The organism is Paenibacillus humicus NBRC 102415, from assembly GCF_004000905.1.
Taxonomy (GTDB): domain Bacteria; phylum Bacillota; class Bacilli; order Paenibacillales; family Paenibacillaceae; genus Paenibacillus_O; species Paenibacillus_O humicus.
Window position 1 is genome coordinate 57,672 of the sequence record NZ_BIMD01000002.1, and the last position, 115,343, is coordinate 173,014.

General features: G+C 46.3%; 96 protein-coding genes and 3 pseudogenes (2 of these 99 cut by a window edge). 92 read left to right on the top strand and 7 right to left on the bottom strand.

Features of this window, described 5'->3' with window-relative positions; translation table 11 throughout:
- The 9 genes from hemA to PHU01S_RS02235 form a co-directional block, all read left to right on the top strand.
- Positions 1-551, top strand: partial view of a glutamyl-tRNA reductase gene (gene hemA, locus PHU01S_RS02195; protein WP_021880544.1) — the end only. It extends 826 nt beyond the left edge of the window; only the last 551 of its 1,377 coding nucleotides appear in the window; its start codon lies off the left edge, out of view; the stop codon is at positions 549-551.
- A gap of 44 nt (positions 552-595) precedes the next feature.
- Positions 596-1,402 (top strand): cytochrome c biogenesis protein CcsA, encoded by an 807-nt coding sequence (gene ccsA / locus PHU01S_RS02200; RefSeq protein ID WP_021880545.1) that lies wholly within the window; start codon positions 596-598, stop codon positions 1,400-1,402.
- Positions 1,403-1,422: 20 nt separating this feature from the next.
- A complete protein-coding gene (locus tag PHU01S_RS02205) occupies positions 1,423-2,070 on the top strand; it encodes a precorrin-2 dehydrogenase/sirohydrochlorin ferrochelatase family protein (protein WP_164762945.1) in 648 nt (215 codons plus the stop codon).
- Positions 2,054-3,019: a hydroxymethylbilane synthase gene (gene hemC / locus PHU01S_RS02210; RefSeq protein ID WP_373864516.1), complete on the top strand. Its 966-nt coding sequence runs from the start codon at positions 2,054-2,056 to the stop codon at positions 3,017-3,019. Before PHU01S_RS02205 ends, hemC begins: the two co-directional genes overlap by 17 nt.
- 1 nt (position 3,020) lies before the next feature.
- A complete protein-coding gene (gene cobA / locus PHU01S_RS02215) occupies positions 3,021-4,580 on the top strand; it encodes a uroporphyrinogen-III C-methyltransferase (RefSeq protein WP_127505860.1) in 1,560 nt (519 codons plus the stop codon).
- Positions 4,581-4,784: 204 nt separating this feature from the next.
- Positions 4,785-5,786 carry a porphobilinogen synthase gene (gene hemB, locus PHU01S_RS02220; protein WP_048749605.1) on the top strand — a complete coding sequence of 334 codons (1,002 nt, stop codon included), beginning with the start codon at positions 4,785-4,787 and terminating at the stop codon, positions 5,784-5,786.
- Complete coding sequence (gene hemL, locus PHU01S_RS02225) at positions 5,786-7,090, top strand: glutamate-1-semialdehyde 2,1-aminomutase (protein ID WP_127505862.1); 1,305 nt, start codon at positions 5,786-5,788, stop codon at positions 7,088-7,090. The genes hemB and hemL overlap by 1 nt, the downstream gene beginning before the upstream one ends.
- 13 nt (positions 7,091-7,103) lie before the next feature.
- The gene (locus tag PHU01S_RS02230; protein ID WP_307721771.1) at positions 7,104-8,132 is read left to right on the top strand and encodes an RluA family pseudouridine synthase; all 1,029 of its coding nucleotides are present in this window, start codon (positions 7,104-7,106) and stop codon (positions 8,130-8,132) included.
- Between the two features lie 495 nt (positions 8,133-8,627).
- A complete protein-coding gene (locus PHU01S_RS02235; RefSeq protein WP_127505864.1) occupies positions 8,628-10,079 on the top strand; it encodes a LysM peptidoglycan-binding domain-containing protein in 1,452 nt (483 codons plus the stop codon).
- Between the two features lie 256 nt (positions 10,080-10,335).
- On the opposite strand, the gene PHU01S_RS26855 is transcribed toward PHU01S_RS02235, so the two are convergent.
- Complete coding sequence (locus PHU01S_RS26855; protein WP_281279715.1) at positions 10,336-10,467, bottom strand: hypothetical protein; 132 nt, start codon at positions 10,465-10,467, stop codon at positions 10,336-10,338.
- Positions 10,468-10,716: 249 nt separating this feature from the next.
- On the opposite strand from PHU01S_RS26855, the gene PHU01S_RS02240 reads away from it, so the two are divergent.
- The 54 genes and pseudogenes from PHU01S_RS02240 (at position 10,717) to PHU01S_RS02515 (ending at position 81,570) form a co-directional block, all read left to right on the top strand.
- Positions 10,717-13,383 (top strand): valine--tRNA ligase, encoded by a 2,667-nt coding sequence (locus PHU01S_RS02240; RefSeq protein WP_048749921.1) that lies wholly within the window; start codon positions 10,717-10,719, stop codon positions 13,381-13,383.
- A 96-nt stretch (positions 13,384-13,479) separates the two neighbouring features.
- Positions 13,480-14,859, top strand: a complete 1,380-nt coding sequence (locus tag PHU01S_RS02245; RefSeq protein ID WP_049867834.1) for a bifunctional folylpolyglutamate synthase/dihydrofolate synthase — start codon at positions 13,480-13,482, stop codon at positions 14,857-14,859.
- A 5-nt stretch (positions 14,860-14,864) separates the two neighbouring features.
- A complete protein-coding gene (gene murC, locus PHU01S_RS02250; protein WP_048744795.1) occupies positions 14,865-16,265 on the top strand; it encodes a UDP-N-acetylmuramate--L-alanine ligase in 1,401 nt (466 codons plus the stop codon).
- A gap of 242 nt (positions 16,266-16,507) precedes the next feature.
- Positions 16,508-18,322, top strand: a complete 1,815-nt coding sequence (locus PHU01S_RS02255) for a hypothetical protein (RefSeq protein ID WP_127505866.1) — start codon at positions 16,508-16,510, stop codon at positions 18,320-18,322.
- Between the two features lie 88 nt (positions 18,323-18,410).
- Entirely contained in the window at positions 18,411-18,653 is a 243-nt protein-coding gene (locus PHU01S_RS02260) for a DUF4321 domain-containing protein (RefSeq protein ID WP_021880678.1), read from the top strand.
- A gap of 61 nt (positions 18,654-18,714) precedes the next feature.
- Positions 18,715-19,533 (top strand): Maf family protein, encoded by an 819-nt coding sequence (locus PHU01S_RS02265; protein WP_127505868.1) that lies wholly within the window; start codon positions 18,715-18,717, stop codon positions 19,531-19,533.
- Positions 19,534-19,856: 323 nt separating this feature from the next.
- On the top strand, positions 19,857-20,267 hold the full coding sequence (locus PHU01S_RS02270; protein WP_127505870.1) for a hypothetical protein: 411 nt from the start codon (positions 19,857-19,859) through the stop codon (positions 20,265-20,267).
- A gap of 250 nt (positions 20,268-20,517) precedes the next feature.
- Positions 20,518-20,958, top strand: coding sequence for a hypothetical protein (locus tag PHU01S_RS02275; protein WP_120463245.1), 441 nt, complete (start codon positions 20,518-20,520; stop codon positions 20,956-20,958).
- Between the two features lie 198 nt (positions 20,959-21,156).
- Positions 21,157-24,648 carry a hypothetical protein gene (locus PHU01S_RS02280; RefSeq protein ID WP_127505872.1) on the top strand — a complete coding sequence of 1,164 codons (3,492 nt, stop codon included), beginning with the start codon at positions 21,157-21,159 and terminating at the stop codon, positions 24,646-24,648.
- A 175-nt stretch (positions 24,649-24,823) separates the two neighbouring features.
- Positions 24,824-26,416, top strand: coding sequence for a stalk domain-containing protein (locus PHU01S_RS02285; protein WP_127505874.1), 1,593 nt, complete (start codon positions 24,824-24,826; stop codon positions 26,414-26,416).
- A gap of 177 nt (positions 26,417-26,593) precedes the next feature.
- A complete protein-coding gene (locus tag PHU01S_RS02290) occupies positions 26,594-31,606 on the top strand; it encodes a hypothetical protein (RefSeq protein ID WP_127505876.1) in 5,013 nt (1,670 codons plus the stop codon).
- 126 nt (positions 31,607-31,732) lie between these two features.
- Positions 31,733-32,047 carry a hypothetical protein gene (locus PHU01S_RS02295; RefSeq protein WP_127505878.1) on the top strand — a complete coding sequence of 105 codons (315 nt, stop codon included), beginning with the start codon at positions 31,733-31,735 and terminating at the stop codon, positions 32,045-32,047.
- A 310-nt stretch (positions 32,048-32,357) separates the two neighbouring features.
- Positions 32,358-33,125, top strand: a complete 768-nt coding sequence (locus PHU01S_RS02300) for a hypothetical protein (RefSeq protein WP_127505880.1) — start codon at positions 32,358-32,360, stop codon at positions 33,123-33,125.
- On the top strand, positions 33,125-34,021 hold the full coding sequence (locus tag PHU01S_RS02305) for a DNA adenine methylase (RefSeq protein WP_120463239.1): 897 nt from the start codon (positions 33,125-33,127) through the stop codon (positions 34,019-34,021). The genes PHU01S_RS02300 and PHU01S_RS02305 overlap by 1 nt, the downstream gene beginning before the upstream one ends.
- An 863-nt stretch (positions 34,022-34,884) precedes the next feature.
- Positions 34,885-35,067 carry a hypothetical protein gene (locus PHU01S_RS02310; RefSeq protein WP_120463238.1) on the top strand — a complete coding sequence of 61 codons (183 nt, stop codon included), beginning with the start codon at positions 34,885-34,887 and terminating at the stop codon, positions 35,065-35,067.
- A 60-nt stretch (positions 35,068-35,127) separates the two neighbouring features.
- A complete protein-coding gene (locus PHU01S_RS02315; RefSeq protein ID WP_120463237.1) occupies positions 35,128-35,349 on the top strand; it encodes a DUF5348 domain-containing protein in 222 nt (73 codons plus the stop codon).
- A gap of 15 nt (positions 35,350-35,364) precedes the next feature.
- Entirely contained in the window at positions 35,365-35,889 is a 525-nt protein-coding gene (locus PHU01S_RS02320; RefSeq protein WP_127505882.1) for a recombinase family protein, read from the top strand.
- Between the two features lie 22 nt (positions 35,890-35,911).
- On the top strand, positions 35,912-36,556 hold the full coding sequence (locus PHU01S_RS02325) for a hypothetical protein (RefSeq protein ID WP_127505884.1): 645 nt from the start codon (positions 35,912-35,914) through the stop codon (positions 36,554-36,556).
- Positions 36,557-36,810: 254 nt separating this feature from the next.
- Positions 36,811-37,967 (top strand): annotated as a pseudogene (locus tag PHU01S_RS02330) (IS110 family RNA-guided transposase).
- A 188-nt stretch (positions 37,968-38,155) separates the two neighbouring features.
- On the top strand, positions 38,156-38,884 hold the full coding sequence (locus PHU01S_RS02335) for an HNH endonuclease family protein (RefSeq protein WP_127505886.1): 729 nt from the start codon (positions 38,156-38,158) through the stop codon (positions 38,882-38,884).
- A gap of 1,120 nt (positions 38,885-40,004) precedes the next feature.
- Positions 40,005-40,430, top strand: coding sequence for a hypothetical protein (locus tag PHU01S_RS02340; RefSeq protein ID WP_127505888.1), 426 nt, complete (start codon positions 40,005-40,007; stop codon positions 40,428-40,430).
- Entirely contained in the window at positions 40,427-41,257 is an 831-nt protein-coding gene (locus PHU01S_RS02345; RefSeq protein WP_127505890.1) for a hypothetical protein, read from the top strand. Before PHU01S_RS02340 ends, PHU01S_RS02345 begins: the two co-directional genes overlap by 4 nt.
- 4 nt (positions 41,258-41,261) lie before the next feature.
- Positions 41,262-41,951, top strand: coding sequence for a hypothetical protein (locus tag PHU01S_RS02350; protein ID WP_127505892.1), 690 nt, complete (start codon positions 41,262-41,264; stop codon positions 41,949-41,951).
- A 1,300-nt stretch (positions 41,952-43,251) separates the two neighbouring features.
- Entirely contained in the window at positions 43,252-43,863 is a 612-nt protein-coding gene (locus PHU01S_RS02355) for a hypothetical protein (RefSeq protein ID WP_218032399.1), read from the top strand.
- 78 nt (positions 43,864-43,941) lie between these two features.
- On the top strand, positions 43,942-44,532 hold the full coding sequence (locus PHU01S_RS02360; protein WP_127505896.1) for a hypothetical protein: 591 nt from the start codon (positions 43,942-43,944) through the stop codon (positions 44,530-44,532).
- 20 nt (positions 44,533-44,552) lie between these two features.
- Positions 44,553-46,217 carry a GLUG motif-containing protein gene (locus tag PHU01S_RS02365; protein WP_127505898.1) on the top strand — a complete coding sequence of 555 codons (1,665 nt, stop codon included), beginning with the start codon at positions 44,553-44,555 and terminating at the stop codon, positions 46,215-46,217.
- Between the two features lie 143 nt (positions 46,218-46,360).
- Positions 46,361-47,230 carry a hypothetical protein gene (locus PHU01S_RS02370; RefSeq protein WP_218032400.1) on the top strand — a complete coding sequence of 290 codons (870 nt, stop codon included), beginning with the start codon at positions 46,361-46,363 and terminating at the stop codon, positions 47,228-47,230.
- A 235-nt stretch (positions 47,231-47,465) separates the two neighbouring features.
- Complete coding sequence (locus tag PHU01S_RS02375; protein WP_127505902.1) at positions 47,466-47,687, top strand: hypothetical protein; 222 nt, start codon at positions 47,466-47,468, stop codon at positions 47,685-47,687.
- A gap of 30 nt (positions 47,688-47,717) precedes the next feature.
- Positions 47,718-52,880 (top strand): hypothetical protein, encoded by a 5,163-nt coding sequence (locus tag PHU01S_RS02380; RefSeq protein ID WP_164762947.1) that lies wholly within the window; start codon positions 47,718-47,720, stop codon positions 52,878-52,880.
- 761 nt (positions 52,881-53,641) lie between these two features.
- The gene (locus PHU01S_RS02385) at positions 53,642-54,613 is read left to right on the top strand and encodes an amidoligase family protein (RefSeq protein ID WP_127505906.1); all 972 of its coding nucleotides are present in this window, start codon (positions 53,642-53,644) and stop codon (positions 54,611-54,613) included.
- A gap of 110 nt (positions 54,614-54,723) precedes the next feature.
- Complete coding sequence (locus PHU01S_RS02390; RefSeq protein ID WP_127505908.1) at positions 54,724-55,236, top strand: gamma-glutamylcyclotransferase family protein; 513 nt, start codon at positions 54,724-54,726, stop codon at positions 55,234-55,236.
- Between the two features lie 4 nt (positions 55,237-55,240).
- Positions 55,241-55,513: a hypothetical protein gene (locus PHU01S_RS02395; protein WP_120463222.1), complete on the top strand. Its 273-nt coding sequence runs from the start codon at positions 55,241-55,243 to the stop codon at positions 55,511-55,513.
- Positions 55,514-55,694: 181 nt separating this feature from the next.
- Entirely contained in the window at positions 55,695-57,041 is a 1,347-nt protein-coding gene (locus PHU01S_RS02400) for a stalk domain-containing protein (protein ID WP_127505910.1), read from the top strand.
- 244 nt (positions 57,042-57,285) lie between these two features.
- Positions 57,286-61,467 carry an InlB B-repeat-containing protein gene (locus PHU01S_RS02405; RefSeq protein WP_164762948.1) on the top strand — a complete coding sequence of 1,394 codons (4,182 nt, stop codon included), beginning with the start codon at positions 57,286-57,288 and terminating at the stop codon, positions 61,465-61,467.
- 271 nt (positions 61,468-61,738) lie between these two features.
- The gene (locus PHU01S_RS02410) at positions 61,739-62,665 is read left to right on the top strand and encodes a hypothetical protein (protein ID WP_127505915.1); all 927 of its coding nucleotides are present in this window, start codon (positions 61,739-61,741) and stop codon (positions 62,663-62,665) included.
- A 372-nt stretch (positions 62,666-63,037) separates the two neighbouring features.
- Entirely contained in the window at positions 63,038-63,664 is a 627-nt protein-coding gene (locus tag PHU01S_RS02415; RefSeq protein WP_127505917.1) for a GNAT family N-acetyltransferase, read from the top strand.
- A gap of 23 nt (positions 63,665-63,687) precedes the next feature.
- Positions 63,688-64,464, top strand: a complete 777-nt coding sequence (locus PHU01S_RS02420) for a hypothetical protein (RefSeq protein WP_127505919.1) — start codon at positions 63,688-63,690, stop codon at positions 64,462-64,464.
- A 63-nt stretch (positions 64,465-64,527) separates the two neighbouring features.
- Positions 64,528-65,256 (top strand): hypothetical protein, encoded by a 729-nt coding sequence (locus tag PHU01S_RS02425; protein ID WP_127505921.1) that lies wholly within the window; start codon positions 64,528-64,530, stop codon positions 65,254-65,256.
- A gap of 186 nt (positions 65,257-65,442) precedes the next feature.
- Positions 65,443-66,495, top strand: a complete 1,053-nt coding sequence (locus tag PHU01S_RS02430; protein ID WP_127505923.1) for a phospholipase D family protein — start codon at positions 65,443-65,445, stop codon at positions 66,493-66,495.
- Positions 66,492-66,722, top strand: a complete 231-nt coding sequence (locus PHU01S_RS02435) for a hypothetical protein (protein WP_127505925.1) — start codon at positions 66,492-66,494, stop codon at positions 66,720-66,722. The genes PHU01S_RS02430 and PHU01S_RS02435 overlap by 4 nt, the downstream gene beginning before the upstream one ends.
- Before the next feature lie 724 nt (positions 66,723-67,446).
- Positions 67,447-67,857, top strand: a complete 411-nt coding sequence (locus PHU01S_RS02440) for a hypothetical protein (protein ID WP_127505927.1) — start codon at positions 67,447-67,449, stop codon at positions 67,855-67,857.
- Positions 67,858-68,371: 514 nt separating this feature from the next.
- Complete coding sequence (locus PHU01S_RS02445) at positions 68,372-68,755, top strand: hypothetical protein (RefSeq protein WP_127505929.1); 384 nt, start codon at positions 68,372-68,374, stop codon at positions 68,753-68,755.
- A 795-nt stretch (positions 68,756-69,550) separates the two neighbouring features.
- Positions 69,551-70,135 carry a recombinase family protein gene (locus tag PHU01S_RS02450; protein WP_127505931.1) on the top strand — a complete coding sequence of 195 codons (585 nt, stop codon included), beginning with the start codon at positions 69,551-69,553 and terminating at the stop codon, positions 70,133-70,135.
- A 61-nt stretch (positions 70,136-70,196) separates the two neighbouring features.
- The gene (locus PHU01S_RS02455) at positions 70,197-71,627 is read left to right on the top strand and encodes a hypothetical protein (RefSeq protein ID WP_127505933.1); all 1,431 of its coding nucleotides are present in this window, start codon (positions 70,197-70,199) and stop codon (positions 71,625-71,627) included.
- Positions 71,602-71,928, top strand: a complete 327-nt coding sequence (locus tag PHU01S_RS02460; protein ID WP_127505935.1) for a hypothetical protein — start codon at positions 71,602-71,604, stop codon at positions 71,926-71,928. Before PHU01S_RS02455 ends, PHU01S_RS02460 begins: the two co-directional genes overlap by 26 nt.
- A 362-nt stretch (positions 71,929-72,290) precedes the next feature.
- A complete protein-coding gene (locus PHU01S_RS02465) occupies positions 72,291-72,785 on the top strand; it encodes a hypothetical protein (protein ID WP_127505937.1) in 495 nt (164 codons plus the stop codon).
- A gap of 1,134 nt (positions 72,786-73,919) precedes the next feature.
- Entirely contained in the window at positions 73,920-74,852 is a 933-nt protein-coding gene (locus PHU01S_RS02475) for a WG repeat-containing protein (protein WP_127505941.1), read from the top strand.
- A 112-nt stretch (positions 74,853-74,964) separates the two neighbouring features.
- Positions 74,965-75,672, top strand: coding sequence for a hypothetical protein (locus PHU01S_RS02480; RefSeq protein WP_127505943.1), 708 nt, complete (start codon positions 74,965-74,967; stop codon positions 75,670-75,672).
- Between the two features lie 89 nt (positions 75,673-75,761).
- Positions 75,762-76,061, top strand: a complete 300-nt coding sequence (locus PHU01S_RS02485; protein WP_127505945.1) for a recombinase family protein — start codon at positions 75,762-75,764, stop codon at positions 76,059-76,061.
- A gap of 156 nt (positions 76,062-76,217) precedes the next feature.
- Positions 76,218-77,918, top strand: a complete 1,701-nt coding sequence (locus tag PHU01S_RS02490; protein ID WP_127505947.1) for a hypothetical protein — start codon at positions 76,218-76,220, stop codon at positions 77,916-77,918.
- Positions 77,919-77,939: 21 nt separating this feature from the next.
- Complete coding sequence (locus tag PHU01S_RS02495) at positions 77,940-78,974, top strand: hypothetical protein (protein ID WP_127505949.1); 1,035 nt, start codon at positions 77,940-77,942, stop codon at positions 78,972-78,974.
- Positions 78,975-79,676, top strand: a complete 702-nt coding sequence (locus PHU01S_RS27205) for a YkgJ family cysteine cluster protein (RefSeq protein WP_127505951.1) — start codon at positions 78,975-78,977, stop codon at positions 79,674-79,676.
- Between the two features lie 483 nt (positions 79,677-80,159).
- A complete protein-coding gene (locus PHU01S_RS02510; RefSeq protein ID WP_127505953.1) occupies positions 80,160-80,576 on the top strand; it encodes a Rieske (2Fe-2S) protein in 417 nt (138 codons plus the stop codon).
- A gap of 19 nt (positions 80,577-80,595) precedes the next feature.
- Entirely contained in the window at positions 80,596-81,570 is a 975-nt protein-coding gene (locus tag PHU01S_RS02515; RefSeq protein ID WP_127505955.1) for a hypothetical protein, read from the top strand.
- Positions 81,571-81,669: 99 nt separating this feature from the next.
- Here the strand turns inward: PHU01S_RS02515 and PHU01S_RS02520 are convergent, their stop codons facing one another.
- Positions 81,670-81,921, bottom strand: a complete 252-nt coding sequence (locus PHU01S_RS02520) for a single-stranded DNA-binding protein (RefSeq protein WP_205571027.1) — start codon at positions 81,919-81,921, stop codon at positions 81,670-81,672.
- 231 nt (positions 81,922-82,152) lie between these two features.
- Here PHU01S_RS02520 and PHU01S_RS02525 point away from each other — a divergent pair, with 231 nt between their 5' ends.
- Positions 82,153-82,962, top strand: coding sequence for a virulence-related protein (locus PHU01S_RS02525; RefSeq protein ID WP_127505957.1), 810 nt, complete (start codon positions 82,153-82,155; stop codon positions 82,960-82,962).
- 274 nt (positions 82,963-83,236) lie between these two features.
- On the opposite strand, the gene PHU01S_RS02530 is transcribed toward PHU01S_RS02525, so the two are convergent.
- A complete protein-coding gene (locus PHU01S_RS02530) occupies positions 83,237-85,402 on the bottom strand; it encodes a hypothetical protein (protein WP_127505959.1) in 2,166 nt (721 codons plus the stop codon).
- 257 nt (positions 85,403-85,659) lie between these two features.
- Between PHU01S_RS02530 and PHU01S_RS02535 the strand changes: the two genes are divergently transcribed.
- The 4 genes from PHU01S_RS02535 to PHU01S_RS02550 all read left to right on the top strand — a co-directional run bounded on the left by PHU01S_RS02535 (position 85,660) and on the right by PHU01S_RS02550 (position 91,921).
- On the top strand, positions 85,660-88,413 hold the full coding sequence (locus PHU01S_RS02535) for a type I restriction endonuclease subunit R (protein WP_127505961.1): 2,754 nt from the start codon (positions 85,660-85,662) through the stop codon (positions 88,411-88,413).
- A 110-nt stretch (positions 88,414-88,523) separates the two neighbouring features.
- Positions 88,524-89,120 carry a restriction endonuclease subunit S domain-containing protein gene (locus PHU01S_RS02540; protein ID WP_127505963.1) on the top strand — a complete coding sequence of 199 codons (597 nt, stop codon included), beginning with the start codon at positions 88,524-88,526 and terminating at the stop codon, positions 89,118-89,120.
- The gene (locus PHU01S_RS02545; protein ID WP_127506031.1) at positions 89,117-90,670 is read left to right on the top strand and encodes a type I restriction-modification system subunit M; all 1,554 of its coding nucleotides are present in this window, start codon (positions 89,117-89,119) and stop codon (positions 90,668-90,670) included. The genes PHU01S_RS02540 and PHU01S_RS02545 overlap by 4 nt, the downstream gene beginning before the upstream one ends.
- 3 nt (positions 90,671-90,673) lie before the next feature.
- A complete protein-coding gene (locus tag PHU01S_RS02550; protein WP_127505965.1) occupies positions 90,674-91,921 on the top strand; it encodes a restriction endonuclease subunit S in 1,248 nt (415 codons plus the stop codon).
- Between the two features lie 32 nt (positions 91,922-91,953).
- On the opposite strand, the gene PHU01S_RS02555 is transcribed toward PHU01S_RS02550, so the two are convergent.
- The 4 genes from PHU01S_RS02555 to PHU01S_RS02570 all read right to left on the bottom strand — a co-directional run bounded on the left by PHU01S_RS02555 (position 91,954) and on the right by PHU01S_RS02570 (position 94,143).
- Complete coding sequence (locus tag PHU01S_RS02555) at positions 91,954-92,331, bottom strand: hypothetical protein (RefSeq protein ID WP_127505967.1); 378 nt, start codon at positions 92,329-92,331, stop codon at positions 91,954-91,956.
- A gap of 48 nt (positions 92,332-92,379) precedes the next feature.
- Positions 92,380-93,072 (bottom strand): helix-turn-helix domain-containing protein, encoded by a 693-nt coding sequence (locus tag PHU01S_RS02560; RefSeq protein ID WP_246029123.1) that lies wholly within the window; start codon positions 93,070-93,072, stop codon positions 92,380-92,382.
- 15 nt (positions 93,073-93,087) lie between these two features.
- Positions 93,088-93,771: a helix-turn-helix domain-containing protein gene (locus PHU01S_RS02565; protein ID WP_127505971.1), complete on the bottom strand. Its 684-nt coding sequence runs from the start codon at positions 93,769-93,771 to the stop codon at positions 93,088-93,090.
- 168 nt (positions 93,772-93,939) lie between these two features.
- Positions 93,940-94,143, bottom strand: coding sequence for a helix-turn-helix domain-containing protein (locus PHU01S_RS02570; protein WP_127505973.1), 204 nt, complete (start codon positions 94,141-94,143; stop codon positions 93,940-93,942).
- A 205-nt stretch (positions 94,144-94,348) separates the two neighbouring features.
- Between PHU01S_RS02570 and PHU01S_RS02575 the strand changes: the two genes are divergently transcribed.
- The 24 genes and pseudogenes from PHU01S_RS02575 to rpmA all read left to right on the top strand — a co-directional run.
- Positions 94,349-95,200 (top strand): SHOCT domain-containing protein, encoded by an 852-nt coding sequence (locus tag PHU01S_RS02575; protein WP_127505975.1) that lies wholly within the window; start codon positions 94,349-94,351, stop codon positions 95,198-95,200.
- A complete protein-coding gene (locus tag PHU01S_RS02580; protein WP_127505977.1) occupies positions 95,197-95,727 on the top strand; it encodes a hypothetical protein in 531 nt (176 codons plus the stop codon). The genes PHU01S_RS02575 and PHU01S_RS02580 overlap by 4 nt, the downstream gene beginning before the upstream one ends.
- Positions 95,728-95,815: 88 nt before the next feature.
- A complete protein-coding gene (locus PHU01S_RS02585; RefSeq protein WP_218032402.1) occupies positions 95,816-97,177 on the top strand; it encodes a stalk domain-containing protein in 1,362 nt (453 codons plus the stop codon).
- A gap of 182 nt (positions 97,178-97,359) precedes the next feature.
- Positions 97,360-97,965 carry a hypothetical protein gene (locus tag PHU01S_RS02590; RefSeq protein WP_127505979.1) on the top strand — a complete coding sequence of 202 codons (606 nt, stop codon included), beginning with the start codon at positions 97,360-97,362 and terminating at the stop codon, positions 97,963-97,965.
- A gap of 128 nt (positions 97,966-98,093) precedes the next feature.
- Entirely contained in the window at positions 98,094-99,425 is a 1,332-nt protein-coding gene (locus tag PHU01S_RS02595; RefSeq protein WP_127505981.1) for a hypothetical protein, read from the top strand.
- A 1-nt stretch (position 99,426) separates the two neighbouring features.
- The gene (locus PHU01S_RS02600; protein ID WP_127505984.1) at positions 99,427-100,140 is read left to right on the top strand and encodes a hypothetical protein; all 714 of its coding nucleotides are present in this window, start codon (positions 99,427-99,429) and stop codon (positions 100,138-100,140) included.
- Positions 100,141-100,306: 166 nt separating this feature from the next.
- Entirely contained in the window at positions 100,307-101,725 is a 1,419-nt protein-coding gene (locus tag PHU01S_RS02605; RefSeq protein ID WP_127505986.1) for a DNA primase family protein, read from the top strand.
- 76 nt (positions 101,726-101,801) lie between these two features.
- On the top strand, positions 101,802-102,110 hold the full coding sequence (locus tag PHU01S_RS02610) for a hypothetical protein (protein WP_127505988.1): 309 nt from the start codon (positions 101,802-101,804) through the stop codon (positions 102,108-102,110).
- A gap of 187 nt (positions 102,111-102,297) precedes the next feature.
- On the top strand, positions 102,298-102,531 hold the full coding sequence (locus PHU01S_RS02615) for a hypothetical protein (RefSeq protein ID WP_127505990.1): 234 nt from the start codon (positions 102,298-102,300) through the stop codon (positions 102,529-102,531).
- Positions 102,532-102,639: 108 nt separating this feature from the next.
- Positions 102,640-103,791: pseudogene (locus PHU01S_RS26550) on the top strand (recombinase family protein); the annotation flags it as partial.
- 671 nt (positions 103,792-104,462) lie between these two features.
- Positions 104,463-104,600, top strand: a pseudogene (locus tag PHU01S_RS26555) (Maf family protein); the annotation flags it as partial.
- 61 nt (positions 104,601-104,661) lie between these two features.
- Positions 104,662-105,357, top strand: coding sequence for a RadC family protein (gene radC, locus PHU01S_RS02625; RefSeq protein WP_021880680.1), 696 nt, complete (start codon positions 104,662-104,664; stop codon positions 105,355-105,357).
- 42 nt (positions 105,358-105,399) lie between these two features.
- On the top strand, positions 105,400-106,425 hold the full coding sequence (locus PHU01S_RS02630; protein ID WP_048744776.1) for a rod shape-determining protein: 1,026 nt from the start codon (positions 105,400-105,402) through the stop codon (positions 106,423-106,425).
- 81 nt (positions 106,426-106,506) lie between these two features.
- Positions 106,507-107,325 (top strand): rod shape-determining protein MreC, encoded by an 819-nt coding sequence (mreC, locus tag PHU01S_RS02635; RefSeq protein WP_048744794.1) that lies wholly within the window; start codon positions 106,507-106,509, stop codon positions 107,323-107,325.
- On the top strand, positions 107,322-107,849 hold the full coding sequence (gene mreD, locus PHU01S_RS02640) for a rod shape-determining protein MreD (RefSeq protein ID WP_127505995.1): 528 nt from the start codon (positions 107,322-107,324) through the stop codon (positions 107,847-107,849). Before mreC ends, mreD begins: the two co-directional genes overlap by 4 nt.
- Positions 107,850-107,918: 69 nt before the next feature.
- Positions 107,919-108,584: a septum site-determining protein MinC gene (locus PHU01S_RS02645; protein WP_246029124.1), complete on the top strand. Its 666-nt coding sequence runs from the start codon at positions 107,919-107,921 to the stop codon at positions 108,582-108,584.
- Between the two features lie 4 nt (positions 108,585-108,588).
- A complete protein-coding gene (gene minD / locus PHU01S_RS02650) occupies positions 108,589-109,380 on the top strand; it encodes a septum site-determining protein MinD (protein ID WP_021880685.1) in 792 nt (263 codons plus the stop codon).
- A 6-nt stretch (positions 109,381-109,386) separates the two neighbouring features.
- Positions 109,387-110,532, top strand: coding sequence for an FtsW/RodA/SpoVE family cell cycle protein (locus tag PHU01S_RS02655; RefSeq protein WP_021880686.1), 1,146 nt, complete (start codon positions 109,387-109,389; stop codon positions 110,530-110,532).
- Positions 110,533-110,961: 429 nt separating this feature from the next.
- Positions 110,962-112,134, top strand: a complete 1,173-nt coding sequence (locus PHU01S_RS02660) for a M23 family metallopeptidase (RefSeq protein ID WP_127505997.1) — start codon at positions 110,962-110,964, stop codon at positions 112,132-112,134.
- Positions 112,127-112,999 (top strand): M50 family metallopeptidase, encoded by an 873-nt coding sequence (locus PHU01S_RS02665; RefSeq protein WP_048744773.1) that lies wholly within the window; start codon positions 112,127-112,129, stop codon positions 112,997-112,999. The genes PHU01S_RS02660 and PHU01S_RS02665 overlap by 8 nt, the downstream gene beginning before the upstream one ends.
- A gap of 61 nt (positions 113,000-113,060) precedes the next feature.
- Positions 113,061-114,341, top strand: coding sequence for an Rne/Rng family ribonuclease (locus PHU01S_RS02670; protein WP_049867830.1), 1,281 nt, complete (start codon positions 113,061-113,063; stop codon positions 114,339-114,341).
- Positions 114,342-114,500: 159 nt separating this feature from the next.
- Positions 114,501-114,812: a 50S ribosomal protein L21 gene (gene rplU, locus PHU01S_RS02675; RefSeq protein WP_021881561.1), complete on the top strand. Its 312-nt coding sequence runs from the start codon at positions 114,501-114,503 to the stop codon at positions 114,810-114,812.
- Positions 114,813-114,824: 12 nt separating this feature from the next.
- A complete protein-coding gene (locus PHU01S_RS02680; protein WP_048744636.1) occupies positions 114,825-115,160 on the top strand; it encodes a ribosomal-processing cysteine protease Prp in 336 nt (111 codons plus the stop codon).
- A 20-nt stretch (positions 115,161-115,180) separates the two neighbouring features.
- Positions 115,181-115,343, top strand: the 5' portion of a protein-coding gene (gene rpmA, locus PHU01S_RS02685; protein ID WP_048744637.1) for a 50S ribosomal protein L27. Its footprint extends 149 nt past the window's final position; 163 of the gene's 312 nt are visible here — the first part of the coding sequence; it begins with the start codon at positions 115,181-115,183; its stop codon lies off the right edge, out of view.

A 115,343-nucleotide genomic window follows, 5' to 3' on the forward strand; every position in this document is an offset into this window, starting at 1 on the left:
TGATCGACATCGCCGTTCCCCGCGACCTGGATCCCGAGATCGCTTCCGTCGAGAACGTATTCCTGTACGACATCGACGATCTGGAAGGCATCGTGGAGTCGAACATGGAGCATCGCCGCCAGGAGGCGGAGAAGATCGGAGTCATGATCGCCGCCGGCTTGCAGGAATTCCATCAGTGGTACCGTACGCTCGGCGTCGTGCCGCTGATCCGCTCCCTGCAGGAGAAGGCCGAGGATATTCATAGCCAGACGATGGACAGCCTCTCCAAGAAGCTGCCCGGACTGGACGAGCAGCAGCTGAAGGTCATCCATAAGCTGACCAAGAGCATGCTGAACCAGATGGTGCAAAATCCGATTCACAGCATTAAGGAGCTTGCGGGCGATAAGAAAGCGGATGAGGCGATGGAGCTGTTCGCCAAGCTGTTTGCCCTGGAGGACGGCGCGCCGTCCAAGACCGTCAAGAGCCAAGCGGCGAGGACAAGTGATCCGTCACGCCAAGGCTACGAAGAAGCCAAGCCGTCCAAGGGCGCCTTTGCAGCGGTCATGCGCTAGGCTGCCAGGATTATCGCCCTCATCTCCAAGGTCAGGAGGGCGCCATGGTCACCATTTACGACACGATTTTGTATTTATACGCCCTGAGCCTTCTGTTCTACTTCTCCGATTTCGTCGACGCGAACCGGAGAGCGAAGCGGATGGGCGCAGGGCTGCTTGTGTTCGTATGGGTTCTTCAGACTGGATACGTGCTGTACCGGATCTGGTCCCATCTGGACATGACGCTGTTTTCCAGATTCGAATACTGGCTTGCGGTTTCGTGGCTCCTGCTGACGACTTCGCTCGTCATCAGCCGCTTTTTCCGAATCGAATTCATCGTGTTTCTCGTCAACATCATCGGTTTCGGGGTGCTGGCGCTCAATCTGTTCAGCGGACCTTCCCGCGGAATCCCGCTTCCGGACTGGAAGCTGGCCAATGAACTGCTCATTCTACATATCAGCCTCGTGCTGTGCTCTTTCGCGGCGCTGGCCATTTCGAGCGTGTTCTCGGGCATGTACCTGTTCCTGCATGGAAGGCTCAAGTCGCGGAAATGGAATCGGACGACGGCTCGGCTGCCGAGCCTGGAGCAAGCCGACCGGTTCGCTTTTCGCCTCGTCATGATCGGCGTTCCGCTGCTCGCCCTTTCCTTGTCGGTCGCGGTTGCTCTCGTCATCGTCGAGAACAGGTTCCAATATTTGCTCGATTGGAAAGTCATCACCTCCTTCGCGGTCCTCATTTTGTACAGCTTTTATTTGATCCAGAAAAAGATTCTGCGCAAAACCGCGCTGGAGACGGCGCGCTGGAACGTATTTTGCTTTGCTTTTCTCGTACTGAATACGATGATCAGCCCGGCATCGGATTTTCACCGCTGAGTTTGGAGGAGGAGATGGCGATGCCGGGATATCCGGTCGTGCTGTCGCTGGAGGGGAAACGCTGCCTGATCGTCGGAGGCGGCGCGGCTGCCGAACGGAAGGCGGCCGGATTGCTTGACGGCGGCGCGGACAAGCTTGTCGTCATCAGCCCGGCAATCACGGCGGGCATCCAGGAGATGGCCGGACAGGGGCGGCTGAATCATACGGACAGACATTACCGGCGGGGCGACGCAGCAGGCATGTTTCTCGTCGTGGCGGCCACGGGCATCCTTGAAGTCGACCGCGCAGTCATGGAGGATGCCGGCACGGCAGGCGCGTTGTTCAACCATGCCTCAAGCGGGCAATCAGGCGATTTCATTACAGCTGGCGCGGTAAGGCGGGGCGGGCTGCTGCTGGCCGTCACGACGGGAGGCGGTTCGCCTGCCCTATCTTCCGTCATCCGGGAAGAGCTTGAAGACTTATACAAGGAGCCGTATGCGGAGGCTGTAAGGCAGCATGCGGAGCTGAGGCGAAGGCTGCTGGCCGAGGAGCCGGATCCAGGCAAGCGAAGGCGGCTGCTCCGCAGCGAGGCGAAGCGTCTGGCCAGCTGGGCGGCTGCCGCAAGCAGGGGACTAGAGGATCGTGCCCGATTCGGGGCGGAAGGAGAAGGGGATATTGAAAACAGATGAGAACGGCCGCAGAGTCATTGTCGTCGGCACTCGCCAGAGCGCGCTCGCGCTGACGCAGACCGGGCAGGTCATAGAGGAGCTGCAGCGTCTTGCGGACGAGCATGGCTTGGATTACGGCTTTGAAATCCATAAGATCGTCACCAAAGGCGACCGCATCCTGGATGTAACTCTGTCCAAGGTAGGCGGCAAGGGGTTGTTCGTCAAGGAAATCGAGCAGGCTCTTCTCGACGGCGATATCGATATGGCTGTGCACAGCATGAAGGATATGCCGTCGGAGCTGCCTCCCGGACTGATCAACGGAGCGGTGCCGCGCCGCGTCGATCCTCGGGATTGCATCATTACCCGCGGCGGCATTCCCCTGGAGAAGCTGCCGATCGGCGCCGCTGTCGGAACCAGCAGCCTCAGGCGGGCCAGCCAGCTGAAGGCTTACCGGCCCGACCTGGATATCCGCTCGATACGCGGCAATATCGACTCCCGGATCCGCAAGCTGGAGACGGAAGGGCTGGATGCGATCGTGCTCGCCGCTGCCGGCTTGAAGCGCATGGGCTGGGAGGACCGCATCACCGAAGCGGTCTCCGAGGATGTCTGCCTGCCTGCCGTCGGCCAGGGCGCGCTTGGCATCGAATGCAGGGAAGGCGATGCCGATGTCCGCGCTTTGCTGGATCTGCTCAACGATTCCGATACGGAGCGGACCGTAGCGGCAGAGCGGACTTTCCTCGGCGCGCTCAACGGAGGCTGCCAGATTCCGATCGGAGCCCATGCGGTCATCCGGTCCCGAGAAGGCGGCGGGCTTGTCATGGAGCTGACCGGAATGGTAGGCTCTCCGGACGGCGAGACGATTCTGAAGGAAATGCGGGTCGGAACCGATCCGGAAGCATTGGGGCTTGAAGTCGCCCAGGCGCTGAGAGAGATGGGCGCGGCCGAGATTTTGGCGGAAATTGGGGGATAACATGTCGAAGGGGATCGTGTATCTTGTCGGCGCCGGGCCGGGAGATCCGAAGCTGATTACGGTGCGCGGCATGGAGGTGCTCTCGCGGAGCGATGCCGTCGTCTACGACCGGCTGGCCAGCCCGCGCCTGCTGCGCGGACTGAGGCCGGGGGCGGAGCGCATCTATGTCGGCAAGCGGCCGGACCGCCATACGATGAAGCAGGAGGAGATCAACCGGCTGCTTGTCGATCTGGCCTTGCAGGGCAAGACCGTCACTCGTCTCAAAGGAGGCGACCCGACCATATTCGGACGTGTCGGCGAGGAGGCCGGCTTGCTGGCCGAGCACGGCATTCCGTTCGAGATCGTGCCTGGAATCACGTCGGCGATCGCCGTGCCGGCTTATGCCGGCATTCCCGTGACGCACCGGGACCATGCGTCGTCGCTCTCGATCGTTACGGGCCATGAGAGCCCGGACAAGCTTGACCGCTCGATCTATTGGGACAAGGTGACCAATGCGACGGGCACGCTGATCTTTTTGATGGGCGTTGCCAAGATCGGGTATATCAGCGAGCAGCTGATGAAGCACGGCCGCGATGCCGATACCCCGGTAGCCCTCGTCCGCTGGGGAACGAGGCCCGAGCAGCAGACGCTGACGGGCACTCTCGCGGACATCGAGGCGAAGGTCAGGGCGGCCGGCTTCGAGCCGCCGGCGGTCATCGTCGTCGGCGATGTCGTCAAGCAGCGGGAGACGCTCCGCTGGTACGACTTGAAGCCGCTATTCGGCACGAGAGCGCTGGTGACGCGCTCGCGCAGCCAGGCCAGCGAGCTGGCCGATCTCATCGAGGAGCTTGGCGGCGAGCCGTGCGAGTTCCCCGTCATCGAGATCGTGCCGGCGCGCGGGGAAAGCGACGCGAGAGCTTTTCGCGCCGCTCTGGACGATGCGGAGAGCTACGACTGGCTGTTTTTCACCAGCGTCAATGGGGTCGAGCATTTCTTCCGCGGGCTGGCCGAGCTCGGAGGCGATATCCGCCGCTTCCACCGGGCGCGCATCGCTGCGGTCGGGCCGAAGACCGGCGATGCGCTTCGCTCGCGCGGACTTCAGCATGAAGCGCTGCCGGGCGGCTACCAGGCGGAGGGCATGCTGGACCATCTCGACGAAGTGCTGAAGCCGGGCCAGCGGGCGTTGTTCCTGCGCGGCGATCTGGCGCGAGGAACGCTGCCGCGGGATCTTGCCGCGCGCTCCATTTCCGTGGACGCCGTCACGCTGTACGAGACGATCGTGCCTCGGGATCAGGATGAGCAGGCTCTCGAACAGCTGCGCGAAGGCGCTGTCCATGTCGTCACCTTCACGAGCTCTTCGACCGTGACGAATCTGCTCGAAGTGCTCAGGCGCTTCGGGGAGTCCGATCCGGTCGGCTTGCTCCGCGGCTGCGAAATTGCCTGCATCGGTCCCGTTACGGCCCGTACGGCGGAGGAAGCGGGGCTTGCGCCTACGATCATTCCCGAGGAGGCGACGATCGCGTCGCTGGCCGAGGCGATCGCAAGGCGGATGGCCGAGCTTCGGGACCCTGTGCAAGGCTGACAGGCAGCGGGCGGCTTTTCGGCATGGCTCGCAGGGCCGGCAACAGCCGGGCTTTCGGGACGCCACGCAGGGCCGGCAACAGCCGGCTGCTCCCGGCTGGCTCTCAAGCGATCCGGCAGTTTTATCGGCATCGACAAGTCAGATCAGGGAGGGCGCCGAGTGCTCCTTCCCCTGTTTTGCATACGAACACAAGGAGGAATTCACATGAGTTACCCGATCGTCCGGCATCGCCGGCTTCGCCGCACGGCGGCGATGCGCTCCATGGTCCGCGAAACGATTTTGACGGCCAGCGATTTCATTTACCCGATCTACGTCATCCACGGAACCGGCATCAAGCAGGAGATTTCCTCCATGCCGGGCGTTTTCCGCTTCTCGCTCGACCTGCTGCAGCAGGAAATCCGCGAGATCGTATCGCTCGGCATTCCTTCCATCATGCTGTTCGGGCTTCCGGACCACAAGGATCCGGTCGGATCTTCCGCCTACGACGCCAACGGCATTGTGCAGCAGGCGACAAGGCTGATCAAGGAATGGGCTCCGGGCCTGATCGTCATGGCGGATACTTGCCTGTGCCAATTCACGGACCACGGACACTGCGGCATCGTGCACCAGAACGAGCGGACCGGAGAAGCCGAGGTCGACAACGATCCTTCGCTGGAGCTGCTCGTGCGCACGGCGGTATCCCAGGCGGAGGCGGGGGCGGACGTCATCGCTCCTTCCAACATGATGGACGGCTTCGTCGGCGCGATCCGCGCAGGTCTGGATGAGGCCGGCTACAGCGACATCCCGATTCTGTCCTACTCGGTCAAATACGCCTCCGCTTATTACGGACCGTTCCGCGAGGCGGCCAATTCCGCTCCGCAGTACGGAGACCGCAAGTCGTATCAGATGGATCCGGCCAACTTCCGCGAAGCTCTCCGCGAAGCTGACAGCGACGTCGCGGAAGGCGCGGACATGCTCATGGTCAAGCCGGCGCTCGCTTATCTCGACGTCGTGCGCGCGCTCAGGGAGAACTTCGACCTTCCGCTCGTCGCCTACAACGTCAGCGGCGAGTATGCGATGGTGAAGGCGGCCGCGGCGAACGGCTGGGTCGACGAGCGCAAGATCGTGCTGGAGACGCTGCTCGGCATGAAGCGGGCCGGAGCGGACATGATCATTACCTATCACGCCAAGGACGCAGCCCTCTGGCTGCAGGAGGTGCAGAACTGATGGCGGACAACGTTCACGGCAGAAAAGCGGATGACAAGTCGAGCGCGGCCTTCGAGGAAGCGAAGCGCTATATTCCTGGCGGCGTCAACAGTCCGGTGCGCGCCTTCAAATCGGTCGGCCTCACGCCGGCTTACATGGAGCGCGGCGAAGGGGCGGTGGTGTACGATATCGACGGCAACTCCTATATCGACTACGTCGGCTCCTGGGGCCCGCTCATCATGGGCCACGCCCATCCCGCAGTCATCGAGGCGGTCAAATCCGCCGCTGAGCGCGGCACGAGCTTCGGCGCCCCGACGCTGATCGAAACGGAGATGGCGAAGCTTGTCTGCGAGCGCGTGCCGTCCTGCGACATCGTGCGCATGGTCAACTCCGGCACGGAAGCGACGATGAGCGCCCTGCGCCTTGCGCGCGGGTATACCGGAAGGAGCAAAATCCTCAAATTCGAAGGCTCCTATCACGGCCATGCCGACAGCCTGCTCATCAAAGCCGGCTCAGGCGTCGCCACGCTCGGCCTTCCCGACAGCCCGGGCGTACCCGAGACGGTGGCGTCCCAGACGATTACCGTTCCGTACAACGACCTGGAATCGGTCAAGCTGGCGTTCGAGAAGTTCGGCGAGGAGATCGCCTGCATCATCGTGGAGCCGGTAGCCGGCAACATGGGCGTCGTTCCGCCTTTGCCCGGGTTCCTGCAAGGGCTGCGCGACGTCACGACGAAATACGGAAGCCTGCTCATTTTCGACGAGGTCATGACCGGCTTCCGCGTCCACTACAACTGCGCCCAAGGGCTGTTCGGCATCACCCCCGACTTGACCTGCCTCGGCAAAGTGATCGGCGGCGGCCTTCCCGTCGGCGCCTACGGCGGACGCCGCGACATCATGGAGCGCATGGCTCCGGCCGGTCCGATCTACCAGGCGGGCACGCTGTCCGGCAATCCGCTTGCCATGGCGGCCGGTTACACGACCCTCAGCCTGCTGACGCCGGAAATCTATCAGCAGCTCGAGAAGATGTCGGTGCGGCTGCAGGCTGGCTTCGAGGACAATGCGCGCGAAACCGGCGTGCCGGTGACGATCAACCGCGTCGGGTCCATGGTCTGTCCGTTCTTCAACGAGAGCCACGTCATCAATTTCGAGACGGCGCAGCAGAGCGATCTGGGTCGTTTCCGCACCTACTTCGCGAATCTGCTTGAGCTCGGCGTAAGCGTCGCTCCTTCGCAGTTCGAAGGCATGTTCGTCTCGGCAGCCCATACGGCGGAGCTGATCGACGAGACGATCGCCGCGAACCGGGAAGCTCTCCGGCGCCTGTAGTGAGGATTCCGGCATGGAGCTGATGATGGAATCCGCTTATCGCCGCGGAGAGTGGCTGCATGTGCCGGTCTCCCCGGACGGAGATGCCGGAGAGCTGAGAGCCGGAAGCCATGCGCACGAGACGCGCCTGCAGCTTCTGGCTCTTGGCCTTTGGCCGGCCAAATGGATCAATTCCCTCTTCTCCACCGGAGGCATCGGCTGGACGCCGGACGGCGAGCTGCGCCTGCGGGCGTTTCCCGCCGCAGAGGCGGCCGACCCGCTGCAGCGGCGTGCCGCGGCCGTCCTTGCGGCGTCCGGCGGCGCATATGCGCCGGACTGGCCGGAAGTGCTGCATGAGGACGATTGGTGCCTCGTCCTGAACAAGCCGGCCGGCATGCCGGTCCACGGCAGCGGCGAAGCGCCGCGTCCAGCGGGAAGCAGGGCTTCCCGTTCCAACGCAGCGGGCAAGGCGCCTGCCTGCCCGGCGACGCTGGACGAAGCGGCCGCATGCCGCTGCCTGGCGGCTGGAGACCCGCTTCCGGCAAGGCATATCCACCGCATCGACGACGATACGAGCGGTCCGGTGCTGTATGCGAAAAACGATCTCGCCCAGCAGGTGCTCGATGCGGCGATGCGGGAGAAGGCGATCGGCCGCCAGTATTGGGCTGCCGTACACGGGGCTCCGAATCCGCCTGAGGGCAAGATCGACCAGCCGATCGGCAAGGACCGGCATCATCCGTCGCGGAGAAGAGTATCGCCGGGCGGAGACCGAGCGGTCACGTTTTACACAGTTCTGGAAGCATGGCGCTCGGCAGCTCTCGTTCAGCTTGCGCTCGAAACCGGAAGGACGCATCAGATCCGGGTTCATATGAGCCATATCGGCCATCCGCTGCTTGGAGACGGCCTGTACGGCGGGGCGTCGCCGCTGCTCGGCCGTCAAGCCCTTCACGGAAGGCGGCTTCGGTTCCGGCATCCATGGACGGGCTCCGATATGGAGATCGAGGCCGCTCTTCCCGCCGATATGGAGCGTCTGCTGGCACGGCTCCGCGCCGGGAAGCCGTAAGGGAAAGGGCGGGCTTTCTATGTGAGAATTTCCCCTGCCCTAAGTCCCGTCCCGGGTGGCAACGTCTCGTCGGCAGGCTTGAGGCCGCCCTCGGTTTATGAACCGCTTTGCATCGTTTTGAGCGATGCAGGGCGGTTCTTTTTTCTGGCTCGCCAGCATACGGAAGGAACGAATAAAGCCGGCTTCGCTTCCATCGCGGAATCAAGCGATACAGGATTGGATTTTATTCTTCGCCGGCCATGAAGCAGAGGAAGCGTGTTTTTTCACCTGGGAGAAACAGGTCTCGATGTCGCGCCTTTTCCGGCCCTTTAGGACGGTTTTCCCGGCTCATGTACGCCGAAGCCGGCCTTGCCGGAGGCAGCCGTCAAGCAAGAACAGCCTGCTTCCGTCGGCGAGTCCCTCCCCCAAGTAGTCATGCTATGCGATTCCCTGCCATATAGATGGTATGGAGCAAGGCATATGCCCAAGCAATAGCTAGGGAAGGGAGGCTTAAGCGTGAGCGAACTAACACAAGGACTGCGGTTCGACGTGTATGAACGCGTCCATCTGCCCGAGGAAGTTCCCGCTATCGACGAGCTGGAGGAAATCGAACTCGTTCCCCGCATCCAAGTCGTTCAGCAGGGAGAACAAGCCATACTGCGAGGCCAGCTGCTGCTGAGCGGAGTGTACCGCACGACGGACCGTTCGGCGTCGGCGCAGTCGATGGAGCATCGGATTCCGGTGGAGATTACGCTTCCGATGAACCGCATCGAGAGGCTGGACGACATCTCCGTGGAGATCGACAACTTCGACGTCGACCTCCTGTCGGCGCGTACGCTGAACATTACCGGCGTGCTGTCGTTGTCCGGCATCCGGGTGGAGTCCTCCTCCGAGGAGGAGGGGGAGTGGAAGGAAGAGCCTTATACGGTGGTGCATCGCCAGGAAGCGCACCCGACGGGCGACATTTCTCCGGTCCGATATCTGGAGCTGGATGAAGAAGAAGACGAGCCGCAGGGAGAAGCGAGGGGAGAAAGGGATTTCGATCAGGCGACTCCTTATCGGGACGCAGAGGCAATTGCCGGCCAGAGCTACGATCCGGTCGAGGAGGCGCAGAACGAGCCGTACGCCTATGCGGCCGGCTGGACGCAGCTCGGCTCGGCCAGCGGGGCTCGCGAGGAGGAAGTGGACTCCTCCTTCCAGCAGGAGGAGGGTTCCTCCAGGCAGGATGCCGAGACGGAAAACGAAGCTCTCGCGGCCAGCGGAGGAAGCTCCAGCCCGTTCCGCGCGCCGATTCCGCCTGCTTCGGACATTCCCCTGGTCCAGAGCGAAGAGCGGCAATCGGCCTTCTCGGCGCTCCGGAACATAGCGGAGGAGATCAATCCGGCAGAGCCGGAAGCAGCGGCGGATGTCCCGCAGGAGGAAGATCCGGCCGCCGTCCTGTACGGCCGCCCGGCTGCCGAACTGCCGCCGGTCGAAGAGGCGGCGGCCGATTCAGAGCCTCAGCGCGCCGAGACGGAAGACGCCGGGGAAGGGGAATCAGCATCCGCCTTCGCCGCGGAGCCGTTCGAGAATCATGAGCCGCTGCAGGAGCAGGAGAAGCAGGAGCTGCGCATCGCGTTCGGCAGCAAGCGATCGGCTTCGCCCGAGGAAGCCGGGCAGGAGCTTGCTTCTTCGCTGATCGGCTCCAGCAGGAGGGAGCGGGAGCAGCGGCAGGCCGCCGAGCGCAGCCGGCAATCCCAGGAATCCCAGCCGGCAGCGCCAGCGGAAGAGGTGGAGTGGCAGTCGCTTTTCCTCGGCCGGGTCAGCGAAGAGAAGCCGTTCCGCAAAGTGCGGATCTGCATCGTGCAGCGGGAAGAGACGCTGGATCTGATCGCCGACCGCTATCATCTTCAAGCCCGCGAGCTTGCTCTCTACAACCGCCTTGCCGATCAGGGCGTCGCAGAGGGCCAGGTTCTCTACATCCCTTGAGCGGGAGCGTCCCGAATCTATCCCGGCTCCGTCCATGGCTTACCATACCGCGCCTTTCCCCGCTTTGCGGGGGATGGCGCCTTTTTTGGCTTCGGCTGCCGTTTCCAGCCCGATCCCGGCATGGGTCCGATATGGCTGCCCGGGCAAGGCTGCCGCCTAATCAAGTTGACTCCAGCCTTCAAGAACGCTAAAATGAAGCTACCTATTTTTCGAAGTTTGAATAGCCGACGTTGAAAGGGAAGAGCATTCGCCTCGCCTACAGAGAGCAGACCGCAAGCGCTGGAAGGTCTGCAGGCAAGGAGCGGATGCGGGTCGCCCCGGAGTTGCCCCGGTCATGCTGCGCGAGCAGCGGAAGCCGGAGCCGGCCGCAGCCGATATCCTGCGCCAAAGTGCCGCAAGGAAGCTTTCTTGCGGAACAAAGGTGGTACCGCGGAAGCCTGAAGTCTTTCGTCCTTTGCGAAGAGGATGAAAGGCTTTTTTTGTCGGAAAAAACGGCGTTCGCCTTCCTGCGGAATCCGGGGCCCGGCATCGGGCCGGAGGCGGATGTACGCTGTCCTCCGCGCAGGCCGGCCAGCCGAGGCGTTGTCAAAAAGAAGGCCATAAAAAAACGACTTTCATTGATAAGGGTGAATCCAAAATGTCAGAGACTCAGCAGCACACGACGGAAATGCCGACGACCTACGATCCGAAGGCGGCGGAGCAGAAAGGAACCGAGTTCTGGGAAAAGGGCGGTTTCTTCCAGGCCGGCCGCAAGCCTGAAGCGAAGCCTTACACGATCGTCATCCCGCCCCCCAACGTAACGGGAATGCTCCATATCGGGCATGCGCTCGATTTCACGCTGCAGGATATCATGATCCGAACGAAGCGCATGCAGGGATACGACGCCCTGTGGCTGCCCGGAACGGACCATGCCGGCATCGCGACGCAGACCGTAGTGGAGAAGAAGCTTCGCGAGCAAGGCATGACGCGCCACGATCTGGGCCGCGAGAAATTCCTGGAGCAGGTATGGGAGTGGAAGGACACGTATGCGGGGACGATCCGCAGCCAGTGGAGCAAGATGGGCCTTTCCCTGGACTACTCCCGCGAGCGCTTCACGCTGGACGAGGGGCTTTCCAAAGCCGTTCGCGAGGTGTTCGTCCGCTTGTACGAGAAAGGGCTGATCTATCGCGGCGCCAAGATCATCAACTGGGATCCGGCAGCGCGCACGGCCCTGTCCGACATCGAGGTCGAGTACAAGGAAGTGAACGGACACCTGTACCACCTGAAATATCCGCTTGCGGACGGAACCGGCCACGTCACCGTCGCGACGACCCGTCCCGAGACGATGCTCGGCGACACGGCTGTAGCGGTGCATCCGAAGGATGAGCGCTACGCCGCTCTCGTCGGCAAAATGCTCGTGCTTCCTGTTACCGGACGCGAGATTCCGATCATCGCAGACGATTATGTCGAGAAGGACTTCGGCTCCGGAGCGGTCAAGATCACGCCTGCCCATGATCCGAACGACTTCGAGGTCGGCGAGCGCCACAGCCTGCCCAAGATCATCGTCATGGACGAGAGCGGCGTCATGAACGCCGAGGCCGGACCTTACCAAGGCCTCGACCGCGCCGAAGCGCGCAAGAAGCTTGTCGCCGACCTTCAGGAGAGCGGCGTTCTCGTCCGCATCGAGGACCATGTGCATCAAGTCGGGCACAGCGAGCGCAGCGGCGCCGTCGTCGAGCCGTACTTGTCCACGCAGTGGTTCGTGGCGATGAAGCCGCTCGCCGAACGCGCGATCGAAGCCCAGAAGTCCGGCGAGGGCGTGAACTTCGTGCCGGACCGCTTCGAGAAGATCTACCTGAACTGGATCGAGAACGTCCGCGACTGGTGCATTTCCCGCCAGCTGTGGTGGGGCCATCGCATTCCGGCCTGGTACTGCGACTCCTGCGGCAAGCTTCATGTCGCCCGCGAGGATCTCGAAGCTTGCCCGGACTGCGGGCATGGAGAGCTGCGCCGCGACGAGGACGTTCTCGACACCTGGTTCAGCTCCGCCCTTTGGCCGTTCTCCACGCTCGGCTGGCCGGACGAGGACAGCGCCGATTTCAAGCGCCACTATCCGAACGACCTGCTTGTCACCGGCTACGACATCATCTACTTCTGGGTAGCCCGCATGATCTTCACGGCGCTGGAATTCACGGACCGCATCCCGTTCAAGGACGTGCTCATGCACGGCCTGGTGCGCGACGCGGACGGCAAGAAGATGTCCAAGTCGCTCGGCAACGGAGTCGATCCGCTGGACATCATCGAGCAGTACGGTGCGGATGCGATGCGCTTCATGCTGTCCACCGGCAGCACGCCGGGGCAGGATTTGCGGTTCCGCCTGGAGAAGGTAGAGCAGGCGAGAAACTTCGCCAACAAGATCTGGAACGCTTCCCGCTTCGCCTTGATGAATCTGGAAGGTTTCAATTATGATGATATCGATATAACTGTTCCGCTCGGCACGGCCGACCGCTGGATTCTGCATCGTCTGAACGAGACCTCGCGCGATGTGACCAGACTGATCGACGCCTACGACTTCGGCGAAACAGGACGCCTGCTGTACAATTTCATCTGGGACGATCTGTGCGACTGGTACATCGAGGTTGCCAAGCTGAATCTGTACGGTCAGGATGCCGACGCCAAAAAGGCGACGCAATCCGTGCTCGCCTACGTGCTGGACCGGACGCAGCGCCTGATCCATCCGTTCATGCCGTTCATCAGCGAGGAAATCTGGCAGCATCTGCCGCATGAGGGCGAGTCCATCACGACGGCCGCCTGGCCGGTCTATGAAGCTGCGCTGGAAGCGCCGGAAGCCGTCCGCGAGATGGAGCTGCTCATGAGCACGATCCGCTCCGTGCGCAACATCCGCGCCGAAGTGAACGTGCCCATGAGCAAGAAGATCGAGCTGCAGATCAAGCCTTCCGGCAGCTTCGAAGCCGGCATCCTGAGCGGCAACGAAGAGCTTCTGCGCCGCTTCTGCGGCACTTCCTCCCTGGCGGTCGACACGGGACTGTCCGCTCCGGACAAGGCGATGGCCGCCATTGTGACGGGGGCGGAGCTGTACTTGCCGCTTGCGGGACTCATCGACATCGAACAGGAGATCGCGAGGCTGACGAAGGAAGCCGCCGTTCTCCGCTCCGAAGTGGAGCGCGTGGACAAAAAGCTTTCCAACGAAGGCTTCACGGCCAAAGCTCCGGCCAAAGTCATCGAGGAAGAAAAAGCCAAAAGGGCCGATTACGAGTCCAAGCTGGAGAAGGTGCTGGCGCGGATCGAGGAGCTGCAGAGCTGATCGAAGCTGCGTTTGTCCTTGGAGGACGGGGGGGCCGGCGAAGGGCGTTCGCGCCGTTCGCCGGCGCAAGTCAAACATAAAAGGAAGCGAAACGATATGGACAACCAGGAAACGCATCGACAGGCCGGAGGCCTGCTGAAATCGTACGAGGAAGCGCGGGAATGGATCGAAGGCCTCATCGGCTTCGGCATCCGTCCGGGCCTGGATCGGATGAAGCTGATGATGGAGCGTCTCGGACATCCCGAGCGCCGGCTCCGCTTCATCCATGTGGCGGGAACGAACGGCAAAGGCTCCGTCTGCGCCTACCTGACCGAGGCGCTGACGCGCGGAGGCTATGACACGGGAACGTTCACGTCGCCGTATATCACCAAGTTCACCAACCGCTTCCGCTATAACGGCCAAGATATCGAGGAGGAGACGCTGCTGCGGCTGGCCAACGAGCTGAAGCCTCTCGTGGACGAGATCGCGGCTACCGAGCACGGCTCCCCGACGATGTTCGAGGTATCCACGGCGCTGGCGATCCTGTACTTCGCCAAGGTGACCTACCCGGATTACGTCGTCTGGGAAACCGGCCTCGGAGGCCGGCTGGACGTGACGAATATCGTGACGCCGGTCATCTCGGTCATCACGAACGTCGGGCATGACCACATGGACGTGCTCGGCAGTTCCATAACGGAAATCGCGTCGGAGAAAGCCGGCATCATCAAGCCCGGGGTCCCGGTCGTAAGCACCGTCGAGGATCCGGAGGCGCTGGCGGTCATCCGCGCGGCGGCAAGCCGCAGCAAGAGCACGCTGTACCAGCTCGGCGAGCAGTTCTCCATTCAAGCGCTTGAGGTGTCGGAGGCCGAGCAGAGCTTCGCGTTCCAGGGCCTGTTCCGCTCTGTGAGTCCGCTGACGGTGACGCTTGGCGGCGCCCATCAGCGCACCAATGCCGCTGCCGCGGTCATGGCGCTTGAGGTGCTGCGCCAATACTGCGCCTTGCTGGTCGACGACGAGCAGCTTCGCGCCGGCCTCAAGGAGGCCGCATGGCCGGGCCGCCTCGAGATGGTGAGAAGCGAGCCGCGGCTGCTGCTTGACGGCGCGCATAATCCCGAAGGAGCGGAGTCGCTGGCGGCGGCGCTCAAGGACGTCTTCAAGTACCGCAAGCTCCATCTCATGATGGGAATGCTGGAGAACAAGAATCATCGGGATGTGCTGCGGCATATACTCCCTATAGTGGATACCTTTGTCATTACGGAGCCCGCCTTCCGCAAGGCGATGCCGGCCCCTGCTCTTGCCGAGCTGGCACGCTCGGAAGCGGCGGAGCTCGGGGTTTCGCCGGAAATCGTGGTCGAGCCCGATTGGACCGCTGCGCTGCGGCGCCTGGAAGAGGCGGCGGGTCCGGAGGACCTGTCCGTCGTAACCGGCACTCTTTATTTAATCGCCGATGTCCGCACCCGGGTGCTTGGGCTACCGGATTCTGAAAAAGGTTGGTGACCGTCATGACGACTACAGCAGAGCACGTACATTTTATCGGAATCGGCGGCTACGGCATGAGCGCGATCGCCCGCGTCATGCTGGAGATGGGATACAAGGTGACGGGATCCGACGTTGCGCGGGCGGAGCTGGCGGAAAAGCTGGCATCCAAGGGAGCAAGCATCTATATCGGCCATGACGCAGGCAACGTCAAGGGGGCCGATCTGGTCGTCTACAGCACGGCGCTGTCCAAGGACAACGTGGAGCGGCGCGCGGCGGAGGAGCTGAAGATTCCGGTGCTCCATCGCTCCCAGATGCTGGCCAGGCTCATGAATGCGGGCAAGGGGGTCGCCGTCGCCGGAGCGCACGGCAAAACGACGACCTCCTCGATGATCGCTCTCGTCATGGAGAGCTGCGGAGCGGATCCGACCTACATCATCGGCGGCGAAATCGTCAATGTCGGCACGAACGCCAAGGCGGGCAAAGGCGAATATGTCGTAGCGGAAGCCGACGAGAGCGACGGCTCCTTCCTGCATTACCATCCGGCGATCGCGGTCGTCACCAACATCGAGCCGGATCATCTGGAGAACTACGACGGCGATTTCGCCAACCTGAAGAAGGCCTACGTCCAGTTTCTCACCCAGGTCACTCCCGATGGAAGGGCCGTCGTATGCCTGGACGATCCGATCGTCCGCGAGCTGCTGCCGCAGGCGGCAGGCTCCCTTCCGTCCGAACGCATCCTGACCTTCGGCATCGACGAGGAAGCGGAATTCCGCGCATCGGACATCGTGCTCGGCGACCGCAAGGTGGCGTTCAAGCTTTCCCGTTCCGGCAAAGAGCTCGGCGTCGTGCAGCTGTCCGTCCCTGGACGCCATAACGTGTATAACGCGATGGCGACGCTGATCACCTGCATGGAAGCCGGCATTCCGTTCGGCGCGGCAGCGGCCGCGATCAAGGAATTCATCGGGGCCAAGCGCCGCTTCCAGGTGCTGGGCGACGTGAACGGCATTCTCGTCATCGACGACTACGCCCATCATCCGACGGAGATCCAGGCGACGATCAGCGCCGCCAAGGCGACCGGCAAGCGGATCGTGGCCGTGTTCCAGCCGCAGCGCTATACGCGCACCTTCTTCCTGCTGGAGCAGTTCAGCCGGGCTTTCGCCGAAGCCGACGAAGTGATCATCACCGACATCTACTCCCCGGCCGGCGAGCAGCAGATCGAAGGCATCAGCTCGCAGCGGCTCGTGGAGATGATCGTGGAGAACTGCAATGCCAATACACGCTATCTTCCGACCAAGGAAGAGGTGCAGGCCGAGCTGTCGAAGCAGGCTGCGCCCGGCGATCTCATCATTACGATGGGAGCCGGAGATATCTGGAAGGCCGCCGACGGCCTCGCGCGCGAGCTGCGGGAGCGGCACGGGCAATAACATCGGAACAGCAGAAGGAAGAACCTTCGAAACGGCCTGATGCAGGCTTTTTCGGAGGTTTTTTTTCTTGCCGGAATCCGGTTCCTCGCAGAGATGCGGGGCCTCCCGCCTTTTCCACCCGCTGCAGCTTCCGCTCTCGATCCTGCCTATCAATCTCTATATCCTTCTTCCAAAACGAGGAATAACTCTATCGTTCGGACATAGATTAGAGTAAGAACCCGGCATGGCAGGAGGAATGGAACATGACGAAATCGCGGATGACCTATCGTCCGGACGGTCAAGGGAAGCTGGTGCAGGATCAACGCAAATCGCCACCGGCTGCAGGGAGCGGGCAGCGTGCCGCCGGAGCGGAGGCTCCGGACAAGGGACAGGCGCCGGCGCAAAGGCAAAGGCAAAAAAAAGATCAAGCGCTTGGGCAAGGCCAAGTGCTTTCACAGGAGCAGCCAAAGGACCAACCGCAGGCAAAGGAACAGATGAAAGCAAGAGAGCCATTGCAAGCAATCGCGCAGCTGCAGCCGAAGGGCCGCTTGCAGGCGGAAGAACAAAAGAAAGCAAAAGAGCAGTTGCAATCCGTAGAGCTGCAGCCAAAAGGCCAAATGAAGGCGAAGGATTTTCCGCTCCGGCATGGGGGCGCGCGCCAGACGGGCATGCGCAAGCAGGCATCGCTGCCGCCGGATTGGAGTCCGGCGCCTGCGGAGTCGCTTTCATCCATGGAATTCACAGCGGAATACAAAGCATGGGAAAGCCCCTTTCAGGATGACATCGACAGGTTGGAAAGCCTCATCCGCAAGGAAGACGGGCGTCCGGCCGGAAGGCAGTTGCCGGCTGACGCCGCACCTGCACTTGAAAAACGCCGTGCCGGCAACACCTTCGGAGCGGAGGGGCTCCTCGAAGCCCCATCACTCACACCGGATGAAGTCCAGGCTCTCTCCACGGACGAGCGCCTCGACGGCCGGGCAGCCAGGCCCGGAGAGCGCCGCAGCACGCCGCTCCCCGATCCGGGCATTCTCTCCGAATGTCCGCAATGGCCGGATGCGGAGCCTGTGTCCGCCGCAGGAACGGAGCTTTTCGAAGGGCCCGTCATCGATTTGGATGAAATTCGCGCATCAAGGAAGCTTAAATCCGTCCCCGCTCGTCGTATAGAAAGCGGAAGCGCGGGCGGCAGCCGCAGAGGCCCGTCCTGGCCGGCGGTCCTGCTGTCGGTTGCCGGCGCGATAGCGACCGGAGCACTCTTCGGCTACATCGCCTTGGCACTCTTCGCAGGCGGCAGCGTTCTCCCCGCCAAAGACGGCGGAGCCGCCGGAAACACGGCTTCCGAGCCGGCGTCCGCTCCTGCGGCATCGCCTCCGGCAAGCGGCGCCGGTTCTCCCGCCGTCAAGACGGAATCGTCAGCAGGCGGCGCTCCGGCTGCTGCCGGCGCTGCGGCGGACGTTCAGGCGGATTGGCCGCAGACGGCTTTCAGCCTGCTGCAGTACGGCGTCTTCTCGGCCAAGGACAGCGCCGCCGCGGCGGCGTCCGAGCTGAAGGCCGGCGGACTCGGCTCTGCTTCGGCAAAGGCGGACGGCGGCTACCGCGTCTACGCCGGCATCTCGTCGAAGCGCAGCGGCGCGGAGTCTCTCGCTGCTTCCATCTCCGGCACGGAAGTATACATCAAGGAAGTCTCGCTTCCCGCGGCCGGCAAGTTTCGTTTCGCCGGATCCGAAAGGGATGCGAAGGCGTTTGGACCCGCGACATCCGGGCTGATCGCGCAGCTGGCCGACATGACGCTGGCCTCTGCGAGCCAGGCGAAGCCTGGCGCTGCGGACAAGAAAGCCATGGCGGAATGGGACAAGCAGCTGGCCTCGTGGCGGCAAGCCTATGCAGCCTTCCGTCCCGGGGTACAGGGAAAGGAGTCGGCGGCCGCGGCCGATAGCCTGGAGTCGGCGGTCAATCTGGCTGCCAAAGAGCTGGACGCCTATAATGCGGCTCCCTCGAAGGCGCGTTTGTGGACGGTGCAGAGCCGATCGATGGACGTCTTCTTCGGACAGCGTGCGTTGATCGAAACCTTGCAGCCGTAAGGGGAGACAGGTTCTTTACATTGTAAAGAACGGAGGCGATCGCGTATAATGAGGCCAGGTGTCAATCATTGGCGAGAGGCGTTGAACCATGAAGAAAAATGGCTGGACGCTTCTCTTCTTTATCGTGCTTGGACTTGTCGCAGGAGCGCTTGCGAACCGCTGGCTGAAGGATGTGCCGGGGGTGTCGGCGCTGACGCGCTCCACGGATATCCGCTGGTCTCCCGCCGCCGATCTGGGCGTCCTCAGCTACAGCCTGGACGTCACCATCCAATTCAGCCTGATCAGCCTGCTCGTGCTCGTGCTTGCGCTGTGGCTGTACCGCCGCCTCTGACCGGAGGACATGGCGGACCGTTATCGAAGAGGAGCATTATGGAAGAGGAGCATTATCGAACATGAACGATGTCGCTATACCCGATCGGCTCGTACTGGCCTCGGCGTCCCCGCGGCGCCGGGAGCTGGTGTCTGTCCTCGGACTTGAGCTTCCTGTCCGCCTGCTTCCTACCGGGGCGGATGAATCCGTCGCCGGGACGCTCTCTCCCGGAGAGATCGTCCTCGAGCTTAGCCGGCGCAAGGCCGAGGCCGCTGCCGACGCGCTTCGCGGCGAGCAATCCGCAGAATCGTCCTCAGGGAACGATCTCGTGCTCGGCGCCGATACGATCGTCGTGCTGGACGGGGCGGTGCTCGGCAAGCCCGCGGACCGCGAGGATGCCGTGTCTGCCCTGATGGCGCTGAGCGGCCGCACGCATGAAGTCTATACCGGCGTCACCCTCCTTTCCTGCCCGGGAGATCGCGCCGTCAGCCGCTGGCAGCGTACGCTGGTCACGATGAAGCCGTTCGGCATCGAGAGCGCCCGCCGCTACGCGGCTACGGGAGAACCGCTGGACAAAGCCGGGGACTACGACACCACAATGCACCTTGGAGACATTGGTCAGTATCGTGTATTATCTCAGTCGCCAAGCGGACAGCCAGAGGTAATTGTGGGACATACTGTCAGTAAAGTAACGTTTAGACCTATGAGTGACGCGGAAATCGAAGCTTATGTAAAAACTGGTGAGCCACTCGATAAGGCAGGAAGTTACGGGGCACAGGGGTTGGGCGCTGTTTTTATTGAAAAAATTGAGGGTGATTTTTTCAGTATAATGGGGCTACCCTTAAACCTGTTGTACCAAATGCTCCTGAAATTTGGTATTAGTCCATTTCAAGAAAAATAGAGTTTTTCTAACGGAAGGTGCTAAAATTTTTAGCACCTTTTTCGTGGTAGTCGACCTTATATACTTGGGTTTCATCTGAAGGACAAAATGTTAGCACATTTAAAAAGCTAAAGGAGAAATCCATAAGCTGTGTTTTATTTTGTAGAGAATTTGAAATTCGGATTTGGATACACTTGTACGATTTAAACAAGTACGCTAGAATACACAACAACTTTACAATACTTATATTTTATTGCGTGGGGGTTGGTCGACCACGAAATGCGACCTTATGTTGAAACTGAACTAACGCGTTTAAGAGAACATCAGAAGGACGGTGATTTCCAATGAAGCTCGAGCTAAAAGAAAAGTTGTTCACTCGCTTCCCTTGGTCGATACCAGACAAATCTGACACCATGAGTCCTTGGACACAATATACTTTTGAATGTGGGGACGGCTGGTATCAAATCCTCTGGGACATGTTCACTGAAATAGAAGAAGTCTATAAAAATAATGGAATCAAGATCAAACTAACTGTTGGGCAAATCAAACAAAAATTCGGAGAGTTGAGAGTTTATATTCACGATGCACTTCCCGAAGTCAATGAACTGATAGTTAAGTATCAAGAGATTTCGGTAAAGATATGCGAGGGATGTGGTATTGAGAGTAGCATTCAGCTCAGAGTGCATTACTGGACAACATTATGCGATGACTGTTACGATAAGCGGATTGAAGAAGCAAGAGTAGGATTAGGGTGAATGTCTAATATTATAGGTATTTTCGATGGCTTTTTACTATCCTTCGAAAGTGGGTAACGTTAATAAAGATCTGCAGAATGTATCGAGGAATTCGTAGGGTGACTCCCTTCTACTTCACTGGCAAGGCTTCACACTAAGTGTGGGGCTTTGTTTTTTTTTTTTTTATTTAAGGTTTTTCTTTTCAAGTCGACCTCGTTCAAGCTAATGTATTAAAAACGATAACCGGACGTAATTTGGAGGAATGAGAATTGTGGCAAATATTACGGGTTACTGGAGCCAAGGAGAAATCATTTATACACATATGGAGGAAGAAGGTATCGCTTTCTTTCCTAACGGAACAGGATTATTAATTTGGTTCAACCCTTATGTAGAAATAATTGATACATTTCACTGGAGGCATCAGAATGAGAGAATATCACTTTTAGGCAAAAAGCAAATTACCTTTCGAGATGATGATCTTTCTGAGATCAAACCTTCTGATCTTAGTGTCGCTGACATTTTAATGAATATGGTCAAACGTAAGTCAATCAATAGTGGAACTGTAAAGGCACTTGAATTCCTAGAGCCAATTGGGTATTCATCTGAAAGTCGATTTGGTTTTATATGCAGGGATATATGGGGTATGGATCATTACAAAAGAAAGCAAGAAGTAATAATGAAATATGGTGAACTCCAGAAAAGTGAAAATTGAAATACACAATCAAGGCAGCTTAAGTCCTCAAGCTGTCTTGATTTTTTGCACTTAACATACTGCGAGTGACTATTTCTTCAAATAAAAATTTTTAGGGACTTGAAAATTCTCGATACTTCAACACCTGAAAGTCAACCAAAAACATATTAAGTAAGAACAATTTTTAAGAAATCGAACCAAAAGAACGGAGGGATACAGTTGAGTGAACCAGAATGGATCAAGGAGTATCCTATAGACATGAATGATGAACATACCTCGCCTGCCGAGCTAAGTTTGAACGCTATAGCGGCAATGGCACAGGACTTTGCAGCTTTAACTGGGCTTAGTTCGAGTCAATTGCGACACCATCTTATAGAAAGGACATTACTGCCACTAGCTGCGAAGAAAGGGATGACCGACGAAATAATCCTTTCTCATAACAACGAAGATGATAAGTATAAAGCGTTGGTATGTGAGCTATATCCGACTTTGGCTAAGTTGGTGGACAATGTAGATCATTCAAAGAATCGTCCATATTTACAGGAGCTTCTTACAGCTGCAATGTCATTAGTTGTTTGGAACGAAATCGAGAATAAAGTAAAGGCGAAGTCAATCGATACGAAGCAGTTTCAAGGAGTTACCCAACAAGTTTGTGACACTACGGTTTATTTTGAAAACGAAGTCTTTCCGATTACCGACTTTGTAAGATCAGTTTCAGTAGAGCGCCGCTCCGTAGAGAAGGGTGATTTTGAAGTCATTTCAGATTTGCTTGGGGTATTGAAAGCCTTGAACACTGTCGGAACAGGAAACTCATCGGTTGTTTCTGAAAGAGCCGCTAGACCTACACAAGACAAGCAAACCTATATCAGAGAGCTTGCATCAAAGGGTTTTTTCCCGAAGGATAATAAGACTTCTGTTGCAGGGAAAACAGGTATTCATGACACTCTGATTGGCTTAATCAAGCTGTTCTACTCGGAGTCACCAGTTAGTAGTCTTGGCTTCAAGGATAAAGTGTACATGGTCAATCAATCCCTTTTGGAGTCCAAAGGTGTTAACCCAAAAGGAGTCGATATCTGGAACGCAGCAACATACACTCTGGACGAAGATTTGATGTTCCGAGTATTCATTAAAGAAGACGATATTTCATTCACAGTTCTGATAAAGCTACCAGTAGGAGTCACCAATTTTGATTTCTCGAGGAAGTCCAGCGAATTGGACGCTATCCCGTTATTATTCAGCAACATGAATCCTTCAGCGGGAACCGTCTATTCCAGTTCCTTAATGAAACAACCGAGAGTCTGTAACTTAGGCTCAACGAGGAAAGTTACGGCAGCCTACGATTGTATCGAGATGGTTTTATCCAAGGACTTACTGGCATTCCGAAACGCCAATTGGTCGTTGCGGGATTACATCAGAGCTTGTCAGGGCGAACAGAACGACTTTGCTTCATTCGATGATTTGTCTTTAGGTGAGAAGATCGTTGTCGGTGTTATGCCAGGAGCTTTGAAAGCCGAACGATTTGACTGTTCAGGAAAATACAATGTGAGCGGTATTGTAGGTGGAGGAGCCGGTTCAGGTAAAACCGCAATGTATGACAGTTTATTGGTGCAATCAGTTGCCCTGCAGGGGGTTGAAGGAAACGGCTCTGTGGTTCTCATCGACCAAAAGGAAGAATGGGTTCCGATTTGGAGGAAGGTATTTAACAGCGCAGGAGTACCGTTTTACGGTTTTGATGGAGAAGTCCTGAACTCTGCTGAATTGAAGTGGGTCGACATCAAGCGTGGGGAAAGAGTAGTCGAGAATATTCCCTTTAAGGTCAATGCTTATATCGGGGGTATCCTTTTTGCCAGAGTGGTTTATCAAACGATTCAGGTCATTCTCAAGGAGACGGGCTGTTCTGACATTATCGAGTTTAATAAAGGCAATCACAATTACAAGGGAATCACAAGGCTTCCGCGCATCTTCTTTTTGGTCGATGAGCTGAATTCTTTGTATGCAAGCATCAAAGGCGATCCTGCTATTCCGCAGAGTGTTTACAAAGGATTAATTTTAGCAAGGTTGACCAGAACAAGCGGCTTTCACTGGTTATTAGGTGGTCAAGATCCGAGTAAGACGCTAATTGCCAGCGATGAGCGAAGCAACTATAACTACAATATCTTCGGTAAGATGGCAGACGAGCGTTATGAGTATTTCGGGGTCACTCAGAATCAAGCGGTTCAAGGCTATGAGAAGAAGCATGGTACCCTCGATAATCCGAATCCAATCCTAAGCCAGGGGGTATTTTACGCGGGACCGAAAGGGAAAACGGATTTGGTTAAAAGTTTATTTGTTTCGAAGGATGAACGTCTGGATGCAATCAGAGACCTAAATTCTTCACTCAGCGGCATGCAAGAATTGGACAAAATCGTAAGGTTGGCTTTGGCTGAAGGTTATTTTGATGCATTTGAAGTTACATTAGGTAAGCCCAATAACATTGTGTATGCAACCCTCCGTAATTTAGGGGTTATCTCGCAAAAGGAATTTGAATACTACACCGAACGTGTATTGAGCGGAAATAACAATGACGCATCGGACGTACTTGATGATGCATTGAATGTTTACGAAGCCGATTCTGTTAAAAAGAGTCCAACCTCGACCAACGTAGTTGAGCAGAATCGCCCACTCGAGAAAACATCTAGCGGGACGATTTTATCCGAAAGACGAGAAGTACCCGATGACTACATGCAATTGAAGAATGCTCGACCTGTATATCAAAATCACGTCATCCAAGATCCATACGTTTCACCAAGAGAACAGAATGCTTTTTCAGCAATTTATGAAGCTCAGGTTGACCCCGAGGTAAATCCATTTGAAGTATTCAAAGTTGAGAATGGAGATAATCTCAATCCGTTCTCATCTATGACTGCTTTCAGAATGATGTCGGATATGCTTATGAAGCAGATTAAGCAAATGGTTGGAGATTTGAAAAGGATTGAAAGCTTTGAAGTCACTGGTAATGGTCTTATCATCAACGATGTTGCATTTAGACCGAGGTTCTCACAAGAAGTATTGAAATCCATGCCTTATGCAATAAGAGTTCAAGTTGAGAAGGGGAATGTCGTAGAGCTATTCCATTTCAAAAACATCTTTAGGTTCAAAAATTTAGTTTGTCTTCGAATCGATAATGCCCGTCTTGCAGAAGGGCGTGTAAGACGCGAAATTGGTTGGAGTCAGAGAAAGTCATGGTTCAAGCTATTCGACCATTTCCGTCATCTTAGTGAACTGTATATCGGTGGAGAGTTAATTGCCGATGAGGAGACGGCTAAGGAGTATGACAATCGTGGTCGCGGCGGATTCACATTAACGGAAAAGTTAAGAAATGCATTCGGTCTTGGGGTAAATGTGGTTTCGTCCTCTCACATGGAGCGGGTTTGGGATTCAAAGCCGGTAAGAGTCATGGGAAGTGCGGTAGGCTGGACATTAGCCTTCAAGGGGATGACGCTTGCAGCGAGCTTACTCGGTCCTTGGGGTATCGTCTTCGCAGGTCTTGCAGGTTATAAAGCATATCAGGAACTAAGAAATCGCCAAGGACATAAACAAACTCAAATGCCAAAACACCTTAAAGGGCAAATGCCAACTCAACAACAAAGGCAAAGTCAGTGGCAATGGCAACAGCAACAGCAAACTCAGGACCCAAGATATCGCCAAGGGACAAAGCGAACTAGACGCTGACCTTGAACTGGCAGTATGACCTTGTCGAATAAAATTGACTTAGCTAATCGGTACATGAGCTTATGGATGATTGTTCAATTTATGCTATTGAAAATTCACTGAACTTCAGGACAAGTTATCCGAGCTAATTTATATTACATGCAAAGGAAAAACAAGCGTAAAGGAGGAACGACCAATGCCAGCATATAAAGAAGAGGACACTAAGTTATATTTATCGACCGTGTACACCAGACAAGGTAAGCCAAAACGATCTTTTAGTTTTGTCATCAAAGGTATGATAATCAGCGCGACGTTGCTTGGCAGTATTTCATTAGGAGGGATTTCGGCTCTTGCAGCATCGACTCCCTCCATCCCTCCAACCATCGCCGCGCAACAAGTCCAAGTCAATTTCGAAGATGAGGCGACATTAATAGCAAATCTCAACATGGCGGTTAAAGCGATTAAGGAAGAGGGCTGGACGATAGAAAGATTGACCAAGATCATGGATCAATTAACCTTGATTGAGGACAGGTTATTTGAAGGGAATATTTTCAAGGGCAAAGAGGAGTTGAGAAGCCCTCTGAAAACTGCTCTTGCCGAAACTGAAAAAGTGTTTACGGCTCATGGGGCTGATGGATTGTCTACCCTTCGCGAGAATGATGCTCCTGAACGATTGTATCAAATGCAGGAAATGCTTGGAATGAAGTCCAACCGGAATAATGTTAATTTAGCGCCAGTTGCTCAAAAGAACGAGGTAAGGATAGCTTCAGTAGCCAAGGACGAGGTAACAGTCTTTATCGATGGTGTGAAGCAAAATTTCCCGCAGTCAGCAATCGTAAAGAATGGAAATACTCTTGTACCTATGAGAGGGGTATTTGAAGCGTTAAAAGTAGATGTGAAATGGGATCAGCCAACTCAAACAGCCACAGCAACAAAAGGAAGTACGACCATTAAGCTAACTATTGGACAACCAACAGCTTACGTTAACGGGAAAGCAGTACAACTGTCAGCTAAAGGTGAAGTCATTAATGGAGCGACAATGGTTCCACTTCGCTTTGTTAGCGAAGCCCTTGGGGGAGAAGTTAAATGGGACTCGAAAACAATGACAGCTTATATTGAAAGTGCAAAAGCATCTGATTCGGGTAAGCAACAGGCAGTTGACGGTATTTCTGTAAAGCACGGTAAACACACATACGCTAGTCGAAACCAGAGTGAGTACGATCAAGTAATGAAAATTGTTGAGAATGCGATAAAAGGTTATGACGAATCTGGTTTTGGAGGTGTATATCAGAAGTACTATTACGAATACCTCGATGGAGCTAGATGGTCAGGCGATAAATCGGATCGATCCGACCGAAATCGTGGCTTGTATGCTGCAGAGAATTCAATTGGCGATTTAATAAAGGCTGGAGTCAGTAAAGAAGAGATCGTAAAGGTCGACACAATAGCTTCGATTGCCTACGACTTGTTACGAGGGGTACCAGACCCTAAAGACGGTTCTCCAAGATCTGCTTTTGATGCCCTTGCACGTTCCCCGCGCATGACAGATTGCGATTCCGATAGCCAGGTATTTTCAGCAGTATTTGACGCAATGGGTTATAACACGATGATTGGCTCCAGTCCAAATCATGCTGATCCTTATGTTGAGATTGATGGAATCTGGTATTCAATCGTATCAGGTACGTTCACTAAAGCAGGAACTAGTGAAGATATTTCTAAGTTCCTGAAAGAGAATCCTGATCGGGGTATTCATACTCAGCCGACTTTCGGGGCGGCGATAAGCAGATAATATTATCGGTATGAGGCGATGTCATTTTCGGCATCGTCTTTTATTTTTGTGAAGATTTTTCAAGACCTAAGCCCAATTTCAAGAGTTGGTGGGACATCTAACTTATAGATACAAGCAAAAGACTGTCATCCAAAACAGTTAAGCAAAACAAGAACAGCAAAAGGGAGGAAATGAAGGATGAGAAGGATAGTTTCCAGCATGTTAGTCCTCGCCCTGCTTCTTTCGTTATTCACAGCTTCAGCCTTTGCGAGTGAAGTTGAGCCTAACGAAGTTGTCCAGAGCGAAATTGAAGCAGAAGGAGGCACACAGCCCGAAGGGGGCGATTCAGTCAATGAAGCCATCTCGACCGAAGATGAACCCAATGATTTAACCAGTCAGACTACTCAACCCAATGAGACCGCACAACCCGAAGAGACCACAAATACAGTCTCTTCCGACAACACAGCCCGAACAGTAACAGACGGTCTGCATGTTGTAGTTTATTACGAGTCAGATCAAGGTTCCTTCATCCCCGAGTTCAAGTTGGAACTATGGAATGTAGCCGAAGACAAATTAATTAGCAGCGCGGTAGGCAACAGCCAGAACTTCAGTAACGGTAAGTACAGCCTGATTTTCAATCACCCAGGCTACAAGCTTGGCGACCAGTTCGCTCTAATCCTAAGAAGTGCTGACGGTATCATCGATGAGATCAATATCAATGGATACAGCGTGAAGGTAAACACCCACTTCAAATTCGGCATAGAGCCATTCGTTTATTATGAAGGGGTAAATGACGAGAAGGTTTTCCAAGACCTGACCGCTACGAAGCTTAGCCCCATCGAGGCTTCGCTTAAGACCAACGGGAAAAAGATTGGACTGCAGCTCCAATCTGAATCAGGCACACCCTTGAAGCAGCTACCAGTCAATATCAAGCTATTGGAGGGCAAGGGAACCCTAACCGCCAAGTCTGATAACAACGGTATGGTTTGGCTCGACAGCAACAAGCTAACTTGGAAATTCCTCGTTTCATCGGAAGGCAAGATCGTCAAAGACGGTTCGAACGGTAAAGCCGAAATCGAGCTTCCTTCAACCGTTATAGCCAACACGCAGAAGGGCGTCCTGACTTTCCCAATCGTATTTGAAAATGAGGCAACAAGTGGCAGCTTGAAGGTAAACTTCACAACCGATGCCAATACGGACTTGAGTAAAGCTTGGTCAGAATTCGATATTGCTCTTTCCGATCCGAATGGGGTATCGAGCACTTTCACTGCGAATCTGGACACCACTGAGATCGAAGGCATCGCAGACGGAAAATACAAGGCATCGGTCACAGCCAAGTATGCGGAGGTCAAGCTCAATTCCGATGCCCTTATTACCCTGAGTGATGGTAAAGGGGGCATCGGGGGCATCGTTAAGCCGAAGCATCTCCTCGAAATTAGTAAGGACGGCAAACCATTCAACTTTTCTGTCATCAACGTTGAGAAGGTTGCTGACAAGCAATACAAAGGCACTAATTCTATCTCATTCGCGGTAACGCCGGGAGAATCGTTCATGATCAAGGATAACGATACAGGTAAAGTGGAGACAGTAGCCATCGACGCTAACTCACCTGTCACCAGAATCGTATTAGGCGCAGGAGTCGTTTTCGGCGGTTCGGCAAGCACACCCCATACAGGGGATGACATTATCTATTTAGTAATTGGTTTTATCTTGTCATTGAGTGTAGCGGCAGGATGTTTTGTTCTCTACAACAGAAAACATAAAAATTCCTCACCTAAGATTTCGGCATTGAGTATTATGCTGGCGGTCGCATTGGTAGCTCCGCTTTTTGCTCCTTCAGGGGTTCATGCAGCTTCATCGGATGCAAACGTGGGAGGTACTCCACCTGCATCGGGCGGTGCTAATTCGTCAACAGCGGCAGGTACGTTCCAAACCTCCGAGCGGATCGCCGTATTGCAGTTTGGTTTTATCCCGAACAAGGTAAAATCGGATGGTAAGGGGGTTCTGAATCCCGACTCGAAGAAGGCTGATCTCGAAGATCCGTTCAAGTTCAATTATGAAGACCTGTTGTTCTACATGGCTCCAAGCAAGACTTCGGACAACTTATTCCGTAAAGCTGGCTCAGGCTTAATCACCTTTGAGCGAGGAACTGGAGTATCGACTCTTTACGGAAACAACCCACTCTATCCAGCCAGCCCTAAAGGTCAGAGCCATGCCGAGTTGATGAAGCGTACTTTGGATTACGCCGACAAAGCCATAGCCAAATCGAGCAACATCAACTACTTCGAGCAAATCATTGCCGATACGCTGTACAATATCGCTCCGAGCGATTCGAACCGTACTCTTTCCGGTGAAGGTAACGTGAAGGTGATTGGTGATTCCTTGAAAGGGATGATCGAAGCCTACATTCTCCGTCACGGTAGCCAAGATGCAGGAGAGCAGTTCGATGCCCAAGTTATTGGCAGTCTGATGTTCTCGGGGTATCTGGACTTGATCAAGTCAAAAGGAATCTTGAAAGGCGAGGACTACATCACTTTCGAACAAATGATGCGTGACAAGTTCAACAAGAATGAACTGATCTTCTTCGCCCAAACAGTTATCGGTATCTCGGTCAAGGATAGTCGTAGTGCATATGATCGTGACTATGCCTTTATCTCGATGCACGATGCAACGGACTGGTATCTCTGGACAAGACAAAAGGCTCGTCCGACCGATTCCGTTCTGCAGGGGTTAACAGCAAATCGAGAATTTGAAGCTGTCTCGAAAGGTGGAGCTACCTCTGCCGAGCAAGGTTCCCAATCTCCCTACAAGGAGAACGGCAACCTCCCGAATACGTTCAGAACGTATGCCCGAGACTTCTATGCCAGAACGTTGAAGCCAGTAAGTTCGGCAATCCCGATGTCATCGGACGCTTCGGTCAATGGATTCGGAGGTTGGGGTTATCAGCCTTGGGGTTACGGAGACGGAGAAGCGGCGAAAAAGCCTGCAATCACGGCTGAGCTGAACGTAACGGTAGTCGACAAAAACGGTAACCCGACAAAAGAATCATTCACGGTTCCGGTCAATGGTTGGTCAGAAGAAAGCCAGAAGTATTTGGGTGATTTGAAGTCAGCAAGCGATGTATTCATCGCAGGGGGTATGTCTGTAGGGCATAACGGCAAGACCTACGACATTCTTCCAGACGAAAGAGCCAAATTTGAACTTATTGATATGAAGGACAAAGAAAATCTCAATAAGCGTCATCTTACGAAAGGAGCAACTGGAGAAGAAGGGACAATTTCCATTCCAACGTCTGGATCAGACCTTTGGGAAATTGAGCTTGGGTGGGATACTCCGCTTCCACTTGATCTGCATAAGTATTTAGGCGGAACGACTTCTTTAGCTTCTTCTACAGTCGAGAACAAATATGAAGGTTCGGATGCTTACTCCAATGCTCAACTTACTTTGTACGTGAAAGCTAATGAGGACTCAATTGAGCCAATCGCTTCGAACTATGATGTTCCTCAGTGGAGACTTTCGAAGTATTGGGATAACATCTCAGATAAAGGCATCAACAAAGCAAAGTTCAATTTGTCTTTACCGATCAGCACGTTCACGAACCCTAAACTCAGTCCTTCTGGAAACACATTGTTCAGCTTAGTTGATCCAGACTTGAGTAATACACCTTGGGCATTAAGCCGAGCCAAACTGTTTAATGATACACCAACCAAGAACATCTCGGTATACAATCCTTCTGCATCGTTCAATCTAGCTGGCGATCTGTTAGTTGTTCGAGATAACAATTCTGTAGCCAATATCAAGTTGGCTTCATGGCTGAACAATTTCAGTTTGTTCGATGGAAGGATCGCTTCAGCAAGTGCAGGATCAGTCGAGAATAATCCAGTTGTATCGAAGTCACATGATTTTAAGTTTGGGGTAAAAAGCCCTTATTCCTCCTACACATACAGCGAGACGAGATACAATTGGGTTTCAACGCAGTATGGTGGTTATTTTGTTCCATACACTTGGTCGGGGTCGGCAACGCCGTCGTATCTGACGGCAGACTATGAAACGAGCATTCGCTTTAACCGTTACATTCCTAAAGATAGCTCGGCTCCAAAAGCGATTGCTGATGCTTCGGATTCAACCAACGGAATGTTCTGGCAAGCCAAACAAGGCAAAGAAACCTTAAAAGTGAATCCAGAGGTTCTATACGCCTATGATGATGCGTCAGGAAACACAAGTGTAGCCTTCGCCGCGGGTGACAAACTGAGAGAAATTCGCCCTGTGAGCTACAATCTGGCTCAATTCGTTAATGTTGAGGTCAAGCCAGAAGTAGTTGGCGCAAGTACAGCAACCGATGCAAATGCCAAAGCCCTAGCGAAGAATCTGAACGCTGGAGGTAAGCAGGTCATCTATAAGGGGTCAGCGATAACCACGAACTTTGAAGTGACGGGCGAATTGGAGTTGAAGACCTTTGCTCTGGACATCGGTTCTTCCGCACTTAAGAACGCTTGGAATCCATCCTCGGCTTATAGTACGGATGCCATCAATGAAACATACTTGAGCGAGTATGCAACCAAGGATGAAGCTACTGGTAAATGGCAAGTAACCTTCGATGCTGATGGCAAACTGGTCATCGACAATAAGGAGCATGGCGGTCAATCTGCCAAGCTGACAGCCACTGAGTCGAGTAAGGCTACCAAGGAACACACATTGGAAGTGCGCGGCGGCAAATTGGTTGGGGTTGATGGCAATCGAAACTTAGACAGCCTTCCGCAAGAATTGAAGGACGCTCTCACTCGGATGCATATTCTCGGTAACGACAACATCTTCAGTTCCTTCGAGAGCGGCAACGGTGATAAGCTTACTGAGCAAGCCGTAGCGACCCTCGGTAACGCGGTAAGGGGTTCGAATGATCTGAAGGTTGGTTCTGGATGGTATGCAGAAGATACGACTACCTTGGTCATTCGTGTCTATACAACAACCTTCGAATTGCCGAGCCATATGTATGTCGACAAAATACCGATGGAGATTCCAGGGCTTGAGGTATCTGGCGACAAGAATCAATTCTTCAGCAAGGGCTTCACTGGGCATACGAAGCTGAGCTACAAAGTTGGTCATGTCGGCATGGTGTTCGACAGCTCCAAGGGCGACTTTGGCGGTAAACGGTCGACTGACTTCATAGTGGGTAACACTTCGATAATGGACACGTTCAGTACAGTTCAATAAAGCTCTACCTTAATGGGAGGTGTCGAGAAATCGGCACCTTCTTTATTTTTGGGGTTCAATTCACCTTCGTTTCAAGTTATAGTAGATACATTTATTTTCCTACCATTCTTGAAATGAGGTGATGTTATGGCTAAATTATCCGAGTTGTCGTTGTATGCCAGATTCAAGTGGGCGGTTCCGGTCGTTCCCACAGTTAAAAAGGATGAGGGATTCTTTAGTGATCCCAAGCCTTGGGATTTTGATGAGCCAGTGCTGGAACTGATTGAACAGATGCTTGCTGAAATCGAAGAGTTCTTTTCCTCAAGGAGCATGCCAGTAGAAGTGGCAATTTATGAAATCAGGGAAGTATTCGACCGGCTCCATGTCGAGATGTACAGTCCACATCAGGAAGTCTACATGATCGTAGAGAAGTACAAGAAGCTATCCGAAAACCTATTTTAACTTAGTGGAAGGTGTCGTGAAAATCGGCACTTTCTTTTTATGGGACGATTATTTTATAAACGCTCGATTGTTTAGTTCGATTTTAATGGGGTTCCTGTAGAAGATTATTACTAATCGTTTCAAGCAGGATAAGGTTCCTTTGATTCCCCGCCATCCCTCCAACCTTTGAATGGGATTCGCACAACTATTATTTACAAGCATTTGTATGGAGTTGGGACGACAAGGGGCTTACATAACTTAACTTCAACACATGATTCAAGAGTCAACAGCTTCTAAGTGATTCAAAATAAATCACTTGGAGGTAAGCGGTATGAATGAGAAAGATTCGTCGGTTTCAAATGAGGTTCAGAGCATTGATGAAAAGATTGAAGAGTTCAAAGGGAGTGCCGCCAAGGAAGCGGATTTCATTTGGGGCGTAGATGTATTTTATGGGTGGCAGTCAGCATCCGGTCGTGAAAAGAATGTAGTAGAAGTCACCTGTAAGCTGGACGGTCAAAAGTTCTATTATCTACTCGAAGACCTGCGAGACATCAAGCAGACGGATCTGGTTATTAAGAGCCTTGGTTCAATTGCTCTCATCAAGCGCAGTTACATTAAGCACTTTGTCGATGTTGCTGACGGAATGATCATGGAAAAGAAGCAGAAATTGATGGACTGTATCGATGTGTATGTTCCATTTGACTTGGGGTCATTGAATGCCCTGCAGCATTATCGACTTGTTTATCGGCACTTTCAGGAAAACCAGGAGAAGTTCCCTTCAAAGATCAGCAACACCTTCAATTCGGAGGAACATGAAGGAGCAATCCTTGATGTAGAGTACCCTGTCGACAAAGAAGGCGTTCTGACAATTGCGTTTTTGCGCGAAGACTTTAGGAGTCTGTTCAGTGTCAGGAATGACAATGAGTACAATCAAATTCTTGATGCTTTGCATACTCTTGGGGTTCTGATTCCGAATTCAGGCAAAAAGAAAAAGAAGTCGGAGGCATTCACATTTGAACGCACCTTGTCAAAAGGGGTTGAAGTGAAATTCTTTATGATTCGTATTGACCCATCTTTATTCAAGGGGGAACTGGCGTAATGGCAACTAGACCAGATCCGTTCCCGACCCTTGGCGGAAAATCGCAGATCATTGATCGAATGGTTGAGATTTTCCATTATTGCATTGAAGAGTATGGTTTGACAGGAGCAGTCGATTATTTCATGGGTGGTAATCGGCTTTTCCTCCACCTTGATTGTGACCAAATTAAGTTCAAACTGGCTAATGAGATCGATCGAGGGGTTGTCGCCTTTTTCAAATGTTTGCAAGACCCATACAAGACTGATCAACTAATCGATTCAATTTGGAAGCTGGCGGATTATGTTGATACTGAGGAGCGCTTTACAACTGCTTGTGAAATAAGGCTGGATGAGCAAACCGATGAAATTATCTCAGGCGCTTTGACGTATATCGTTACCATGCATAGCAGGGCAACAAATAGGCAGGATTTCTGCAAAGCAAACGTAGGAACCAAACTAATTCATTCTAGTCTGGACAAGTTGGTAGGTTTCGATGAAATCATTGGCGATGTTCAGATTTACTGTGGAGATTATAAAGAACAGTTCCATAAGTATAAGCATCGGGAAGACCTTCTTGTGTGGTTAGATCCCCCGTATCTGACTACGGAAGCTGTTGAGGGGAAGAGGGGTAATCGGAAGAAAACAAAAGCTACAAACGGTTATGTCCATCCGTTTACTAAAGAGGATCATGAATTAATGATCGACAACATAACGTCACCTGAATGTAAGAACAAGATTATTGTAAGTGGCTATAAAAATGATGCTTATAGGCGACTTGAGCAGAATGGGTTTTACAGGTATTTCGTTGGAACGGTTCACGTCCCGAGTTCAGGGATAGGTAAGATGATTGCCGAGTATATTTGGAGTAACATCAAGATTCCAGATTGGGTTCTTGACTGGACACATAATGCCGAGTAGAAGGATTGAACTTCCTCCATCCCTCCAACCTGTTGAACTCGAAATATGCTGATTCTGTTGAATTATCTTGATTTGTCACAATAATCCTTGAGAACGGCATAACGACAGCCTTATACCAGTAACGATCAGAAAACACTCTCGACCAGGCAATCTGTGCTGAGAGTGTTTTTCTTATGCCTAAAGGAACAAAATGGGCGTAATTTTTGCAATTACGAGAGCTGCAACTGACAGCATGTTGTCGCAAACCCTTCTATAAACACACTTTTTTGAGCAGAACACCATTCGAACTATCTCGAGGTATGCCTTAAAACACACTACGCTCCTTATTTGACGCGAATTTCTTGCAATTCGTGTCGAAAGCTGTCAGTAAGAACGATGAAGAAGGGATTTCGAGGGGATTCCATGTTCGGTTGAAGGAGTCGATGAAATTTTGAGTTAAGCAACATCAGTTCGATATTCTGTGATCCCGTTTTTCCGTAACTCCTGATTTTCTCCGAATGTAAACCTATTCCAGTATCGGTCGCCCTGCTCCTTTCTGCGGCGGCTTTTGCTCGGCGGTCAAAATCGGCTCTTATAGCCGCCCTCTCCCTCGGCAGGTCTATTCCCTTAGTTTTGCCTTTTCGGTCGCTTACAGGGGCTTTCAGCGCGTCCTGCTCGGTTGTCGCCCTGTCGCTCTGTAGGGGTTCTCGTTTTTCCAGTCGTACCAAGGGTTTTCGGGCTTTTTGGTTCTAAAAATTAACCCTAAAAAAGATCAAAAAACACTTGAATTAATCACTAAATGAAGCTATTATTGATACACGTTAAATAACTTAAATTTACTAAAAAAGTAAATTTAAGTAAAAATAATCGAGAGGATGATAAAGATGTTTATAGCTTTGATGGTTTTGGGGATTGTTTTGTTTCTGCCATTTGTACTTCTGAATTTGGAACTTGTGAAGATTGGTATTAACAGAGAAGTGCCGATTACTCATCGACACATTGCCGGATATGCACTGATCATTGAAGCGGCAGTGATTGGGATATTAGCCGTGATTTTAATCTTGTAATTTGCAACAGTGAACTTGAAGTTTGTAAAAGAACAAGATGGAACGAGAGGAGCGAACTTCATGGCAGACAAAATTCCTATGCAATATGATGCTGATGCAGATCGGTGGTATGTGATTCTCAATGATAAGAAATGCTGGATGCATTGCGGTGAAGGCTTTGAGCTTTACATTTGTGGTGATCAAGTTCCATGTCGGCTTGAGCTAGACCATGATTGGTATGTAGTCATTCAAGGCATCAGCTTCAATTTAAGAAAAGGGACTAAGTACATGGTTAATGTATAAGAGAGGGGTAAAAATATGGCACGACTTGCCTATATCCGCTGTCAACGCAAGCAGGAAATCGAAGAATTTGAGCAGCAAGCTCAGGCAGATGAAGTATTTATTGATTTGGCTAACGAATTCGGTGTTACTTTGAACAATTCGCTTGAAGTAATGCTCGAAAAGTTAGTCAGTGGTGATGAGGTTGTTGTTCGAGGGTTGAGTGAACTGGCAGATACCGTAGCCGAATTACGTTCATTAATGGCGACTTTGCGTGATATAGGTACTGAACTACATCTTCTGAACTCAGTCAGTACAGGTGTCCTTTCGGATGAAGGACTTAAGATCCTCACGTTAATAGATACTTTCATAAAAGAAAAGGAACAAATTCGGGAAAAGAAGAAGCGAAAAGGCAGACCTGTGCAACCTTACCCTCCCAACTTCCTTAAAGTATATAAGGGATATCGGAATAAGGAATATAACAGGCTGGAAGCAGCAAAGAAGTTACAAATTAGTGTTAATACATTTCGAGATTTGATTATTGTTTTTGAATTTAGGTTTTAATTTGGAAAGGAGAGAGTTGGAGGTGATAACTTTTAGTGTGAATCCGACAGAAGAGCGGATTGGAGATGCTGGAGTAAGGGTTGTACCTAGGAAGAAACCTGTAGCCCATTACAGTCGCTTTGAAAGTTTAGGAATAAGCGAAGGTTTTGTTAAAACGGTTGATGGATATTTGGATCAGCCCATAAAAGTAGGCGCATTTGGATATGGTGTTGAGAAAAATACAAAAATGGCTATTAGCAGCAAGGAGGTTCCGATTCTGACTGTTGATGAAATTGAAGCAGGTCGTAAAGGCGGGGTATCGGAAGCAGTCTTTAAGATAAAGGATTTTTCTGATAATGACAGGTGGCTTGAATCGTTAGACACTGATTACGAAGTAATCAAGGCTGTATTTGAACTGGTGGAGACCGAGATATATAACCATAAGAAAAAGTGGTTGCGCTTAGTTATAGAAATTGCTTTAAGAACAGGCAGATCAAAAGATATTGATTATCTTGGAAGATTGATTGAAGAATTCAACGATTTTAGCAGACTGCCGCTTGTATCGCAAGATAAAGAGTGTTTCAAGTCATTTATCAACCCAAACATGATTCAAAAAGTAATCATCTACTTGGAGGAACACAGTTTAAGGGATTTAGTGGGGGATATCATTACAAATAAACAATCATGATCTCTCGATCGCAAACCTAGCATGAAAATAGCAAGAGTTTAACGAGCGTTCTCAGTTCCCATACTGCTAATACATGACGTGAAACACGTTCTTTTTTATGGTGGTGTAACCCCGTCAAATAAACTGCCTGGGATGGATTCTGTGTACAAACCTGTGCTGGCTCTGTAATGCCCATTCAGAGAACCGCGAACAGAAAAATGCTCAGCTCGAATTCATCCGCCGTCATGCATTTTGCTTATGGAGGGAATCCGTATATGGAAGTGTTACTTGAACGTTGCGCCGGAATGGACGTGCACCAAGAAACGATTGTCGTCTGCGTGATGACGACGAATGCTGAGGGCGATGCCCATAGCGAAGTCCGAACCTTTGGAACGATGACGAAGCATCTATTCGAATTACTCAGATATCTGGAAGCTCAAGAGGTTACTCACATTGCGATGGAGAGCACAGGAATCTACTGGAAGCCTGTATACAATATCTTGGAGGGCTACTTCACCATCATTCTGGCGAATGCACAGCGCATCAAGAATGTCCCTGGTCGCAAGACAGACGTTTGTGACGCCGAATGGATCGCGAAGTTGCTTCGGGTGGGACTTATTGAGCCAAGTTTCGTGCCATCGGAGGACTTGAGAGAACTCCGCGACCTTTGCCGGCTTCGGAAAAAGCGAATCGGTTCCCTCACGGCTGAGAAAAACCGTATTCAGAAGTACCTGGAAGCAGGTAATGTCAAGCTGAGCAGTGTCATCTCAGACGTATTTGGGGTATCCGGACGAAATTTGTTGCAGCGCTTAATCGAACAAGGGTACGTAGATACTGAGGATGTTGAAATGAGCGTCAAGGGTTCGATTAAGAACAAGAAGGCAGAAGTGACCGATTCGCTTTTCGGCACGATAACCCCGCATCAAATTGGGTTAATTAAAGACTGCTGGGAACACATCGAATACTTAGAGAAATCCATCGCTCGTTTAGAAGATGAGATTAACGAACACTTGGAGCCCTACCGCACGGAATACGAGCTGCTTCAGACCATTCCAGGGGTTAGCGAACGAACAGCCTCTGCACTCCTTGCGGAAATCGGCGTCAATATGAATCAGTTTCCGACCGCGGATCACCTAGCCTCCTGGGCTGGTGTAGCGCCCGGTAACCACGAAAGTGCGGGCAAAAAAAAAGTACAAAAAGCGTAAAAGGCAATCCCCATGCGAAAGTGGCACTTTGCGAAGCGTCTTGGGCAATCGCTCGCTCACGAAACACCGTCTTGGCAACGAAGTTCTGGAAAATTGCCTCGCGACGAGGGAAGAAGAAAGCTTGTATTGCTATCTCACGTAAGATTCTAGTTATTGCATATCACATGTTGAAAAGCAAACAGATGTATATTGAAGGCGGTCCTACAGCATTGACTCAAATCAGCTAAATTAACAGCTTTAACGAAAGTTTCAAATATTAAACTTGTTCACTTAAAAAAGTTGAACCGGGCATCTTATTGGCAATTTTAAGACGAGAGCCGATCAAGAGAGCGAATAGATTTTCACAGAAAAAAGGCAGCTGATGCTGTTGGATTGTCTTGACGCTAATTGGCTCATAATCTAGGAGGGCGATAATATGAAATCTCTAACTATCCCCAAAATAATTAAAGGTAGAGCAATTGTTGGAGATGTTGTCATTGGTTTAGAAGATTGGGAGATAGATAAACACTGGCGTAAATGGGAACCGTTTGGAGATGAAGATTGCACCGAAATTCAGATCAAAGATGATTACACTGATAAGCAAATTGCACTAGCAAGTTTGCGTAAAAGCAAAAGGAAGCTTGTTAAAGGTGTTTATCATTCAACTTTCGAGGAGTATTCCCATATAGTTCATCGTTGTACAGGTGAAGCTGCTCATTACAATAATAGAGAATGTAGGTTAGAAGTCATTAGAGGGAGAATTTATTTAGTCAAATATGAAACAGGCGTAGCAAAGTTAGTATATTATGGTCGAAATTTCGTAAATACTTCTGGAGATTGGTTGAGACAAAATGCTCATCCCGCAAGTGATAAAAATTGTAATGCAGTGAAATACCCAAAGAACGAGTTGAGAACAAATGTGATGTACCTGAAAAGCCATCAAATAATTACAGCAATGTTTTTCGGTCAAAAAGCTATAGATTTAGCAATAGATGGAGTGAGTGAAAGAACTCATGATATTAACCACAGAAATCTTAACCCTGATGACAACAGACCAGAAAATTTAGAGATAGTTACTTTGGATGAGAATACGGAGCACAAAACGATAATGAGGAGAGTTTTGAAAGAAAAGATTCTGGTTTATATGAATAGGCACAATTTGTAATAAGCGTAGTCTTAAGTTTATTGAGAAACTGGTGGTGTAGTTGAAATATGGTAAGAAATTGTTCAATAGCACAATAGTTTAGCGAGACTCGTATACAGAGATCTCGCTATTTTTATGCCCTCAGGGGTATTGACCGAACTTTATCGGAAATTCTGGACTTTAATGCATCGCCACGAAGGATTTTTCGTGCTTCCTAATTGAAACTTAGATTTTTAAGATTAGATTAAGAACGGGGTATTTGAAGTGAGTTCCTGAGAAATAACTGAGTTAGTTTAGAAGAGCGAATCCACTTTTCATAAACAGTGAAGTTTGGTTATCCAACCGAACAGAAATTGAATAAATAAGCGAACGGGATTTAGAACAGCGAACAGAAATTTTATAAAAAGCGAAGTGGATTCAGAAGGAACGAACAGAAGCCTTATAAAGTGTCGAGCGAATATATTCAGCCGAATACAATTTTATAATAGATAGGAGCAGTCTAAAAGATAGGTGAGAAACGGATATGAAGTGATGAGTGGATTTAATTTTGCTTTCACATCAAATACCAGTTCTAATATCTGTTTAGACTACTCGTTCCCTAGATTATGTTTATAATCGAGGATTTAGTTTGTTTCTATCTGATCGGTATATTAGGTAGGTCGAAATAAAATATCATTCTGAGTTATACCTTATCATTCTGGGAAATTATACCTACCAACCCCTCGGAACACTGTTGATTTCTCGCCAGTTCAAATTTTATCCCTCTACCCCTCTATGACTTTATTTGCTTTCATTTGAACCGTATACAGCAAGAAAAATAATCAGTTGAGAAAATTCCGTTTGCTCACGAGATGGGATCAAATTCAGGAGTTGAAAATGAAGCAAAATTACAGTACTTACAAGCTCACTTTCTCAAAACTGACTTAAATTCAGTTTGTGTGTTCAGTTAAGCTCTGATTTTCCTCTCAGGCTCTAGGGTTTTTCGTTACAAAAGAAAATCAGAGGACTTACGTCAGCCCCATATGCGGGTAAATTAAGTAAGTCGGTATGGAATTAACGAAAGAGGTTCTGATTATGTCGTTTCATGTCGAGTTAGTCGAGAGCCAGGCAACATCATCACATAAAGAAAGGAATTGATCGAATGGATCAGCCAAAGAAAATGTTGTGGTGGCAGATAACTGAAGCTGTTTCAACAATCCAGAAAAGACTAAAGTCAAAAGAATTGAATGATGCGGATAAGATGTTAGAGCATATGAAATTGGACACTATTAATCACATTGTTCTTTTATTAGGAGAACTTAGCAATCTAAGTGAGAAGTCAAAACTAAGGTACGAGATGTGGATAAACAAAAGCACAGGCAGAAATTCTTCAAAACAGGCAGCGAAGTACGGCATAACGACTGACTCATTACGATCCAAGATCATTTACTTTGATAACAAACTCAGAGTTTTGGTTGGTGATCAGACTATTGCTTCAATTGTTTCTACTTCTTCTGCAGACGAGCTCATAGCCATAATGGATCAATTTATACAAAATGCCAAGGAGAGAAAGGACGTGTTTATGTGATCTTCCCGAAGAAGCTGGAGAATGCAATTATTACAGTTAAAAATAAACTGCCAGAGAGCGAACCCTTCTCAGATACAACGCAAATTCAACAAAGTAAATTGGATGCTCTGATGGAGATCGTGAACTTTGTAAAGCAGATGAATTACATTAAAAGACCGAGGGTAAAGGAGAAATTCTCCTTCTTCCTTCGATCCAAATATGATTATCAGGAAACAGCGACCCACTTCGGAACATCTCGTAATTCAATTGATGTTATGGTATCACGGGTTTCGCGGCAGCTGGAGTCACTTGTCGGTAAAGAGACCATCGACATGATACTTCAAGATAAGGTATCGGAGGCGTTAAGAGTATTCAGGTCAGGGATATTAAACGAATCAGCAAAGGGGTTTTTCTTGCCGGAAGCGGCAAAGTATTTGCCCGAACCCAAGTATCGAATGTTCAGTTCCCTAGAGGAGTGCAGTTCTGAGATTCGTTTTTTAAATGTTTTAACAGAACATGGAATGAAAAACACGATTGAGGAGTGTGATCAAGAGAAATTGGCTCATATTCTCTATCTCATTTCGGATAATTCTAAGAAAATGATTGAAGGCGTAAGCGATGATAAAGTTCTTCAGTCGTATTTTGAGAATGGGCACCATAGTCGCGAGAAAGTAGCTATTGAACGCGAAGCTCTATTGAAGTTATTTAATGGAGAATTCAGTATGACGGACATTGGTGAACATATAAGTAATAAATATCAAGTCGAGAAAGCACTCGATGAGGTACGGAGACAACACATATTCCATGATGCCGGTTCAGGGCTTGAGTTGGCTTCCAAGGAGGGGTAAGCACATGTACTTAAAGGCTATTCCCCTATACAAATTACCTGCTGATACTTCTGTTCATTTCCTCAAAACCGATCTTGAGCAAATGACAATTGATGAAATGAGTGAGTTAGCGGCATCTCCATATCGAGATGAGAACTGGGTAAGGCTTGCATATTCTGTTTCAATAACAGCCTTTCGTCCATATATTGATGAGAGCTTTGCAGGAATAGTGGAGAGGAAGTCAGCAGTCAGCCAATTCGATTATGGGGATTGCAATATAGTCAACGCGGTATCGGCTGTAAACTGCTTATATTTCGACACTTCTTACCGTTCCCCAGGAACATGCGATTGGTCACGCGAATTCAAATTCTTTTCAGGAGAACATTTCCTCGGAGGCATCGGGGTATATGCGGTTAACTTGTCTTCTGATAGCACTTCAGGTGACAAGCTACGATCAATTACCTCAATAGCAAGATACTGTCTCCAGAGTGGCAATCCTTTCAATCGCCTGCTCATAGCGGTTGTAAAGCCGGATAAATGGGAACTTGCTTTTGCTCAAGTGAAACTATTGCTTCCTCCAGTTGCAAAAACAAGATCCTGTAAAGTGACGACCACTTTGTTTTATGATCCGGTTGATTTCTTCCGAGCTATACTCAGCGGCAGAGAGGTAAAAGATACTTATCACGAACAACACAGGTCAAGGTTTAGCTTCTAGTAAGCAGACTTAGCATAATTTCGGAGTTTTATATTCTTTGGTGTACATTTTATAACCGTTCTTCTGCCTTGTACCAGGAATATGGGTTCATTAAAGAGTAGATGATTTCCCACGCAAATCACAATGAGGCGACAATTCTTGTATTATGTTTATTTCTGGCGAGTATGTTTCAATGGAATGCAACCGAGTATACTCATTAACACACATTAATTGCCGTATCTTCAAGTGCATCTCACCCTTCGGGGTATGACGCATTTATTTATTTTCATTTTAGTCATTTCTTTCATGGATAAAAATGAATTTTAGTCTGAGAGTCCATGAATTTCAGGAGTGGATAGCTGATCAATTTTATAGTAAGTGGAACCCGAATGTCGAATACCTACCCAGTTCAATATTTAGGTTCACTTCCCTTCATTGCCCATATGCAGTTCTCCTTAACTGCATATGGGTCTTAGATACTGAGGTTAATGGAGGGTTGAAAATATAAAAAGTGAAGGGATGATCAGGATGATGCAAAATGATAATGTTGTACAAAAAGGTTCAGAACTTAATGATGAGTTTAGTCGGATTTGGAGAATAAGATATCGCATCATTAGTTTCTGCTATGGATTTCGAGATGTGTTTAACGCTCTAACAGTTTTTTTAACTATTCAGAGTCTAGGCGTTTTCATATTACTTCGTTTTATGAGTAATATATCAGATAAACAGACTTCTTTTATTGTGTTTGGCTTGATTGAGATCGCTTCTGTAGTTTTGACAATATTGTTCTACAGGAGTTTCAGATGGAACAAGAACAATTATGCTAGTTTAGATCCAAGCGCTGCAGAAGTATTCGTGAGAAAGGAGAAAATGCGTAAAGTAATATTGGATATATGTATCATAGCGGTTGCTATTCAGTCATTCCTTATTTTGATCTTGAAATCAATCTATTCATAGTGAAGATGGAGCTTATATTGACGAAGAATCCTCTCGTTTCCTGAGAGGATTTTTCTTTGAGCTTTTGTTAGGGATGCTTAATAGGGGGGTATGACGACTTTTATACTTTACGGAAAATTTGAAACTAGTCTCGAGTTCGAATGAATTTTAGGAGTGGATAGCTGATCAAATTTATTGTAAGTGGGAGTTGACTGGCGGGCTGGTTACTGGTTCGACAGTCAACTTCCAACCCTTCATCATCCTTTTTACTTGCCCATATGCAGCTCACTCCTTACTGTATATGGGATCTTTTTAGGAAGCTTCTAAAAGAACACTTCATCAATAGTTGCAATAGTAATTGATGATTGCTCTTGAAACACAAAGGATGATGGAGGGAACCAAATACAGATATGAAGGGATGATCAAGGTGAGCAATGATAAGGAACAGTATTCTGATCAAGATCAAAGTAAATCAAAGAAGAAAACGAGGATCAGTTTAATCATTGGAGTTGTTATTCTCATAGCGATTTTATTGATGATTTTTCGAAGTTGTTCTTCTGATCCCATAGCCCCAGCGGATCGCAATGATCCAGTTGCAAGACCAGGTGTAGGTGAAGTACTTGATGGCGAACTTCCGAATATGTCAGATGAGCAAATTAGAGAGTATCTAAAGAAAATACAGGATGCATCTAGATTTAAAACTCAGGTTAGTTCAGCAGGGACTATCAAATCAGGTAGCAGGACTTTGAACTTGTTGGTTCAAAACCACGAGGACAACTCGATTGATTGCTATATAGAGGTTTTTTACGAAGGAGAGGTTATTTACACATCACCTATTTTAAAGCCTAAGCAATTTATTAAGACAATTGAGCTATCCAGAGAATTACCAGAAGGTGCAACAAAGTTGATCCTTAGATACAACGGTATTTTTGAGGATAGGATTGTTAATGCAACGGATGTCGACATTCAGGCAGTAAGTATAACAAAGGAGGGGTAAGAATGGTTATTTGGTTCGATTCATCCTGAAAGTCCAAAGCGACCAGACGAACCTAATATAAAACAGGAGGCAGAATCGATGAAGAATTCAGTATTTAAAAAGCTAACAGTAAGTGCAATGTTGATGGCGATGCTATTAAGTTCAGCTGTTGCTTCGGCGGCAGACCAGACAGTTGATCCTGAAAGCGGATCGACCATTGATGTTTCGGGAACCGCTGATGTTACAACTATTGTGGTTACCGTACCGACAGGACTTGCTTTTGCAATCAATCCTAACTCTCCAGATCCTTTCACATCCGTTCCTGCAACGGTGATCAATGACACGTATGCTCCAATTGATTTTCAGGTGCTTGGCGTAGTTTCAGATCCAGGCACTTCTGTGAAGGTAGTTGATCCCTCTATGCATACGGACCAAGAATGGAAAGGCTTAGGCAAGAGTGCAACATCATCTCAAATCGCCCTCGGCATTAAGGGGATATCAAATGGGACAACTATTTGGTCGCCTGCCGAAGTTGACGGTGTTTCCCCATCATCTGTAGCAGGTACAATCAAACTTGATCCTAAAGGTACAGAAGACATTTTGGTTGAAGCAAAACATGGTAATGCATGGGGTTCGGCTCAGACTTTGAATTACAAACTTTACGTAAAAGTTGGACTGACTGAAAATTAAAATTTGGGAGTTAACGAATCGTGGCGGGAGTGTATATCCTGCCACATTTTACTTTGATTGAAAATTTGAATTGGATGGTGAAGAGAATGAAGTCCATTGCAAAGCTTCTCGTTATGTCAATGTTCAGTTTCATGGTAATTGCTTCGTTTACGCCAATGAAGTCTCAGGCAGCTCCAGTGGTTCCTTTAGGCTCGGGATCAGAAGGTGACCCATATGCGATCAGTTCAGTAAGTCATTTGGAATGGGTTGCAAATCAAGTTAACTCGGGCAACTCATTTGAAAATAAGTTTTTGGAGTTATCTCAGAATATTGATGCGTCAGGTTGGGAGGCTACCCCAATCGGAACCCAATCGAAAATGTTTTCTGGGACATTTGACGGTAAGAATCACAAGATTAGTAACTTAACGATCAATAAGTCTTCATCTGATTATGTTGGCTTATTCGGGGTTTTGAGTACATTAGCTACTCTTAAAAACGTAGGGATTGAAAATGCGAACATCTCAGGGAAGGATAACGTAGGAGCTCTAGTCGGGCGTACTCTTGGAGAGGTGAGAAATGCATACGTAACTGGGATTGTGTCAGGTGCTGATAAAATTGGCGGTTTAATCGGTGATAATAATGGCAGACTCTATGATTCATATTCAACAGCTACTGTCACGGGGAACAGATTTATTGGTGGATTGGTTGGAAATAATAGCGGGGGGCAAATTTATAATTCATATGCAACAGGGAGTGTATCAGGCAGCGAAAATATCGGTGGTTTGACGGGGTATAACTATTCAGACATTCGGAACTCCTATGCAACTGGAAATGTAACAGGGGGAATCCGTGTGGGCGGTTTTGTAGGAGCAAATGGCGGATTCATTTCTAACTCTTACGCTACAGGAAATCTTTCGGGAGAAGGTGAAATCGGCGGCTTTTCTGGTTTTAATTATGATGGATATGGAAGGATCACGTCATCTTATTGGAATTCAGACAGCGACATAAAAGAGAGTAACATTCCTCAAAATCCAAAGCTTGGAGTCGGCAGCGACAATGTTGTGACAATTGCAAAGACGGTTGTTGAAATGAAATCAGATGATTTTGCACAATTGTTAAATAGTAACCGAGGTGCATTAGAGGCTGAATGGTTACTTGCGAGTAACACCAATAACGGCTTCCCTACATTTTCATTGATGGGAAGCGGTGGGGATGAAGGTAATTCAGAATCTGAATCTGGTCGAGAGGTCGATATTATTGGTAACATTACACCAACAACTATAATTGTAACTGTACCGACAACACTTAGTTTCGCAATAAAACCCGATTCAGAAAATGATCCATTTATCAGTGCTCCATTCAGTATGGAAAACCAGAGCAATTCTCCTATTGAAGTTTCTTTCTTGGGGTTCCAATCCAAAGCTGGAACGTCTGCTAAGGTCGTAAATGTAGATAAATACGCCGAATGGAGTAAGCTCCCTATTTCGAAGTCTGAAACTGAAATTGCACTTGGCTTGAATACTGACGGGAAAACCATCTGGGCACCTGCAGAAACTACGGAGATGCCAAATACTGTGGTTGATACTATTATGATTGACCGGCTTGGAACCAAGGAATTCGAATTGGACGGCAAACACGGTATGGCATTTACTCAACCCAAAGTGTTTGGTTACACCATGTATATTAGGGTTGGTCTAGCAAGTTAATATTGATTAAGTCGTTAGCTCCCCTCAATTCCAGAGGGGAGTTTTTTTCATTTGCAGAAGCATTTTCATTTCAAGAGTTGTTACCAGATAAACCTTACAATAACTATAAGCCACTAATGATTGATCATACAGATTACGTTCCCATGTTCAAACCGAAGGAGGTTGATACAGTGAAATTAAAGATAAGAGTCTCATTTTTGATTCTCTGCGCTGTTTTCTTTTGTTTAAGTTCTGGAGTATTCGCCGCGGCGGATGCAGATATAAAATCTATCGAGATTCCTTCAGGAGATAAGAAGCATATGCAAGATGTTTGGAGCAAACTAGGGAATGGAGGGAGTCATCTTAACCTTGATTTTGAAGCTAACACAGGGGACCATCCTGATTCTCGGCTTCTGGTCTATGATGGTACGAGCGGAACGATAAAATTCAACAATACCAATTTTCAGGATGCAACTGAAAAATCACGGAAAAGAGTGCTAAGGGAATTCGTTGAGGTGCTTCAGGGGTCGGCAGTCTCGGATCAAACGCAACAAGTAATAATGGGTTCAATATCTGCTTTGAACAGCGAAGTTTCAATGTTGCTGATCCCTTTAGTTACGGAAAGTGCTTCAGCAGATATGTATACTGCAATGATATGGATCAATCCGATCTTGCCTTACGTTAGAGTAGTTTTCGGCATAGGGGCGATCTTACTTACAATTTATCTGATTGCAACATCGATTGCCGATTTGTTTTACATTGGACTACCTGTAGCAAGAGAGTCAATGGACATGAAGGCGAATAATAAAGGGCGAAAGAAGCCATTCGGAATTAGCGATGATGCTATTTCTGCTGTTAGGGAAACAGAAGCTTCATTAAAGTCTACAGGCAGTTATAAGAATGCGTATATGCTTTACTTCAAACGAAGGGTTCTGACCTACATTATCCTTTCGCTCTGTCTGCTCTACCTGATCGGCGGAGAGCTTGGCGGACTTATTGCATGGCTCCTGAGTTTAGGAAGTGGAGTTGTATAGAACATTATTCCTCTCATTTCATGAGGGGATTTTTCTTTTTAATTAAGCAGCAGTAAGTCTGAAATCGTCGAGTTAAGAATCTTTCAGTGGTTCATTTATCACCCCACAACACATGAAACCTAGAAATACCTTTGTTTGATCTTTGAGATTAACACAACTTCGACATCTGATTTTGCAGAAGGATTACAAAAGTGGCACATAAATAAAACGATTTTCAGAAAAGGAGATGACGGGAATGAGGGGTATCGAGAGCGATCAGGTCAATGGGTTCGTTATTGATCATGGTGAAGGTATCGAAGCGGATACGCATTCAGAAGAATTGAATGATAAGGAGTTTTTAAAGTTTCAGAAAAAGATGATCCGAGCCGAAAAGTGGCTAAATCGCTTAGAGAAAATAACTGCATGGTTGGATCGAGTTCAGCACTGGGCTGAGGAGCGAGCTTCAAAATCGAATTAAGAGCCAGGGAAAAGGATGGAGGTGAAAAGGTTGCAACCTAAGCGTGTAAATCGATTTATAGCGGCGCTTATTGCCGTATTTCTTCTAATAACATCCATACCGCTAAATTCGGCTTCTGCAGTCGGTAGTCTTTCAGCCGACTCTCCCAATGCTATGGCACGTTCAATGATTGATTTCTTCAGAAAAGACAGAACAGAGCTTGCTGTAGACAGGGTTTCAAGAGATGAATTGATGGTGTATGGGGTATTTCTATCCAATTTCTTTGTTCCAGGGAAGACCAAGTTAAGTGATATGGTCGATGCTTCAACGGATAAGCAGGACACCATTCCAAGGATTGTGAGCAATAAGTTTTTTGGTTCACCTGATAATTATAAGCAGATCGTGGATGTCAATACGAAGTTATACAATGCGATCATGGAAGTATTTCAATCGTCAAAGTCATCCTTCGGTTTGTTTAAGTCCGTTCCTCAAGATGGGTCACTTCCAATGTCAGGAGAAGATTTTTATAACAAACTGGCAGGAGTAGAAACGAATCGAAAAATATATGCGAAGAATGGTTCAGGCGACAATGTTGTAATAGATTTGAACGATAAAGCAACAAGAGCAGCTATTCAAGTACTGTTCTCGTATTCGCCAGAGTTGATTTTGGATAAGGAGAAAGGACTCAGGGCTTTAACCGCCATGTATATCGATGGATTAGGTAACATTTGGGGAGCTTACGATAATGTCGCGATAGAAGAGTACGTACTGGTTCTTCCTGCAGCATTAAATCCGGTTGTGTTCTCTGGAACCGCTACTGGGGGGAAGTTTCCGGTCGCAAACGTATTTGTTATGGGCGGTATAGTTAAGATTACGGAAAACTTTTTAGACGGAAAACCCTTCATGACTCCGTACTATAACATTAAGGATTACTTTACGAACGGTTCTTCGGCAGGAAGCACAATGAACAGAAGTAATATGCTTAGTATCTTTGGTATTCAATCGCATTCCAGTATGACAAAGCTATCAGGGGGTTCAGCATTCCGAAGTCTGGGCGATTCAGACACTTTGATCATGAACAGTGATAAGGTCACCTCAAATCCGTATCAAGATGTTCAGAAGTATATTAACGAAACCGTATCTAGCACTTTTTCAAGTAACAATTCGTTTATCTTTTTGACCATTGATGCAAGTAAATTCACCAATGGACAAAAATATTTTGTAGATGAAGAAGCACTCAACAGTGATCAGAAGGATACTTTGTCCAAATACTTATTCGGTGGCAGTGTTTTTTCATTGGATGAATTAGCTGACGATATGTACTATTTCAACGTACCAACTGGAGCCAGCGGCGGTGAAGGTGATTGGAAAACCGATGATGATGCTTTGATGATGAGGCAGAAGATGTTCGCCAAAGAAGTATCGGGTCAATATCAGTTTTATCAAGGCTCTTACTTCTCGTCACCCTTCAACGGCTTTCTTCACTATTACTATGATAGCAAGAGTTCAGGTAACGAACAGGATCAAGTAGATTTTTTAGTGAAATGGCTTCAAGGTAACACGACCAATAAAACTTTAAATTCAACTTCTGCTGAGTTTAAAGCGTTAAAGAGCTTTTTGGATTTGGGGAATTTTGGAACCGATGATCCTGATACAATTAACGCCGCGCTAAAGCTGTTGAAATTCGACAGTAATAATTTCGTATATAATTTGTTGCCCTCATCGACACTCGTCGAGGATAATCTTATACGATCAAACTGGTACCAACCAAAACTTATATCTCCAACTAGCTTTGGTTTAACTGAATATGATTCTTTTCTGGGGTATATTTCAATTGCGATAAGAAAGAGTGCTTTCTTTAAACAATATAACGGATTTGATGATTATTCTTACTTTGAATTTAATGGTGCTGGTCTTTTTCAGTCAGGAAATGGCGGAAAAATCGTAGGTCATGATACAGTCAAAGGATCGAGTAAGAAAGTTGTTGGGACAAACGGACAAAATGCAATTTCTACCCTGTTCTATAATTCTATGGTGTATCGGGTATTCGGAATGAATAGCACATTTACCCGACAATTAACGAGCAACATGTACGCTGGAACCGAAGTAGACGGCGTTCTCGGTAAATATACTACTCGGACTGCGATCATGAATGATGTCAATAACTACCCAGGTATCTATTGGGGTTACATGGTGCAACTGCTCGGTATCGAAAAGAGTAAAGACAGTAAAACTGGTGAGGAAAAATGGGATAGCAAACGTTTTGAGAATGACTTATTACCAACAATTATATTGAATACGATGAGTGGCGGATTAGACCTCGTTACTATTATTGGCGGATCGGGGGTTGTTGCTTCCGAAGAAAAAACTATGCAGGAAATGCAAACCGATATCGTTAAGAAGATTTATGGTCTTCTCTCGGACGGTCCAAATCAGTACAGAGATAAGCTGATCAAATCTGCACAAGACAGCTGGATTATATCCACCCATAGAAGCATTACCGGTTCGTGGATCGGAAATATTTTAAGTGTAAGTGCAGGCGGAAACCAATCATATGCTTCGATTGTTGGTTACATCAATACGCCTAGTCTGACAGAGTTACCTATAACTTCTTGGTTACTGGACGATTACATGTCAATATACTTGTTGCTGATCTTATTTGTTGCGATGATTGTGATAATAATGGTCATAACACATGTGCGTTCAATTAGAGAAGGGGTATTAATCTTCATCGTAATGGCTTTCGTACTGATAATTCCTCAGTTCTTTATTTCAAGTGTAGTAAATTTATCAAATACTGCAGGAGATAAGCTGTATTCTGGGAGGTTTAATTATTGGGCAATTACTCAGCATCAGCAAGCACTGTCTTCTATGCGTAATGTAAAACTTATGGATGATGAGAAAAACTATATTATTGCTCAAAACATGGAGTTAGCAAGGGAGGCATATTCCTCAGATGTTGGAGTTCGGGTTAAATGGATGTCGCCTAAGAAAGATGATGTTTTCGATGATATGTTTAACAAAGGGAAAATAACTCAAACGTTAAATGAAAATCTGAACATCTTTAGGTGGTTATTCAGCAGTTTTATTAACCAAGAAGAGTATGTTTTCAATGATCCACTGGTCACCTACTTATATAGACCATATAACGCTATAGCTACAGCAGCCAAAAATTCGTACTCCAAAACTTCAGAAAAAGCAGTATCAAGAAATGAGGCTGCCAACAAATTATTAAACGCAAAAGAGTCATCCTTCCTTTTCCCTGAGTACAGATTTAAGTCTTTATTGGACGACAATAAGAAAGTTCAATATTCAGATCAACAAAATCAGTTAATAAAATCGAGTGCAACACTATCAGTCACCAATAATTCTGAAATGGAGGAGAGCTATAGGTATTGGGCGTTGAATAGTTCCGATGTTTCAAAAGCCATTTTCCGAAATGATATCAACTCCAATGCAGGGTTACGTTCCGCGACAGATGAGCATTCCGAAGCTTTCCTGTTATCAACTGAAAGTCCGTTTTATTACTTCTACAATGCATTGAAGAGCAGATATTCAAGAGTTGATGGAGAGTTCAAATCAGCCTTACTTTCCAAAGAAGTATTCAGGGCTTCAAGTGATAACCTGAAGGTAAATAATTCAATGAGGGATTTCCTTGATTTGGAGGGGTTATTTACTTACGTGATTCCGTATTTATACCAAGGAAATGACTATGTATATAGGTGGACGGCAACGAATGGGAAGAGTGTCGATACCTTTAACTTCAAAAACGCAGTAGAGCCTTCCGATCCTGCGATGAAGGCAAAATTTAACGAAGAAGCGAAACGTAAAGAAGACCTAAAAGCTGTTTGGAAGTTGTACTCACCTTGGGTTGACCAGATTTATTCTCTCGATGTAATGGGGAAACAAGTTCCAATTGCCAACAAAAAAGTATATGTTGCTGATACGGCTAACCCAGGTGCATATGATGATGCCGGAAGACCGATGATCTTTTCTGAGGCAGATATGTATGCGAAGGGTTATAATTACTCTCAGCTTACTGATGTGGAGCGGCGTATCCAATCCACACTGAAATCAACGTACAAGGATCTAATGTATTTAACGAACTATTACGATTTCGATAATGAGGTTCTTATTACAGCAGCGGCAATGATGGCGACCTTCAACTTTAATCGCGAATTCTCTGAAAATAGGCTCCTTGGAGAAAGTAGTACGTTGTACCCGCAAAATTTTGAGCTAAAGAACTTTAATTACGATGCTTTCATGAGACTGATCCTGATGAATTCTACTGGAGAAGCGTTAATGGACGATCAAGACCTGTACGCACGAGTTCTTGAAAAGACGTCAATATTCTCAGGATTACTTTTGATTCTCTGTGATTTGATGGCTGTCATCGTTGTGCCAGTAGCGAAGTTATTCGTATTGCTGTTGCTTTTGTTCTTAACCATTGCGATTTGCTTATCAAGTGTGTTGGTTCCTCCAGAGAGACTGACAAGAACCATTAGTAAGAATTTGTTTATACCGTCTCTGATCTTCTTGGCAGCGAGTATTGGGTTTGCATTTGTGATCTCACTATTCATGGGTGAAGGGTTAACGGGATATGTTGGAGGAAGAACGCCATCACTCGGAGTTAGCGATCCTTCGATAGTCATGTTATTAATGGTGGCTGTTGACGTTTTGTACGTCTTTATCCTTTGGAAAATTGCGAAGTTACTCATCGCATCATTGAAGTCGCATGTTATTTCAACTGTTTTTGCAACTGTAGGGCTTGCAGTAGGTGCAATGACTGCATTTAAACAATATATGCGTTCATCGATGAGCAGGACATTTGATGGAGCTCTAAGTCACGCTCTTGATACAGAAGGTGAAAATGCAGTTAATGGTGGACCGATGGGTGGTAATAAGCCTTCAGGGTTGAGATCGAGATTCGGAAAAGGAATTATGTATAACCACGATCAGCTTAACCTGAGCCATTCAGATGGTAATGAAAAGAGTAACCCTTCGATGAACGGCAGAGATGGGCAATCGAATAATGCCGTACTACCTAATGAGAAAGATCGTAAGTTTGAGAATTATATTGATGATCTGTCATCCCGAAGAGCAGGGAGTACTGATAGGAAAGACGATGGGATGCGAAAGCAAACTAAGAAAAGTGATTCTGTTGGTAAAGATATAAAGTCCGATCAAAGCCAGCAAAAGAAATCCGAGAAGTAAAGATTGGAACAGTCGGAAATTTTTCAATAGAAGAGTTTCCGACTTTTTTTGTTTGAGAAGTAGTAAAAACAGCCAGCTAAGGGACTTAAGGTGACTCTTTATTCTGGCTCTTGAAGGTAAAAGTTGATTTAAGTCGTTCATTTCGATGAAATGGTATATCTTGTCCTTTGTGCGCGGATGGGGTATATTGGAACTAATAAAATATTCTTTGGAAGCGGAAGCACCGCAGACAAGCCTATTAACGGGCGTAGTCTGCGGTTTTTTGCGTTCAATGACAATTGGAGGATGATTCTTATGAAATGTTGTACATTTTGTTCTAGCGAAGCTGAAGTACTGTTTAATCACCTTACTCATGATATTGGGTCGCTTTGCGTAGAGTGTTACATGAAACTACACGGATCATGCGGAGTTTGCCGCGGCAGCTTTCTACCTGAAAAAGTGATGCCTGATGTAGATTATCGGATTGAGATTAAATTTATTGGAACAGGAGAAAAGAACTTTATCGTTTGTAATCAATGTGATTTAGAAATTCGTCAGCATTTCCCGTTGATGTTCGTTTAAGGGCATTGGGGGCATGGGTCTAATCTATAGCTTACAAAGTGATCACCTTTCACTAAGGTGATCTTTATTTTTGATTTTAGATAAATTAGGCTCAACATTTTTTCGAAAAACCTATGAAAAGTGCGTCAAAAAGTAACTTCAAACCTGAGAAAAATTACATAACTAACCAGTTAATTGTGGTTGGTTAGGAGGCTCAGGGAGTGCATGTTGAATACACAAGTTTATCATTCGGTTTTGAATTAGAATTCACAGGGATAAAACGTTCAGTGGCAGCTCATGTTGTTGCGGACTTCTTCGACACAGGCAGACCAACACAAATTGGTGGATGGGGTCATGATACTTATGAAATAAAGGATCGATCCGGACGGATATGGAGAGTCGTTAAGGATGCATCAGTTCAAGCGGTTCGACAAGAGAACTCCGAAATAGTAATCGTATCGGATGATTATCAGTGTGAACTTGTATCCCCTGTTTTGGGGTATTCTGATATTCCTTTATTACAGAGATTAATTCGTGAATTGAAGGAAAGCGGCGCATTAGTAAACAAGAGTTGCGGATTACATGTACATGTAGGAGCTGAGAGATTCTCTCCAAATAACTTGAGAACTCTTTGTAATATTATCTACGCAAAACAATCTTTGCTGACCAAGGCATTGGATTGCAGACAGGATCGGCGCAGATACTGCTTGGATCTTTCAGATGAGTTTATAAAGAAGCTGAATAAAAAGAAGCCGAAGACGATGGGGGAGTTTGCAGAAGTTTGGTATCACGGATTCAATGCTTTACCCTTCCGTCGAAACGATCGATATAACGACTCCAGGTACCGGATACTGAATTTGCACCAGTTATTAAGCGGCAGATTAAAGACAGTAGAGTTCCGTTTATTCAATGGAACTTTGCATGCCGGCAAAGTGAAAGCAAGTATCCAGTTGAGTTTGCTCATCGCGGCTCAAGCCCTTAACCAAAAGAAAGCAACCAGTCGGGTAACAGTGCCTGACAACGGGAATGAGAAGTATTCATTTCGTGTATGGCTTCTCAGACTTGGTGGTATTGGTGATGAGTTCAAAACCATGCGTCATCACCTACTTAAGTACCTTGAAGGTAATTCTGCATGGAGGGAGCCGCCAACGAATGATGACGCTCGGGGCTTGTCAGATGTCGAAGCGCAGTAAGCCCCATTCGGGGTATTCTTGGGCGATCCTGACCGTTATTGAACACTGTACAACCAATCGTAATCCAAGGTAAACTTACCAACTAACTATTGATATTGGAGGTACCGAGTATGAAGCCTTATGTAGCTTACGGGAGCAATATGCACATTAAGCAAATGAAGATGCGTTGTCCTGATGCGTATATCATCGGGATTGGGTGTATTGAAGATCATGAGCTAGTGTTTAAACGCGTAGCCACCATCTCTAAACATATCGGACTATTTGTACCTGTTGTGTTGTGGATGATCTCCGAAAGGGATGAAATCGCTTTAGATCATTATGAAGGCGTTTCAGTTGGACTCTACAGAAAAGAGATCATTAAGATAAAGTTAGAATCGATTAGTGTAAAAAATGACGTGTTTAATGAAAGTGATCTTCCAATTGAACTAGGAGCGATGGTTTATATCATGAATGCCGAATCAAGACCAATATCGGCGCCTACTCGGATATACTATGAGACTATTCTTGAAGGCTACCAACAGAACAACATTGATGTTCGCCCCCTTTCTGTTGCAGCTATTAAAAGCGATTATAGGGACACGGATTATTATGAAGGTTTTGAGATAGATCGTCCGAGGAGGTAAGTGTTTGAGCCTACAAATAGTAATGACTCATGGGGTTCGAGAGATTGGCTGTAGGGATTGGCAACTGGTTATTTCATTAATCATCAAGCACTTTTATGGCAAAGAAGAGTTTCTGTCTTTTAAGACTGTTGGGAAGAAAACGGTAGTTACGAATGGGAATGACGGTCATTTACTCACTATCGACAACAAGAAGTTATTTTCAGAAGTAGTTTGGGCAGTATACGGCGATGAGGGGAAGATGAAGTATTATACATTCATGCTTCCGCATGAGTATTAATCACGTAAGTAGCGAGAGTTTGAAAATTGTAGGATCGATGTGACTTATATACAACAGACTATTATTCTGGTTCTTTATATAATTAAGATGATGCCTTCTAAATGGAATGGAGTGGGAATAAGGGACAGATACACTGTTCCTTCTTTTAAAGTTTAACGAATCCTGTAGATCGGAGGTCAATATGAAAACGAAAAAGTTAACAGCAGTAATGCTTGCATTCTCAATTATTTTAGGGGGTCAAGGAGCACTCGCGGCGCAGTCTGAAAAACCAGTTCAAATTGCTTCTGCGGACTTCGATTATTCCAAGGAAGCAAAGGAAGCTTTGGACTATATCAACAAAATTCGTAAAGATGCAGGACTCAGTGAAGTAAAGTTGAACCCGTACCTAACCAAAGCATCTGAAAACCATGTGAATTACCTCACTTCCAACAATACAACTGGGCATGATCAGGTAGAGGGTAAGAAGGGTTATACTGGTAAGGAGCCAAAGGATCGCGTATTGGTAGTAGGCGGGGACACAAAGTTGGCACAGGGGTTGTCTGAGGTGATCTCGTATAGTGGCACCACAACAAAGGCTTCGATTGATACTTTGATTGGTTCCGCTTACCACAGAGCTCCTTTCTTGAGTCCTTACACATCAGAAATCGGGGTTGGGTATGTGGGCAGTAAGTTTGTTATGGTTGCGAAGTCTAGCGGGTCGGATACAACTGCTGTATCTATGTACCCGTATAACGGACAAAAAGATGTACCGACCACATTTGTAGGTGCAGGTGAAAACCCTAACCCACTCAGTAAATTTGGTATCGAAAGATCGGGTTACGTCATCTCCTTTTATCCGCCACATGTACTAGACACTAAGACTATTGATGCAACTATTAAAGACGGTAAGGGTAACAATGTTCCCTTCTTCTCCGAGTGGTATTCGGGGTACTGGTTCTTCTATACTAAGCAACCGTTAAAAAATGGGGAAACCTACACAGTGTCTGTGAATTATAAACCTCTCTACGAGGAAGAGTACGAGGGCAAAACGCTCAACAAAACTTGGTCTTTCACAACTGCAACAAGTGGCTCGACTGGTGGCTCTAACGGCGGTGTAACCACCCCTCCAACTGGAGGCGGAGATGTTAACCCTCCACCGAGTGGTTCGACTTCTGCAATCACGGGTAACTTTAACAAGGACAATGTCGGTGTAACAATTAATGGCGATTTGGTAAGTTTGAATCCTCCTGCGAAGATCGTCAACGGAAGCACCTTCATCCCACTTCGTGGAGTTTTCAAGAAGCTCAACTCAGAAGTAAAGTGGAATAATGACAAGCAAGAAGTAACTATTGTTCGAGAAAGTATTACAGTTAAGCTGACAATTGGCAGTAAGACTGCGTATGTCAATGGCAAGGCGATTACACTTTCGACAGCACCGTTTATCAATAACTCATCAACCTATGTACCTTTAAGATTTGCTAGTGAAGCCATTGGTGCAGATGTAAAATGGGATCAATCAAATTATATTGCCATCATTAAATCTGAATAATTACTGATATTGGGGTCAGATGCATCAAGCATCTGGCTCTTTTCTTATTGTGAGCAGTGTTTCCCTATGCTAGGGGACACTGCATTTTTTTTATGCCGATTGAAGCCACGGATAATTAAGGGGAATTAGTTGCTAGAAAAATTTCAAAATGTTGTAGAGTTTGATTGATTTTCAGGATAGTCATCATGAGCAAATTTATAAGACCAAGAGAAAAAGAACAAGTAGAAGTAAGGAGATGAAGGATGTGGCAAACAGTAAACAGGAAAGAAAAAGGATCATCTCAGTTCTCTTGGTGATCGCTCTGCTTATTGGGCTATTCCCAATGAGCGCTCTTGCTGATGATCAACCAAGCGACACCGACTATGGAAATGAAGTGAGCGTAACAGATGCCGTTTACGGCGAAACCAGTGTCACGAATGCAGTATACGCTTCCGATCCGAGTCATTTCATTTACGAGTTAAATCCGGAATGGATGAATGAACCTTATGCCTATATCCGAGAGTATATCGGACCAGGCGGAGATGTAGTCGTCCCAGAGACAATCGAAGGGAGACCCGTTTCAAGGATTTTCGGAGCAGCATTTCTGGGAAATCAAAGTATAACGAGCGTAGTTATCCCTGAAAGTGTTGAGCTAGTTGAGGTAAATGCGTTTGCATACAGCTATGGGATTAGAAGCGTCACATTTAAGAATCCAAATACGATAATAGGCGACAAGAATGGTTTGTCTGATTGGGACATTGTGATCCCATACCAAGCTACAATTATCGGACATAACAATTCGACCGCAGAAAGCTTTGCACGTAAACGAAACATCAATTTTTTGAGTATTGATGAGCCTTGGTCTGTGGAGTCGATCAGTATGGCGCAAGATGTAATGTCTCGCTTCCATCGAGGTGAAGATGTTGTCGTGAGCGAGCTGTTCCAAAGTAGTGAGCTGGCAGATTATTTTGTTCATTGGATGGGCGAGCTTTGGGGACTATGGACAACACCAGTCTGGAACGGGACGATCAACGATACGATCAATAAGCGTGATGTCGAAATGAGGATGCAAAGGTTTTACCAGAATAAAGGACACTTCTCATTCGGCTCCGATGATTTCAAGGGATTCACAAGCTTAGAGGGTCTGCAGCTATTCAAGGACAGTATCCTTCGCGACCCTAAGTTCTCAGACAATGCAGTATTTCAGTTTAGCGGCAATCAGCTTCGTGAAGTGAATGCCCTGAGCTTCCTGAATGGGGTAAATTTTCTGGATCTCAGTAATAATCAGTTGGAGAACATTGACGGGCTAAGCGGTCTTGAAAGGCTAAGTCACTTAGATGTGTCCAATAACAAATTAACCGACCTAGATGGCTTGAATAATTTGAGAAGGTTGATCGAGCCGCAGACAGCGGCGACAACGACCAGTGTTCTTGATTTCAGTCATAACCGGCTCTCCAACATCGAGGGGCTAAACAATGTAAGCATGCTTGATACACTAAATGCAAATAAGGTTGATTTCAGTTACAATTTCTTAACCAATAGTAACATTCCCACTTTATCGAAGCTGTTCAAACTTTTCGACCAAGTAGCAAAACCTCAGTTGCTGTTCGACTACAATTATATTTTTATTGACGACCAGGCAGCAGGTAAACAGTTCTACAACGATTGGTTAGAAATATCCGGTCTATCGAGGGGCGACAACCGAGCCAATACTCCGCAATACAATTATCGATTCGTTAAAGGTGCTGACACGTTAAGAGTCGAGCATCGTGTCAAAGGAACAGATGAATTGCTATCTTTTGAGGAATATTCGACAGCGGACAAGTCTTTGGACTTGAACGCTTCCATTACGTACAATGCCAAGAATTTTGAAGGTTATTCCCTCATTGGTGATTCAGGTAAGTATGTTTTAAACAAAGATCATATTTTCACTTCCAAAATCGGCACAGAGCGTCACTTAGTTAATTCAAGAAATGGGTTATCGATCTCCAATGTAGGACTGCCAGATGATATGACTAGTTCAATCACGGATGAAGGGATATTGACCACTACCGATACAGCGGGCGAATACAACATTGTTGGTAAAGGAACTACAGAGGTTAATATTCATAGCGAAGGGGTATCTCATGGCATTTATCCGCTCACTTTCGACACCTTTGGAAGCAAGGACAATGTCATCGTTTTCTATTACCAATCTTCTGCTTCATTAGCGAAGCATAAGTTAATAGTCGGTATGGAGGGGCAAGGCACAACCTTCCCTGCAACTGGCACATATGAATACGATGACGGAGAATGGGTTTCCATCTCTGCTCGGAATTCAGTACCAGGATATGAACTTGAAAAATGGGTGATTGATGGCGAGGATTACTTCGATGCCTTTGGTTATGGGGTAAGCTTGAAAATGGACAGCGACAAAACAGCAATAGCTCACTTCAAGCAAAACCAACCACAGCCTACACGGTATACGCTAACGGTTAATCAAGTTGGAATGGGAACAGTTACTCCGTTCGCAGCTGGCAGTGTTACGAATTTTCCCGAGTTTGAATCGGTCAGCCTGATGGCTAATCCCTCGCCGGGATATAAGTTCGAGAAATGGGTCGTGAATGGGCTAGAGTCAGACGATCAGGGTATTACCATGTATATGGATCGCAATGTTGTCGCGATAGCGCACTTCATCCCCATTGCATCACCACCAAAGGAATACAAACTGATCGTTGAAGTCGTAGGTGAAGGTACAGTCAATGTTGTAAATGAAGATACAAAAGATGTGTTCCAAGATGTCCGAGGCGCAGTAGGACAGTTTAAGGAAGGAACTGAAATATCCGTATCAATGCTTCCTGATCAAGGGTATAAATTCACTAGATGGGTGGTTGATGGTCAGGAAGTTGTTAAAGAGTCGTACTCATTTAAGATGGATAAGGACAAGAACGTCCAAGCATATTTTGAGCCAGTCGTTCCATCCCCAGAACCGAAAGGTGGAATAACGGTTGAATTTGTTGATTGGGAAACGAACAGTAAACTCAAAGAAGATGTAATTCTGTCGGATTTGCCGTTAGGTGATCATTCATATAGAGCTGATGCGTTTATCGGGGTATATAAGCTAATCGGAGATGCAGTTAAAAATGTCGTGCTGACAGCAGACGTGCCATTCGAAAAGCTGACCTATTTCTATAAGAAAGACGTTGTCATTCCGACACCAGAACCAGAGCCGAAGCCAAATCCTGAACCGACACCTAGCCCTAATCCAGAACCGAAGCCAGAACCAACACCTGAGCCGAAGCCAGAACCGAAACCGGAACCGAAGCCAGAACCGAAGCCAGAACCGAAGCCAGAACCAACACCCGAGCCGAAGCCAGAACCGAAGCCGGAACCGAAACCGGAACCGAAGCCTGAGCCAAAACCAGAGCCGAAACCTGAACCGACACCCAAGACGGAATTGCCAAAGGTAGAGTCACAGCCGGAGCCTGAAACAAAATTGAATGAAAAGGATCAGGATCTTAATCCAGACCGAGAAGGAAGCCATGTGACCACAGTGCCTGCTCCAGTGGTTGAAAAGAAAATGGATACTTTGCTCGTTGAAGCTGTAGATCATGAGACTGAGGAACTTCTCCAAACAGAGGAAGCTGATAGTTTGCACTTAGGTTTGAATGAGGTCAAAGCCCCTATTATCATGGGCTACTCCTTGCTCGGATCGGATACGCAAACGGTGCTTATTGGTGAGAACGGTGAATCATTAACCGTCACCTTTAGGTATGTGAAAGAGGTAGTGCCGACTGCGACGCTTGGAGTCGTGTATGGGGTTGTGAAGGACGCGAACGGTAATCCTATGCAAGGGCTTAAAGTCGAACTTCATTCTGATCCACGAATTGCTTTTACCAACGAAAACGGCGAGTACCGCTTCGAGGATGTCGAGCTTGGGAAGCATACTGTTATATTGAAGAATCCATTTACCGACAAAGAAATTTCGAGAATAAACGTGGTTGCGTACAAAGACTACAGAGACTCAGATTCGGTTACGGTTGAATCGGTGCAAGTAGCAGAAGAAGTAAAACGGTCAATCGAATTAAATGAGTCAATGAGTACCCAACGGGTTGACTTTGTTATTGAAGCTTTTGAACAACCAGAACCGGTAGCGCCTGATAAGAAGTTCCCTATCGTTCCGATAGTGGCGACTCCCCCGCTAATCATAATTCTTCTGGCGTATTCCAGAAGAAGGAATGTGGTGATTTACAACGGAGCTAATCTGCTGATTAAAAAGATTAGGGTGAAGGCGAAGCCTGAAACTGTCATTGATCTTACTGGTTATGCTGCAAGTGCATTCAAAGTGGTATTCCGAAAGCCAAATAGCTTCAGGGATATTGATTTGTACATTAAATATGGTGATAGCGTAACGCAAGTTGAGTTGGCAGAAGGTCAAAACTTCATAGTGTTTTCTCCTGACGAATAGGTTTAAGAATGCAGAGACACCTCGTTAAGCGCGAGGTGTTTTCTCCTATTCAGGGGTATAGATCCCGCCGCGCGAAGGTTTTCGAGAATTTTTGAGTTAATAGCTTCCGATTGATGTTCTTATGTTCGTTAAACACACAGCAGTGATAATTAGCCTGTTAATCGGGCTTTCAAATTTATCTAAGCAACATTTTTATTGCTCGTTCTCAACCAGTAACGATTTCATGAGCTGTAAGGGGATAAATCTTATTAACAACAAGAAGGAAAGGGTGATGAAAATGAAGGCTGTACAGAACAGAGCAAGCACCTTTACCAAGACTGAGGAAGAAACGCAGACTCCGCAATCTGATACATTTGATGACCTCCACTTCTCATTTTTCTCCGCTGACGATAGCGAGATCAATGCAGGTATCGGGGTAAGTATCGATCCGAGTCGCAATTTTAACCAGTCGATGTCATACACCACATCGTCGGTAGAGGAAACTGATTTAGTCGAAGCAGTTGTAGAAGCAGCCGAAGTCGATGCTGTACCTCTAACAGATGAAAAAGGAGCTACCGAACATCAGAAAGATTCGCTCGACATTCCAGCGGCAGAATCTGAGAAGGTACCCTCATTCGGACTAACCATTCATTCTGATGAATCGACTGATGCAGAATCGACTGATCCAGAACCTAATCAGTCCGAACTCGATATTATACTTGAGAAGAGCGAAAAACTTTTCGCTGAAACTCGTAAAGCAATAGATACCACACAATTTAATCTCAGTGTGTCTAATTTGAATTCAGTCCCTTCGACTCAAGGTACACTTTACATCGATAAAGTTGATGACGAAGTCTTATCGCTTACAGATGAACAACTGGAGCAAGAGTACGCAAACGTAAATAGGAAAACTGCAGCCGACCGAGTTGGTATCGCAGTAGACTGGACGATTCGGACACTCTTCAAAGACCCAGTAAAAGTTTTGTTCACAGTTTTACACAATGGGATAAAGAGTTTCTTTAGTTCAGTCGGAAATTTGCTAATATGGGGATTCTTCAGTATCGTATTAATAGTATGTTTTTACGTTTTAATAGGTAACTTCTCAGACGCTGGACAGTCTGCAGAGGATATGATATTCCAAGCTTACGAAGCCGTTAAGAAAGTATTGGTAACCTTATATAAAGAAGTATCATCGAACTTCGGTGGTAAAAACGGATAATGATTTCTACATTATTAAATAGTCCAGTCTGACCACAGAACCCACTCAACCCGGTCTACCCAGGAAGGAACTTTACATTAACCCCAGTCACGATGTGGATTGGGGTTTTAACTTGTCTTGAGTGTTTTATATCCTCCGAACAGAAATTTATTAGGAATATGAGTGGTTTATAAATTCCGAATTGAAAATTAATATACCACTAGCCTGCTTAGAATACGTTTTTATAAAGTCAGGATGGTTGTAAAAGTTGAATGCCACATACCTTTTTCCTTATGTAGAATCGAGTCGAAATGAGGAAGGGGTTCGAGCAGGAAGTGGAGAATATTTACTATTATAGATTCAATGAATAGCTACGCAGAAAAGAGTGATTGAATGACGAAGAAAAATAACCCGCTCGATGAAAAAAGCTCAGAGCAGCTTACTAATATACTAAAGGATTTATTTGGGGATAGCGATCCGTTCCCAATGTTGAAAAATGAGTACAAGCCGCTCCCCTTAAAGAAAAAGGGCGATATTGAGTATGAAGTCAGGTGGCACACGACTGATTTAGAAAAGGATGGGCATAAGGTCATTCATGTTGCCCAGAACCGATTCGGGGAAAGCGTCATGATTTACCGCTTAATGTATGGTGACGGGATGGATGATGTAAACATTCATCTTAGAGTGAAGGTCATTTCTAAAGATGGGGTAAGAGTGCCTGATTCGAATGTCCACGTACATGTTGAGAACAAACATATGGATATTGCGGATATAAAGATTGAAGGAGAGCGGGTTAACAGGGGTTACGGATCGATCATGATGAAAGGGCTAATGAAGATTGTCCATGAGATGCAAATCAAAGTTATTACAGGTTGGATTTCCTCAGTAGATTGGGATCACATAGACAGATCGGAACATTTCTACAGAAAACATGGTTTCGACTGCCAACTCGATCATGAGAATAAGAAAGGTACCATTCTTTGGGTAAATAACGAGCTTGTAAATGGCGATGTTAATTAAGCTATAACGAGAAGGAGCACTACATGATGGTTGAAATAATAGAGCAGGCTGAGCTATTGCAGAAAACAGTAGAGTGTAAGGAATGGTCGGGACCGATTCTCACTCGCGTATTCAATAAGACCGGGGTTCCAGGATTCGAACTTGGTTCTTTAGGATCAGCGGGCTTTCTTAAATACAAAGACAGATATTTTTTGGTTACTGCAAGTCATGTATTAAGTTTAGTGTCGGAAGAGAAAAGGCTGACGGATGTTGTAATCCCCTATTTGTATGGAACTGAAACGAAGAATCTGATGCTTATTAAACATGTGGATGATAAAGACAGCGATATTGCAGTAATCGAGATAGATCCCTATTCGGCTAGGTTAATGGAACAAGAAAATAGAAAATGTTTTTTAGACCATACATTAATTGATGAAGATCCACTTGGCTATTTTGACAAAATCTCAGATGTTGTTTTTCTACACGGTATTACTGGTGAAGAAACTAACATTAACTATGAAGATTTCATTGTTGAAATGGAAACGACACCATATACAACTTTTATTGAACGGGTGGATGATGCATCTAAAAGGATCGTGCTTCTAGCAGGTACGGATGGAATAAACGAATTTGGTCAACACGGGCATAAATTGCCCACTTTTAATGGGATGAGCGGTTCCTTTGCATATTCATATAGGCGAGATACTGAGACACCGTTCAGACTTCTCGGTATTTTGTCAAATGGGAATAAGGAAGCAGGGTTCCTATGGGTAATTCCGTTTAACGAAGTAACTGAGTTAATTGAAAAGGAGTTCTTCTAAAGGATAGCGAAGTGGAATGCCCATCCAAATCGTGTTAGGATGGGGTGAGGAGAGGTGATGGTTATGCGAGATAAGGCGAATCAGGTATTGAAACTAATAAGCGAATTAGTAGTTTTAAAGGAACTAAATTCAGAGTTTATCCAAAAGAGTATTGACAGTAAGCAGAATATGGAATGTAAACGGTTGGCGTTTAGTCGTTCTTTATACGATGGGGTATTAAGGAGTTCATCTCATACAGTCAATGCGCTCTTACAAGATGAGCCTGATCTGTACTCGATTAAAAGATATTACTTGAAACCGATGCTCGAGGACTATATCAATCTTTATAACATCGAGAAATTCGGTAAAGAGTATGCCCGAGCGATGCAGGTGCATTTCATGTCTGAAGATTACGATATTGATTCAAAGTACAGAGAAGATTATGCTCAGTTAGGGGTAAGCTTCAACAAAGAAAAGGAAGATAGCAAAACCCATGTTCTAAAGAAGATTGGGGATCATTTTAAGAAGCTTCCATCGGAACTGAAAGGTCAGTTTAAGGAATCAGGTGACAGAAAGATTTTGCCAGTTAGTTCCCGTTTATACCTTGCCAATTTGCCAAAGACAAATAAACTTTCCGTAAAGGCATTCTATGATTATGCCAATGTACATCATCACTTTGACCTTCGGTTTGACTGGCTTGCAGAAGAAGATGATTCGAAATTCACCGCTACACTTTTGGTGAAGCTGGAAGAGTACGTTAAGAAAAGCGCTCAAATCTTTCATGGAATATTCAACATCAAACCAGAGAAGTGATCTATGTAGCAAGAGGTTTAATAAAAGGCAGTATAGAACTCTTTAATGGGATCTATACTGCTATTTTATTATAAGGTACCAATTTTCAGATTGTCCTATAAAGATGATTAGGTTTTGTCATAATGTAAAAATGTCCTGCATATACATAGGTAGGTTAGAACAATCAAATATAAAGGAAGAGGAATCATGAGGATACTGAATAACATTCATTCCAGACATTTCGATGAGCTAAAGCAGCTTGTAGATGGAACGGACGAGCTACATATTATCAGCCCATTTCTGATGGAGTCATTTGATGTTTTCTTTGACGAGATTATCGCTTCTTCAGATGTGAAGCGGGTCGTACTGGTAACTACTTTAAAGGACAATGATCCTGATCTGCTGAAAAAGGCGGATTCTTTACATTCATTCCTTTTCAATTGTATTACCCATTCCATTGTATTTCGAGTTCATGTAGACAATAAGTTACATGGGAAGATTTATATCGCACGTAAGGATGGAATACCGGTTAGGGGCATAATCACTTCTGCGAACTTCACAGATAGTGGATTAAACAAAAATCATGAGTGGGGCGTACTTATTGAGGATCAAGAATCGTTGAAGAAGGTTATTACCGATATTGGCAATGTAAGCAGCCATGCACTTACGCATGAGGAACTTCAAGGTATCATTGAAAAGATTGATAACTATACTAAAAATGCAGCAGCTCAGCAGAAACCAAAGTTTGATCTTGAGGTGGGACATCTCTTTAAGAAGAAAACAGTGGAACTTAAACCAGATGTTCGATATTTTATAAAGCCAGTTGGTTACTCCGACCGACCGTTCGCCACATCAAGAAAACTGAACAGTAGTATAGAAAAGATGCATTTTGCTCGAAGACCTAATCCTGTCCGAATCGGAGACATCTTAATTTGTTATGGGGTTGGCACGACTAAGCTCTTGGGTTATTTTGAGGTGGTCAGCGATCCTTACATTTGGGATAGCACAAGCAGATGGTCTTGGGAGTTAGAAGCAAAGAATTTATGTCCACAATATAGCGAATCTTGGGTAACATTCGACAATACGACATCCAGTATCGTGGCATCCTACGACCATGTTAATCCTGTAACCAATGTCGGTGGAAGTACACTTAGAGCATTACAACGTGGATCAGACAGGATACAACTTACCGATGCATTTGCGAAGCATGTCATTGAATTAATCGAAGGAATTGTAAAATCAAAGAGGGTGAGTAAATGAAAGCCTGGGCAAATATTGATATTCCGTTGAAAACATACACCGTTCACCTAGACCATGATTTATGTCCTCACGTTATGGAAATGAAGCAAAGAACCGAGCTTGGGTGGAAGAAGCAGCAAGGGACAGGAAGCTGGAAGCCATTCCGCTCGAAAGAAGAAGCGTTAGACATTTACGATATAAGCTACAAGGAAACGTTAACCTTAATCGAGTGTAGTAACTGCAGGTAAAGTGGTTGAAATAGCAGTACAGAATTCGCATGCCGAGTTCTGTACTGCTTTTTCTTATGCTAAGAGATGATTTAAGATTCTGCAGTTATTTCATCATCAAGTCTATAAGTACAGGACAGTATATTCTATCCACTAAATCCAAGAGCATGAAAGGGTGATAACCATGAAGTTCCTCATGAGCGTAGAAAAGAGCTATAAACGTTACAAGCGATTGTTGCATTCAAAAGGTATCGATCGACGGACGAAGCTAATCCTCAGTGAGAAGTATAACGCCCTCCGACAGATTATTATATTCCTATTCGGAGATTTCCTAGATAACACTACAATTCATAATCAGCAGTGCGTGGAGATATTCCAAATGAACAAATTCAGCATCCCTGAATCGGCATCCGATCTCAACTTGTCGGAAGACACTCTAAGGAAGGTTCTAACCAGTGTTGATCTAGAGATGATGAGGATTGTCGGTAAAAGCACAATCGAGAATATCAACAGGGCTAGGACAGTTTGGGATATTCAAAAAGCTTTGAGGGGCTTCAATAAAATGTTAAATCGGTTCCGTTATTCTGCTTAACTGTTCAAGCAAGTGAATTTTCAATCATGACATTGATCTAAATTTGGGAGTTGCCACGACATCAATCTTATATATGTAGTCGATGCCCTTTTGTTGCCCCATTGGGGTTCGATCTTTAAGCACCATATTTTTTCGAAGAAAGGATTTGATCGAATGAAGTTTTTATCAAGACTTGAGAGTAACTATATTCGCTACTCGGATTTGATGAGTTCAAGTGGGACTGATCCAATGTTGAGACCAGTTATTACGGAAAAGTTCAATGCCTTAAGATTTATTGCATTCTTTATGGTTAATGAGTTCACAAGTCGCTTGTCTGGTCAATATCAGCTTTGCGTAAAAAGCTATATTTCAAACAAGCGTAACCTTAAAGCTGCAGCAGCTCAGCTAAACATTTCAGAAGAACAATTAAGAAGTGCCCTATCTGAAGTCGATAATAAGATGCGTGTCTTTGTAGGTGAGAAGACGATTGAAAATATCAATAGAGCAAAAACGGTTCGGGGTATCCAAAGTGCGCTGAGTCACTTCCATAATAATTGGAAAGGCTTCTTGGCTCAAAGTTCCTGATCTCGACGTAGCCTTGTAGAATTTATTATCAAAAATTGTAAGTCTCCTCTACGAGGTTCACAAATCGATTTTCTTGTATGGGTGGCTTTGGTATCGCAATTAAATCGAATACAAGGCGTTTAATTCGTTATGGGGTAAGGCTTCTCGCTTTTGCTGTTGTTATCGTTCGGGTTCGGTTTCGATTACATTACAATAGAAGGAACGCGATTGTTTCATGATGGGAATAGCTATTGGCTATTGTGTTGGTAATGAGCAGCTATTCATGCTGTAGCACCCAATAATTTAGTTTCCTTGTTCAAGTTTACGTTGATCTTAAATGTAGTATCGATTTCTAGACCTTCTTGTGCGAGTTTAATTTATATTCAGGAGAATTTTCAAGAGAACTGTAATATTAAGTAGCTCCAAACGAGAGGTGGTAATATTAACGATAAATATCAGAAAAAGTGTTACTCCATGCTAGACACACGATCTTATTCAGTTGAATACCTAATATCTAGGAAATGAGGGCTATCACATGTCTGATAATGTAGCATCAATAAAGGAAACAGTTCTTACTCCACTTGATCATGCGAAGCTTAAATTTTTGTGTGCTGGATATGTATATCTGTACAGCGTGTTTTTTGAATATTCCCTTGAGAAATACCTAAAATCAAACACTTCGGAAGACTTGGCACTTGAACTTCTTGAACTTTCAGAAGAGTTCAAAAAGGATTTAATGACAAAAGCACAATCTATGATTAGTCAGTTTGTTGATGTAGAAAAGGTATTTCACAATGTCGGTCAATCAACGACTATTCAAGAGGTTAATTCCCTTATGAAGAAATTTAAGAAAAGTGAATATCTCCTTAAGAGAAAAATAAGGGCGTGGATTGATAGAGGGTTGTATAGAGTAAAGTAGAAAAATACTTGTGTTTCGGATATCTGCTTCTGCATTGGTAATTATCAGAGAATCATGCTATATTACCAAACAAATTTCTATTGTATGAATCGATGTAAAGGATGATTGCAGTGGACTTGAAGCAAAGAGTGGCTTTGTTCTACGGGCTTCGGTGGGAACCGTACCGAGAGACGTGTCTAAGGATAATAAACGAGAAAAATATATTGATGGATACTGATGTAAATCATGCGGTTCGCACACTTAAGCGAAGCGATCTCGAAGATCTTGAACTTACTTTACTTGAGTTAATCGAGGAATGTGAAAAGAGTCAGTGTTAAATATCATATGGGTTGGAAAAAGGCAGTATAGGACTCGTTAATCGAGTTTTATACTGCCTTTCTTTTATAACTCGTAAAAATAGTTACTGGAATGGTCGAGGGCAAGTCCAAATTCAGCATCGGTATCTAGATTAACTATATAGAAGTAACGGATACGCTATTGCTTTTTGGTCGCCTAATCCCAAGGATTTCCCTTCAGGGGTATAGCTCCCCAAAGTGTCTTTCTTCTATATAAGAAGAAGCGATTCGTTCTTCGTTCCCAAGGTCGTGCCAATAGTTATCAGGATCGCCTTAAAAGAACACTATTCCTTCTTTGTTAGTGAAGTCGTTTCAAAACGGTTTGTCCTTCGGGTCATAACTCTTGAGTATTGCCCCTCTCAATTTCGCCCGATTTTTGGACGGTAGAATGCGGGTTTAGTCGGTGTCATAACTGGGGGTCATAAGTAAATCTAAAACCTTGTAGGTGGGGGTCTGTAATATGCCGAAATACGGGTATGCCCGAGTAAGTACTGTTGGTCAGTCAAGGCACGGTAACAGTCTAGAGCATCAGGTAAATCAACTATTAGCCGAAGGAGTCGCTCAATCCTTTATCTTTGTAGATAATTTTACAGGTTCGAAAATGGATCGCCCTCAATTCACAAAGCTTTTACAAATTTTAAAGGCTGGCGATACTCTGGTCGTTACCAAACTGGATAGATTTGCTCGCTCCACAGTCGAAGGCGAAAAGATCGTAAAGAATTTGATCGAGCGAGGTGTTCGTATACACATTCTTAATATGGGGATCTTGGACAACACACCGACTAGTATTCTGATACGCACCATCTTTTTTGCTTTCGCTGAATTTGAAAGAAATATGATCATTGAGCGAACTGCAGAAGGTAAAGCTATTGCTAAGCAGAAAGTCGGTTTCCGAGAAGGTCGTCCACCTAAATTCACCAAGCGGCAACTGGATTATGCGATTAATATGCTTCAAACCCACAGTATGAAGGAGGTTGTAAATATTACTCGCATCAGTGAAAGTACCCTTAAACGTGAGCTTCGACGAAGGAGAAACCTTATTTAAGGTTTGATTACTACGGATCGCTATCGAGAAATTGAACTTGATTTGGATTGGAGGTAAGGCAATGTATAGATTTCGAGAACTTCAAAAATTCATCAATAAAGGTGTAGCAGCTATTGAGCGAAAGAAGCGCTCCCCTCATAAGCCTAAACCGATCATACATGAATGGTCACCGAACAATTTTCGTCGGCTAGTCATTGGGTTCGACTGGGCAGTTATTCAGCATTTTGTAACAAGCCAGCGTTCGCGTACTCTAATTGAACGTGTTGATTTAAGAACAATATGTAAGAAGGACACGGAAGTATTAGCTTCAGAATCACAGAAATATAAGTCGATTCTTTCTTCAATTACCTCGGGGCGTATTCTATCATCTCTTGAGGAAATCGTGTTTTGCACTGAGGGTTATCCTAAGAGGATGCTCTCCAACGACACTTTTCTCAAAGATCTGGTTGATGGAAATACAAAGTACGATACTCGCTTTCCGAGACTTCGACATATTTCTTACTGTCCATGCAAGGTGGAAAACCTATGGCAACTTCTTGAAAGGACAAAAAAGCCAACTGAATTATTACTGGACGCAATTAAGGAAGAAGGTATCCAGATTCAACATTTCATCGAACCGCATGTAGATGATTGGTGGTCGGGGACTTCGCTTCGTCCACAATTCTACAGTATGGATTCAGGTGTCCTCCAGCAGTATTTCGAAAAGCTGAAAAATGAAATAGTAGCTATAAAGCGTTCTGAGCGACTTCAGCAGATTGATGCCAAAAACAATTTTGCAGCAGTTGAGAAGTATATGCCAGCTATCAATTCGGTTATCAAATGGGAAATCGACTTAATCGACAAAGGGCAACAAATATTTATGGGGGCTTCAATAGTCAGTAAGGCTGAGTGGGCGCAATATCTGTCATTTAAGAATTTCTGTCGGGGTATTCGTCTTCTGCTAAATATGAGTCCAGAATTTATCAAAGTAGTTCGGCGGATTGATTTCGAATGCATCATTAAAGTAATGAGGGATAACGGTATTGATGAAGGTAATATTCAAAACTTAGAGAGGTTTCGCGAGATAGTGTTCAAACACATATTGAAATCCGAGGATGAATATAGGTCGGAGGTAAATAAGGATAGCATCCCTAAAAGCCTGATGATACTACAAAAATTAATAGGTATTACATTCTGTCGAGTTGTTGACATCACCTACCTTTCCTTCATTAAATACGTGACCCAAAATTCTGTCGAGTATGCTCAATTCCATTTCGAGGGATTGAAGGAGCATATTTCAGATTTGATGTATACGCGCCCAATGATCAAATGCTGGAACGATCATCTTGAAGTTGGGATAAGTAAGAAAGCGATGGATGCCATTGGAGCAAATGAAGTGTTGGTCGAGCAGTTAGACGTTCGCGCTAAATATATTGAAGCTACCAAGATGTTAAATGGCTTATCAGTGGCAGGGGATGTGATCAAGGATGAATTTGTTGGGACAACTCCATAAAAACAATGAAGTAATCGCCGCGGCGGTCTATATATCAGTGGTAAACATGGATCGAGAGGAAGCTGAACGAGTTATCGCCGCGCAGCTCCACCAGATACATTCTTTCGCTGATCAGCACAGTATCGTCATCATCGATACCTACATTGAAAGAGAAGGCAGCGATGCAGAACGGAACCGGCTTCGTGAGGACGCAAGGACTGGTCGGTACCGAGTAATTCTTCATTGCGGGGATATTGATTCGGATAGTTTTTATGAATTTGGGGTCGTTGAAATCAATGTTCTGCAGTACGAAGCAAAATGAAACCGTAATAAGGGAGAAGGTTACTATGGCTGAAAGTGGTGTAAAGGAGTTCAAAGATGAGTGCCTGAGCGTAATTTCAAAGCTGGAGTCATTACTTGAAATTGGAATTAGTAATAATGAAATCAAACCGTATGATATTTCTGCATTAAAGGAAAGAGTCTTATCAATCAGAACGGATAATGACATAAAACGGTTTATGGATGGATGGGACTTTATAAGGTTACAGAATCTCATGCGACTATGCGGCAAGGTGTGTTGTAAACATGTAGTTGAGCCGAACACGATAATGCAAATCTTTACTTGTAATGGTTGTCCGATTTTCTCGTTCGAGAAAAAATATTTATAGAAAGGGGTTCTCGGAAATGATAGGAAGACCCGATGGTTTACTCATTGCTCTATTTATTGACAAGCAACAGTGCTGTCATTCTGGAACGTTTGTTGGAAACTACAGTGAGTTTCGCCCCGATGTGAATCTTTTGAACAATCAGGATAAGTTACAAAAATACTATGAGGACAGCAGGTATCTATGTGTCATGCTTCATAATTGTATACGTACCCAAAAGGATTTCAAGGAGGTAATTGGATTAACAAATGAGAACGTACAAATAAACTGGGTAATAATCTTTGATGCCTTGGATCACATTTTCAAGCATTATACTGCGATGTCTTCATCTGGACTGCCCATAATCCAAACTATGCCATCTATTAAACAGGATGCGATTAAAATTAGACATTACCTAAGAAAACGGAAAGAAGAATTCGATTTGATCAGTTTGTCGGCTTTGAACATCCCTGCACCGATGGAGTTCGGGATGCAATTGAAAAGAGTGGTTGTTGGAGCGGGGGCATTTAACTAATTATCCAGTAATTGAAGGTGTCGATGAAATCCTCACCTATCGTTTGACGGATGATTATTTAATTGATCGATTAAAGCTCTAAGCCGATTTTCATAATGCCTATCGAAGAAAAAATGGATAAATAGTTGGTCATTGAAGAATTTTTTATAAATCTACAGTACAAATGAATTTCAGCACATGACGACAGAAACAAAACATATAAACAAGACAACGACTGTAAGGAATCAAACAAAGATCAAGCAGAGAAAGAACAGCAATCCAGGACAGGTAAGCTCTGAGGGAAACCTATATGGCTTCTCCGATTTCCCTCTATCTCACCATCCTCGACCAGAAAAACCACTCTACCCACTTCACCCGAGACTTATTGTAAACGGTGAAAGAGTTAGTAAGGAGTCAGTACCAGGGCTGAACTTGAAGCGGTTATAACACATTTCAATCATGAGAGGGGTATAAATATGCTCTTGCGTCATATTTGCGAGGTATGTGGTAAAGAAGAAGTTCTGTCTCCAGAACAGGGATACGATCAAGGATGGGACTACCCTCCCCAAATGGGTCAGTTCAAGATCATATCTCCGAGAACCTGTGGAAATTGTGCAATTAACGGCACTTTATGGTGGGCAATAAATATGGAAGGTAAGCAAGCTGACAGTTTTAACGAGAAGCAGCTCCAAACGTTCAATCGTATCTTGCAGGAGCCAGAGAGTATTCTGGTAACTTAATTAAACCGGAGGTCTATCAAGGATAGTTTTTTCGTCACATTGCAGATGCCAATAAAAACGGCATCTTTTTTATATGTGGTGATGTTCTTCCTTATTTATTGAAATTCTGAAGCAAATTTTCCTCTTTAAGCGGCACAAATCTCTTTTCTTGAAGGGGTTGAACTGGCGAGATTGATAATAAAGCGGTCGGTAAAAGCTTTAGCGGTTTGCAATCAGCAGTAGTGAGTAAATTATACAGAAACAAAAATCACACTTCACAGGGGGTGTGATTTTTTTTTTGCGTTGTACTACTTCGATAGGGTATCACGATCTTTGCTCGGGGGGAGTTGAAAACAACTTACGGAGTTGGCTCAAGAGTCGTAGACATAAGAGTAGAAACAAATTTTAATGACAAATATCAAGGAGGAAGAATGGCATGGAAAAACGAGAGTCCAAGTTCGGAGAAGTAGTTGATCGCATCGGTGGGTTAGGAATCGTCGTAAACAAGGACAATGAAGAAGGGCTGGCTTGGTATGGTCTGTATGGCTTAGTGAATGAGGAAGACGAATTAATAATCCCATGCGAGTATCTTAACTTGCAGATGGTTGATTACGGTTTGATTAGGGTTGAGAATCAGAGCGGTATCTACGCATATTTGGATCATCGAGGGAAAGAAGTAGTTCCCTTCTCGAGGGGTTACAATCTTGTGGGATCATTCTCTGATGGGAGAGTTGTCGTAGGTAAGTACACTCAACCCGTGGGGGAGTATCTAGACAAGTTTCATGAAAATGAGGAAGAAGATGATCCAATTGATTTCCTTGACGACCCTTTCAACGGTTCTGAGCGTTCCATCTTACATTATAACCCTTATTGTCCTAAGCTCATGGGTTACATCGACCAATATGGTAATGAAGCAATCCCATTACAGTATCAAGAAGCTAAAGATTTCTCCGAGGGGTTAGCCGCAGTTAAAGGTTGCAATGATAGGTGGGGTTTCATTGATAGTACTGGTCGGACGGTAATACCTTTCGAGTTCGATGAAGTGTTTGAATCTTATATTCCCGGTTATGAAGGTTTTATTGAAGGAACGGTAGTTGTCAAGAAGGAGGGCAAGTGGGGGACGATCAATCAAGAAGGTGCTACGGTAATTCCATTCGAATTCGATGATGTCCTCAAGTTTTATGTTGAAGGTGCGATTGTTTTTAAGAAAGATGACAGTTGGGGTGCAGTCACCCAAAGTGGCGAGATTATTGTTCCATTCCTCTATCCTGAGCAGGGTAGAGTTATAAAATTGTTCAAAAAAATAATGCATCTAGAGGAAAATGCCAAACTCTTAGTATCTCCTTGTAAAAAGCAATCAGTTAGGTAAAACCCTTAATGGAGATGATGTCTCCCGACATCATCTTTTTTAATTTCAACATATTGCTCAAGAGTCATAGGCAAGATAGTGTACGCAAATGAAAACTAGGAGGAAAAACAGAATGGAAAAGAAATTGGTTAAGCTCGTAGGCTACAGCAGTACAGCAAAATCTGGAATTGGTGAGTACAGGGATAACAAGGATAGAGGACTAACTGGCTTTTACAGAAACGAGAATGAGAACTCATTTGAGGTTATGGAATTAAACAAGGGTCATCGAGTTGTAAGCTATAAATTCCCGAAGATCGAAATTCCGTTCAAGTCAAAAATGCATAGTTGGCGCAACTTAGCATTCAGTTGTGATTGGTACTACAAAGATGAGCAGGCTAGAATCGACAAACTTAAAGAAGCTGTGGAAGATAGACAAAAACCATTTGGATATGTAGCACTAACAGATGATGCTATGTTCTGGTTCGACGGAATGGCTTTAGAATATGCAATGACGCAACAAATCAGGTATGGAGTTTCATTTGGATTCGTTGGTAATCACACTTTTGGGCAGCACTTCGATTTAGAAGCCTTTATCAAATCATATGAGTTGTTGGAAGAAGCTCACTACGGAGAACGAAAAGGTTTCATCATGAATGAGTTTGTCCAAAGCAAAATCCGGGCACTAAGTGAGCAAAAGATTCTCGACTGCCTTCAGGGGTATTTAAGTGGGAAAACAAATAGCGATTACGACCTGATCCTTTTGGGTTTACTGTTCGGTCACCCTATCGAAGCGACATTTGCAAGACTTGTCGGAACTATGGTATACAACAACATGCCCTAATCACTTCTTGGGGTTTCTTCTATCGATGCTTAAAGAACAGCACAATAACATTCGATCCTAATCAATTTATTCAAACGGAGGAATTTACAATGAAATATTACGTCTATGCAAGAAGTGCAATGCAATTCCCTGATGCAATCATAGCCCAAGTCAAAAAGTGCATGCAGTATGCCAATGAAAAAGGGTTTCTCATTGAAGAAGTATTCATCGATGACGGGTTTAGCGGCTTAGACGATGATCGACCAGGCTACAAAAAGCTCTTGAAGACCGCCCTGAACGGAGATACAATCATTGTTGCTTTAGCGGGATCTTTGACCCGAGATTTTGCTAAGGTATCAGAGCTAGGTAATCGGTACAGTTTAGTGTTGTTGGATAAAATCGCGTTATAAGGGGTAAGCAGAGCCGCCAACTAATTTGGCGGCTTTTCTGTATTAGGTTTACCCGATTTTCAATACGAACTGTCCTACACAGCTTACCCACTTATCCACCTTCCCCATGTAAGAAGTCACAATTTTTATTGAGAACAAACATTCGCTGACAGACTCATGTCAAAATTCACTTGTAAAATAAGAAGCGTAAGCAGTACCTTAGCATCAATGCAAATTTTTGCAGTATCACATAATGAAGCAGGCAGGTATTTATTGCAGATTGTCGAATTGGTACAATATACCTATAACCATTCGTTCGAAAGGGATATTTCTATGGGCGATAAAGATAAGAAAAAAGGTCATAACGGTTTAATTGATTCGACTATTGGAGCAGCAACAACAGAAAATATTGAGCGTTATGGTCGTGCAGCATCGGAGTTTATCAAGGGGTATAAAGGATCTGTCGATGCCGATGGAGACATCATTAGAAAAGGACTCAAGCAGATGTCCGAATCGAAGGTGCATCCTGATTTTAAGTATCAGAATATAAAGCAGCAAGCTGGATTTTCAGCCGAGATCCATTATGTTGATAAAACGAACGCCGAAAATATTATCAATAAGAACGACACTCGAGTCTACCGATCTAATGATATCGGTAGAGGAAATGACCCGCAATTCGACGTCTTATCTATTGATGATTCGGGCAACCCTACGTGGGGTGCTCAAATGAAGTTTTATGGGAAGTTTGAGACTCCGGAAGAAATAAAGAAGAGTTCAGAAGAATTGGTAAGGAAAATGACGAAAGATGATTGGAATAGATATCGTGGGAATGATGTCTTAGTCCCACAAGAGCAGTACGAAATTGCAAAGAAGTACGCCGAGGATAAAGCAAGGGACTTGACTGAGCAAGCTGAAAAACTTAGAACACAAGGGCAGTTCGATAAAGCTGGTATCTTAGAAGAGAAGGCAGAGAGGTATCGTCAAGTTTCGAGTGACTTAAAGGATAGCGGAATTACTTCAAAAGAAGCCATATTCCTGCGCGAACATCCCAAATTAGCAACTGCAAAATATGTGTTAGAAACTGCACATCAATCGGGTCTTGAAAATGCAAAGAGCGCAGCTGTAATTTCTGTAGCGATCTCAACTGCCCAAAACGTAACTAGTCTCATTAGAGGTAAGAAGCGTGTCGGAGAGGCGATTGTGGATGTAGCCAAGGATACTGCGGCAGGAGCTGCTACTGCATATGTCATAGGTGCTACTGATACTGCCATCAGGGGTTTCATGGCAGCAAGTAAGGAAAGTGTCTTTGTTAACCTATCAAAGAGCAACATGCCTGCTATGATCGCCACTGCCACAGTTCAAGTGGGTAAATCGCTAATTCGATATGCCAAAGGTGAAATAGATAGCCTTCAGCTTGTTGAAGAATTAGGTGAAAAAGGTACCGGCATGATGGCAGCCAGCTTTGGTGCGGCAATAGGAACAGCAGTATTCCCAGGCGTAGGAACAGTCATTGGGGGTATGGTTGGATATTTAGCAAGCTCATCAATCTATAATGCATGTATGCAGACCCTTCGAGAGGAACGATTTTCAGCAGAAAGAAGGGCAAAGATAAGTGCAATTGCATCAGCCGCTATAGAAGCGATGAATAAACAGGGTAATGAACTACAGGAAATGGTTGAAAGATTTTACGCTGAAAGACAGAAGGTTTTTACTGAATCACTTTCTATGATTGAAACTGCAAGTCGGTTTGAAAATATTGAGTTATTCACGCAAGGGCTAAGTAATATTGCGATTGAAATGGGTGGAGCCTTAAAATTTAAGAATTTCACAGAGTTTGATACTTTTATGTCCGACAAGAATGCGGTCTTAGAATTTTAATTTTATCAAGGAGGAGTATACATGCCATTACCATTAATACCTGCAATTGCAGCAGGGATAGCGGCTATTACTGCCGCGGCAGGAGTCAAGAAAGGCTTCGAAGCAAAGAGGGATATGGATAGAGCTAAATCCATTAACCAGACGTCCCAGGACATTGCAAAAGAGTCGGAAGACTTTATTGCAATGGCAAGGGAAAGTACAAATGAAGCCATTACAGAGCTTGGACAGGAGAAAATTCGAATTCTTACAACGTCGATCAATGACTTTGTATTGAATTTTGAAAAAATTAAGAATATCGATCTTAAAAACAGCCAAGGGATCGATGAACTCAAAAACTTCAATCCGACAAGTGAGAGTTTTAAGCAATTAAAGGAGGCATCATTTGAAGCGAAGAAAATTGCGATTAACGGATTAGCGGCAATCGGGTCTGGGGCTTTACTTGCCTACGGTACATACAGTGTTGTTATGAGTGGACTTGGTGGGCTTATAGTTACAGCTACGACTGGTACGGCATTAGGTACCCTTTCAGGTGTAGCCGCGACAAACGCGACACTGGCGTGGCTTGGTGGAGGGGCTTTAACCGCAGGCGGTTTAGGAGTAACAGGCGGTATGGTTGTTCTTGGGGGTATTGTGGCTGGACCAGCACTTGCCATTGGTGGAGCTATTTTTGCGAGCCAAGCTAAATCCGCTTTAAACGATGCATACGGCAACTATGATAAAGCCAAGGCTTTTAAGAAGCAGGCAAGGAACATCGGTATAGCCTTGAAAGCAATTTTTACTCGAGCGAATCAGCTAACTGAGCTATTAAAAAAGCTAGATGTCTTTTTTGCTTATCAAGTAGGAGTGTTACGCGATATTATTGATTCAAAAGGGGTTAACTGGCAGGATTATTCTAAGACAGAACAAGAAGAGATATACAAATGCGTCCAATTAGCTCAGGCTATTAAGGTTATTCTCGATTCGCCGCTTCTTAAGCAAGAGGGTCAATTGGATGAAGCGACAGAATATGTGCTTGAGAACGGTAATAAGTACCTCAATACGCTGATGAATCAATAAATGTTTAACTGTGATCAATGCGGATTGTGTTGTAAAAAGGTAGGGATGACCGAGCAATACAAACATTTGGATCGGGGCGATGGGGTATGTCTTCATTTTGACGTGGAGACGAATCTATGTAGTATTTACGAAACACGCCCCGTCATATGTAGAATAGATGAATCATACGAGTTGTTCTTTAAAGATCAAATGACTCTGGAACAATTCTACGCAATAAACTATAAGTCATGCGACATGCTTAAGAGATTGGAGAGTAATGGAATGAGTGATTTAAAGTCTGCACTGGTTGAAAAGTTTGAAGAGATCTTTGGCTATACACCCGGCGATGAATATGCACCAAGAGTTAAAAATGCCAGGGAAATTATTTGCCAAGGTCAATACAACAAGGATGAAATAATCGATATTACTGATACGAGCATTGGAAGCAATGGAAAGTCTGGATTAGTCTTAACGATTGACTCAGTTTGCGTGAAGGATTCGGCAAACTTCACTTCAAAATTCATAGCAAAATATGAGGATATTGATTATACAAGTATTAACGAAGATCGATTTTTAGGTTTAGATATTACTGCCCTAGAACTCCATATGAAGTATGGTACAAAATATCAAATCAGTATAGATAAAATTAGCAGGAGAAAATTGATGGATTTTATCGATTACGCAATCTCAATTTATCAAGAAGACGATGCGCTTGAATGGTAAGCTAGTAATTGATTCTTTAAAGCCAGGTGCAAATATATGCATCTGGCTTTTGTACTAAATGACGATAATCATTATAAGATTTTATCTTGGAGGAAACGACTATGACTTTAACTACTGATAAAAATGGCTGAACCAGTTCATTATAATGAACTTAAGACTTATCTCGAGGGGGCTAACCGGATGAAAGCATCGCTAGACTTTATTAAGCAATTGGAGTTATTGTATGAGCAGTACGAGCAAGAGGTAATCGAGAATCTGAAAGCCGGTCTTCTTAAAGAGAACACCGCCAAGACATACCTAACCCATTCAGCCAATTTTGTCAGGTGGTGTCGGAATGACTTTGTGCCTGGGGACAGAAATAAGTAGTGTAACAGTGTTTAGCCGCGGCGGATTAACAACATGTTGTTAGTCATGCCAAATCATCTGCAGACTACAGAACCATATGCTATGATGTGGAAAAAGACGGAATAAGGGGGTATTACAATGCCTGTTCCTGACAAGAAAATTGTTATTAACAAGTTGGAGAAAAAGTACGGCTGCTCCTTTTCTATGATAAAGGGGAAGAAAATTATGTATCAGGGAATTGCGGATGGAAAACGAATTGTCATTTGTACTCCACACTCCAAGATTCATACGATCGGTAGGGGTTGGTTCGACCTTACGACAAAACAGGTCGAACTTTTGGATGATGCGGAGATAGCAGTTTTAGTGGTTCGTTTGGAAGATGGTAATATCTATATTGTAGATTTCAAAGAACTGCGTAAAATGATGACTCTTGATAATCAGATTTTGAATCCTAGAGAAGGTGAGCATTGGAAGTTCTATATTTGGGGAAATAACATTCAGGTAAGGGGGTGCCCCGATAAGTTTCTAGCAGTACCTGAACGATTGATATCATAAACGACTTGAGGTAAATGGTATGACTAAATTATTTTTACATAGTCGAGAAATGAAAAGTGTATTTCATCTATTAGGTGAGAATGAGAACGATATAAGCTACAGTGTGGCATGGGGGTTGACGCAGTGCCCTTCATTTCTGAAGGTCTTTCTCCAAAATGTTCTTAAATGGAACGGTGATGTTAATGAAGTTGAAATTCGGATGCAGGAATATGAAAAGGGCAAAGGATTCACTGATATAGAAATTGAGTTGACCCAAGAATTTCACTTAATTATTGAGGCGAAGAGAGGCTGGAACCTTCCAGACATCACACAGCTCCTAAAGTATGCAACCAGAACATCCTTCATGCAAAATTCTTGCCATGATAAGCGACTGATTGTATTGAGCGAATGCAGTAGAGATTATGCCAAGCACCGTGTCCCAGATCAAGTAAATGGTTTTCCGGTTGAGGTATTATCATGGAAAGACTTTTACCAATTCTCCAAGCTGGCACATCCACTCGGAACACATGCTGAGAAGCGGTTATTGCAAGAATTGAATGTTTATTTGGGGAGTTTGATGACAATGCAGAAGCAAGACTCGAATATGGTGTATGTAGTATCTGTTGGAGCTGGATCTCCTGATGGTTGGTCAATTTCATGGAGAGACATTATTAGCAAGAAGAGGAGATACTTTCACCCAGTCGGTGGTAATGGATGGGTAAAAGAGCCACCTAACTACATTGCATTTCGTTATGATGGAAAACTGCAATCGATTCATCACATAGAAGGGTATGAGGTTGTCACTAACATGTCTAAAGTTTTTTCGGAGGCTAAAGACGAGGAGTGGAAACCAAGTTTCGTATATCACTTAGGAGTTCCATTTGCTCCAAGTAATGAAGTTAAGACCGGAAACATATATCCCAATGGCAGAGTGTGGTGTATGTTGGATACATTGTTCACTTGCTCAACGATATCCGAAGCGAGGGATCTCACTAAGTCGCGTCAAAATAGTTAAAGGAATGGTCATGCTGGTTTCATCTCAAGAGCATTTAGGCAAATGAAAAGAACCGAATCGATGTGGTATGGATGCACATTGATTCGGTTCTTTTTGTAGCTACAGCTTTCTGTACATCTGCTGATTTTGCGGCGTTTTCCCTAATATTTCAAGGGAGTTACTCGCATGGTTCTCGGCGTAGTTTAAGAACATGGAGCCAAGCTTAGTACGATTGCCCTTAGCGATCCGGTTCCATTCAAAGCCCCGAAACAGGTCTTTGACAAGGAACTCCTCACCTTGATCCAGACTTGGAACAGTTGCTTTGGCAATGTTCATCAAGTCTTCCAGAGAAGTGTTTTTATCGATTCTCATTTGACATTCTCCTTTCTGTTCGAGATTTACTCATAGTAGCTAATAGCGAGTAGCTAGTAGCTTATAGTTAAATAGTACATCTGCTTTCTATATCCGTCAAGTTGTATTTATTTGGGGTATGCTCAACAATTACTTGCATTAAATCACCGTCCAAGTTAGAACTACAACAACCTCAATGAAAGGCGGTAACGCCTATCTCATTGAAGATGTAAATTCTAATTGGAGGTTGTTATGGACAGAAAAGAAATCATAAAGACGTTAGGCGATCATTTTGGAGTAAAGCCTAAGTATATGGGGGTTCCGAGCTTTATTTATCAGATTGAGACTGACACGGAGATTTACTCGATTGACAGAGCGGGCAAGATCACGAATTCGAATGGCATGGAGGTTGATCTCGACAGCGTATTAACTGGACAGGTTGCTGCCATACAAGACGAACCACGCGAACCCAATGACCAAGTTGAACCAGTCATTCAAGTTGAATCAGGCGATCCGGTCGAGCTCACGGCAAGCTCAAACTCCCCACTTGAAGTAGCTGTACCGCTGGAAGGTCATACAGGGGTATCCCTAAGAAATTTGGTTAATTTGCTTTACAGCAAACAAGTACTTGTAAAAAGATCACTTGATATTGAATCGAATATTATCGAAGATGATTTTGCTAAAGCCATCAATGAAGCTAATGTCGATACACTGGAAAGTTTCAAGACAGTGATATCTGAAATCGGTGAACAATATTGCCCAGGCATAGCCTTCAACTTCGACAGCAGTATGGTCATCTTTAAGTTTTTCCAAGCTGAACGTAGTCCCGAAGAGATGCATGCCTATACGCACCTTGTCGGATTGCTGAACCAGACCGCGATGAAGCTAAAGTATACTTCACCCAAAGGCAAGGACACCGACAATGATAAGTTTACTTTCAGACTTTTCCTGATCCGGCTCGGTATGGTGGGAGATAAGTACAAAACGTCCCGAAAAATATTGTTGGCGAATCTAGATGGTCACTCTGCATTCAGGGGTGGCAAAAAACCAGAGAGGGTTTAGGTTGATACATTAGAGGCTTAATTGTAGCGAAGCTGAAAGCTAAGACATGACTTCAAGTATCAGGAAGGGATAAATGCTCCAACTGTCGAATTTTTATCAAGGAATTCGTCAGGTGGGGTATTATTATTTGATGGTTTTCTGTTGTACGAATTAAAAAAGAAAGTAAAAAATGAACCTTAAGTTGATGTGCTACATAGTTTAGGTTGCCCACTGTCTGATAGCAAATGAATCAACCCTGTCAAAGTCGAATGACAGGGTTGATTTTTGCGAAATATTAACTGGCAGGCTTCCGTTTTCTTTTGACTTTATCTGCCTTTAGTTCTTCAACAACCTCAGCGATTGATAAATCATATTTCTTGATGGCAAAATCGACCACCAACATCAATTCCTCGTAAGTCCACATTACGACTTTCTTTTTGTACCTTCCGGCAAGATCCTGCAACACGGCTACAAAACCCTGTTCAAGTTCCCCTGCTACCACAATTCCTAAACAATTGACAGTAGTGTCCTTACATTTATAAACAAACTGTTGAAGCATCTCATAAGCTTTTGTGTCTGTTGGTTTTATCGGTTTCTTCTCATAACTCTTGGCTATCCCTACAAATACGGCATCGTCCATACCAAGCATCTGGATGGTAAAGCTGATATCACCGTATTCTTGTCCATGATGCGGATGTAATTTATGATCAGTAAACGTTACAAAAGGTTTCATTATGCAGCGGACGCTTTTTTCATGCTGACAGGCTTGGCAGGCATCGACACTATGTTTAGAACATTTTTCTGTAAGTAAGCTCAACACTTCGGCAAGTTCTTCGCGGCGTTTAGGGGTAATTCTCCGATCCCAAACGGGCTTAAATTGTTGAAGTTCCCTTACTTTGAACATGACTTTCGAAGAAACTCTAGATGAATAGTGAACGACATTGTTTTGAAGATAGAAGGATTCTTCCTCATGTGAAAATCCTTCATCCGGGAAATACTTGTTTAGGATTTTTTCGGTAAGTTCGACTAAAGTTGATTTAGGATTAATTACGACTCCATCATACCAGGAGTCTATTCTGACCTTATGATCCATTAAGCAGCGAACGTTATCCTGTTGAAGTTCGGTGTAACAGAATGAACATACGACCTTTGGAACCTGTCCTCTTTTTACGGAAACCGTTAACAAGTCGGTGTTTCCGCAGTTATTACAGGTGATATCTGCATAATGGTCGCAACTATCGCAGTAAGGATAGAAGTGGGTAATGGTATGCTTCTTCAGTGAACCTACAATTTTATCAACATTTAAGTCGTGGAGCTTGAAGCTATCAATCTTTTTTACCTTACAGGTGACAACTGCCTTAATGACTTCCAAAATAACTTTTTTCTCGTCATTTGTAGTTGTGAAGGCAACAAGATCGGGATCTTCATCAAGTCCAAATGATTCGAACTTATCGTCGATTTCACCATTTTCCTGAATGGAGTTAATGTAATTCATGATCTGTCCGATTCGCCAAATCCCCCAACGTCTCATTTCAGAGGCTTTAAGCTGACGGGTAAGATAAATCTTGCCTTTGTCATTGTTGACCCCAAGAGTTGAGAAGAAGTCTCCGTCCTCGTCGATTGCTTCTTGATAAACTGAACTTGGCGAGTCGTACCCATCGAATTCAGTAAGTTGACCAACCTTATTACCAAGATCACTGTCAGCCAAAGTAACTTTGCTTGGCTTACCTGATTCGGGGTCAGGATTGCTCAAAGTGGTTCTTTTCATTGACTCTTTGCTAAACACACTGTCGACAATCTTTTTGGTGATGTTTACAGGTGAAACAAAGCAATCAAAGGCTCTTTCAAGAGTTTTGGATATTGTTCCAACCAGTGACTCAGTAGGTATACTAATGCTCACAAAGCGTTGATCAAAGTTGATCCATAAGAAGCCGAACTTCAATTCGTAAATAAAATCGGACTGTTCGGTTTCAGGATTGATGTAATTATATCTTTCTTGATATTGTAATGAGATTTCTACCGTTTCGTGATTGACAACTGTTTGGTCAATAGCAAGTAGTCCAAATATGTTGTCATTGGGGTAAGTGATTGGCTTGAGGAGCTCATTCATTTTGGACACACCAGTATTATTCTTGTGATCTGCAATGAATGAGGATGAACTAAGTTGAGGGTTATGCGGACGCAGCATATACAGCCGAAAATTGGGTCTGCGGCTGTATCGATTATCTTCAAAACAGGTTTCGATATCAGATTCAGTTATCTCTGGTGAGATAGCCACAATCTCCACTAGTTTTTGCTTGTCAAGTCGCTCCAAAGCCACTTTTAAATCTCGTTTAACTTCACGTTTGACAACTACACGATAACGGTTGATTAAATCCTGCTCGTCTACCTTTGAATATAACAGGTGACGTATAACTCCGTTCTGGACATGAAGTAATTTATCTGCGTGTTTTTCCGACATAATAACCCCCCTCTAAGGAACATTGAATATTAAGACTATTGTATCACATTTCCAGAATTGTGATGAAGAATGTCGCAAAAGGAAGAATTAGACCCGGTTTATTGATTTCGACTAGTTTAGGGCTGTAAGTCAGACAGAGGATTTTTAAAGAAATCTCCGGGATTTGGGGCTCTAGAAGGATATCGGCTGGGAAATGTAGAATATTGTAAGACTCCTGTGTATGAGTGGGGTAAAGAACACCTGAGGAGGTTTTACATTTGTCTTATCAGTCGGAAGCCCAGCTTGAGAAAAATCTGATCGAGCAACTTGTTCGTCAGGGCTACGAGCGAGTAACAATAAATGATTATGATTCGCTTTTAGGAAACTTTAAACAGCAACTGAATAAATTCAATGAGAAGAAATTAAATGGTCAGCCACTGACGGATTCGGAGTTCAGCCGATTCCTAACTCAGATTGATGGGAAAAGCATTTTTGACTCCGCAAAGATTCTTAGGGATAAACAGGTGTTCCAGCGTGATGATGGAACAGAGGTCTATCTTGAGCTGATGAATACCCGTGATTGGTGTAAAAATATTTTTCAGGTCACCAATCAGACAACAGTCGAAGGGACGTATAAAAACCGTTATGATGTAACAATCTTCATTAACGGCTTACCTGTAGTACAGATCGAGTTAAAGCGCCGCGGCTTAGATTTTAAAGAGGCATTTAATCAGATCCAACGGTATCGAAAACACTCCTTCAGGGGGTTATATCGCTATCTGCAGATGTTTGTTGTCAGCAATGGGGTTGATACGAAATATTTTGCAAACTCTGATGGTGACATCTTGTTTTCGCACACCTTCTTCTGGTCGGATGCAGAAAATAATCGTATCACCAATCTAAGCGATTTCACGTCCAACTTTCTAGAAAAGTGCCACATGGCTAAGATGATAGCCCGGTACATGGTATTGAATGAGACCGAGAAGCTATTAATGGTCATGCGACCATATCAGGTCTATGCAGTTGAAGCACTTATTAAGCGTGCCTTGGAAACCAAGAACAACGGTTATATCTGGCATACAACTGGTAGCGGAAAGACATTAACTTCATTTAAGTCGAGTCAAATCCTTGCGAACGAACCACATATAAAGAAGGTCTTCTTCCTTGTTGACCGTAAGGATTTGGATAGTCAGACTTTAGCGGAATTTAACAAGTTTGAACCAGATTCGGTGGACATGACAGATGATACAGAAAAACTGGTAGCGCAAATTTCGGACTTAACGAAGCCGTTGATCGTTACTACAATTCAAAAGATGGCGAACGCTATAAAAAATCCTCGATATGAGCAGATCATGAAGCCGTATCAACAGGAGCGGGTTGTCTTCATTATTGATGAGTGTCATCGCAGTCAATTTGGTAAGATGAAAAGACTCGTTGACAATCATTTTAAAGAGGCACAGTATTTTGGTTTCACGGGAACACCTTTGTTCGAGGAAAACAAAAGCCAAGACGGTCGGGTAACCGCCGATATTTTTGAGAAATGTCTACATACGTATCTGATTAAAGATGCGATCCATGATGGCAATGTCTTGGGGTTTTCGGTGGATTACATCCAAACGGTTGATGTTTCGATTAACGAAAAGGATCAGACCCGCGTAAAAGGAATTCTGACTGATGAAGTCTGGATGCATGATGATCGTATTCGCTTGATCGCTGAGAACATTATAACCCATCATGATCGGAAGTCGCGCAGTAAGGGGTATACAGGACTATTCACTGTGGACAGCATCCCGATGCTGATTAAGTACTACGACACCTTCAAGTCCATGTCACATAACTTGAAGATTGCTGGTATTTTCACCTATGGTCAGAATGAGGACAGTGAGAGCGATGGACAAGACGAGCATTCTCGGGACAGCCTTGAACGAATCATTAAGGACTATAATGCTATGTATGGTACCAATTTCTCAACAGATAAGTACCAGGGGTATTTTGCCGATGTTTCTCGTAAAGTCAAGACTGCCCAGATCGATATACTGTTAGTGGTGAACATCTTTTTGACAGGATTCGATAGCAAGACCTTGAATATCCTCTACATGGACCGCTTCCTGAAATATCATAATTTGATTCAAGCCTTCTCCCGTACCAATCGGACAGAGAAAGCGACCAAACCTTATGGGAATATTGTATGCTTCCGCAATCTAAAGGAAGATACGGACGAGGCAATTAAGTTATTCTCGAAAACGGACAGTGTCGATGATGTCCTGATGAAGAGTTATGAAGAGTACCTTCAAATGTTTAGGGCAGCTCTGGTGAAAGTAAAAGCTCTTGCCCCTACGCCAGCGGAAGTGGATGCCTTGGAGCGAGAGGAAGAAAAACAGGAGTTTGTGATTAGCTTCCGAGAGCTAACCAAGTATCTGACTCGACTCCAAACTTTTACCGAGTTTGAATTCGATCCGGCTCGATTGGGTATCTCTGAACAGGAGTACCAAGATTACAAGAGTAAATATCTCCGTATTTATGATGAAGTTAAGCGCGGCGGGGGTAAAGAATCGATCTTGGCGAACGTTGATTTCCTAATCGAGCTGATGCATACTGATCGGATTAATGTTAGTTACATTATGAATCTGATCCGAAACATTGATTTCGATAATCAGGATGCGCGAGACAAGTCGATTAAAGACATTGAAGATGAAATTGATCGTGCCGATAACGAGCAGCTCCGACTCAAAGCGAATTTGTTAAAGGAATTCTTGCGTAAAGTAGTACCGACGTTAACCAATGCAGATTCGGTAGATGATAACTACAATGCCTTCGAACAAGAAGAACGTATGAAGGAAATTGAAGCATTTGCCGGTGAAGTGGGATTATCGCCTGAATTGATTCAAAGTTTTGTGCAGGAATATGAGTATGGTGGACTTGTTAATCAACAAGAGATAAGTGATGCGGTCAAGTTGCCATTCCTTCAAAAACGAGCGATGATTCAACGGATTATAGAGTTCATCACAGAGCACACCAAACGTTTTTCGTAGTGCTATTTATAGAAATAGCAGAAAAGCACTTGCCTTTTCTGCTATTTTTTATTATCATGAAATTGTTGGTTTTAATGCTATTTTTATAAATAGCAAAGGGGAGGGCTGGTTTGAATCTAGAAAAATGTGCATCGGTGGTGCAAGGGGCGTTTCTTTCTCGTATCCAGACGTCACCTTCATTGGAGGCAGTTAAGCTTCCGGTCTACACAATGAAAGAAATGAATGAGTGGTTAAGTCCTGATCCCACATCATCGGTAGAAAATCAGCAAGATGTTCATGTAGATCATGATCGTTTGGGGTCTTTACCACTCGCTAAAGAAGGGTTAGTCTTAATTAGTTTGATTGGACAACGAGCAGTAGCTTTGAAGCAGGAACATGTCGGAAAGTTGATTCCTTCTAACTTTGCCATAATTGAGCCTACAAGTGAATTACATCCTGACTATCTGGAGTGGTTTATAAACGATCATCCAGACTGTCGAAAACAATTGAAGATCGCTACGCAAGGTTCCAGTATAGCAGCTTTGTCGATTCAAATGCTTAGGACTTTGGAAATTATTTTGCCATCTATGGACGATCAAGTGAAGATTGGTAGCGTCCACAGATTATTACATCGAAAAAATCGTCTACTTCAGGAGAGAATCGTATGGGAACAGCAATATATCAAACAGCAATTGATAGGTTATCTAAAGGAGGAGATAAACAGATGACAACGACTGAGTTACAACGTCATCAACAAGCTGAGTTACATAAGAAGCTTTGGGATATGGCGAATGATCTTCGGGGACAACTTGAAGCATACGAATTCAAAAACTATATTCTTGGTCTGATCTTTTACCGTTACTTGTCGGACAAAACGGAAGATCGGGTTAATAGCCTACTTCAGGAAGACAATATTTCTTACAGAGATGCTTGGATGGATCAAGCATATCGAGATGCCTTAAAAGATCAGCTTATTCAGGAAATTGGCTACGTTATCGAACCAGATTACCTGTTTTCAAGCATGATTGAAGAAATTGGTAGGGGTGAGCAAGGGAAGTTCGATATTGAAATGCTGCAAGCAGCAATCAACAAAGTAACCGAATCTACACTCGGAGCGACGAGTCAAGATGACTTCCAACACCTTTTCGATGACATGGACTTGGCTTCCTCGAAATTGGGTCGTGATGTAAAGTCTCGTTCCAAGCTGATCGCTAAGGTCATGGTCAATATCAATGATATTCCTTTCTTACATGATGATGTGGACATTGACGTTCTGGGCGATGCTTATGAGTATTTGATCGGACAGTTTGCTGCCAATGCGGGGAAAAAAGCTGGTGAGTTCTATACTCCACCACAAGTTTCCAAAATCATTGCTAAGATAGTTACACTGGGTAAGAATGACTTAAGAAATGTCTATGACCCGACTTGCGGTTCAGGATCGTTGCTCTTGAGGGTTGCCAAGGAAGCGAGAGTCAGAAAGTTTTACGGTCAAGAGAAAACCTCAACTACTTATAACTTGGCTCGTATGAACATGCTCCTGCATGATGTGTCCTATCATAACTTCGATATTCAAAATGCCGATAGTTTGGATGAGCCGCGGCATCTTGATATGCGATTTGAAGCCGTAGTAGCAAATCCTCCATACTCAGCAAAATGGAGTTCTGATGAAAAGTTCCTGCAAGATGAGCGATTTAGTGCCTACGGTAAACTAGCTCCCGCATCCAAAGCCGATTTCGCTTTTGTTCAACATATGATTCATCATCTTGATGATAACGGAACAATGGCAGTTGTCCTTCCTCATGGGGTATTGTTCCGTGGCGCGGCAGAAGGGGCTATACGTAAGTACATGATTGAGGAAAAGAACTACTTGGATGCGGTGATCGGCTTACCACCCAATGTTTTCTTTGGAACATCGATCCCGACTTGTATATTGGTATTCAAGAAATGTCGAGAAGCGAATGACAACATTCTTTTTATTGATGCTTCCAACGACTTCGAGAAAGGGAAGAACCAAAATCGTCTTCGTGATGAAGATGTTGAGAGGATTGTTGAAACATATAAGGTTCGTCAGTCCATCGAGAAATATTCGTATGCCGCTAGTATTGATGAAGTCAGAGCGAATGACTATAACATAAATATCCCTCGTTATGTAGACACCTTCGAGGAAGAAGAGCCTGTAGACATTGAAGCAGTGCGTGTAAGGTTGAAAGAGATTGATGATGAGATAGCTGAAATAGATACCGAATTAACGAGGTATCTCGAGGAGTTGGGGGTGTAAGGGATGGATAACAATATACAGCAGGCTACGCCAAACTTGCGTTTTGCTGGATTTAAAGAACCTTGGAAAAGCACGACATTAGGTCATCACATAAAAGAGTACAAGCAACTAAAGAACGGAGGTGGCAGTGTTCCTATTGCTACATCATCAAGGAGAGGACTCTTCTTGCAAGGTGAATACTATAGTGGAGATCGGTCTTATGTAAGTGAGGACATACAGTTTAAGATTGTTCCTAGAGGTTATATGACATATCGCCATATGAGTGACGACTCTATATTTCATTTTAACATTAATAATATTGCTGATGAGGTTCTTGTCAGTCCTGAATACCCTGTTTTTACAACAAACGATACTTTGAGTACAGTGTTTATCCATAAATATCTTAATTCTTCCAAACGATTTAGGAAGTTTTGTGAGATGCAGAAATTAGGAGGAACAAGAACAAGGCTTTACTTCAATAAATTGGTTCAATTTAGTTTATGCTTACCTTCAATGGAAGAGCAACAAAAAATTGCTTCCTTTTTCTCTCTCCTTGATCAAAAGATCGAGAAACAGCAGGAGAAGATCGAACAATTGGAGTTGTTCAAGAAAGGCATGCTCCAGAAGATTTTCTTACAGGAGATTCGGTTCAGAAATGAGAATGGGCAGGAATTTCCCGATTGGGATTCATCGGTCTTAGAGGAAATAGGTTCGTTTATTAGAAACTACAGCTTTTCACGCAGTGTTGAGGGAGAAGGGGAATATCAACATATTCATTACGGTGATATTCATTCTAAATTATCGGGAGTGATTACGTTACAGACGGGGCTTCCGTCATTAAGTATTGATACAGAAACAACAACATACACACTTCTTAAAGACGGAGACGTAGTATTTGCTGATGCATCTGAAGATACTTCTGATCTTGGTAAAAGCGTTGTTCTTCTCGAGGGTGGCAATAGAAAAATAATTGGCGGGTTACATACCCATTGTTTTAGACCAGATAGCCGGTTAGACTCGTTGTTTTTGCACTACTTTACACAGACTACTGAATTCAGGAAGTTTATTAATGTAAATGCAAATGGGGTATCAGTTTTTGGACTGTCAAAGCCAGCATTATCAAGTCTAGAAGTTCCACTTCCTGATATTAAAGAGCAAAGAAAGATATCGAGTTTTCTCTACAAGTTATCTCAGAAGATTGAATTGCTTAAAAAGAAAAAGTCCGAGTTAGAAGCTATGAAAAAGGGTTTTATGAATCAGATATTCGTATAGAGCAAGGGGAATGACTCCCTTGCTTTTTATTTCTATTTGTTGTTATTTATCACCCAACAATGCCCCTTAACATCCACATAGAAATCCCATGTTTCCGGATCGAAATCGATCCCATTTTTCTTTGCTCCAAGAAAGCTCACTGCTTCAAGAACCATCCCATCATATCCAGAGCGCAATTCCTCAAATTCAGACATCAACTGTTCAATCTGTTTTTTCTTTAGTTCCATCAAATCGATTATTTCCCGTAGCGTCTCAGTTCTTTGTTTAGTAAGCACTCCAATGTATTTGCCGTGTTGTTCGATAATCCTATCGTTTTGCTCATAGTTGTGTTGCTTGAGCTTATTGAGTGGTTGACGAGAAAGAAAATCATAAATCTGAGCCAATTCAACATCTCCCTGTTTTATGATCATTATACACATGCATCCTGTGAAATTCTAAAGCCGCCAACACTGGCGGCTTTAAGCTTTAGCTTGTATCAAGTCATTCCCGTTTATGTCGAGCAACTCGTATGCTTTCCCTATCATGTCTTTGTCGCGGTCGAACAAGTGAATCGACTTATCATGAATACCACTCGTCGCAGTGACAAAATTCATTTGCTGTACCATGAATTCAGAATTACAGAGTACAACTACTTTATTGCTATATGTAGCTAGCTGTTGCTGAAATAATACTGCTTTTTCCGCCACTTCCACAGAGTAAACGGCTGGCTTTGAATCGGCAGCCTTCATATCTCGATGGTCGACAAAGACGCTAAGTTCTTCTTTTTGAAATGCGTTGCATATCCCCAACAGGGTTTTTGACATATGTTCTACATGTTGTCCGTTCAGCAAGCCACTAACTTGAAAGGACAGAATCCGTTTATCACTGTCCAAATGATACTTGAACCGTTCAGAGAGTGGAACGGTAAAGTCATGCGGTTGATATGCAGGGGTATCGGAAAGCCTTTCGACTGCAAACATATACGAAATCGATACATTCAATGCTTTAGCAAGTCGTTCGATATTATCCAAGCTGATATTACGAAGTCCTCTTTCTACACCGCTGAGATAGCTCCGATCCATTCCTGCTCGGTGAGCCAAGACTTCTTGAGACATGCCACTTCTTGCACGAAGTTCACGTATTCTATTTCCGAACTCTGTTCTTACACTCACGAAATCCACCTCAAACTAATGCATTTTAATTAAGTCATTCCCGTTAATACCAAGCAGCTCGTATGCCTGTCCGACCATATCTTTATCACGACCGAAAAGAGGAACTGTAGGAATGCCACTTTCTTGGGTAATTCTTTTTAATTGGTGCACTTGAAATTCCGAATTACAGAGAACTACGGCTTTACTGCTATATAAAAGCAAGTTCCGTTGAAAAGCTATAGCTCTATCGGCAACTATTGGCGAGTAAACTACCGGGTCGCCGTCAGAAGCTTTCATATCACGGTGATCAACAAAAACGTTCAGTTCACCCTTTCCAAAGGAACTACAAATCCTCATAAGGGTCTTAGACATAAAATCAACATTATCTCCTGTAAGTAGCCCATAAACTTGAAAGGCGAGAATCTTTCGGTCACCATCGAGTTGATATTTAAACCGCTCTGTAAATGGTATCGTGAAGTCATTAGGTTGATATGCAGGGGTTGACGAGAAGCGTTCGCTTGAAAACATATATTCAACCGATACAGAAAGCGCCGCGGCGATCTTTTCGATATTAACCAGGCTAACATTGCGTTCTCCTCGTTCCACACCACTTAAATATGTACGATCTAGCCCCGCGCGATAGGCAAGTATCTCCTGAGACATACCACTTCTCGCCCGCAGCTCTCTTACTCTTTGACCAAATTGGTTTCTTATGTCCACAAACAAAAAGACCTCCTACCCATATTCTTCTTAATAAGTATATCGGGATAGTAGGTCAAAAGTTATAGATGTGATGGATAATTTTGTCGAGGTTGTGTTTCGATGTGACTTAAAGTCAACTGACTAAGGAGTAGGTTCTAAATATCATGATCTAAGGGGGTATCTGCTTTAAACAGGCGGACGTCTGTCTTTCCACTCATCAATTTTTCGTGGATCAACCTTAAGTACTTCGCAGATATGATGAGCGATATTCACCGCAGGGATGGTTATACCACCTTCAATGTTTTGATAATGTCGTAAGGATATATTAACAGCGCGGCTAACGCTTTCTTGGCTGAGCTTCTTCTTTTCCCTTGCTTCTTTCAATTTCATTAAAGGAAACACCACCTTGCATTCGTTTCCTTTATGTTAGGGAATTCGCGAACTTTTGATAACGACTAATACTTCACGAAGTATAGTTCGTATATTATAATCAAAAATATATGTCGAAATGCCTACTTTGATTAGGGATAAAGGGTCTTTGACCGAAGTGCAGTGAGACATTGTTTAATTAAAAATCAAAAAGGAGGAGAAGCACTTGTCGAGTTCAGCACCACAATTAATCATCACATTCTTTTTAATCGTGATTATTGTTCCACCGCTAATTGCATTCTTTAAAGTCTCAGCTGAGGGAAAGTTAGGTCGAGGTGCAATTTTATCGGAAGAAGTAATGAAAAAGTTCAGGGAAGTATTCGCAGAACCAACGGAGAGATATATTGCTTCAATTGGTAATGGTTACATCATTAACTTCCTATCAGGGGGTTCGCTTGCCAGTGGGTTTTCCGTTATAAGCAATAGGCGGGTTTACTTCAAAGGCAAGTGTTACTACAAAGAAGCCGGTAAGTTGAAAAAGTCTTTTGAAGAGCGAATGGTAGACCTGAAGGATGTGACCGGAACAGGTTACACCAGGGTTAATCCGATATCACTGTTAATTACTTCTTTATCTTCATTAGTTTTATCAATCATTCTTTTCGGTGTTCTGAGTAGCTTAGGAAGTAGTGATCAGGCAACGGTTATGAACATTTTGACATTTGTATTGATCGCTTCTATATTAAGCTTCTCAATCACATTAACTGCGTACATACTGAAACGCAAAAATTTATTCGAGATCTCCTTCGCAGGGGGGATGATTGCCTTCAACATCAATTTGTATGATAAAGCAGAGATCGATGACTTCCAGAAGCAGCTCAGAAGAGCAAAAGACCATGTTGTTGAATCAGCATCTTCTCAGGTTGCAGCAGCCGCGCCACAAGCGCCCGCTGAGACTAACTCTAAACTTGGTATTGCGGACGAGATAAAGAAATACTCCGAACTATTGCAACAGAAGCTTATCACCCAAGAAGAGTTTGACGAAGCTAAAAAGAATCTCCTATCTAATGGCAACAAATGAGTATTGTCGTTAAAGGATTAACCTTGAGCAATGGTGAGGAGATCAGAGCGGTATTAGGTGAGGGGCATATAGGGAACAACGACAAGAAGCCTGTAATAGTTCTGACCAATAAGTACATCCACTTTTCTGGTGAGCATTACCGATATGATAATGGCGACACTTCCAGAAAAATATTCGAACCCGAATCGATACTGCTTCAAGATTTCATTGGTGCTGGCTACATACGTAAGAGATCGAGACGTAATCTCTACTACCTTGTAACGGTCGGGGTATTAATCACGATCCTGATGCAGATCTCTAGAGGAATGAAGAAATTTGGTGTGCAATTTAGCCAAATTAAGCTTTATGGCTCAATAATGGCAGGAACCTTTGTCATCGTCTTGGTTCTTTACCTGTTTAAGAGGTACAAGCTGTTCGAAATCGCCTTTATAGGGAAGAGGATTTGTATTAGCGAAAGCCATTTTGAAAAATCAGATATCCAGTTATTTATCCAATCGATGTATCAGGCGAAGAGAACAGTTCAATAACTTGGCTTTTAGAGCAATTGCTCATGATAAGCATACAACAATGAAAATGGAGTGATGGAAAATGAAGAAGATATCTATGATGTTGGTCTTGTCTTTGGTTATTTCCCTGTTTACTTCACTAACGGCTATGGCTGAGAGTGGAGCGAAAGTTGAGACGAAGCAAGGAGGTTATGTTTCAATCTCAAACGTAACTGATAAAAAGCAGTTTATTGATGAAGGATCAGGTGTTGGAGATACGGTTTTTGTATCCGACAAGCCAGTAACGCTTACTATTACCGGAAAAGACCCGCATCCGAGTATCAGTTTCCTGCCTGACGCGAAGCTTGATGGTGAGTCCTTCATTATGGGAGAAGCTTCCGAAGATATCGCTGTAAAAGGCAATACCGTAAGTCTCAGCAAGAAGGGCTATTATGGGGTGAACGTGCGCTTCGGCAGCGAGTTTTCACCTGATACTGTTGCCGAATTTGTTATTCAGATTGTTGGCGAAGGAACTGCCAGTAATGATTCCAAGGCTAACTCCGAATCCGGTAATAAAACAGCGGAACAAGGTATGTCGACAGTAAATGTTCTTAATGAAAATTCGGGGTATAAGATTAAATTCCCAAGCAGTTCTTTGAAGCTCCAGACAGTTAAGGGAAATGACGATGAGATCGGTGGTTTTGAAGTCTCTGCGATCACATTGAAGAATCCGAAATTTGAGAAGGACTCTAACGTATTTTTGTTTGATCTGGTTACTACAAATCAAAAGGCACATTCAGTTTATGTGAGTGTCGACAGCTATTTTGGTGGTCAAATGAAATATGTAGACGAGGAATTTAAAGACGGTAAGGTTTCCGTATATATGCCTAGTGTTACATTTGAATCTGTTGTTACAGACGATGTTTTGGTTGTGTCGATTGAGGTTTATGATAAAGATCGTAATGTGATCGACTCGTTTAAGAATATTTACTTCATGTATGAAGGTTTCAATCGTTACAAAGTGGTTGATGCAGATACAAATCAGTCGAGCAAGCCTGTGTCTGCCAAGCCAACAGCATCCAAGGTAATTGTCAACGGCAAAGAAGTATCCTTTGAAGCCTATAACATCAATAATAACAACTTCTTTAAACTTCGCGACATCGCTTCAGTTGTGAATGGCACCGAGAAGCAATTTGAAGTAAAGTGGGATGGAGCAAAGAATGCAATCAGCCTTCTTTCTGGTAAAGCGTACACTCCAGCGGGCGGAGAACTCAAAGTATCTGCTAAGCCAGCTACAAAAGAAGCCAAGCCAACTTCTTCCACCTTATATATTGACGGCAAGGAAGTAAGCTTGGTCGCCTACACAATTGATGGTAATAACTACTTCAAGCTCCGCGACATCGCAAAAGCGTTTAACATTGGCGTAACATGGGATAGCAAAACAAATACAGTTGGAATCGATACGAAGATTGATTACAAAGACGAAGAGTAATTGATCGTTGGGGTTCCGTTTTGGATGGTGTCTGTAACAGGCACCATCTTTTATTTTGCCCTTGTTGTATTTGGGGGCATCGAGGGAAGCGGATTTCAGTCGCATTATTTCTTTTGTTGAGCCATAGGAGCCATTCGAGATACAATTAGTGGATAAGGATTCCATTTTCATAACGGGGGTAAATGATGAGCTTAACTTACGATAGAGAAGCGGAGTTAAAAGAACGATTCAACCAGTTCATAGCCAATAAAATAACCGGCTCCAATGAAGATTACTATTCTCGGATGTCAGTTGAAGACTTCGAAGACATAAAGACTACGTTGAAGGACATCCATAACATCATTACATACAAAACGACCATCCGATTTATTGACTGGGTTAGTGATCGCTTCCCTTATGTGAAGGAGAATTATCAAGTCTACTTGGAACAAGTTCTTAAAAGCAGACCGAATGATAATGGATACGATCTCATCGTTACTGGAGAGGTCAATATTATTGCTGAGATCAAATGTAACAAGCCGATCAATAATGGTTACAAATTTGGTTCAGCTCAAAGAAACGGAATCGTAAAAGATATTCTGGGGCTACTTGAAGGGAAATCAAAAGTAAAATCGAATCCCGCGGCAGCGTTTAAATTTTTGGTGATCTATGATTTTGGCGACCATACTTTATCCGCCGCGCAGCACTTAATAAAGAATTTGCAGGCTGATCTTAAGGAGAAGGTCGAAATTTATGAAGATAGTAACCTGCTAACGACAGATAAGGTGTATGTCGTATTCATTAAGTAAAGATTGGAAACAGGTCGTAACCACTTATCCGATTGGAAGGTGGTTTTTCTATAATTGAGCCAAAACTATCGATGGGTTAAAATATAGAGAATACTACCAATGATTGCTTCATGTGAGGAGAATTGAAAATGGATATCATAAGATTAAACGAATTATTACCTTTAGACAAGAAAGTAACCACTATTTATACAGGTTCGGAGCTTCTGCTTGCCTATGAACTCGACAAGTATGCCCAAACCTTGCTTAAGAAGAAATTGGTTTTGTCCGATGTAACAATTTCAGAGGAATTGCTCATCGGTGAACACTTCAGTTTCGTGGTAACAAACGGGCTTGATGTGGGGTTCAAACCAATCGGGACATTGAAACCTTACTCCGATAGGAACTTCTTTACAAAATCGGTTGAGGGAGTCTACTTTAAGAAAGATACCGATGATGAAGTAGTGTTTGAACTGCAATCAGATATTATGGCTAATCAAGTCTTGAATGCTTCAAGTAAAAAATCTGCAGGATACATCAGCTTAATTGCTTATATCATGGTAAGAAGTGCTAAGGTCAACAAACCTATTCCGAAATTAATAATTGATCATGGGGCAGTTTATCCTGATGGTTTCGAATATGTGGATCTTTACATCCTTATGCGATTCGGAAATAGTTTGCTCGATGGATTAGTCGAGATAAGGTATCTTGAAGAATCGAGCACAGATAAAATACAACTTGATAAATTCTATAATGAAGCCGCAGATGGTCCATCCGAAATTAAAGAGCATCAATTTGATTGGATAGCTTTCGTTATGCAATTCAGACAGCGGGGATGGATGAACCGATTCTACAATAAAGCAGAAAAGTTTCAATATCTTACAAGCGAATTCGAGATAGGTGATGTCGTACTGCTGTATGAACGTATAGGTGCAACGGAGTCCAATCCGGGTAAACTTTCTGAGTGCTACCCTGCAGTAATTGAAGGGTTTGATGAAGACTCTATCTCATTAACATACTATCCAAGAGTCAAGACGCGATTGACAGAGGAAATTGAAATTGAAGCCATAAATTCAATTCCCGAAGAATTGCGTGTAGCCCAAAAGATACCTACGTATGTAAGGGAAAAAGGGAATCGAACTCTTATAAGTCATCGAGAAGATAAAATTATGAGATACGATCAAGAGACTTACTTTTTTGGAAAGACAGTAAAGTTCAATCTAAATGATTTTGGTGTAGAGCGGTATACATATAATGAAAATAATTTTCTTCAACAATTATTTGAAACAGATGGAAGCTATCAGTTCATTCCCACAAATGAAGGAGACAAACTAGCCTTCTTCTCAACAATTGATACGGTCTATCATGTGTTCGAAGATTACAATGTTGAGTATAAAAAAGATAGGTTCCTAGAGAAGTATTATTATTCAAAAAACAGAAAGCCAGGATACTCGATTAAATTATTAGATCCGAAGGAGGGGTAAAATGGGTGCTGGTAAGAAAACAAAATATAATTCAAGATTTCTAGAAATCGGTCATCAGATAATAGCGGATATGCCAAAGAGTCGAAAAGAGAATTTATGTTCATTGTCTCATACTCTACATTTTATTACTTTACTCGGATTTCAATCATTTAAGTCAAAGCGTAATGTCGCAGATGGTGTGAGGAAATCTAAACCATGTCCTACAAAGGTAGGTATCACCTTGATCTCTGATGTAGATATTGACGATGTTCCTGTCATTGATGTTCGTTTGGATAAGTATACGGGAATAAGTAAAGATCAGATCGGAAAACGTAAAGTAAAAGCAAATGAAAAGTTTGATCTTACCTATTACGAGTTTATGTTCTTGATGTTAAGGGATGAGTACGCTGGTTTTTTTGAAGCTAATGATGATCCTAGAGGTGGCTATGTTTCCTTATATTTGAAAGCATTTGAAAAAGGAGACGCCAAGTTACCCACACCATCGATTCAATTTAAGAGAAATAAGCCCAAGAACAAATCAGGTTATAGAGAAGATGTTGTTCCAATTACTGAACAGATCATCCCAATCGACAAGAAAGTTCAAGGTGAATGGAAGGTAATACCGAAGTACGCAGATAAGTATGGTCCATTACTGGAGCATCTACTGAAAAAGAGAGAAGAAGGCAAGAAGCGGATAGCACAAAGCATGAGGGAACTGCATTTAACATCCAAATAAAAACCTGACTACAGTGTAGAATGCCTTTGGTGGTCTACACTGTTTTTATTCATCCAAAATAAATTAGGGTCATTTTTTTTTTTTATGCAGGAGTTGAGACGAAAATTGGGAAAGTGCTCAAGAGTCTCGGAGAGTGATATACAAACCCGAGAAAGGTGTGCTTAAAATGGCAGCATCATATCAAACTCTTGAAGTCATGAAATCCTGTGTTTCACCAATTGTAGAACAGCTCGATGAGCGGCTGGCTCTTAAGGAACGGGGAATAACTTATGGAAAGAAAGATTTAGAAATGAACGCAAATACCTTTGCCACTTACACATTAAGTCGAATGCATCTCGTTCAGCTAGGTAACGCGCAGATTTATACCTATTGCAGTAAGGGGTATTACATCGAAATGAACGATAGGATGTTAAAGGCAATCTGCCGCGGTATTATTCATGAAGCAAAAACGGATATCTGGTGTCGGAAATGGGAGGGTGAGTACTTCGAGGCTTTAAGGAGAGAGATACCATTTGTTGAAGAAATGAATCCCGAAAAGGGGCTTATAAACTTAACCAATGGCATGTTAAATCTTTATTCGATGGAATTTGTTAATCATGACCCAAGCTACTTATCCACCATACAAATACCGATTGAGTACAACAAAACTGCATCATGTCCGAAGTTTGAAGAGTTCCTATTCGACATCTTTGAAGGTGATGGTGAACGTATCAGGCTTGTTCAGGAAATAATGGGTTACTGCTTTATACCGGACATTAAGATTCAAAAGGCGTTTTTCTTCATTGGTTCGGGATCAAACGGTAAGAGTGTATTATCAGAAGTCATCCGTCACCTTATCGGAATTGAAAATGTGTCAAATGTCTCGTTGAAAGATCTCGGTGGTCGTTTTGGTATGCAAAACCTGCCGGGAAAGCTGGTGAATGTTTCGACCGAGAATGAATTTGATCGGAAATTCAACACTCAGAACTTCAAAATCTTAACTGGTGGAGATGCGGTAAACGTCGAGCAGAAATTCAAAGCTTCTTTCAACACAAGATTGTTTGCTAAGACGATTGTATTGCTGAACAGCATGATGGATTCAAATGATTCAACAAATGGGTATTTCCGAAGACTTCAAATCATTCCTTTCAACAAAATTTATCGGGAGTTGCGAGCGGACGAAGCCCCTATTGAGGGGGTAAGCTACATGGACAAGACTTTGCTCGATAAGCTGCTTACAGAATTACCAGGCATACTGAATTTTGCATTGAAAGGCTTAGCTCGTTTAATCGAAAACAACTTTAATTTGACCGAGAGCAAAGTGTGTGAAAAAGCATTAGAGGACTATAAGGTTAGTCAAAACCCAGTTCCCGAGTATTTCAATGCACGGGTATTTTGGGCTGAAGGTGAACAGACCTTAAGATCAGATTTCAAGCGTGATTTTTCTAGATGGGCAGAGATTAACGGTTTGGACAATGTAAAGTCTATAGGCTCCACAAAGTTTTGGGAAATGTTCAGCAGAGTTCTCATCGAGCAAGGCATTAAAGTTCGCGAGAAGAAAATCAATGGTGATTATTATGTCGAGGGGCTTGGGATTTACTTTTAGGGATTCAGTTTTCGTTTTACTGAGCAAAGTTTCTTTTGTTGTGAAATAAAAATTATCAATCTAGGAGGAATATGTAATGTCTGCAGCGATTATGAAAGATATTGAAACACTAAAGAAAATTGGTTATACAGTTATGACGGGTTACAAAACCCAGGAGGATCTAATGATGCTTAAGACACATCCATTTTTCGATAAGGAGTTGGTTTACTTTAAATTGTGGTATTCAAACCCGTTTACAACTGGTCCTAAAACATGCATATGTGATTTTAATAGGAGTGGAGCGAGGTTAGTGGTTAGGAAAATACAAAAACTTTACGAGATGGGGTTAACACCGAAACATATGCAGCTTGTTTGCGGACTTAAACATCAAAGATCCAGAATGTAGAATTTTCAATTACTGAGCACTTATTTCTCTGACTGTTTTAGTCAGGAAGTAGGTGCTTTTTTTTATTTTGACTCTAATTGATCTTTACCTGTATGGAGTTGAGTTCGTGTTACTGATATTTTTCAAGAGTCCTTAACAAGCAGGCATGGAGTTACCGCTCCAAATATCTTGAGGGGTTGTGAATCGCATGCCTGTTACAAGAAGTTTGAAAGCCAAGGTTGATAAAGAGAACAAATTGATCTTTGTTTGGATGCTTGAACAACAAAAAGATTCAGACGAATTTGTAGAATTGAAGGCATTTGCAAAATCCAGCAAATTTAAGGTTGTAACATTTATCTCAGGAAAGGACGATCTTAATTTGGCTTTGGAGAATCTAATCCTTGACAATGCACTAATAAACAGTGTTGATTCGACTGGTTAAGCAGAGTTAAGATAACAACTACTAAATTTTGGGTGAGTGGAATCTAGTAGTCGAACTAATTTATGTACAGTTTTAGAAAGTATAAAAATATGAATGAGGTGCGTATAAATGATTGTCAAAATCAGCGAGAAAAATGAGTTAACATCTAATACCGTATATCTTGGTTACACACGTTTAAGCCGGGACGAGGACAAGTCAAACTATACTTCAATAATCGGGCAGAAGAAAATGATTAAGTCTCATATCAAGGAAAAGTTCAATAGTACAATTACCGACGAGGCAATCTATGAAGATGATAATGTCAGCGGCTATACATTCGACAGACCTGATTACAATCGACTTATAAAGGATATTGATAGTGCTGTTGAAACTGGAAAGCAGGTAGTTCTTGTAGTTAAAGATTTATCTCGGATCGGAAGGAACAATCCGTTAACATTACTTTTCCTTCAGGAAATGAAAAGTAAAGGAGTGCGAATAGTCCTACTGGGTGATAATTATGACTCATTCGTTGATGATGATTCGATGCTCGGTATCAAATCGTGGTATAATGAGTTGTATGTTAAGGATATAAGTCGAAAAGTAAAAGACGGTATTAAATCCAGGATGAAAGATGGCAATTATCTGGCACCTGTCCCTTACGGTTATAAGAGGAACCCACTCAATCGTAAAGAGATTATTATTGACGATGAAACAGCTCCAATTATTAGAAAGATATTTCAGATGTATTTGCAAGGTGATGGATACAGGAAAATATGTATCTATTTAACGTCAAACAAGATACCAACACCTTCAATGATTATCCAACGGGATAGGGCATCCGTGGGGAAAGCTTACAAAAAAGATGTGACAGATGTTTGGGTTCAGAGAATGGTTCAGCGAATCATCCGGAATGATTTCTATATTGGGGTATTGAGACAGGGGAAGTACAAGCTAAACGGAATCAATGGCAAAATACTTAAGACAGATTTGGGACAGCATCATGTATTTGAAAATAACCATGAACCAATTATCAGTAAAGCTGATTTTGACTTGGCTCAAGCCATTGCTGAAAAAAGACTTGAGAGCAATTTTAGAGGCACTGGTTATAGGCATCTCAATGTCTTTTCCGGATTTTTGGTTTGTGAAGATTGTGGGAAGGGAATGGTTGCTCTTAATAAAGAGGGTAAACACAAGTCGTATATTTGTGGGACATATAGAAGAGTTGGGGGAATAGCTTGCACTACACATTATATCCTTGACAGAACCTTAATGCTTGCTATAAAAGCCCACTTAGTATTAATACGTGAGAACTTAAGTATGGCAATACAACAATTCAATAGTAAGGTGCAAGAAAGTGTTAAAAAAGCCGAAAAGACAAATAAGTTTGAAACTTCAATGGCAAGGCTAAAGGCACAGCATAGTCAGCTATCAGATGAATTAAAGATCACTGTCAGGCAGAAAATTAAGGAAATGGCTTTGAACCCTGCAACCGCAGATATCAAGGAAAAAACCTACGCTTTAGTGGAGGCTGACCTTGAGCAACAAATTGTTGAAGTCAACCGTCAAATTAAAGAAATAACTTCAATTAAGGAACAGACAACTTTGTTTCAAGAAGGGGCAAAAACCGCACTAAGTGTCTTTGATGCTATAATTGCAAAAGAAAGTCTAGATAGGAAAGACTTAGAATTGTTGGTTGACAAAATAACCGTCAGCGCAGATAAATCACCAACAATATATTTAAAGGCAAATATCGAGCAGTTACTTCAACTTGACAATGGTGATGATCCTGATGGTAACGGTAGAGGTAACAAAGCCACTGTAACTTACAAAGCGGGGGCAGTCACCAAATCGTTCATGTCGACAGTGGCTATAAATGAAAATTCTGGACAGTCCACTTCGCCAACGCCAGTAAATGGGTATACTAAGCCATTAAAAGAACCATTGAGCACTACAAGGCGGGCTCCTACGGCATTCAAGGCGTGGGCGGCGTGCTGGTGGAGAAGATCGAAGGCTGTTATACCAATGTCGTCGGCTTGCCGCTGCCGCTGCTTGCGGACATGCTGGCCGAATTCGGCATACACGTCATTTAATTCTGCTGCTCCCGTGCCTGCGCGCTGCGCCAGGACGGGGGCTTGAAGGCGGTCGGGTCCAATGTCGGTTCCATCAAAAGGATTAAGCCTGCGCGAGCTTCCAAGCGAAGAACGTCCGAGAGAGCGCATGATCAAGTACGGAGCGGAAGCGCTCAGCCATGCCGAGCTGCTGGCGATCCTTCTGCGGACGGGAACGGCGTCGGAGACGGCGGTGCATCTGGCCTCGCGTATTCTGGCCCAGAGCGGCAGCCTGCGCGGACTGGTGGACATGGGGACGACGGAGCTGACGCGGATCAAGGGCATCGGTCCGGCCAAGGCGCTGCAGATCCGGGCCGGCATCGAGCTCGGCAGGCGGCTTTCCCAGAGCCGCCGCGGAGAGGCCGTCGTCGTGCGGAGGCCGCAGGACGCGGCGGATTACCTGATGGAAGACCTTCGCTATCATAAGGTGGAGCATTTCGTCTGCCTGTTTCTCAACACCAAAAATCATATCGTCGCGCGCGAGACCATATCGGTAGGAACGCTGAATGCATCGCTTGTCCATCCGCGGGAAGTATTCCGCGAGGCGATACGGCATGGCGCGGCTTCGATCGTCTGCGCCCACAACCATCCGAGCGGAGATCCGACCCCGAGCACCGAGGATGCGGCGCTGACGCGCAGGCTGGCAGAGGCGGGAGAACTGGTCGGAATCGACGTGCTGGATCATATTGTCATCGGCGATGGAGTCTTCATTAGTTTGAAGGAACAAGGCCTCTTGTAATATAATGAATAGGATTGCCGCATTTCAGAAGGGAGTTTGACCATGTTCGGAGGCTCTAAGGATTTAGGGATTGACCTGGGTACCGCCAATACGCTCGTGTATGTCAAAGGAAAAGGAATCGCTGTCAGGGAGCCGTCTGTGGTGGCCCTGCGTACGGATACAAAAACGATTGAAGCTGTCGGCGAGCATGCCAAGAAAATGATCGGCCGCACGCCCGGCAACATCCGCGCTGTCCGTCCGATGAAGGATGGCGTCATCGCGGATTTTGAGACGACAGCCACTATGATCAAATATTTCATTCGCCAGGCGCAGAAGCAGCGCGCCCTGTTCCCGCGCCATCCAAACGTCATGATATGCGTGCCTTCGGGAATTACATCCGTCGAGAAGCGCGCCGTCGAAGACGCGGCCAAGCAAGCAGGAGCGCGCGAGGCGTTCACGATCGAGGAGCCGTTCGCGGCGGCGATCGGAGCCGACCTGCCCGTATGGGAGCCGACCGGCAGCATGGTCGTCGATATCGGCGGCGGCACGACGGAAGTCGCGGTCATTTCGCTCGGAGGCATCGTGACGAGCCGTTCGGTCCGCATCGCCGGAGACGAGATGGATGAGGCCGTCATCCAGTACATCAAGCGGCTGTACAATCTGATGATCGGCGAGCGCACGGCCGAGCAGCTGAAGATGGAGATCGGCACGGCGATGGCGCTGGAGCAGTCGGAGACGATGGAAATCCGCGGCCGCGACCTCGTGACGGGGCTGCCCAAGACGCTGTCGATCACTTCGGACGAGATTACGGAAGCTCTCGCGGATACGATCGCGGCTATTATCGACGCCGTGAAGATCACGCTCGAGAAATGCCCGCCGGAGCTGTCTGCGGACATCATGGACCGCGGCATCGTGCTTACCGGCGGCGGAGCGCTGCTGCGCAACCTGGACAAGCTGCTCTCCCGCGAGACCGGCATGCCGGTCATCGTAGCCGAGAATCCCCTTGACTGCGTAGCGATCGGCACGGGCCGCTCGCTCGACAACTTGCATTTATTCAAAAACAGAGGCGGCTCCAGGTCCAAGCGCTAAGTCGCAGGAGGAGCGGATGAATGAGACGGGCGGGTGAACGGTTTGTTTAAGCATTTGCGGAACAGGCGGCTCTTCGTTCTCATGATCAGCTTCATTCTTTTCATCGCGGTCATCGGCGTGTCGATCAGCAACCGCTCGGGGCTGACCGCGCCGGAGAAGTTCCTTCGGGATACGACCGGATTCGTGCAGCAATGGTTCTACAAGCCCGCTGGCTATATGGCGGGCTTCTTCCAGGATATCGGAAACTTGCGCGCCATGCATGAAGAGAATGAGCAGCTGCGCATGACAGTAGCCGCCTATACGAGGGACAAGGTGAAATTCAATGCGATGGAGCAGACGAACCAGAGCTTGCAGGAGCTGCTGCACTTCACCGAAGCCCAGAAGAAGATCAACGATTACAAATTCCTGTTCGCCCAGGTCATCGCGGTCAGTCCGGATCCATACAACCAGACGCTGACGATCAACCTCGGCTCCAAGAACGGGATCAAGGAAAAGATGGCCGTCATAACCGACGAGGGCATGGTCGGCATCATCAGCAAAGTGTCCGAGGTCACCTCCACGATCATGCCGCTGCTTGAACTGAACGACCAGGCGCCGGGAATATCGGCGACGGCGCTCGGCAAGCAGAAGCAGTCGTTCGGCATCGTCAGCAGCTACAACAAGGAGACGCAGATGCTCCAGATGACGAAGATCGCGGCGGACGACCCGATGACGAAGGGCGATACGATCCTGACCTCCGGACTGAACAATGTCTATCCGGAGGGGCTGGTCATCGGGACCGTAGAGTCCATTCAGGACAGCGACTTCGGCCTGACCAAGACGGCCAGCATCAAGCTGGCTGCTGATTTCGATCATCTGAACGAGGTGCTTGTCGTCCAGAAGCCCGAGGCGATCCAATGAGGATGCAAGGCATCGTAGGCTTGACCTTCCTGGCCTTCGTCGTGCAGTCGACGATCGTGCCGTGGATCATTCCGGGCGAGTTCGCCGGGCGAATCGTTCCTCATTTCACGCTTGCCGTCGTGCTCTTCGCGGCCATGTACCACAGCCGGCACTCCGCTCTGCTGCTCGGAGCGGGCTTCGGGCTGCTGCAGGATGTCGTCTTCCGCGGGCATCTGCTCGGCCTGCATGCCTATGCGATGGCTCTCATCGGCTACCTGTTCGGGCTGCTGCTCGAGAGGCGCCGCAGCACGATGATGATGGCGCTTGTCGTCGTCGCGTTCGGCACGCTCTTATATGAACTTGCCCTTTATTATGTCTACAAGGTGTTCCAGTTCACGCAGGAGTCCCTGTCCTGGGCGCTGGTCGACCATATTCTTCCCAGCCTGTTCCTTCAGCTGGCATTCGCACTGGCGGTGTATATCCCGCTGCGGAGATGGTTCCAGAACTTGGCCATGAACCGGTACAGCAAGAAAGAGCCTGAATGAAGCCATGCATGAAGGAAGCAGGAAACCGCCTTCCGCAAGCCGAATTGAGTACGTCAAGGAGGGACGGATGTGACCGACAAACAGCGTATTACGATTAAGGGAGTCAAGGACGGTCTCATCTTCCTCTTTGACGATCAATGCGAGCTTTCGGAATTGATGGAAGAGCTCCAGTTCAAGCTGGAAAAATCCCACCAGCAGCTGCTTTCCGGGCCGCTGGTGCATGTGCATGTGAGGCTGGGCGCGCGCAGCCTGGAGGAGGAAGACAAGGAGAGAATCCGTTCCTTGATCCGCCAGAAGGGGAACCTGCTTGTCCAGTCGATTGAATCCGAAGCTGCCGCCGAAGAAGGCGATGAGGCCGGAAAGCAGGCGTTCAAGCTTATGACGGGAATGATCCGTTCCGGGCAGACAGTGGAGCATGATGGAAGCCTGCTGCTGCTCGGCGACGTGAACCCCGGCGGCACGGTCCGCTGCACCGGGGATATATATGTGCTCGGCGCTCTTCGCGGAATGGCCCATGCGGGCTGCGAGGGCCGTGAAGAAGCCATTATCGCCGCGTCGCTGCTGCGGCCGACGCAGCTGCGCATTGCGGATGTCATCAGCCGTCCTCCCGAGGAATGGATGTCGGGAGACGCCTCCATGGAGTATGCCTACCTGGAGGACGGGCGGATGCAGATCGACAAGATGAACCAGCTCGCGCGGATGCGCAAGGAGACGATGCTGTTCAAAGGGGTGTAAAGGCATGGGAGAAGCAATCGTCATCACATCGGGCAAAGGCGGAGTCGGCAAGACGACGACATCGGCCAATCTGGGCACCGCCCTTGCTCTGCTGGGCAAAAAAGTGGCCATGGTCGATACCGATATCGGCCTGCGCAATCTGGACGTCGTCATGGGGCTTGAGAACCGGATCATCTACGATCTCGTGGACGTTGCGGAAGGGCGCTGCCGCCTGCAGCAGGCGCTCGTCAAGGACAAGCGGTTCGAGGAGCTGTACATGCTGCCCGCCGCCCAGACGAAGGACAAGTCCGACGTCACGCCGGAGCAGGTCAAGGACATCGTCCTGGAGCTGAAGCGGGAGTACGATTATGTCATCATCGACTGTCCGGCCGGCATCGAGCAGGGCTTCCGCAACGCGGTAGCCGGCGCCGACCGGGCGATCGTCGTCACGACCCCCGAGAATGCCGCCGTGAGGGACGCCGACCGGGTGATCGGCCTGCTGGAGGGCTCCAAGGTTCCGGCCAAGCTGGTCGTCAACCGCATCCGCCCCGCGATGGTCAAGAGCGGGGAAATGCTGGACATCGACGAGATTTGCCAGGTGCTGGCCGTCGACCTGCTCGGCATCGTTCCGGACGATGAGAGAGTCATCAAGGCTGCCAACTCCGGCGAACCGACCGTCATGGATCCGAGCTCGCGGGCTGCGATCGCTTACCGCAACATCGCCAGGCGCATACTGGGGGACATGGTTCCGCTGATGCAGCTGGAAGAGAGGCCGGGTAGGCTGCGCAGGCTCGTGAAGTTTCTGGGAATGGGATGAACGTAAGTGCTCAATAGACTCAAAAAAATGGATGTCGGCATCCTGACGCTGCTAGTGTGCTTCATGGTGGTCAGCGCGGTGCTGCTCTACAGCGTCGGCGACGGGGATCCGAAGTATGCCGGCTACTATAAGAAGATGCTGCAGTTTTATGTCGCGGGCTACATTCTGGTGACTTTCGTCACCTTGGTGGACTACCGCATTATTCTCAAGTTCTGGTATTATTTTTACGCCGTCGGCATCGCGCTGCTCGTCGCCGTCTTCTTCCTCGGCTCCAAGGTGAACGGCGCGACCGGGTGGTTCAAGCTGCCGGGCGGATTCAGCTTCCAGCCGGCCGAGGCGTTCAAGATCATCATGATCATCGTCGTGGCCTACATGCTGGGACGAAGGCAGGGTGACAAGCTGCTGTTTACGCAGGATCTCCTGCCGATCGCGGTGTTGGTCGGGCTGCCCTTCATGCTTGTCGTCGTCCAGCCCGATCTCGGCAATGCCGTCATTTATCTGGTCATCCTGCTCGGCATGCTGTGGATCGGCAACGTAAAGTACTCGCATGTCCTGATCGGGCTTGTATCCGTCATCGGCGGCGCTCTTCTGTTCGTGACGCTGTTCACTTCCTTCAATGCCGAAATCAAGGACTACGCGGAGAAGCATGGCGTCAAGCACTGGTATGAGCGGATCAACACCTTCGTCGATCCGACCAATGCGGACAAGGACGAGGCTTACCAGGCGCGCAACGCCAAGATCGCCGTCGGCAGCGGAGGCTTGACGGGAGACGGCTTCCTTCAGGGCGATTCCAAAAATCGCGGCGCAGTTCCATATACGTATTCGGATTCCATCTTTGTCGTCATCGGCGAGGAGTTCGGCTTCCAGGGCTCGGCCGTGCTGCTGCTCCTGTACTTCCTGCTTATCTACCGGATGATCATCATCGCCTTCCAGTGCCTGGACCTGAAGGGCTCGTTCATCATCATCGGGATTGTGTGCATGTACGTGTTCCAGGTGTTCCAGAACGTAGGCATGATGATCGGCATCATGCCGATCACCGGCATCACGCTGCCGTTCGTCAGCTACGGCGGTACGTCTCTGATGCTGAATATGCTCAGCATCGGCATTGTTTTCAGCGTTCGGGCGCATCAGGAGAAATATCAGCTCGAGTAGCCGAAAAAAGAAAAACTCGCAAATCTTGCATAGAGATTCCCTTGAGAATGTCGGAGAAGGAGCTGCTGAGCTTCTGGCCGGCATTCTTTTTCTTTTTCTCGATGACATGCTTGTTTGGCCGGGAAAAAACGGCCGAATGCGTACAAAGCCGTGATCGATTGGAAAGCATTCTTGGGCACCTCTCCTTTCCGAAGGGAGCCGCCACAAGTTGAGCCGTACGGGACAATCAAACCAGCACTAGAGTCTTCCGCAGACGGGAGGCTCTTTTTATTTTGCCCGCTCGCCTTGTGCCTGATCCTGCTGCAGCCAGGGGGTCGCCAAGTCCGTCCCGCACCGTCCGCATACTTGGATAAGCCCGCTCATAAGGATAAGGAACAAGCCTCCGTCATCTTATCCGGCGGCGGAGATTCCGAAGGGAGCGGGACAAGGATGGATGCGGGAAACAAGGGACGGTTCGATGCCGATTATTCGACCCGGCGCCGCTTGAACGGCGGCCGCAGGCATGAGGAAGCGGAGGCGATCGGGACGGGCAACCGCGAGCGCCGCCAGGAAAGGATCCGGGAGTTGACGGAGAGCGGTCCCGGCGCGGGGATGCGTCCGGCTCCCTCTCGGTATGAAAAGGATACCGAGGCTGGGCGCGCCTCGTCCGGCTCGCCTCGAAAGCAAGGGGCGTTCGGCTCCGGCCCATCCGCCCAAAACAACGGAGGCGCAGGCGGCGCAGGACCGTACGGCACCCGCGTGTATGCTCCGCCGCCGGAAGCGTTTGACGCCGAGCCGGACGAGCTGTGGCAGGAAGCCTGGCCGCTCCCTTCCGAGAAGGATCCCGAGCTGGAATGGAAGCGCAGCGCCAACCCGTGGCAGCGGCTGGAGGAGGCGAGCGGCAGCCTTTCGGCTCCTTTCCGCAAGCAGGAAGGGAGGACGCCTTCATCCGGGCGCCGCTCCGGTTCCGGCGGAAGCCGCCAAGGAGGCGGCGGGACCAGCGGCTTCCGCCAGGAGCTCCAGGTGAAGCTGCTGCTCTCCGTCGCCTTGTTCGGGGCGGTATGGGGGCTGTTCCAGCTCAGCGGCGGAGCCGCGAGGCAAGGGCAGGCGCTGGTGACCGAAGCGCTGACCGAGCAGATGGATTTCACGCGGATAGCGGGCTGGTACAACCAGGTATTCGCAGGAGCGCCGTCCTTCATTCCCGGCTTCGGCATCCGTGACGGGGAGCAGACGGCAAGCGTAGGAGGGACGGTCAAGCCCGAAACGGTATCGCCGCTTGAAGGCGGCGCCGTCGTGAAGACGTTCGCCGAGTCGCTGGGCGGCGTGGAGATGGCGGGGCAGGCCGGAGGAGCGGTAAGGGCGGCCGAGCAGGGACGGGTCCAGGTCGTCTCGGCCGACGACGCCAAGGGACCGACGATCGTCATCCAGCATGCCGACGGCCGTACGACCTATTACGGCCAGCTGGGCGAGGCAGGCGTGCAGGTGAACGATTGGGTGACGGCCGGACAGGTGATCGGCAAGATGGGATCCGCGGCAGCGGACGGAAGCTTGCCCCTGCTCTATTTTGCGGTGAAGGACAACGACCGCTACGTCGACCCGGCGGAAGTGGTTCCGCTTGATTAACATCCGGGGAGTGAGGTGGAGCCTTCATCCCTTGTTCGCGGTGCTGATGCTGCTGTCGGTGATGACAGGCTATCTTGCCGAGCTCCTTACCCTTTTCACGCTCGTTTTCGTCCATGAGCTGGGACACGCGGCGGCAGCCTATGGGTACGGATGGACGATCAGGGAGATCAAGCTGCTGCCGTTCGGAGGCGTAGCCGAGCTCGAGGAGAAGCCGGGAGCGCCGGCGCGCGAGGAGGCGGTCATCGCGCTGGCAGGACCGCTCCAGAATGTATGGATGGCGGCAGCGGCCTGGGGGCTGGGCTCGCTTGGATGGATGGACGCGGGCTGGGCGGACTATCTGCTGCGCGCGAACCTGCTCCTGCTCGCCTTCAATCTGCTGCCGATCTATCCGCTGGACGGCGGCAGGCTGCTCCGGATCGCCTGCGGGCTTCGCTTTACCTTTTATTCGACGCTGAGGCTGACCGCATGGACCGGAATGGCGTTCAGCCTCGTCATGATCGGCTACGCGCTGCTGCCGCAGCTTCACCGGAGCAGCGGCATCCAGGCCAATCTGCTGGCGGTAGGGCTGTTTCTGCTGGCGACCAACTGGACCTACCGGAAGCACATTCCGTTTCTATTCCTGCGTTTTCTCGTGAACAGGGATCGCGGGGCGAGAAGGCGGATTCGGGAAGGCGTCCGGGCGAGGCCGATTGTCGTGACGCAGCGGCATCCGGTCTGGACGACGGCGAGGCTGTTCCTGCGGGACCATTATCATCTCGTCTACGTGATGGAAGAGCGGGGCCGGATCGTCAAGGTGCTGCCGGAGCAGAGGATCATCGAAGGATATTTGACGGGAGACCGTGCAGTTTCCGACCTTTTGAGGTAGAATAAGAGGCAAATCGAACGGTCTTGCAAAGACCGCGGGGGGCAGGTGTCACCGTCATATCATGAGAACAATGCTGATTCAGGCGAACGGTGCGCTGCTGCAGACGGCGGTGCTTCAGGGCGGGCGCGTCATGGAGTTTTTCATGGAGGATGCATCGGAAGGCGGTTTGGTCGGCAATATGTACAAAGGTCGCGTCGTCAACGTGCTGCCTGGCATGCAGGCGGCATTCGTCGATATCGGCCTGGCCAAAAACGCGTTTCTGTATATCGACGAGCTGCTCCATCCTGCAGCCGATCACGGCAAGGACAAGCCGGCCATCGCGGACCTGGTCCGTGTCGGCCAGGAGCTGCTCGTGCAGGTCATCAAGGAGCCGATCGGCGGCAAAGGAGCGCGGGTAACGACCCAGTTTTCCTTGCCGGGAAGATGGCTTGTCTACATGCCGGGCGCGGATTATGTCGGCGTATCCAAGAAGATCGGAGCCGAGAGCGAGCGCAGCAGGCTCCGAGGCGTCGGCGAGGAGCTGCGCAGAGGCAGCGAGGGCATCATCATGCGGACCGTGGCGGCCGGCGAGAGCCTGCATTCGCTGCGCCATGACCTGATGCAGCTCAGGGAAAGCTGGGAAGCGGTGGTGAAGAAGGCCAAAGGGCTCAAGCCGCCCCAGCCGGTCCTTCGCGAGGCGGCCTTGATGAGGCGGACGTTCCGCGACGTCTTCACGCCGGGCACCGAGGTGTACTTCGACGATCGGTCCCGGTACGAGGAGGCGCTGGGACTGGTCCGGGAGCTGGCGCCGGGCAGCGAGGCGCGGCTTCACCTGGCGGACAGGCAGGGCGGCAAGACCCTCTTCGAGCAGCATGGAATCGCCGAGCAGCTGAGCGCGGCCTTCCAGACGCGGATCTGGCTGCCGAGCGGCGGCTACCTCGTCTGGGAGCAGACCGAGGCGCTTACGGTCATCGATGTCAACACGGGCAAGTTCACCGGAACAAGCGGCTTGGAGGATACGGTGTTCCGCACGAACATGGAGGCGGCCCGCGAGATCGCCCGCCTGCTCCGGCTGCGCGACGTGGGCGGCATCATCATCGTGGATTTCATCGATATGGAAGACGGCATCCATCGGGAGAAGGTGCGCCATCAGCTCGAGGACGCCTCGCGGGACGACCGGAGCAAATGCCAGGTTCACGGCTGGACCCGGCTCGGCCTGCTCGAGATTACCCGCAAGAAAACGCGCAAGAGCATCGGGCCCAAGTTCCATGAGATCTGCGGCAGCTGCGGCGGGAGCGGGCAACGGTACGTCGGGCTCTCTCCGCGCGCCAAGGGCGGTCAGGATGGACGAGCTTCGACATAGCTATTGTATGAGCGCCTAGGATATGGTACACTACTTTGGTGTATGTCCCCCGAGGACATATATGGTACCGCACCGGACGGGTTTTCAAGCCGGGATCTCGCTCGTCGATTTCCCCACCTTTTCCAGGCGAGTCTTCGACTATAAGGAGGTGCACCATCCATGTTCGCAATTATCGAAACAGGCGGCAAGCAGTACAAAGTTCAGCAAGGCGACGTTCTCTACATCGAGAAGCTGAACGCCGGCGAAGGCGATACGGTAACGTTTGATCGCGTCCTGGCCGTATCCAAGGACGGAGGTCTCGTGACGGGTTCCCCGATCGTTTCCGGAGCTACGGTTTCCGGCAAGGTCGAGAAAATCGGCAGAGGCAAGAAGATCATCGTGTACAAGTACAAAGCCAAGAAGAACTACCGCCGCAAGCAAGGCCACCGTCAGCCGTACACGAAAGTCACGATCGAAAGCATCCAAGCGTAAGCTGGTGCTCTCATGATCGAGGTTACGTTCATCCGGCGGTCCGGTGACCGGCATATTACCGCCTTCTCCGTCAAGGGGCACGCGAAATATGCCAAAGCGGGCAAAGATATCGTATGCGCAGGTGTATCCGCCGTTACGGTGGGCACCGTGAATTCTATTGAGGCGTTGGCAGGCGTCGCCCTGCCGGCCGTCATGAAGAATGGATGGCTCCAATCGGAAATTCCAGCTCTGCAGGACGAAACGGCCGACGGCCGGGTCCAGCTGCTTCTGGAATCCATGGTGGTGATGCTGAGCGGAATCGCCGATTCCTACAGCAAATTCGTCACCTTGAACGAAGAGCTAGTTTAACGAGAAGGGAGGACACCGACATGTTGAAACTGAATCTTCAGTTGTTCGCTTCCAAAAAGGGCGTAGGCTCCACGAAGAACGGACGCGACAGCCAATCGAAGCGCCTCGGCGCCAAGCGTGCTGACGGTCAAGTCGTAAGCGCGGGCAGCATCCTGTTCCGTCAACGCGGAACGAAGATCCACC

Coding starts and splice junctions, on each gene's coding strand:
- ccsA (WP_021880545.1), top strand. CDS start 596: ATGGTCACCATTTACGACACGATTTTGTATTTATACGCCCTGAGCCTT.
- PHU01S_RS02205 (WP_164762945.1), top strand. CDS start 1,423: ATGCCGGGATATCCGGTCGTGCTGTCGCTGGAGGGGAAACGCTGCCTG.
- cobA (WP_127505860.1), top strand. CDS start 3,021: ATGTCGAAGGGGATCGTGTATCTTGTCGGCGCCGGGCCGGGAGATCCG.
- hemB (WP_048749605.1), top strand. CDS start 4,785: ATGAGTTACCCGATCGTCCGGCATCGCCGGCTTCGCCGCACGGCGGCG.
- hemL (WP_127505862.1), top strand. CDS start 5,786: ATGGCGGACAACGTTCACGGCAGAAAAGCGGATGACAAGTCGAGCGCG.
- PHU01S_RS02230 (WP_307721771.1), top strand. CDS start 7,104: ATGGAGCTGATGATGGAATCCGCTTATCGCCGCGGAGAGTGGCTGCAT.
- PHU01S_RS02240 (WP_048749921.1), top strand. CDS start 10,717: ATGTCAGAGACTCAGCAGCACACGACGGAAATGCCGACGACCTACGAT.
- PHU01S_RS02245 (WP_049867834.1), top strand. CDS start 13,480: ATGGACAACCAGGAAACGCATCGACAGGCCGGAGGCCTGCTGAAATCG.
- murC (WP_048744795.1), top strand. CDS start 14,865: ATGACGACTACAGCAGAGCACGTACATTTTATCGGAATCGGCGGCTAC.
- PHU01S_RS02255 (WP_127505866.1), top strand. CDS start 16,508: ATGACGAAATCGCGGATGACCTATCGTCCGGACGGTCAAGGGAAGCTG.
- PHU01S_RS02260 (WP_021880678.1), top strand. CDS start 18,411: ATGAAGAAAAATGGCTGGACGCTTCTCTTCTTTATCGTGCTTGGACTT.
- PHU01S_RS02265 (WP_127505868.1), top strand. CDS start 18,715: ATGAACGATGTCGCTATACCCGATCGGCTCGTACTGGCCTCGGCGTCC.
- PHU01S_RS02270 (WP_127505870.1), top strand. CDS start 19,857: ATGAAGCTCGAGCTAAAAGAAAAGTTGTTCACTCGCTTCCCTTGGTCG.
- PHU01S_RS02285 (WP_127505874.1), top strand. CDS start 24,824: ATGCCAGCATATAAAGAAGAGGACACTAAGTTATATTTATCGACCGTG.
- PHU01S_RS02290 (WP_127505876.1), top strand. CDS start 26,594: ATGAGAAGGATAGTTTCCAGCATGTTAGTCCTCGCCCTGCTTCTTTCG.
- PHU01S_RS02295 (WP_127505878.1), top strand. CDS start 31,733: ATGGCTAAATTATCCGAGTTGTCGTTGTATGCCAGATTCAAGTGGGCG.
- PHU01S_RS02300 (WP_127505880.1), top strand. CDS start 32,358: ATGAATGAGAAAGATTCGTCGGTTTCAAATGAGGTTCAGAGCATTGAT.
- PHU01S_RS02305 (WP_120463239.1), top strand. CDS start 33,125: ATGGCAACTAGACCAGATCCGTTCCCGACCCTTGGCGGAAAATCGCAG.
- PHU01S_RS02310 (WP_120463238.1), top strand. CDS start 34,885: ATGTTTATAGCTTTGATGGTTTTGGGGATTGTTTTGTTTCTGCCATTT.
- PHU01S_RS02315 (WP_120463237.1), top strand. CDS start 35,128: ATGGCAGACAAAATTCCTATGCAATATGATGCTGATGCAGATCGGTGG.
- PHU01S_RS02320 (WP_127505882.1), top strand. CDS start 35,365: ATGGCACGACTTGCCTATATCCGCTGTCAACGCAAGCAGGAAATCGAA.
- PHU01S_RS02335 (WP_127505886.1), top strand. CDS start 38,156: ATGAAATCTCTAACTATCCCCAAAATAATTAAAGGTAGAGCAATTGTT.
- PHU01S_RS02340 (WP_127505888.1), top strand. CDS start 40,005: ATGGATCAGCCAAAGAAAATGTTGTGGTGGCAGATAACTGAAGCTGTT.
- PHU01S_RS02350 (WP_127505892.1), top strand. CDS start 41,262: ATGTACTTAAAGGCTATTCCCCTATACAAATTACCTGCTGATACTTCT.
- PHU01S_RS02355 (WP_218032399.1), top strand. CDS start 43,252: ATGATGGAGGGAACCAAATACAGATATGAAGGGATGATCAAGGTGAGC.
- PHU01S_RS02360 (WP_127505896.1), top strand. CDS start 43,942: ATGAAGAATTCAGTATTTAAAAAGCTAACAGTAAGTGCAATGTTGATG.
- PHU01S_RS02370 (WP_218032400.1), top strand. CDS start 46,361: ATGTTCAAACCGAAGGAGGTTGATACAGTGAAATTAAAGATAAGAGTC.
- PHU01S_RS02375 (WP_127505902.1), top strand. CDS start 47,466: ATGAGGGGTATCGAGAGCGATCAGGTCAATGGGTTCGTTATTGATCAT.
- PHU01S_RS02390 (WP_127505908.1), top strand. CDS start 54,724: ATGAAGCCTTATGTAGCTTACGGGAGCAATATGCACATTAAGCAAATG.
- PHU01S_RS02400 (WP_127505910.1), top strand. CDS start 55,695: ATGAAAACGAAAAAGTTAACAGCAGTAATGCTTGCATTCTCAATTATT.
- PHU01S_RS02410 (WP_127505915.1), top strand. CDS start 61,739: ATGAAAATGAAGGCTGTACAGAACAGAGCAAGCACCTTTACCAAGACT.
- PHU01S_RS02415 (WP_127505917.1), top strand. CDS start 63,038: ATGACGAAGAAAAATAACCCGCTCGATGAAAAAAGCTCAGAGCAGCTT.
- PHU01S_RS02420 (WP_127505919.1), top strand. CDS start 63,688: ATGATGGTTGAAATAATAGAGCAGGCTGAGCTATTGCAGAAAACAGTA.
- PHU01S_RS02425 (WP_127505921.1), top strand. CDS start 64,528: ATGCGAGATAAGGCGAATCAGGTATTGAAACTAATAAGCGAATTAGTA.
- PHU01S_RS02430 (WP_127505923.1), top strand. CDS start 65,443: ATGAGGATACTGAATAACATTCATTCCAGACATTTCGATGAGCTAAAG.
- PHU01S_RS02435 (WP_127505925.1), top strand. CDS start 66,492: ATGAAAGCCTGGGCAAATATTGATATTCCGTTGAAAACATACACCGTT.
- PHU01S_RS02440 (WP_127505927.1), top strand. CDS start 67,447: ATGAAGTTTTTATCAAGACTTGAGAGTAACTATATTCGCTACTCGGAT.
- PHU01S_RS02445 (WP_127505929.1), top strand. CDS start 68,372: ATGTCTGATAATGTAGCATCAATAAAGGAAACAGTTCTTACTCCACTT.
- PHU01S_RS02450 (WP_127505931.1), top strand. CDS start 69,551: ATGCCGAAATACGGGTATGCCCGAGTAAGTACTGTTGGTCAGTCAAGG.
- PHU01S_RS02455 (WP_127505933.1), top strand. CDS start 70,197: ATGTATAGATTTCGAGAACTTCAAAAATTCATCAATAAAGGTGTAGCA.
- PHU01S_RS02460 (WP_127505935.1), top strand. CDS start 71,602: ATGAATTTGTTGGGACAACTCCATAAAAACAATGAAGTAATCGCCGCG.
- PHU01S_RS02465 (WP_127505937.1), top strand. CDS start 72,291: ATGATAGGAAGACCCGATGGTTTACTCATTGCTCTATTTATTGACAAG.
- PHU01S_RS02475 (WP_127505941.1), top strand. CDS start 73,920: ATGGAAAAACGAGAGTCCAAGTTCGGAGAAGTAGTTGATCGCATCGGT.
- PHU01S_RS02480 (WP_127505943.1), top strand. CDS start 74,965: ATGGAAAAGAAATTGGTTAAGCTCGTAGGCTACAGCAGTACAGCAAAA.
- PHU01S_RS02485 (WP_127505945.1), top strand. CDS start 75,762: ATGAAATATTACGTCTATGCAAGAAGTGCAATGCAATTCCCTGATGCA.
- PHU01S_RS02490 (WP_127505947.1), top strand. CDS start 76,218: ATGTCAAAATTCACTTGTAAAATAAGAAGCGTAAGCAGTACCTTAGCA.
- PHU01S_RS02495 (WP_127505949.1), top strand. CDS start 77,940: ATGCCATTACCATTAATACCTGCAATTGCAGCAGGGATAGCGGCTATT.
- PHU01S_RS27205 (WP_127505951.1), top strand. CDS start 78,975: ATGTTTAACTGTGATCAATGCGGATTGTGTTGTAAAAAGGTAGGGATG.
- PHU01S_RS02510 (WP_127505953.1), top strand. CDS start 80,160: ATGCCTGTTCCTGACAAGAAAATTGTTATTAACAAGTTGGAGAAAAAG.
- PHU01S_RS02515 (WP_127505955.1), top strand. CDS start 80,596: ATGACTAAATTATTTTTACATAGTCGAGAAATGAAAAGTGTATTTCAT.
- PHU01S_RS02520 (WP_205571027.1), bottom strand. CDS start 81,921: ATGAGAATCGATAAAAACACTTCTCTGGAAGACTTGATGAACATTGCC.
- PHU01S_RS02525 (WP_127505957.1), top strand. CDS start 82,153: ATGGACAGAAAAGAAATCATAAAGACGTTAGGCGATCATTTTGGAGTA.
- PHU01S_RS02530 (WP_127505959.1), bottom strand. CDS start 85,402: ATGTCGGAAAAACACGCAGATAAATTACTTCATGTCCAGAACGGAGTT.
- PHU01S_RS02545 (WP_127506031.1), top strand. CDS start 89,117: ATGACAACGACTGAGTTACAACGTCATCAACAAGCTGAGTTACATAAG.
- PHU01S_RS02550 (WP_127505965.1), top strand. CDS start 90,674: ATGGATAACAATATACAGCAGGCTACGCCAAACTTGCGTTTTGCTGGA.
- PHU01S_RS02555 (WP_127505967.1), bottom strand. CDS start 92,331: ATGATCATAAAACAGGGAGATGTTGAATTGGCTCAGATTTATGATTTT.
- PHU01S_RS02570 (WP_127505973.1), bottom strand. CDS start 94,143: ATGAAATTGAAAGAAGCAAGGGAAAAGAAGAAGCTCAGCCAAGAAAGC.
- PHU01S_RS02580 (WP_127505977.1), top strand. CDS start 95,197: ATGAGTATTGTCGTTAAAGGATTAACCTTGAGCAATGGTGAGGAGATC.
- PHU01S_RS02590 (WP_127505979.1), top strand. CDS start 97,360: ATGATGAGCTTAACTTACGATAGAGAAGCGGAGTTAAAAGAACGATTC.
- PHU01S_RS02595 (WP_127505981.1), top strand. CDS start 98,094: ATGGATATCATAAGATTAAACGAATTATTACCTTTAGACAAGAAAGTA.
- PHU01S_RS02600 (WP_127505984.1), top strand. CDS start 99,427: ATGGGTGCTGGTAAGAAAACAAAATATAATTCAAGATTTCTAGAAATC.
- PHU01S_RS02605 (WP_127505986.1), top strand. CDS start 100,307: ATGGCAGCATCATATCAAACTCTTGAAGTCATGAAATCCTGTGTTTCA.
- PHU01S_RS02610 (WP_127505988.1), top strand. CDS start 101,802: ATGTCTGCAGCGATTATGAAAGATATTGAAACACTAAAGAAAATTGGT.
- PHU01S_RS02615 (WP_127505990.1), top strand. CDS start 102,298: ATGCCTGTTACAAGAAGTTTGAAAGCCAAGGTTGATAAAGAGAACAAA.
- radC (WP_021880680.1), top strand. CDS start 104,662: ATGTCGGTTCCATCAAAAGGATTAAGCCTGCGCGAGCTTCCAAGCGAA.
- PHU01S_RS02630 (WP_048744776.1), top strand. CDS start 105,400: ATGTTCGGAGGCTCTAAGGATTTAGGGATTGACCTGGGTACCGCCAAT.
- mreC (WP_048744794.1), top strand. CDS start 106,507: ATGATCAGCTTCATTCTTTTCATCGCGGTCATCGGCGTGTCGATCAGC.
- mreD (WP_127505995.1), top strand. CDS start 107,322: ATGAGGATGCAAGGCATCGTAGGCTTGACCTTCCTGGCCTTCGTCGTG.
- minD (WP_021880685.1), top strand. CDS start 108,589: ATGGGAGAAGCAATCGTCATCACATCGGGCAAAGGCGGAGTCGGCAAG.
- PHU01S_RS02660 (WP_127505997.1), top strand. CDS start 110,962: ATGGATGCGGGAAACAAGGGACGGTTCGATGCCGATTATTCGACCCGG.
- PHU01S_RS02670 (WP_049867830.1), top strand. CDS start 113,061: ATGAGAACAATGCTGATTCAGGCGAACGGTGCGCTGCTGCAGACGGCG.
- rplU (WP_021881561.1), top strand. CDS start 114,501: ATGTTCGCAATTATCGAAACAGGCGGCAAGCAGTACAAAGTTCAGCAA.
- PHU01S_RS02680 (WP_048744636.1), top strand. CDS start 114,825: ATGATCGAGGTTACGTTCATCCGGCGGTCCGGTGACCGGCATATTACC.